Source organism: Burkholderia pulmonis, from assembly GCF_984667975.1.
Window position 1 is genome coordinate 339,641 of sequence record NZ_OZ480188.1, and the last position, 114,139, is coordinate 453,779.

Below are 114,139 nucleotides of genomic sequence, written 5' to 3' on the forward strand. Positions count from 1 at the left end.
CGGTGACGTCGTTGTCGACGTCCGCCTCGACGGGCCTGTCGTCGGTCGGCAGTTCGATCACGTCGTTGTCCACGTCGACTTCAACCGGCATCAGTTCACTGTCGACAGGCCTCAGCTCGACCGACAGCGCGGTGACGTCGCTGTCGACGTCCACGTCGACGGGCCTGTCGACGGTTAGCAGCTCTATCACGTCGTTGTCCACATCGACATCGACCGGCATCAGCTCGTTGTCGACGGGCCTGAGTTCGACCAACAGCGCGGTGACGTCGCTGTCGACATCCACGTCGACGGGCCTGAGTTCGACCAACAGCGCGGTGACGTCGCTGTCGACATCCACGTCGACAGGCCTGTCGTCGGTCGGCAGCTCGATCACGTCGTTGTCCACGTCGACATCGACCGGCATCAGCTCGTTGTCGACGGGCCTGAGTTCGACCAACAGCGCGGTGACGTCGCTGTCGACCTCGGCATCGACGGGCCTGTCGTCGACCAACAGCGCGATCACGTCGCTGTCCACATCGACCTCGACCGTCGTCGGCTCGCTGTCCACCGGCCTCAGCTCGACCAACAGCTCGGTCACGTCGTTGTCCACGTCGACCTCGACGGTCGTCGGTTCGCTGTCCACCGGCCTGAGTTCGACCAACAGCTCGGTCTCGTCGCTGTCGACGTCGACGTCGACGGTCGTCGGGTCGTTGTCCACCGGCCTGAGTTCGACCAACAGCACGGTGACTTCCCTGTCCACGTCGGCGTCGACGGGCATCAGCTCGCTGTCCACCGGCCTGTCGAGCACGAACAGCTCGATCACGTCGCTGTCGACGTCGACGTCGACGATCGTCGGCTCGCTGTCCACCGGTGTCGCATCGCTGTCGACCGGCCTGAGCACGACGAACAGCAGCGTGACGTCGCTGTCGACCGCGACGTCGACGAGCATCGGTTCGCTGTCGACCGGCCTGAGTTCGACGACCAGCTCGATCACGTCGCTGTCGACGTCGACCTCGACGATCGTCGGTTCGCTCTCCACCGGCCTGTCGAGCACGAACAGCAACCTGACGTCGCTGTCGACCGCGACGTCGACGGGCATCGGCTCGCTGTCGACCGGTCTCAACTCGATCACGACGATCAACAACAATCTCGGCAACAGCACGGCCGGCGGGCTGGGCGGCGGGGCCACCTACGATCCGGTGACCGGCACGGTTTCGGCGCCGTCGTACGTCACCTACAACAACAACGGCACGACGACGGTCAACCACAGCGTCGGCTCGGCGATCGACAACATCAACGCACAAGGCATCAAGTATTTCCACGCGAACTCGACCGCGCCGGACAGCCAGGCACTCGGCGTCGACAGCGTCGCGATCGGCCCGAACGCGGTCGCGAAGGTGGACGGCAGCATCGCGCTCGGCGCCGGCTCGGTGTCGGATCGCGCGACGGTGCCGGCGTCCGGCACGATCCGCAACGGCAGTGCGTCGATTCCGTTCAATACCACCGACCAGACGTTGCTGGGCGCGGTGTCGGTCGGCGACGCGACGAACAAGACGTATCGCCAGATCACCAACGTCGCGGACGGCACGGGCCAGCAGGACGCGGTGACCGTGCGGCAGCTGGCGGGCGCGCTGCAGTCGTTCGCGGTCACGAGCCAGAAGTATTTCCACGCGAACTCGACCGCGGCCGATTCGCTCGCGGTCGGCACGGACTCGGTCGCGGTCGGCCCGACGACGGTCGTCAATGGCGACAACGGCGTGGGGATCGGCAACGGCGCGATCGTCGAGGCCACCGCGCCGGGCGGCGTCGCGATCGGCCAGGCGGCGAGTGCCGCGCAGGCCGATGCGCTCGCGCTCGGCAGTGCGGCGACGGCCACCGGCGCGCAGTCCGTCGCGCAGGGCGCCAACGCGGTCGCGGCCAGCGTCGGCAGCGTGGCGCTCGGGTCGGGGGCGCACAGCACGGCGACCGATGCGCTCGCGCTCGGCGCCGGAGCGTCGGCAACCTACGCGAACAGCGTCGCGCTCGGCGCCGGTTCGCTGACGACAGTTGGCGCGCAGACGAACTACATCGCGTACGGCCTGAGCAGCCCGCAGTCGTCGGCCGGCGAAGTCAACATCGGCAACCGGCAGATCACCGGCCTCGCGGCCGGGAAGAGCGGCACCGATGCGGTGAACGTGTCGCAGCTCGACTCGGTTGCCAACCAGCTGACGACGCTGATCAACCAACGCACGTCCAATCTCGGCGGCTCGTACACGTCGAATCCGAACGGCACGAACGTGCCGCCGGGGCCGACGGGGGCGAACTCGTCGGCGGGCGGCTCGGGCGCGGTCGCATCGGGCTCGAACAGCACGGCGGTCGGCAACGGCTCGCTCGCGTCCGGCAACGGCTCGACCGCGATCGGCGTGGGCTCCACCGCATCGGGCAGCAATTCGGCCGCGATCGGCACGGGCAGCAACGACGGCGGGCGCTCGAACGTCGTCGCGGTCGGCTCGGCCGATTCGGCGCGCCAGGTCGTCAACGTCGCGGCCGGCACGCAGGGCACCGACGCGGTCAACGTGAACCAGCTGAACGCGAGCGTCGGCAACACCCTGTCGCAGGCGAACAGCTACACGGACGGGCAGGTCGCCAGCCTGCGCGGCAGCCTCGACAGCTACCGCCGCGACGCGGACGGCGGCACGGCGACGGCGATGGCCGTGGCCGGCCTGCCGCAGCCGTCCGGCCCCGGCAAGAGCATGGTCGCGCTGGCCGGCAGCGTGTATCGCGGCCAGTCGGGGCAGGCGCTGGGCATTTCGACGATTTCGGAGAACAACCACTGGGTCTACAAGGCGGCCGTTTCGACCAACACGCGCGGCACGTATGGCGCGGTGGTCGGCGCCGGGTATCAGTGGTGAGCCGCGGCCCGCGCCGTTTCCCTTCCATACAGACAATGGCAAACATGAACGCAAATCTTGCAAAGTTCGCGGCCGCGGCGCTGGTCGTCGCCGCCGGCCTGACCGGATGCGCCACGCAGCAGGGCGATCCGCCGTTCCCGCCGCCCGATACGGCCACGCTGCCCGAAGGCACGTATCCGAATCTCGCGAATCTGGCCCAGGTGCAGCCGGGCGTGACGAAGAACCAGCTGTACGAGCTGCTCGGGGCCCCGCATTTTCACGAGTGGATCTTCCACGTGCGGACGTGGAACTACCTGTTCCTGTTCCGCGACGCCGGAAAGGTCGCGACCTGCCAGTACCAGGTGCAGTTCGATTCGGACAATCGCGTCGTGAAGACGCGGTGGGACAAGCCTGCGTGCGAGGCGTTCGGCGGGAAGCGGGCGGCGGGCAACGACGGCTGACGCTGCATGACCGGCCTTCGGGCCGGGTTGCGGGTGCCGATGGCGTGGGTCCATCGGCGCCCGCGGTCGGCCTGAAGTCGGCCGGAAGGCACCATGCCGTGTCAGTGCCTGATCATGCAGACGGCGACGATTTCGTATCCGGGATCGGCATGCGTGTGCGCCGCTTGTTCCGCTTCCTCATACGATCGGAACGACGTGGCGTCTTCCACCGCCGGTGCCATGCCGATGTCGCCGTCCTCGGCGGTGCAGAGGAACTGCTCGCCGGTTTTCACGACGTAGATGGACATCATGATTCCCTCCAGGGTGTGCAGGGGGAAGTTTCAGTCTAGCAGGCCGGAAGGGGGCCGGACGGTCCACTGTGCCTGTTCCGCGAGATAGCCGCCGGCGGCCGTTTTGCCGCGATTGCCGGTGCGTCGTTCCCGGCGGGTATGCGCCGGCCGCAGAAAGCCGTGCACAATATCCGCATGCGATCCCCAGACCTCGAATGCCTTGTCACCGTCACCATGCCCTTCGGAAAATACAAGGGCCGGCTCATTGCCGACCTGCCCGGCAACTACCTCAACTGGCTGGCCCGCGAAGGGTTCCCGCGCGGCGAAATCGGCCGACAACTCGCGCTGATGCACGAAATCGATCACAACGGGCTGCGCGGCTTGCTGGATCCGCTCCGCAAGCGCGGATAGCACCTGCCGGCTGCCAGGGATGCCACGCGTCGGGTATGCGACGACGCGATTACCGCATCGCCGATGCTGGCATAAAATGGAAAGCAGTCCCCTCCCGGGGGCGCATTGCTGGCAAAAAAAGGGGTGCCGACATGAGACGCCTTTATTTCCTCGTACCTGATACGCAGATGGCGAAGGCGATCGTCGACGACCTGCTGCGTGCGCGCATCATCTGGCGCCATATCCACGTTCTCGCCGATCACAGCGTCACACTCGATCAGTTACCCGAAGCGTCCTTGCTGCAAAGCAGCGATGTCGTGCACGCGCTCGAGCGTGGCGTCGCACTTGGTGGCGCGACGGGCGCGCTGATCGGTCTCGTCGCGCTCGTGTTCCCGCCTGCGGAGCTCGTGATTGCGGGCGGCGCCGTCGTTGCGCTGACGTTGGCGGGAGCCGGCTTCGGCGCATGGACGGCCGGGATGATCGGCATCGCCGAGCCGAACGCGCGGCTCGAGCGCTTTCGCGACGCGATACGGGACGGCCAGATCCTGATCATGGCCGACGTGCCGGCATTGCGAGAGCAGGAAATCGAGCAGATGGTCGCCCAGCATTTTCCGATGGCGGATATGGAAGGCGGCGAGCCGACGACACCGATCTTTCCCTGACACCCGAACGACGGCCTGTACGACGTCCGGGTTCGGCGACGAGTATTGCCGAGCCTGCCGTCGCGTTGTCCGGCGACGGGCGACATGCGGTGGCCGCTCGATGAGGCCGCCCGTGGCGTCGCGGTGCGGTGAGCGCCGGCACGGGCCGTGGGTCAGGTTCGGCGCCCGAGCCGGGGCCCCGGGCCGTTTGACGAATCGCGCGCGGCGCTCGTAAGCTTTTGCCTCCCGGACCCGTGCCGTGCTTCGGTCGATCATCGGTCGATTCGGTCGTGGGCCGCCAAGGCAGACATGGAAATCAAATGGATCGAGGATTTCCTCGCCCTCGCTCAGTATCAAAGCTTCTCCCGGGCAGCGGAGTTCCGCAACGTCACGCAATCGGGCTTCAGCCGCCGCATTCAGTCGCTCGAACAGTGGATCGGCGCCGAACTGATCGACCGCAGCAGTTTCCCGCCGGTGCTGACACCGGCCGGACGCCTGTTTCGCGAGACGGCCGAAGACGTGCTCAGCCGCCTGTTCGACACGCGTGCGATCATCCGCACCGAGCAGCGGATCGCCGGCAAGAGCCTGCAGATTGCCGCCGGCCACACGATCGCACTGAGTTTCCTGCCGGCGTGGCTCAAGGCGCTTGCGCCGCATTTCGGCGAGGTGCGGGCGCGGGTCATTCCGACCAATGTCCACGACTCGATCCTGATGCTCGTCAACGGCAACTGCGAGCTGATGTTTGCGTATCACCATCCGGAGCTGCCGCTTCATCTCGATCCGGCGAAGTACGCGCACCTGACCGTCGGCCTCGACACGTTGATGCCGGCATGCAGGCCGAACCGTCGCTCGGCGCCGGCCTTTCGACTTCACGGAACCAAGCAGCACCCGCTGCCGCTGATTTCGTATACGGAAACCAGCTACTTTGGGCGGTGCCTCGCGCTGCTGCTCGGGCGTGCACCGGATGCGCCGGCATTGCAGCTGCACTACGAGTCCGACATGGCCGAAGTGCTGAAGAAACTCGTGATGGAAGGCGAGGGCGTCGCGTGGCTGCCGAGGAGTGCGATCGCCGCCGAACTCGCGGCCGGCGAACTCGTGCCGGCCGGCCCGGCGGCGTGGAATCTGGAAGTCGAGCTACGCGTGTACCGCGACGTGTCCAACCGCAGCGACTTCCTTGACACGCTCTGGCAGCACCTGCGCGCAGCGCCTTCCCGGCTCGGCTGAATCAGGGTTTTCCCGCGTTATGCGAGGCTCGCATACCGCCATGTTGCACCGGCATCACGCTCTTTTCGACCGTCCCTACCATTCGTTCCAACGGCAAATGCGACGCATGACAGGCGTCGCGCGGCCTTTTTCGCCGCGCTCGTCCGCCTTCCGGCGGCCGGATGCCACCCACGGACGAATGGACATGAAAAATCGCCTTACCCTGAGCATCGCAGTCGGCATGATCGTCGGTGTCGTCGCCGGCTACGCGTGTCACTCGAATATCGCGGATCCGGCCATGCTCAAAACGGTCGCCGGTTATTTCTCGATCGTCACCGACATCTTCCTGCGGCTGATCAAGATGATCATCGCGCCGCTCGTATTCGTGACGCTCGTGTCGGGCCTCGCGGGCATGGACAGCGGCGAGGACGTCGGGCGCATCGGCCTGCGCTCGATCGGATGGTTCATCTGTGCGTCGCTGATTTCGTTGAGCCTCGGCCTCGCGATGGCCAATGCGCTGCAACCGGGCGCCGGCCTGAACCTCACGCAGACCGCCAGCGAGGTCGACACCGGGCTGAACACCGCCGCACTGAACGCGCGGGACGTGATCACGCACGCGTTCCCGACCAGCCTGCTCGACGCGATGGCGCGCAACGACATCCTGCAGATCCTGGTGTTCTCGGTGTTTCTCGGGATCGCGCTGAGCGCGCTGAAGCACGACAAGCGGGTGGGCGTCGTGATCCAGTCGATCGACGGGATGGTGCCGGTGATGCTGCGCCTGACGAACTACGTGATGCGCGCGGCGCCGTTCGGCGTGTTTGGTGCGATCGCGTCGTCGGTCACCTTGCGCGGGCTCGACGTCATCTACACGTACGGGAAGCTGATCGGCGCGTTCTATCTCGGCCTGCTCGTCCTCTGGATGATCCTGATCGGCGCCGGCTACGCGTTTCTCGGGCGTCGCGTCGGGAGCCTGCTGAAGGCCGTGCGCGAACCCGCGCTGATCGCCTTCTCGACCGCGAGCAGCGAGGCCGCGTATCCGCGCCTGACCGAGCAGCTCGAGCGGTTCGGCGTCGACAAGAAGGTGGTGGGCTTCACGTTGCCGCTGGGGTACGCGTTCAACCTCGACGGCTCGATGATGTATCAGGCGTTTGCCGCCATCTTCATCGCGCAGGCGTTCGGCGTGCACATGCCGTTGTCGGAGCAGGTGTTCATGCTGCTGGTGCTGATGTTGAGCAGCAAGGGCATGGCAAGCGTGCCGCGCGGCTCGGTGGTCGTGGTCGCGGCGGTCGCGCCGATGTTTCATTTGCCGGCGGCCGGCGTCGCGATGGTTCTCGCGATCGACCAGATCCTCGACATGGGTCGCACGATGACGAACGTGATCGGCAACAGCGTGGCGACGGCGGTGATCGCGAAGTGGGAGAGCCGGCGCGCCGCGAAGTCGCAAGATGCCGTGTTCGACCGTCCGGAGCTGAACGCATGACGCGCACGGATAGCGTGAACGCCCGGCGGAAATTCGGCGTGGTCGGCGGGCTCGGGCCGCTGGGCAGTGCCGACGTGTTCTTCAAGATGGTGAAGGCGACGCCTGCCGCGTCGGACGAAGAACATGCCGAACTGATCTTCGAGCAATACCCGTTCAAGGGCTCCGGGTCGGGAAGCGCGGCGACCGTCGAACGCAAGCTGTATGTGTTCGACATGATCCGGGCCTTCGAAAAGCGCGGCGTGACGACGGTCGTGCTGCCGTGTTTCCTGAGTCACACGTTCATCGACGAACTGAAGGCGAACACGCGCCTGCCGATCGTCGATATCGTCGAAGCCGTGCGCTGCCACGTGCAGCGCCAGTATCCCGACGCGACGCGCATTGGCGTGCTGGCTTCCGACTACGTGCGGGACAAACGGCTCTTCGATACGTATTTCCCGTCGCCGCAATTCGAAATCGTCTATCCGCGATCGGACGATGGCGTCGATCTCGTGACAGAGGCCATCTACGGCGCCGACGGCATCAAGCGCGGCAATCTGCGCGGCCGTCCGGTCGAGTTGTTGCGCCGCGCGTGCGACGACCTGATCGACCGGGGCGCGCAGGTGATCGTCCCTGGCCTGACCGAGATCGCGCTGGTCGCCGATGAAATCGGTCCGCGACGCGTGCCGCTCGTGGATTCGAACCGGGCCTATGCGCAGTACGCGATGACGGGGCAGCCCGGCTCGCGGGTGGCGACGTTCAAGATCGGCGTGGTCGGCGGCGTCGGCCCGGCCGCGACGGTCGATTTTCTGGACAAGATCGTGCGCAACACGCCCGCGTCGCGCGATCAGGAACATGTCAAGCTGCTGGTCGAACAGAATCCGCAGATTCCCGATCGCACCGAGAACCTCGTGCGCGGCGGGGCGGACCCGACGATCTCGCTGTATGCGACGTGCAAGCAGCTCGAGGAAGGCGGTGCGGACGTCATCGCGATTCCGTGCAATACCGCGCACGCGTTCGTCGAGCGCATTCAGCCGTATCTCGGCATTCCGATCGTCAACATGTTGACCGTGACGGTCGCTCATTTGCGCGATCGCTGGCCGACGCTGCGCGAGGTCGGCGTGCTGGCGACGTCCGGCACGATCGAAAGCGGGGTCTACAAAAAGGCGCTCGAAGCGCAAGGACTTCGGCAAGTGGCGCCGCCACCGGCGTTGCAGGCACGCGTGATGGAGGCGATTTACGGCAAGCACGGCGTGAAGGCCGGTTTCACGACCGGACAGTGCAGGGAGGATATCGGCGCCGCGGTCGACGCGCTGATCGCCGACGGCGTGAGCGTCATCGTGCTCGGCTGTACCGAACTGCCGATCCTGCTTCCCGGCGGGGAATACGTTGCGCGAAACGGCGGGCGGGCGACGCTGGTCGACCCGACCGACGTGCTTGCCCGCACCTGCATTGCCGGTGCGACGGCGGCCGGCGGCTGATTCGGCTCCGCCCGGGGCCGCGCCGCCTCATTCGCGCGAACGGTCATCCGCTACGCCGGACCCGCGCAATCGTCAGGCTTCCTGATTTTGTGCGATCGACGCCTCTCTCGACCGCGCTGCCGCGTTGGTGGGCATGACCACCGCCGTGCCCTCCACGACCACGAGCCCGTTCACCTGGCAGCAGGTTTCCAGTACGACCCGACGCCGGCTCGCGAGTATTTCCTTGACTGTCACGGTCGCGCAAACCGTTTCGCCGAGCTTGACCGGGCGGCGGAACTGCAGGTCCTGCGACAGGTAGATCGAGCCGGGCCCCGGCAGATGCGTTGCGATCGCCGCCGAGATCACCGACGCGGACAACATGCCGTGCGCGATGCGTCCGCCGAAGCGCGTTTGCCGCGCATAGGTTTCGTCCAGGTGCACGGGATTCCGGTCGCCGGACGCGCTCGCAAACAGGAGCACGTCGTGCTCGGACAGGGTTTTCGAGAAGCATGCGTTCATGCCGGGCATCAGGTCCTCGAGGTCGTATCCGCCTTCGTCGTTCATCGTTTGCTCCTGTGTCGTTCGTGCAGCATGGTGTGAGTGAAGCGTGCGACCGCCGTCATCCCGATACCTCCACGTCGTCGTGCTCGCGCGCCGCATGCGGGTCTGCCGAGGCAAACGATCGGCTTGCCACCGCCAGCGCCCATTGCACGGCGAGCACGCCGGCATGAGGCAGTGCGCCGACGATGGTGTCGACGATCTCGTGTTGCGACGCGCCCGACAAGCGCGCGTCGACGATATGCGCGGCGAGCGCGTCGGCATCTGCATTTCGGGCAAGGCAGGTCAGGCACGCGATCGCCGTCAGGTGCCGCGCCTTCGCGTGTTCGACCGTCTCAACGCGTGACGCGGCGTCGGCCATCCGGTCGAGACAACCCACGATCGCCGCCGACATGCCGTGCCGGCCGGCTGACGATTCCGCCATGCACAGATCGCGTTCCAGTGCATTCCGTCCGGTCAATGCGTCCGCTGGTCCCGTTGTTGCGCCGCCGTGCGTCGCGTCGAATGCGTCGAACACGTCGAGCGCGATGCGCGACACGGGCAGGATGAGCGGCCAGCCGATATAGCCGGTGAGTTGAATCAGCACCTCGGTCAGTTCGCTGCGCGTCCAGCCGGCATGCAGACAGGCGTTCAGGTGGGCCAGAACCTCGTCGTGACGATTTTCGCGAGCGATGACGATGGCGAGCGTGGCGAGCCGGCGCGCCTTCGGTGTCAGCGCGCCGAATGGCGGTTGCCGGCGCTCGAGCATGTGTGCGGTTGCCGATTCGTATTGTCCGAGGCGCTCGACGTCGCGACCGATATCGATGTCACGCTCGCGTAACAACGCCAGGAGCTGGCGGATGCCGGCCGTGGCCACCGGCACGCCTGCGTAGTAGAGCGTTTCGAAGACCGTTTCGAGCACCGCTTGCGGTGCCCAGCCGGTATTCAGCATGCCGCCCGCATGGTATTTCAGCGCGGAATCGGCATTGCCGGTCGTGGCGAGAACCGCGACCGTCACGAGTTCCCGGTATTTCAGCGAGAGATTGGGCCGGGCGATGATGTCGGCATAAGCGCCCTCGACGAGCAAGCGCTTGAAATCGGGGTCGAGGCGATCGAGCGCCGCACTGAGGTTGATGAACCCTTCATCGCCGATCGCATGGATGACGGACATGCCGAGTTCATGCCGGGTGATCGTATTCGCACGCATGGTGAGCCGATGGATTGAACGCGGAATGGAGTGACGTGAGCGATGATATGCGCCCGGCCGAAAATCAAATTTGAACTTTTTTCACTTTTCATCGGCGCGCGCTTTTCGCCGTCTAGAATCCTCTCCGTTGCAAGCCGGTATTTCATTTTTCATTTGAAAAATTGAATTGCCGGACAGCGGCAACGATGCATGCATCTCAGTGCAACCGGGAGAGCACAGTGCAAAAGCTTCATGAAAAGGTTGCCCTCGTGACCGGGGGAAGTTCCGGAATCGGACGGACTACGGCATTGCTGTTTGCCGGCGAAGGTGCGCGGGTGGTCATCGCATCGCGCCGTATCGACGAAGGCATGGCGGTGGTCGAGGAAATCCGCAAGACGGGCGGCGCAGCGCTGTTCGTGAGGACCGACGTGTCCAGCGCCGAAGACTGTGCCCGCATGGTCGAGGAGACCCTGCGCGAATTCGGCAGGCTCGATGTCGCCTTCAATAACGCCGGCGTGGAGGTATTCGGCAAAGCCGTAGCCGATACCGATGTGGAGAGCTGGGACTATGTCGTCGATATCAATCTGAAGGGAATGTTCCTTTCGATGAAGTACGAAATTCCGGCAATGTTGAAAACGGGCGGCGGTTCCATCGTCAATATGTCGTCCACTTACGGCCTCGTGGCATCGGCATTCGGCGGCTGCGCGTATCACGCGTCGAAGGCGGGCATCATCGGGCTGACGAAAGCGGCTGCGCTCGAATATGCGAAGCAGAATATCCGCGTCAATGCGATTTGCCCCGCGTTCGTTGCAACCGCGATGGTGGAAAAGTTTCTCGACGAGACCCACATGACCGATCAGATCAAGAATTTTCATCCGATCGGCCGCTTGGGTACCGAAAAGGAAATTGCGGAGGCCGTCACGTTCCTTGCGTGCGACGCGTCCTCTTTCATGACCGGCACCGCGTTGTCGGTGGACGGCGGTATGGCCGCGGCGTAGTGCGCATGACGTCGTCACGGGCGTCCTAGCGCGAGTGCATTGCTTATCGAATCAACTCTTTCAGGAATATTGATATGGATACCAAAGTACTGGATTTCGTTGTCGAGACAAGAAGCAGCCAGCCGGAGTTGTTCGAGATCGGCGAGTCGATTCCGTTGGGTGTCGTGCCGAAGAGAATGCACGCGTGGACGATTCGCCGCGAGAACCATGGGGAGCCGCAGCGGGCTTTCACAAACGAAATCGTCGACGTGCCGTCGCTCGGCGCCGACGACGTTCTGGTTCTCGTGATGGCGGCCGGCGTCAACTACAACGGCGTGTGGGCCGCCCTCGGTCAGCCGTTCTCGGTGCTGGACCTGCATGACGATCCTTATCACATCACGGGCTCGGACGCCGCCGGCATCGTATGGGCCGTCGGGTCGAACGTGAAGAAGTGGAGAGTCGGCGACGAAGTGGTCGCCCATTGTTCGCAGGTCGACGGCGACGACGAGGAATGCAACGGCGGCGATCCGATGTTGTCGCCGTCGCAACGGATCTGGGGTTACGAAACGTCTCATGGTTCGTTCGCGCAGTTCGCGCGCGTCCAGTCGACACAACTGATGCCGCGCCCGAAGCATCTCACATGGGCTGCCAGCGCCTGCTATACGCTCACGCTCGCGACCGCCTATCGCATGCTGTTCGGCCACAAGCCGCACGTGCTTTCGGCGGGGCAGTCGGTACTCGTGTGGGGGGCGGCGGGCGGGCTGGGAACGATGGCGATCCAGCTGGCGGCGCTGGTGGGTGCGCGCCCCGTCGCCGTGGTCTCCGACGATTCGAAGATCGAGTTCGTCAAGCGTCTCGGCGCGGTGGGCGTGATCAATCGTTCGAATTTTTCGTGCTGGGGCGCGCCGCCTCCGGTCGATGCGCAGACCGAGTACGCGGCCTACGTCGACGCGGTCAAGAAATTCGGGAAAGCGATCTGGGACGCACTGGGCGAGAAGCGCGACGTCGACATGGTGTTCGAACATCCGGGCCGGAATACGTTCGCACCGTCCTGCTATGTCGTGAAGCGCGGAGGCATGGTGGTTTTCTGCGCGGCGACGAGCGGCTACGACCTGACCTGTGATGCGCGCTACGTGTGGATGCGACAGAAGCGCATTCAGGGCAGTCACTTCGCGAGCCTCAAGGAAGCCGCGCAGGCGAACCGGCTCGTGATGAGCGGCAAGATCGATCCGTGCCTGTCGGAAGTGTTTCCGTGGAGCCGCTTGCCGGAGGCGCACGCGAAGATTCGCGCGAACCGGCACCTGCCGGGCAACATGGCCGTGCTCGTCCAGGCGAGCAGCAGCGACGATCTCGCCGCGGCAACCCGCCACTAGGCCCGATGAACGCCTCCTGCCGAGAAAATGCGATGGACCAATCGAACCCAACTCCGCAACACGTCGCCGTCATCGGCATGTCATGCCGTTTCCCCGGCGGCGCATCCTGTGCATCGAGCTATTGGGCACTGCTGAATTCCGGGCGGACGGCCATCCGCGAAACGCCGCGGGAACGCTTCGATATCGACGCGTTTTATTCGCCGGATACGAACGAACCCGGAACCACGTATTCACGCGTGGCCGGCTACGTCGACGATCCGTTCCGCTTCGATCGCAAGCTGTTCCGGACTTCGGCGGCCGAGGCCATCGAGATGGATCCGCAGCAACGCTGGATGCTCGAGCTGGCCTGGGGAGCGCTCGAGAACGCAGGCGTCGCACCCGGCGGGCTGCGCGGCACGAATGTCGGGGTGTTCATGACGATCGGCGAGGCGGACTATGGCCGGCGCACGGTCTGGTCTGGCGACCCCGCCCGCATCACCACCTATTCGAAGCTCGGCAACCTGCGCGCGATGGCGCCCGGGCGAGTCGCGCACATCCTGGGATTGAACGGACCCGCGATCTTCGTCGATACGACCTGTTCATCTTCGCTGGTCGCGATCCATCTCGCCGCGCAGAGCCTGAAGGCCGGCGAGTGCGACGTGGCGATCGCGGGCGGGGTGAACCTGATCCTGGGGCCGGAGGAAACGATCGGCATTGCGCGGCTCCAGGCGATGTCCCCGTCCGGCCGGTGTCGGCCCTTCGACGCGAACGCCGACGGCTACATTCGCGGCGAAGGCGGCGGCGTGATCGTGATGAAGCGGCTTGCCGACGCGCGATCGCACGGCGACCGTGTCGATGCGGTGCTGACCGGTTCGGCCGTGAACAGCGATGGCGCGAGCAACGGCCTGACCGCGCCCAACGGTGCGGCTCAGGAAGCCGTCATTCGCCGGGCGATGGCGTGCGCGCAGGTTCGTCCGGAAGCGGTCGCATACGTGGAGGCGCATGGGACGGGTACGGCGCTCGGCGATCCGATCGAGCTTTCCGCGTTGCGTAACGTCTATGCCCGTGCCGCCGCGCGCGACAAGCCGATCCTCGTCGGCTCGGTGAAGTCGCAACTGGGGCATCTGGAGGGAGCGGCGGGCATGGCCGGTTTCATCAAGGCGATGCTGATCCTGCGACACCGCCATGTACCCGCGCAGGTGAACTTCGAGACGCCGAACCCGCGTTTTCACTGGGAAGGTTCGCAGCTCGAGATTCCGCGCGAGGGAACGCCGCTCGCCGACGGCGATACGGTCGTCGGCGTGAGTGGTTTCGGCATCACCGGGACCAATGTCCACCTGATTCTGGCCGCGCCGGAGCCCGGCGCGGACACCGGCGCGCCGATGGCCCGCGAACGCGTGCTGACGCTGTCCGGGCGTTCGCCCGAAGCACGCCGGCGTGTCGCGTCGGCATGGCGGGCCTGGCTCGCGGACACGTCCGTACCGCTGCGCGATGCGTGTCACACGTCGAACGTACGGCGCGATCATTTCGACCATCGCGTCGCGCTGGTCGGCACGACGAAAGCGGACTTTGTTGCCGCGCTCGACGATTTTCTCGCGGAGAGTCCGTCCGGGAGATGGCACGCGGGCGAACGGCCGCGCAAGCCCCGCCTCGCGTTTCTCGTGCCAGGCCAAGGGGCCTGGCAGCCGGGCGTCGGCGGGAACCTCTACAACGGCAACGGCCTGTTCCGCAAACATGCGGACGTATGCCTGCGCGCGCTCGACGGCGAGACGGCGCGCGACGTGCTCGATGCGATGCTCGGCCGCAGCGGGCAACCGGTGCACCATCATCCGGGGCAACTTGCCCATTTCGTCGTGTGCTACGCGCTGGCGCGGACCTGGATGGAGCTGGGCGTACAGCCCGACCTGCTGATCGGGCATTCGCTCGGCGAGCACGTGGCCGCGGTGATCGGCGGCGTGATGTCGCTCGGCGACGGTCTCAAGGCAGTGGAAGCGCGCGGTTGCCTGTTTGATACCGAGACGCCGCGCGGCGCGATGCTCGCGGTCGCCGCCAGCGTCGACGAACTCGAGGGGCGGTTCGCGTTCGGCACGGATCTGTTCGTCGCCGGCATCAACGGGCCGGGGCAGACCGTCGTGAGCGGCACGCCGGAAGCGGTCGCACGGGTGCATGACGCGATGGTGACCGCGGGCAAACGGGTGTCGCTGCTCAAGACCTACGATACGCCGGGCCATTCGCCGATGTTGCGTTCGATGCGCGAAGCGTTCCGGCGGGCGCTCGAACCGCTGACGTTTGCGCCGCCGTCGATTCCGATCGTCTCGACGCTCACGGGCGACATTGCGACCGACGCGATCGCCGGCGTCGAGCACTGGCTCGATCTCGTCGAGCAGCCGGTGCGTTTTCACGACGCGCTGCTGGCCGCGTCGGACGGCAAGACGATCTTCGTCGAAGTGGGGCCCGGCGCGGCGCTTGCCAAGCTCGCACGCGCCGCGGCGGGGGGCGACTGGCAATGTGCGATCGCGTCGCTCGCGGACGGTCCGGAGGGCGACGAAGAAACCGAGGCGACCGGCTTCGCCCATGGCTGCGCCCGTCTTTACAGCGAAGGGCAGAAGATCGCGTGGAACAAGCTGTACGGCAATGCACCGCGACCGGCCGAAGCGCCGGGTTACGCCTTCGATACGGAGCGCTTCGAGCTGCCGTTCCCGGACCTTGCCGAGGCCGGGCGCGGTGCGGTGCGGCAGCGAAGCGGCCACGCGTCGAACGCGGAGGCCCGGTTGCCGGGGCCGGGCGCGGCGGATCGCGTCGAGGCCGCACCGGCGGATGCCGCGCAGACGCTCGCGATGTTGCGCGAGATTGCGGCGACGGTCGCACCGGATACCGTCGTGATCGACGACGGACTTCCGCTCGTCAGGCAGGGCTTCGACTCGCTTGCGTTGACGGAACTGCGCGTTCGCCTGCATCAGCAGCTGGGCACGATGCCGCCGATCTCCATGCTCGTGCGCGGCGCGTCGCTCCGGACGCTGGCGGCGTGGTTCGGTGCGACGAACGGTGACATGCCGGCGCGCGAAGCAGTGTCGAACGACAGGCGGAAATCCGCCGGGACGGACGATGACCGCGGGCTGGTCGTGACGCTGCGCGACGGAGCGGGGCCGCTCGTCGCACTCGTGCATCCGGTTGGCGGAAACGTGCTCTGTTACCAGGAGCTGGCCACGTCATGGCCCGGCGATCCGACGGTCGTCGCGATCCGCCATCCGTACGCGGACCAGGGGCACGCACCCGAGTATCTTTCGATCGCGCAACTGGCGTCGCGCTATCGAGCGGCCCTGCTCGCGATACACGGCAGGCAGCCCGATCTGCTCGGCGGCTGGTCGTTCGGCGGGATCGTCGCGCACGAAATGGCCGCGCAATGGGAGGCGGAGGGCATCACCGCGCCGCCGCTGATGATCGTCGACAGCCCGCTCCACGACGGCGAATTCGCCCTGCGGTTGCGCGCACTGGCCAGCGATCTCGCGTCCGGCGACGGCAGGCAGACGGTCGATCGATGGCTCGCCGATCCGCGTTTCGACGCCATGCTCGACCAGGACTTCTATCTCGCCGACGTGCGGCGCCGCGCCCACCCCGCGACGTTCGACCATATTGCGCGTCTGCACGCCGCGAGCGCGGCGGCGCTGGCGTGTCATCAACCCCAACAGGTGCAAACGCGCATCGGATACGCGCTTGCGGCACGCGACAAGCAAGGAATGTCGAGCACTCAGGTGGAGCAGCATCTGGGCCGCCTCGCGCGTGGCGGCTTGGCGGTGAGTGTGTTCGACGACGATCACAACTCCATCGTGCGTGAGCCTTCCGTGCAGCGCCTGGCTCGCTTTCTCGGTGGAGGCTGCGCCGACAGTGAACCGCGTGTGCGTGCGACGCCCGCATAGGCACTGCGTTTCCGTTTCCCGGGCGCGGCGTTGCCGCCGCGCCTTCATCGTTCTCAATCCGACTTCAAGGAATCGATACCATGAGCGATCAAATTCAAGCCGCAGCCGTCAACGGGTCGAAAGTGACTGCCGATACCATTCTTGCGTGGATTCAGGAGTGGACCGAAGCGAACAATCTTCAGGTGCCGACCGATCTCGAACAGACTTTCGCCGACGCCGGATTCGATTCGATGCATTCCGTCGAACTCGCGTTCTTCCTCGAAGAGCGGCTCGGAATCAAGATCGACGATACGGTCCTTTACGACTATCCGACCTTCAATTCGCTGGCGACGCATCTCGTCTCGCTGCAGCCGAAGGACACGAACCTGACCGAGGAGCCGGGCGAAGACGCAAACGTCGGAAGCTGGTAATACGTGTGCGCCGGTATCGAGCGTGCGGGCGGCCGGCGCCTCATCGACTTCAATCGGAGTACGAAAGATGGTGGATATCAATCGCGCGGACGCGTGGACGTCGCGCGTCGTCGGCTGCGGTTCCGCGTTGCCCGAGCAGCGCATGACGAATCATGACATCGCGCGCATGGTCGACACCACGGACGAGTGGATTACGCAGCGTACCGGCATCCGTGAGCGCAGAATTGCGGCGCACGGCGAGAACACGTCCGATCTCGCGATCGGCGCCGCCAGGGACGCACTGAATCGCGCCGGCATCGGCGCAGCCGAGGTCGATCTCATCGTGCTCGCGACCTGCACGCCCGATCGCACGATGCCCGCGACGGCCGTTCGCGTTCAGGAGGCGATCGGCATGCCGCGCGGTGCCGCGTTCGACGTGCAGGCTGTCTGTTCGGGCTTCGTCTTCGCGCTATCGGTCGCCGACAACATGATCCGTCTGGGCCAGGCCCGCACCGCGCTGGTGATCGGGGCGGAAACGATGTCGCGTATCGTGGACTGGCAGGACCGCAACAGCTGCGTGCTGTTCGGCGACGGCGCGGGCGCGCTGGTGTTGCGCGGCGAACGGCATGAAGGCGACAAGCCGCGCGGCGTCCTTTCCACGCATCTGCATTCGGACGGACGGTACTGGGACAAGATTCACACGGACGGCGGGGTGTCGTCGACGCAAAGCGCCGGCAAGATGCATCTCGAGGGCCGCGATGTATTCCTGCATGCCGTCGTCAATCTCGCCGAGGCGTCGCAGGAGGCGCTCGCGGCACACGGCCTGACCCAGGACGACCTCGACTGGATCGTCCCGCATCAGGCGAACCAGCGAATCGTGCAAACGCTCGGCGGAAAGCTGAATCTCCCGATGGAGAAGGTCGTGCTCACCGTCAGCAAGCACGGCAATACGTCGGCAGCGTCGATTCCGCTCGCGCTCTGCGAAGCCGTATCCGACGGGCGCATCAAGGAGAACGATCTCGTTCTGACGCCTGCAATGGGCTCGGGATTCACGTGGGGTTCGGCGTTGATCCGCTGGTAGTCGATGCACACCGTACCGGCGTGCGCGTCGGTACGCGTTGCGATGCGGGCGCGGATCGCGCCTGCTTCCGGTTCGCCAAACCGGCAGGATCCCGATCGGCGGAAATGCTGCGGATTTGCTCGCGAAAGTGACAAAAGTTCACTTTGCGGGCCCGGGACGCCGTTCTATGCTGGCTGCACTTCGCAAGCAGCGGCGCGAAAAAAGCAGCCCGATCGGCGCGTCAATGACACCTCGCGTTCCAAAGGCGTCGCGGCGTCCGGTACGCCGGACGACGGGCACGATCGCCTGCAGGCGTGCCGATGTCTACGCGGAATGGATCCGGCGATGGTGCTCGACAATGAAGGCGTCGGCATCGGCTTCGCGAAGCGGCTCGCCGAGGTAGAAGCCCTGGCCGTCGACGTCCGGCAGTGTGCTTGCCCATTCGAACTGTTCGGCGGTTTCGATGCCCGTCATTACAACGTGTTTGCCATGACTTTTCGCAAGCTGCACCAGGGTTTCGACAACCCGCATGGACTCGCCGTTTTGCAGAACCTCGCGAATCAGCGATCGATCGAATTTGACGATATCCACCGGCAACTGCTGCAGGAGCGTCAGCGAATTGAAGCCGGCTCCGAAGTCGTCCAGTGCGATGCGCACGCCGATCGCCTGCGCCGCATGGATGGCTTCCACCAGCCAATCGAGCCGGGCCGGGGGGACGACGTCGGTCAGTTCGATTTCGATACGGCCCGGCTCGAGCCCGAGCGACGCCAGCCGTGCGGAAAGTTGCGCGGGAAAATCCGCGTGCCCCAACTCGGACGGGGACAAATTGATCGCGAGCGACAACTCGCCGTACCCCGCTGCCTTCCACTGCGCGAGCATGCACGTCGCTTGCCGGGTGAGCAGCTCCGTGAATCCGGTCGCAAGGCATGAATCCTCGATCATGCTGATGAACGACGCGGGTTCCAGGACCCCGCGCTCCGGATGATGCCAGCGCATCAGGCATTCGAATCCCGCCAGTCGAACCCCGTGGAGCGCGAATTTGGGTTGGAGGAGGAAAAAGAACTCGTCCTGACGAAGTCCTCGCGCGGCATCGTCGAGTGGATCGGTTGACGCGAACGGCTGATTCATGAAGTGGGGTAAGCCGATTGAAATGTCGGGCGGATGTTTTCGATCGAGTCATTCTATGGAGCGAGTTGAAAATTTTCAACTTGTGAAAAACGAACAAATGTAAATTTGGTCGCCAATATGCGCATCGCGGCTCGTATTTGTATTTGAATTGATCATTCAAATATCTTTACATTGATGTTTGTGTTTGATGGGGGCGTTGATTTCTGGTGGTGGGTTGGTTTTCAGCGTTCTAATTTTGGTCATTTTCCCCGTGTTCGCACTTGTTTATGCTGAATTATCGTAATTTTATCTGGGTGGGGGTGGTGGGGTTTGGGTTTCATTAGATTGAAATCTAATTATAATTAAATATTAAATTTAATTTGAATGGTAATTGCAGTACAATTGCCTCCATTAAAGTGCGGAATTCAATGAATTGATTCTGGGTGGATGGGTGTGTCGACCGGCTCGTGCAGGATGAAAATCGATGGATAAGCCGTAATGCGAGTTCGGTTTGCATCGTTTGTCAGTGCTTTTTGAAATGGGTTCGCGGCGTTGGAGGTGGTTATTTCAAACGTCGATCAATGCGATATCGATGGGGCGTCATCTAATTGACATGTTCGGAAGATTGTTTGGGCCGGGGCGGTGCCGTTCATGTGATGAGGCAAAACGGGCGACCGGGCATGCGTCCTCGTCATGCTCGATGAAGTGGATGCGCGTGACGTCCGCGCTTGTTCTGGTCTGCGCGGTGCTGACAGCGACGCACGCGTTGCATCACATCGACCGGGCGTGGTTCGGGTTCGTGTCGCAGTCTGTCCGGCACGGAGCCATCAAGCCGCTCGCGGTGATCATGGTCGACGATCGTACGACCGGGCGCCTGGGCGACTGGCCATTCAGCTTGGAAACACGCGAGCGGATGATGGAACGGCTCGCCGGAAGCGGCGTAGCGGTCGTCAGCATCGACCTGAACGGCCTGCGAGACGTCGCACGCATTCGTGCCAGCCATTCGGCCGCCGGTGAGACGACGGGCCGCGACGCCGGCCGGACGCGGGCACAGGCGCGAGCGGCCGGCAACACCTGTGCGCGCGACGCTGCGTTTAACGGGAACGGGCCTTGCGAACTCTATTCGTACGTCAATGTGCTGGACGGCGAGGTGCCGTCGAACCGTCTGCGCGGCAGCGCGGTCCTGATTCGCGCGGCGGTCGTGGCGCCGGACACCGTGCTGCCAACCGGCGACGTCGCCGCAGCAGCCGGCGCATTCGATGCGCCGGAGCGGCCGATCGGTGTCGCTTGGGAGCTGCTCTTCAACGGGACCGCCGTTTGCCTGACGTGCCTGTTGCTCTACCGGCTCGGTCCTCGCGCAGGCCTGGCCGCATCACTCGGTGTCGCCGGTGCGATCGCGGCGATCTCGTACGTCATGTTCGTTTTCGGCGGCGACGCATTGCCGCCTGCCACCGGCATGCTGATGTGCGCGCTTGCCTGCCTGCTGTGGTTTTGGCGATGCGTCGAGGTCTTGTCGCGCTTCATCGGTCTCCTGGCGGAACGGATGGCGGCCGAACCGTCGCTGCATGCGGAGCCGGCGGAGGTCGTACCGTTCATGAGCCCGGTTCGGCGGCAACTGGACAGGACTGCGAATCTGGAGGCGCGGGTGCGCCGCTATCGCGCGCTGATCGACGCGTGGGTCGACAGTCTTCCGGAGGCAACGCTGATTGCGTCGGCTGCCGGCGTCGTCCTGCTGGCGAATCCGCGGATCGCCGCATGGTGCGCGAATCCCGACGAGCATCCGGTTTCCGGCGGGCCGCCGGTGGGGCGCCTGGTCTCGGACGTGCTGTTCCAGATCACGGCGTCGCATCGTGCGAGTGAATTCGCCGCACAGGCATTGACGTCGCTGGATCACTGGCCCGACGGCGATGCGCTGTCGGCCCAGACGAAATCCCAGCTCGATCAGGGGATCGAGATTGCCAATGCGCGGTGCGGCCGTTCGCTGCTGATCAAGTGTGCGCCGATCCGCCCGTCCGTCTACGGAGAAAATGCGCTGGTCTTTCATGTCGCCGACGTCTCGTCCGTGCGGATGGCCGAACGACAGCGCGACATGGCCTTGCGATTCCTGTCGCATGACATGCGGTCGCCGCAGGCGTCGATTCTCGCGCTCGTTGCCCAGATACAGCGGGATGCGTCGCGGTACACGCCGCAGCGTTTCGCCGAACTGGTCTCGCAGTATGCGACGCGCGCACTCAGCCTGTCCGACGATTTCCTCTTTCTTGCCAGGGCCGAGAATCTGCCGCCGAAGCTGACCGCCGTGGATCCCGCGCTGGTGCTCGGCGACGCCGTCGACGATCTGCTGCCGCAGGCGAGCGCGAAATCCACGACCGTCAACCTGATGGCGGAGCCCGGGCTCAGTACGATCGCCGATGTGCAGCTGCTGCGGCGGGCGTTCGTCAATCTGATCGGCAACGCGATCAAGTTTGGTCGGGAGGCTTCCACGGTCGACGTGGAACTGTCGGCAACGGATCGACACGTGAAGATCGCCGTGACGGATTACGGAGCCGGCATATCCGAGCGCGACCAGGAAAAGCTGTTTCGCGAATTCACGCAACTGGACGGAAAGACGACGATGTCCGGGCATGGCCTGGGCCTGGCGTTCGTCAAGACGGTCGTCGATTCGCTTGGCGGCAAACTGCAGGTCCGGTCGACGCTCGGGGAGGGGACGACCTTCCTCATGTTCCTGTCTAAGCACGATCACGATGCTGCGTGAACCGCAGGGCGGGGCTGGCGCGCTGCGCGGCAACGGCGTGCGACGATGCCGTTGCCGTTGCCGTGGGCAGCGGCGTATCGGGCCATGCGGCCTACGACATGCCACGCATGCTCAAGCCTGATCCTCGACCAGCATGCCGGCGTCGCACGGCATGTCCGCCGACGCCTTGATCTGATCCAGCCGGTAACCCAGCGTATAGATGGCCGACAGTCGCAAGCCGTTCTCGACGCCGAGCTTCAGCTTTTGCCGGATCCGATAGATGTGCGTATCGAGCGAACGCGACTCCGTTCCGAGTTCGCGCCCCCAGGCCGTCGTAGCCAGCAACTCGCGGGACATGATCTTGCCGAGATTGTGAAACAGGCACGCGACGAGCTGAAATTCCTTCGTCGTCAATTCGATCCTGGTGTCGCGAAGCCGAACGGCGCGCTCCACCGGATCCAGTACGTATGCGCCCGCCCGGATCGGCTCGTCGCGCTTCACGTTCCGCGCGACCCGGCGCAACAGCGCGTTGACCCGTGCGGCGAGTTCTTCGGCGCGGAACGGCTTGCTCAGGTAGTCGTCGGCGCCGGCCTCCAGCGCCCTGACGACATCGAGTTCGTCGACACGGCTGGTCAGGAACAGCACCCCGTATTCGACATCGGCGCGCGTGCGAATCCAGTTCAGGACTTCGATTCCCGTCAGGCTGGGCAAGTGCCAGTCGAGCACGACTGCGTCGACCGACTCGGATCGTAGAAACCGCAACGCCTGTTCGCCGTCGACGACGACCTTGATCGTATGGCGGAACGGCGCCAGGGCGTTTTGTACTTCCTCGACCTGGACGGGATCATCCTCCACAACCAATATGCGCATTCATGCACCCCAATTATCGTGGTTCCTCGACCGGCGCCGGTCAACCTGCTTTTCGCGAGCAGGCAAACGTTTGCTTTTTGATTTCTGGAACAAGCGGCTAAGCAATATAAAGCAACGGTAATACATGCGATTGTGACATTTTGTGAATTCGTCATATGAAATGCGATGCAGGTAAAAAGGGGGATAACAAGCTGTCCCGGGGAAATTTTTACCAGCCCGGGTGGCGTGTCGAAATGGAAACCGAGGGTGATGAGCGGGGAGCGATCGGGACGGGGGCTCACCACGAAGATGGCGGGCAGAGGGCGGCGACGTGCCATGAATGACGACGGCGTGCGGCGACGATCTTTGCCCCTGCGGCGTCAATGGACTTCATGGAAAACTGTATGAATATACAGTATAGTACCCGTCGAACTCGAGCCGCACAGGTGCAACCCTTGCGGCACGTGCGCCGCCCCTGCGGGTATCCGCCGCAGCGTTCCGGCACCGTGAAATCCGGCTAACTCATTCAGACGGGCAGGCAAATTGTCATCCAGCAATCTGATCCGCATTCGCGGAGCACGTCAGCACAACCTCAAGAATCTCGATCTCGACCTGCGCACCGGCGAAATGACGGTCGTCACCGGCCCGTCGGGCTCCGGCAAGTCGAGTCTCGTGTTCGACACGCTGTACGCGGAAGGCCAGCGGCGCTACGTCGAGACGTTCAGCGCGTATGCGCGGCAGTTCCTCGACCGGATGGACCGCCCGCAGGTCGAGCGCGTCGACGGCGTGCCGCCCGCGATCGCGATCGACCAGACCAACCCGGTCCGCAGCTCGCGTTCGACCGTCGGCACGATGACCGAGCTGAACGATCACCTGAAGCTGCTGTACGCGCGCGCGGCCGAGCTGTTCGACCGCCAGACCGCGCGACGGGTGCGGCACGACACGCCGGAGACGATCTACGCGGATCTCGTCGCGCGCACGCAGGCGGACGATCCGCGCGTCGTCGTCACGTTCCCGGTCGAGTTGCCTGAAGCGGTGTCCGACGAGGAAATCGCGCAATGGCTGTCGGCGAGCGGCTATACGCGCGTGCAGGCGCAGCGCGAAGTCGCGTCGCCCACCGGGCCGCGCAAGCTGCTCGACGTGGTGGCCGACCGTTTCCGCGTGCAGCAGGCCGACAAGGTCCGTGTGGTCGAGGCGATCGAGGCGTCGCTGAAGCGCGGCGGCGGCCGCGTGAACGTTTACGTGCTGGCCGCGGAGGCGGAAAACGCGGCGGCCGAGCCGCAGGTGTGGCGCTTCTCCACCGGGCTCCACGATCCCGACAGCGACCTGCGCTACGCGGAGCCGCAAGCGGCGCTGTTCTCGTTCAATTCGGCGTACGGCGCGTGCGAAACCTGCCGCGGCTTCGGCCGCGTGATCGGCGTCGATCTCGGCCTCGTGATCCCCGACGCGCGCAAGACGCTGCGCGGCGGCGCGATCAAGCCGATGCAGACACCGGCATGGAAAGAGTGCCAGGACGACCTGATGCGCTACGCGGCGAAGGCCGGCATCCGGCGCGACGTGGCCTGGTCCGAGCTGACCGAGGCCGAGCGCGACTGGGTCGTCAACGGCTCGCCGGACTGGGACGGCAAGTGGCAGAGCCAGTGGTACGGCGTGAAGCGCTTCTTCGGCTATCTCGAATCGAAAGCGTACAAGATGCACATCCGTGTGCTGCTGTCGAAATACCGCAGCTACACGCCGTGCGACGTGTGCGGCGGCGCGCGCCTGAAGACGGAATCGCTGCAATGGCGGCTCGGCTCGAAAGAGAACGCCGACGGCGTGCTCGCGCCGGCCGGTCGCTTCATGCCGCGCGGCGTCGACTGGAGCCGCGCGCAGCTTGAAGCGCTGCCGGGCCTGACCGTGCACGACCTGATGCTGCTGCCGATCGAGCGTATCCGCCGCTTCTTCGACGGCATCAGCCTGCCGAGCGCGCTGCTCGACGACGCACTGAAGCTGCTGCTCGCCGAAGTGCGCACGCGCCTGAAATACCTGTGCGACGTGGGGCTCGGCTACCTGACGCTCGACCGGCAGAGCCGCACGCTGTCGGGCGGCGAGGTGCAGCGGATCAACCTGACGACGGCGCTCGGCACGTCGCTCACGAAAACCCTGTTCGTGCTCGACGAACCGAGCATCGGGCTGCATCCGCGCGATCTCACGCGGATCGTCGAGGCGATGCAGCGGCTGCGCGATGCGGGCAATACGCTGGTCGTCGTCGAGCACGATCCGTCGGTGATGCTCGCGGCCGACCGGCTGATCGACATGGGGCCCGGCCCGGGTGAACGCGGCGGCACGATCGTCTACGACGGCACGCCGGCCGACATCCGTTCGGCGCACACGCTGACGGGCGAGTATCTCGGCGGCCGCAAGCACGTTGCGCATGCATCGAACTGGGCGCGCCGCGTGGTCGATGCGAATACGCCGCGTATCGTGCTCGAAGGGGCGAGCGAACACAACCTGCGCGACGTGACGGTCGAGATTCCGTTGCAGCGGCTCGTCTGCGTGACGGGCGTGTCGGGCTCCGGCAAATCCACGCTGCTGCAGGACGTGCTGTATCCGGCGATGGCGCGGCACCACGGCAAGGCGACCGAGTCGCCGGGCGCGTACCGCAGCCTCTCGGGCGCCGACCAGGTCGGCGACGTCGTGTTCGTCGACCAGTCGCCGATCGGCAAGACCACGCGCTCGAACCCGGCAAGCTACGTCGGCGCGTTCGACGAAATCCGCAAGCTGTTCGCGAAGGCACCGCTCGCGCTGCAGCGCGGCTACGGCGCCGGCACGTTCAGCTTCAACTCGGGCGACGGCCGTTGCCCGACCTGCGGCGGTTCGGGCTTCGAACACATCGAAATGCAGTTCCTGAGCGACGTCTACCTGCGCTGCCCGGACTGCGACGGCAGCCGCTACCGCGCCGAGATTCTCGAAGTGCGCATCGAGCGCAACGACCGCGCGCTGAACATCGCCGACGTGCTCGACCTGACCGTCAGCGAAGCGGCCGCGTTCTTCGCGACCGATGCCGAAGTGTTGCGCGTGCTGCAGCCGATCGTCGACGTCGGCCTCGAATACGTGAAGCTCGGCCAGCCGGTGCCGACGCTGTCGGGCGGCGAAGCGCAGCGGCTGAAGCTTGCCGGTTTCCTCGCCGAATCCGCGGCGGCGGCCAACGGGCGCCGGGTCGCGACGGAGGAGGCGCGCATCGCGCGCGCGAAGCTGTTCATGTTCGACGAGCCGACCACCGGGCTGCACTTCGACGACATCGCGAAGCTGATGCAGGCGTTTGGCAAGCTGCTCGCGGCCGGCCATTCGCTGATCGTGATCGAGCACAACCTCGACGTGATCCGCGCGGCCGACTGGCTGATCGATCTCGGCCCGGAAGGCGGCGACGGCGGCGGTCTCGTGCTGTGCGCGGGCACGCCCGACGACGTGAAGGGCTGCGCCGAATCGCATACGGGCGTGGCGCTGTTGCAATACGACCGCGCGATGGATGCCGAAGCCGCGCTTGCCGACGAAGGCGTGCCGCTGCAGGCCGCGCTGAATGCCGCGCGCGAGCGCCGCGCGATCGAAGGCGAGGACGTCGTGCGGATCGTCAACGCGCGCGAGCACAACCTGAAGGCGCTCGACGTCGACATTCCGCACGGCAAGTTCAACGTGATCACCGGCGTGTCGGGTTCCGGCAAGTCGACGCTCGCGTTCGACATCCTGTTCCACGAAGGCCAGCGCCGCTACCTCGAATCGCTGAACGCGTATGCGCGCTCGATCGTGCAGCCGGCCGGCCGCCCCGAAGTCGACGCGGTGTACGGCATCCCGCCGACCGTCGCGATCGAGCAGCGGCTGTCGCGCGGCGGGCGCAAGAGCACGGTCGCGACCACGTCCGAGGTCTGGCACTTCCTGCGGCTGCTGTACGTGAAGCTCGGCCTGCAGCATTGCATTCACGACGGCACGCCGGTCACGTCGCAATCGGTCGAATCGATCGCCGCGCAGCTGCTGCGCGATCATCGTGGCGAACACGTCGGGCTGCTCGCGCCGCTCGTCGTGAACCGCAAGGGCGTGTACACGGATCTCGCGAAGTGGGCGAAGGCGCGCGGCAGTACGCATCTGCGTGTCGACGGCGAGTTCGTGCCGGTCGACCCGTGGCCGAAGCTCGACCGCTTCCGCGAGCACACGATCGAATTGCCGGTCGCCGATCTCGTCGTGTCGCCGGACAACGAGGCCGAGTTGCGGCGCAAGCTCGACGAGACGCTCGAGCTCGGCAAGGGCGTGATGCACCTGCTCGCGCCGCTCGACGGGCTGCATGATGCGATGCAGGGCGATCGGTCGACCGCGCGTGTCGGCACGGTCAAGGTGCTGTCGGTCAAGCGCGCGTGCCCGGTGTGCGGCACGAGCTATCCGGAGCTGGACCCGCGGATGTTCTCGTACAACAGCAAGCACGGCTGGTGCACGACCTGTGTCGGCACCGGCGTCACGCTCACGCGCGAACAGCGCGCCGCGTACGACGACACCGTGCTCGCCGAGGACGGCCGCGGCCGCGAACAGACGCTGCCGTCGGACGAGCAGGAACCGGAAGGCGTCGGCAACGAGCCGTGCCCGGATTGCGGCGGCACGCGGCTGAACCCGTCCGCGCGCGCGGTCACGTTCGATGCGCATCCGATCGTCGAGGTCGCGCAGTGGACGGTGTCGGACACGCGCCGCTGGATCGACGGGCTGGAACTCACCGGGCGCGATGCGCAGATCGCGCGCGACATCGTCAGCGAGATCGGCAGCCGCCTCGCGTTTCTCGAGGAAGTCGGGCTCGGCTACCTGAGCCTCGACCGCGCGGCGCCGAGCCTGTCGGGCGGCGAAGCGCAGCGCATCCGGCTCGCCGCGCAGCTCGGCAGCAACCTGCAGGGCGTCTGCTACGTGCTCGACGAACCGACGATCGGCCTGCATCCGCGCGACAACCAGATCCTGCTGGACGCGCTGCGCAAGCTCGGCGACAAGGGCAATACGCTCGTCGTCGTCGAACATGACGAAGACACGATCCGCCGTGCCGATCACATCATCGACGTCGGCCCGGGCGCCGGCAAGCGCGGCGGCACGCTGGTCGCGCAGGGCGCGGTTGCCGATCTCGCCGCGCAGTCGGATTCGGTCACGGGGCGGCTGCTCGCGCAGCCGATGACGCACCCGCTGCAGCCACGCCGCAGCGTGAGCCTGCCGGGCAAGAAGGGCGGCGATGCCGTGCCGGAAGCGTGGCTGACCGTGCACGGCGCACGGCTGCACAACCTGCGCGACGTCACGGTCGGCATTCCGCTCGCGCGGCTCGTCGCGGTGACGGGCGTCAGCGGCTCGGGCAAGTCGACGCTCGCGCGCGACGTGCTGATGACGAACCTGCTCGACGCGGTCGGCCGTTCGGTGCTGTCGTCGCCGGCCACGCGGCGTGCGCGCAAGGCCGTGCAGCAGGACACGCCGGCGGTCAACCGCCGCTCGAGCGTGCTGGCGCGCAGTGCGCCGCGGCCGTCGCTGAACGTCACGCATGCGTGGCAGGGCTGCGAGTCGCTGAGCGGCTGGGAGCAGATCGATCGCGTGCTCGAAGTCGACCAGACGCCGATCGGCAAGACGCCGCGTTCGTGTCCGGCCACCTACATCGGCGTGTGGGACACGATCCGCAAGCTGTTCGCGGATACGCTGGAGGCGCGCGCACGCGGCTATACGGCGTCGCGGTTCTCGTTCAATACCGGCGACGGGCGCTGCCCCGCTTGCGAAGGGCAGGGCGTACGCACGATCGGCATGAGCTTCCTGCCCGACGTGAAGGTGCCGTGCGACGTGTGCCACGGGCAGCGCTTCAACCCGGAAACGCTCGCCGTCACGTGGCGCGGCCGGAACATCGGCGACGTGCTGACGATGGAGATCGACGAGGCTGTTGAATTCTTCGCGCCGATCTCGAACATCGCGCATCCGCTGCAGCTGATGAAGGATGTCGGGCTCGGTTACCTGACGCTCGGCCAGCCGTCGCCGACGCTGTCCGGCGGCGAGGCGCAGCGCATCAAGCTCGTCACCGAGCTGACGAAGGTACGGGACGACATCACGCGGCGCGGGCAGAAGGCGCCGCACACGCTGTACGTGCTCGACGAGCCGACGGTCGGCCTGCACATGGCGGACGTCGCGAAGCTGATTCGCGTGCTGCACCGGCTCGTCGATGCAGGGCACAGCGTCGTCGTGATCGAGCATGACCTCGACGTGATCGCGGAAGCCGACTGGATCATCGATCTCGGGCCGGAAGGCGGCGTGGGCGGCGGCACGATCGTCGCGGCGGCGCCGCCGGAAGCGCTCGCGAAGGTGAGCGCGAGCCATACGGGGCACGCGCTGAAGCCGGTGCTGGCGCGTATCGCGGCGGATGATGGCGAAACGGAGCGACAGGGGGAAGCGCGCGTCGGTTGAGTGCGACGTTTCCGGTCAGTCAACGGCCCCGGTGTCTCGACAGACACCGGGGCCGTTTTTACATCGTCGTGCGGCGTTCGGTCAGGCAGCCGGCGCGACCGATGCGCCCGTGATGCCGTGCCGGCGCAGCGAATCCGCGACGAAGCCCGATGCCTTCATTTCTTCGACGAATGCGTTCAACACGGCGGCGGCAGCGTCGCCGCGGCTCTTCGGCACGCCCATCGCCTGGCGGATCACCATGAAGCGCTCGTCGAGCAGGCGCAGGCCGGTCGTTTTCGCGGCGTCGGCTTCGAGTTGCTGCTTCACGCCGGCGGCCACTTCCAGCTTTTGTTCGAGAAACGTCGGCACGACGGCCGGCGACGTCGGGGCGCGCACGATCTGTGCCGCTTTCAGTTCGCGAGTGAGGAACAGATCGTATGCGCTGCCGTTGCCGACGGCCACGCGGTTGTGCGGCTGGTCGACGTCCGCGTTGGTGAGGATCGGCGAAGCGTCGGGCACGAGATAGAAGCCTTCGATCAGCACATACGGCGCGGTGAACGCGACCGTTTCGCCGCGCAACGGATCGACCGCGAAGAAGCCGAAATCGGCGCGCTCGTCGGTCAGCGCCTGCACCGACTTGCCGGCGGCGTCGAACACCACCAGTTCCAGCTCGGCCGACAGGCGCGCCGCGAACGCGCGCGCGAGGTCGATCGAGACGCCGAACGGTTCGCCCGAGGCAGGGTCGCGGTTTGCGAGGATCGGGTTGCCGAGGTTGATCGACGCGCGGAGCTTGCCGGTGGGGGTGAAGGCGGAGACGACTGAAGGGGCGACGGACATGAGCGGGCTCGCTGGAGGCATGGGGCGACGGGGCGACGATGGCGGCGCAACAGTGCGCCGATGTCGAGCTTATCATCCGGACGTCAGCGGGTAGCGTGTCATGGGGGCGTGCCTGCTTCGACACGTCGATCGACGCGCCGAGCCGGACCGCCCGCTTCATGGCCGGTCGCTACCTTGTCCGGATGGCGCCGGGCGGTTCGGTTATTCGTTCGGGTTCTGGCCGGGAACGAGATGAGCCGACGGCGCGACCGCAATCGCGATTTTTCCGCGAACCCCGTTGTCGGGGCGTTCCAGCCGGGCATGGGCGAGCGGGATGTCGGCAAGCGAATAGACGGCGCCCACGTGCGGCCGCAACTGGCCGCGCTGGACCAATGCGCTCAACTCGTCGAGTTTGCCGCGGTTTTGCCGCGTGAAAACGAAGTGATAGCTCGCGTTCTTGCCCCAGGCCTGCAGGACGTTCTGCGGTTGGGCAAGGTCCACGATCGTGACGACGCGGCCCAGTTGCGCGAGCGCGTCGGGACTGCGCGACAAGGTGTTGCCGCCGATGGTATCGAATACGACATCGACGCCGCGGCCACCTGTTTCGCGCAGGATGGCGTCGACATAATCTTCCCGGGTGTAGTCGATGATCACATCGGCGCCCAGGCTGCGTGCGAACGCGGCGTTGGCTTCGCGCACGGTCGTGAATACCTTCGCGCCGATGGCTTTTGCGAGCTGGATCGCCACATGGCCGACGCCGCCCGCGCCGCCGTGTACCAGAATGCTTTCCCCCACCCGGAGCGCCGCGCGCACGACCAGCGCCTCCCACGCCGTCCCGCCAACCAGCGTCAGGCTTGCCGCTTCGAGATGGCTCAGCGACGACGGCTTCTTCCCGACGATGCGTTCCGCCGCGACGTGGTATTCGGCATAGCTCCCCGGGCCGTCGAATATCTGCGGGGTGTACCAGACTTCATCTCCGGGGGAGAAGGTCGTGACCCCGGGCCCGACTGTTTCGACGACGCCGGATACGTCGTGTCCGGTAATGGCCGGCAACGGCACCAGGTCGCGATAGTCGCCCCGTCGGACCTGGTAATCCAGCGGATTGATGGAGGTCGCATGTACGCGGACCAGCACCTGTCCCGCGAGGGGCACCGGTTTGGGCACGTCGCCCAGCTCGAACGATTCCGGGCCGCCAAACGACTTGAGTTGCATTGCTTGCATCGCACATCCTCACTTCGATAAAAAGGGATATCGGGAATTATCGATATATCGGGGCAAAAAATTACAGCTCCTTGCCGATGATCGCGGCAAGGGCGCGGATGGCTGCTTCATTGCGCTTGTAGTAGGTCCACTGGCCGATGCGCCTGACTTCGACCAGGCCGGCACGCTGGAGCGTGGCCAGGTAGTCGGACACCGTGGACTGCGACAGGCCGACACCTTCCTGGATGCTGCTGACGCACACGCCCACCGTGTGAACGTCCCCTTCGTCCTGCGGAGGGAAGTTCTTCACGGGATCCTTCAAACCCTGCAGGATTTCAAGGCGGGTACGGTTGGAGAGGGCTTTGAAGATGTCGAGCAAGTCCATGGCGGGATCATATCGAAATTTAGCGATATGTCAATGCGAAAGCCGGTCGCAGCATCAGAGGGTGTTCGCGCGGCGATCCGAAGCGCTGCGCTTCAGGACGCTCGACTGAGTGCCGGAAAGCGCAGCGGTCGCCGCACCCTGCGTGCGGCGCTTTCAAGTGGCCTCGTCGCACAATGTGCAGGAACCGCTGTATTGGCGGGGGATGCGGCAAGCTGGATGCTCACGTGACCGGGAAAGGTTGCTTTAACCGGACGACCGGTCAAAAGCGAATCCGGGATGGGGCGCCGAGTTAGGTTATGCATGGCTTCTCATACCTCGGGGCGTTATAAACCTGGCCGGAAAGATTTCTTGATACTTCTGCATAACGCTTAAATTGTTCTCGATTGCTTAATAGCGCGGCCAGAACTACCTTGTAATCTTTACTGTATCGATCTGGTCCGAAAACAGCGTACATGCAAGTAAGCGACTGATCGACCGCTCGCATTCCCGTTAATGCACCTTCGCGGGTGCCGCCGATGTCGAGTTGATATTGTTGAGCTTGTGCGAACTGCATCATTGCAGCCCGCTCCTGAGGGTTGGAGTATTTTTCATCGATGAGTTTCTTGATATCAGGTCGGACGGGTGGGAGTTTGGCGGTTTGATCTGTACTTTCGGCAGCACTGACTGGCCTGTCGCTAACAGCATTCTCGGGCTTGGCGGTGCGTTCCCCAGCATGAATGCTGTCTCGTGGCGTTGCATGGTCAGTCGGAGTGGAGTGAAGGAGGTATGGTGCAACACTGCTCTCGGCTGCATAAGCGCTGCGATCCAGTGAGAGCCACGCACCGATCGACGTGGCTGCCCCTACCCCGAGTAGTACCGCAAATTCGTATTTTTTCATCACGTTGAATTTCGGCTTTCAATTTATTGTTAAGTCAGTCTATACGCGTGGGGGAGGATTGGTAGAGGGGTTGAGAAAATACTCTATTTGATCGAAATTAAACAAATTTATGCCGATGCCTGTAATCATTGCTTAAATTAATTAAGTGTATGGTTTTGCAGCAGTATCGACGTCCAGTTCCGGCTGCAATTTCCCGCATAAGCCATGCAGCACAACGGCCTGACAGCACGCGAGACTTCGGAAACTCTTGAAGTGAGGCTAGCCCAATTTCCGTCCCGGTCTTAGTTGGAAAGTTCCGGCTCTTCGGGGCGGGCCGAATCGGCCCGATCGGTGCACTGGCGGGCATGTTTGCGCGACAATCCGATGCAACGTTGACCCGCTCGGACCGGTGGTCGACGCTGGCAATGAGCACGATTCCAACACTTCTCATATGGGGCAGGGCAGATCGCTTCGTACCGCTCGATGTCGGACTTCGTATCGCCAAGCTGATGCCACATGCTCGATTCGAGTCGCTCGAAGGATGCGGGCATTTTCCGACACTGGAGCGGCCATCGATCTGCACCGATATTTCTCGACGCTGGCTCAGCGAGCAAGTTGTCGGCAGTCAAGTTCACGGTATGGAAGCCAGATGAGAAAAGAGCGAAGCCGTCTGGCGAGTTCGGCCATCAATCGCCATTCGCCTGCGCGGGAAGTCGGACATCTGAGCGGCCGCATCATCCGAAATCCCGCTCCTTGCGCAAGAGGATAAAATCGGGAGCTGGTCGAATTGAGTCTTTGAGCAGTTTCGGAGCGATACCGCCAATCTGGGTATTGAAAGCAAACAACTTGCTTCTCAAAACTACATGAAAACGTTCTTATCGGCCGTTCTGTTATGCCTGTCTGCAGCAGCTGCACACGCCGCCGGAATAAAGTTTGCGCAGATTCCGGCTGATGCCGACGGCCCGGCGTTAAAAGCGATCGTGTGGACACCGTGTGCGGAGCCTGACCGGGAGGTGCCGATCGGGCCTTATGTCCTGAAGGGGCGGCGCGACTGTCCGACCGCTGGCGAAAAGCTTCCCCTCGTTGTCATTTCACACGGCTATGGCGGATCGTACCTTGGCCACCGGGACCTGGCGGAGACGCTTGCCGACGCGGGCTTTGTCGTGGCGGCAATCAATCATCCAGGCGATTCGTTCTCCGACATGACCCGCGCCGACGATATGTCCGTGTTCGTCGAGCGGCCGACCGACATCAAGCGTCTTGTCGATTACATGTTGAGCGCCGCTTCCGACGCCGCCAGAATCGACCCGCAACGGATAGGTTTTTTTGGCTTTTCGCGCGGCGGCTACACGGGCCTGGTATTGGCCGGCGGTAATCCGAATTTCCCGCACGCCGATATTACGTGCCCGGACCCGGGAGCCCCGATTTGCAAACAGGTCCGAAGCGGAGCGATAGCCACGGATCACCTGACGCATGACGCGCGGATCAAAGCCTTTGTACTGGCGGACCCGTTCAACGCATTCCCGACCGCGGAGAGCCTGAAGAACGTGCAAGCGCCGGTTCAGCTTTGGGCTTCCCAGTACGGTGGCGCCGGCGTATTGCCGCGCAACGCTGATGCACTCGCCAGCATGCTTCCTCACAAGCCGGAATATCACATCGTTTCCAATGCGGCGCATTTTGCTTTTCTTGCTCCATGTTCTGCGGCAATGAGGAACAGTGAGCCGGGGCTCTGCGTCGATGCGAACGGCTTCGATCGGACAGTCTTTCACAAGCAGTTCAACGAAATGGCGCTTACGTTTTTCCAGGCGAATGTCCGGTAGATCCGAACGTGGTTGGCCAGACCGCGCGTGCCCGATGAGTCGGCTCGGCAACCGGCCATTGCGGGTTGAACGCTGTCGCTCTTGCGTCCTTGGGCGCGACAAGTGCATCGATGCGACATGACGACCCGCCTTTTTCACTTTAGCGACGACCCAGATATAGCGATATTCCATCCGCGTCCGATTCGCGTGGCGGTTGATCGCCCAGCGGGACAGGAATGGTTGAACGGGCCACTCGTCTGGGCAACGGACGAACCACACGACCTGTTGTATCTCTTCCCGCGCGATTGTCCACGGATTGTTGTCTGGCCTACGCCGTACACGACTGTAGAGGACCGATCCGCATGGTTCGGCGAAATGGTCAACCGTCGCGCGATCGCTCACGTGGAGCGCGCCTGGCTGGACCGTCTCGCGAGCGGTGCTATCTATCGTTATCACATGCCGCAGGAGCAGTTCGTCAATATCGATGATGTTGGGATGTGGGTGTCGGACTCGTCCGTCGTCCCGTCACATCTGGATATCCTGGACGATTTGATAGCGGAGCTGGAAGCGAGGAACGTCGAGCTACGCATCATGGACACTCTCCTCCCCCTGAAAGAAATCTGGCAAACGACCCTGCACGCCAGCGGGATCAGGCTACGGAATGCGCAGGGATGGGGAAAACCGGCGTGGACCCACTCGAAGCCCGGGAGACAGGTTGCCATCGAGTAGCGCCTGCGTTGATTTCCCGACGGGCAAGAAGTAGGGCGGATCGTCGAACAGGAGGATCGTGTCGCCCGGCGCCCCTTTTCAGGCAATCAACTGATCGCGTCGGGCCGTTTCGAGCCGGCAACGTACCACCGGGGAGGTATCCGTCGGAGTTCTGCTATCGTGAGCAATCCACGACCGGTGCCCGCATTGGCGCTTGAGTGCCGGCATGACGTTCGCGACGATACGCCCGAAACCTGTTCTGCGATCTGGCACGCCCGGTTGCTTTCATCGCTGTGCCTGCCGCGCGGAAAATGGGTATCCTGTCGCCCGTTTGGCCCCGATGAGCGGCGCACTCGAACGCGTGAACCTCCCGATCAAAGGGCCAAACGTCAGCGCCAGGGGGCGTGTTGCACCGTCCGGATTCGAGGCACCTGCCCGGGTGCGGCCCGTGCGACAACCAACATGAGAGATGGAATGACGACTACATTCGACGAGGCGACAACGGCGGCGATCGCCGAGTTTGCCCAACTGGATTTCTACACGGCGGTGCAAGCGATGCGCGCCGAGGCTGATTACGACCACGAACGAGACCAGTGGATCTCGCGCTACATCGACGAGCAAGGTGGCGGCGCGGACGATGCCGCATACGATGCCTTGCACGCGCAGGCCCAGGCAACCCCGGAATACGCGCAGTTCATCGAGGCGATTCGCCGGGAACTCCTGGAATACTTCGGCGTGACCGACGATCAACTCGACTGGACGGTCCTGCTGCGCGATGACGACAGCGATGAGCTTTGGGCGGAAGTCAACCGGCAGCGGAGCGCGCTGGGAACCGGTGAAGTGCGCGGGGATCTCTGACCAATGCTTGCCATGGGTCTCAAGTCGTGCCGGGTGCAGGATTCGAGTCAGGTCAGTCGCGTGGTACGCCGGGCGCTGGTCTTCCACCCGAAAGTCTGTATCGTCCGCCTCGACGAGGACCCAGGCGAAGGTGATGCGATGGAATCGGCGGTTGTCGGAGCCAATGGCGGAAACACAGCCGAACCTGTCGCCATGTTCGTTCCGGGTTTCGTCGGGGATACACTCAAGCGCATGCGCGATCCAGCGGGCGTCATCGTCGTCTGCACCGCAGCTTGAAAACCGCCATTAGCACGAGTTGTATGGCGTCGTCGAACTTGCACGACCATGCTTCCTCGCGCCCAATCAAACGTCAAACTGCGCCGGTCATCGCCGTGAACGCCTCTTCGAGGTCGGTTCGAAGGTCTTCCGGGTTTTCAAGACCAATGTGCAGCCGTACCAGGCGACCCTCGTCAGCCTGATCGGCGCTGCGCAGATGATGAGGAATCGCAGGCATGACAAGGCTCTCGAAGCCGCCCCAACTCGTCCCCAACGCAAAGAGCTTAAGCGAGTCGATGAATCGCGCGAACGACGATTCATCGCATTTTGTCAGCTCGATCGTGAAGGGGCCTGCCGCGCCTGAAAACTGATTGCGCCAGAGGTCATGGCCAGGATCGGTATCGAGCGCAGGAAACAGTACGCGACGCACCTCCGGACGATCCTGCAACCATTCGGCTAGCGCCATGGCGGAAGCTTGATGCTGGCGCATCCGGACAGGCAGCGTCCTAATGCCACGGAGAGTAAGCCAGCAAGCGTCCGGGGCCGCGTGTGTGCCATTGAGGTCACATTGCACCCGCACTCTCTCGAGGGCGTCATGTGTTCCCGTGATCAGCCCGAGCAACAGATCGGAATGTCCGTTGATGTACTTTGTAGCCGCGTGGATCGAGAGGTCGACTCCAAGCGCGTGAGCCCTGAAAAACACCGGTGTACCCCATGTCGAGTCTGCTGCGACCGGAACCCCCGCCGTTTTTGCGGCGGCACAGATTTGGCGTATGTCATACATCTCCATGGTCAATGATGCCGGCGATTCGACGAAAATCAGGCTCGTCGTCTTTCGAATGAGCGCTTTGATGTCGTCAGTCGGACCATAGAACTCGACATCGGTCCCAGCAGGCCTCAATACCTTTTCGCAATAGGCCCTTGTCGGGCCGTACACGCCATCGCTGACCAGAACGTGGCGGCCAGGGCCGCTGAAGGTAGCCAGGACCGCGACGATCGCGGACAGGCCGCTGGTTGTCGCGATACACCCTTCGGTTTCCTCCACGGCAGCCATCATTCGCTGCAGTTCGAAAGTCGTCGCCGTGCCCGAGCGGCCATATCGCAGGGAGTCAAAGACCTTTTCCCCGTAGCCTTTCTTGAAGGTCGCGAGCGAGTCCGAGACGATGGTGGAAGCTCTCACGAGCGGTGGATTCACCGCGCGGACCGCGCTCGCAGTTTCTCTTCCTAGATGGAGGATTGCGGTTTCCTGTTTCATAAGTTCTGTCTCTTTAGGCGTGGTCCATCCGACTTCAGGTTTTGTACCCCAGTAAGGGTCGCGGGGTACCGGGCAACGAAGGGCTGATCGCGATCGCAAGTGACGGGAATCCGCACGGCGTGACTTCGAGGTCGGGGCGCCAGGGCGTGCACCGAGCGCGTGGATGTGCGTGCAATAATAGGCGCTCCTGAAAGGGCCTACTTTCGTAGTCGGGCCAGTTTCATACGAGAGTGGGTCATGGTTCGCCACATGCTGATCGATGTTGTTGACGACGCCGCAGCGACGATTATTGCGGTGGGGAATGACTACCCCGATGGCCACGTCATTCCGCTGCACGCTCATCGACGGGGTCTGCTGTTATGCGGCGCCTCGGGCACGCTCGTTACGACAACGTCGCGCGGATCATGGGTGATGCCACCGCGGCACGGCATGTGGATCCCACCGAAAATCGAGCACAGCGTGCGGGCCGTCGGATCCGTGCAGATGCAAAGTCTGTATCTGGAGCCAAGTGAGACGACGACAATGCCGGCAGAGGCACGGGTCGTCGCGATTACCCCGTTGCTGCGTCATCTCATCGCTGACGCGTTGGATCTTCCTGTCGACTACGCGCCAGGTACCCGGGCCAGTGCACTGATGACGTTGATTCATCACGAGGTGCTGCGTCTTGAGGTGTTGTCACTGTCGCTCCGTTATCCTGAACATCGGGCTCTCGCGGAACGCTGTCAGCGGTTTCTGCTCAATCCGAACATCTACGAGACCACCGACCAGTGGAGTGCCGACCTGCATATGAGCCGCCGCGCGTTTACGCGACTGTTCCGCGCGGAGACCAGTTTGAGTTTCATGGCGTGGCGGCAGCAGGCATGTCTAACGCATGCATTGACACTCCTGGCGTCGGGAACCTCCGTCACGACGGTGGCGTTGAAGTTGGGGTACGAGAGTCCGGCGGCGTTTTCCACGATGTTCAAAAAGGCACTAGGTGTCTCCCCACGCCTGTACGGCGGTTGAATCCATGAGCGAGCAAAGCGGGTCGGTTTGCAATTCTTTGGTCCGGCCGTCAACGCCACTGCCTACGATGACAGGCCGTGACCGACCGCGTCGGGGCGAGAGTGCCGATTCGCTGAGCCGGACAGCAGACGTTCGGTGCGGATGATCAGCGGAACGTCCGCAAGGTCGGGTCAAGTCGGCCTACCGCGGCCGACACGTGAACGCCTGCAACGGCGGGGCACTTGCTGCTCAGCGCGTAGGCACGGGGCCACTGATATCCGGTCAAGCAGCTGTTGAGGCTGCGCGGGTTCCAACGGCGGTAGCGGATCGATTGATCGCCATATCCTCCATGAAGCAATCGACCACTTGGAACTATACTGGGCAACCTGGAGGCCTCCATGACCGATCACGACAAACTGCATCCACTACGTCCTCTCCTGAAAAACTGGATTTGGGAACATGGTCGAATCGGGACTCGCTATCTGGACTGCGTTGATGGCGAAATCAGGTTTGACGAGGGCAAGAAGTCGCATTTCGCGGCCGAGAAATATATCTATGTGCCCCTTTGCCAGGGCGCTGAAGGCGATGCATCTGCGGAGGGGCCAGCGATCCACGAGGCTGGACTTGCCCGGTTTTTGCGGGCCGCGCAGTTGGGTACGCCGGAGGAAGCCGGTTCTGTAGCGGATGTGCAGCGCGCAGTGCAGGACTGCGTGGAGATTGGCCTGTTCAGCGCATATCAATGCGAAGCTCGAAAGGCGTTTGCCCGATACGCGCAGGAACCCATGTTCGACGACGAGATCCGCGCGGCGGTTGTCGACGACATCCGGGGTATTTACGCCGGCATGCGGGAGCAACTGGCGTTGTACGATTTCAGTGTGCTCCACGGCTTGCCCATGCCGCTGCTTATCGGCGACACGCCCTTCATCGACTGGCGCGTGCGTGCCAGTTCGGCACTTCCGTTTGTATCGCTGCCGCTGGGACCTTACTGCCTGCTGGTAGGCGCGCCGTCAGGCAGGAAAAGCCGAATTGCCCCGGTGGTCTGGAAGGCCGCTGCCGCGATGGGCCCGTTGAAGGATCACAACCGCCAAATCGAGGAGCAGGCACGACTGTGGCTGGTGGCGACCACGGATGACCAACTCGTCGCTGCGCAAAGCCGCATTGCTGCGGCCATCGGTTCCAGGCAAGGGAATGTGGAACCCTGACCGAAGTTGACCTAAGCAGATCGTCGGCGGTGGCTGAGTCATGAGCGGTAGTCCGTTGCTGCGTCGGGCGGTTACTGCCTACAAGTATCGCCGGATCACCGGGAATCCCTGCTTTGCTGTACGTTGCCATGCGGTAACGTCGCCATGCGGCCACGAACGGTCGCGATGCACTTCGTTAATAGTTTGCGTCCACCACGCTCGAACGAAAGGGCTCTGAACTCATGCAATTCGAATTCCTTGATGTTCAATGGCTCCATCATTTTGAAGCGGAACCCGCGCGTCTCGTCTCGGAGCTTGACGAACATCGCATGGAAACCCGGAAGCTCGAGTTTTTTAGGGATGGGCAGGTCGGCTATGCGTGCGCCGGCCACGCGACGTATGGGACTGCGCTAGGCCTGGTTCCCGTTCCGTCGCTCTCGGAGATCAATGCGGATCCCGAATTCGCTGGCGCCATGATTTCCTCAGCCGAGTTTGAAGCCCTATGGTCAACGCACGTGCGCTAATGCCAAGCGCGTAGCGCCGATTGGCCGCTTAGGGTCGGCAGCGGTCTATCGGAAACAGGGCGGCGTAGGTCTTGGCGTAGGATTGTGCACTGAACCTTGTCAGATAAGGCGCAGGTACTGCTGCATCATTGCGGTGACGGGTGACGGGTGACGGGTGACGGGTGACGGGTGACGGGTGACGGGTGCTGCGGTGGGGTGCGTGCTTATGTGACCGGAAAAAGTTGCTTTGGCTGCCGAGGTTTGCCAGTGGCTTTAATGTGAGGGAGCGAAGTTCGCCTGTCGGCCAATTTCCGATGATCATGACAGGCGATTGCCGACCAGCAAAGGTCGATCGACTTGTGACGTAGGATTGTCATCGATCGCGTTGCTCCATACGCGAGCTACGGGGGAGCCATCATGATCGAATTGCTTGAGCCCTTTTCTCGCCAAATGGCGGGAGACCTTCTCTCAGTCATCCCGAGTTGGAGGAGCCATTTCTCTATTGTTGCGAGCGCTGGCGAGAATTATTTCAATGTTCGGGTGCCGTCGCTCGCAGGATCGAAAGGTGGCCCCTTAGAAGTTTCTTCCTTGTACAACGACGAGGTGACAGTTTTCTATGCGGCAACCCATCGGCATTTCTTCTCCGTTCTGGGCAATGCTGACGAGGCCGGTGGTGCAGTCGAGTTCATCCGGAAGATACTCGACGAACAGCTTGCTGTGGTCTCATACATTTGCACGGGCGATTCAACTATACGAGATGGGGTTTTTTCAAGCGTCGCAGTTCCGGTGGACCAGATTCCACGCGCAAACTATGAGTATTACTACGCTACTTCGATGCGCGTGCGCTCTTGGAAGGGCACTTTCGATGCCGACTTCGCCGCCCCGTACGTCAGAGGCAAAGCCGACGGGTAGTAATGGGCGAGCGTAGGTCGTGGCGTAGGTTTGCGCGCTAAGTCTTGTCAAATAACGCGCAGGTACTGCTGCATCAACGGAGTGACGGGTGCAGGTGCTGCGTTGGGTTGCATTGCCATTTCACCGGGGCGCATTATGTCTCGTGCGTACGGCGGCTCGCGGTTCGCGACAATCGTTGCGTCAGAAGTGGCAAGAGGTAGGCAAGACGCAACGATTTCTGCTTTCAATGCGGAGACGGGCTCTGGTTGGAGCGCGACGACGTTCCGCTCAAATGCTTGGCACCGGCGACCGGTGAAACAACGGAGCAACCGACGTGATAGTGCAAGGTAAGCGGGTGGCCGTCGTGGCGCCGGCGGGCATTCCTGACAGGGATAACCTGGCGCGGGCCGTGTCGCTGCTGGAAAGTTGGGGGTTTTCCGTTTCTGTGGGCGCGCACGTAGCTGACCGGTTCCGGTATCTCGCGGGATCTCATCAGGATCGTATTGGCGATCTGCTTGCGGCGTTGTCAGACCCGGCAGTCGATATCGTCTGGATCGCACGCGCCGGCTATGGCTCTGCGCATGTGCTGCCCGCGCTGCCCACTACCGTGCCACGAGAGAAAACCGTAGTCGGCTTCTCCGATGCGACCGCGCTTTTCTGCGCGCTGAAGCAGATTCCCGGCATCAACGTAATTCACGGGCCGACGCTCAACGGCCTCGCGACGAAAGTTGACGAGGAGTCGCGCCTCAGCGTTCTGGGTGCGCTCACCGGGGGCTCGCCGACACCACTGCCACTCGAACGTCTGCATGGGTCGGCTGATTCGATCGGAGGGCCGCTTGTCGGCGGCAATCTCACGGTACTCGCGAGCATGGCCGGCAGCCGTTGGCAGCCTAGATTTCGCGACTCAATTGTCGTTCTGGAGGACGTTACTGAACTTGCATACCGCATTGACCGCAGCATCATGACGATGCGTCATGCCGGTATCCTCGATGGCGCACGCGCGATTGTGCTCGGCGACTTCATCCGCTGCCCGTTGCCAGCCGGGGCCAACTACTTACTCACAGACGTTCTGCTGGACGTGCTGGCGCCGCTCGGCGCCCCAATCTATGGGGGCCTTCCCGTGGGTCATGGTCAGCGCAATCTGTCATGGGTGGTTGGACGGCCTGCCGAGATCCGCGGAGGCATATTGCTGCGATAGCTTTGCCCTCCGCACACCCTGTCCGATCGTCGATTGTCGGGCAGCGGACGGGATTCGGCCATGAACCGCCCATCGACTGACTGCCGCGCCTGGATTGTCGATAACGAATCAGAATCGATGAAAAAAGGTCAGATCGATGGTGGTGCGATCAGACCTTCACGACCTTCGACGCTGTCACGGTCACTTCGACCAACCACCCTGGTTCGACAAGCCCCACTACCTGTGCACGAGTCCGGGTGGGCAGATGAGGTTGCGCTGCCGAGCCGAAATACTCGGCATAGACGCTCGAAAAACTGCCGTAGCCTGGCACACCATTTTCCCCGGGATCGGCAACGAAAAGAGCCTGTACGGTAGTCACGTCGCCTAACGTATACCCTTTACCTTCGAGGATTCGCTGAATTTGATCCAACACGCTTTTCGTTTGCGTTTTCAAATCGCCGAAATAGCTTACCGTGTGCGGATCGGCGTCGAGATTCGCCGGCAGCGCGCCCACCCCACTCAACGTGATAGTTTTCGCGTTCGCGGGGACCTCAATTGCTTCCGAAAATTCTCGTGCCCACGATGCTTCGAGGTGCGCGGGGGTATGGTGTCGCACAATGGCGTCGCTCATCAGGTACTCCAATGTGATGCCGATTGACATGATGCCGTCAGTCGCGCGCACCAACCACGCGTGACGAGCTCGCTCATCGATCAATCGGGATATCGACGAGTGTCGACTGGTGATGGTACTTAGGTCGTGATGATCGGGAAAATGAATTAATTCGATAAAATTGTTCGATACTATCGATCGATAGCGTTACGCAGATCAATGGTCCAGCGAGAGACATATGGAACTTCGCCACCTTCGCTATTTCCTGGCAATTGTTGAGTTCAACAACCTTTCACGGGCAGCCGAAAAGATGTGCGTTGCGCAATCCACGCTGTCGCACGCCCTTCGTCAGCTCGAAGAGGAACTGGATATCGTGTTGTTCGACAGAGTTGGGCGAACTATTCGCCTCACACAGGCAGGCCGGGTTTTTCACGACTATGCGGCGCGCACGTGCAACGAAACGATGCGAGCCAAGCGTGCCATGCAGGAACTCAACGAGCTCGACGCAGGTACCTTTACTTTGGGCGCTATCCCGGTATTTCCGCTTTCATTTCTGCCTGGGGCAGTCTCGTCCTTCAATCAGCGGTATCCGAAGGTGCGGATCGTGGTCCAGGATCTTCTCGCGGTGGAGATTGAGGAAAAGCTGGCACTGGGTACACTCGATCTCGGTATTGCATTCCATTCGGCTTCACGGGACGACGTTGAATCCGAGTACCTTTTCACGGAGCGGCTCGTTTTGGCCGTCGGTCGGAACCACCCATTCGCACAAAAGCGCCGGATTCAATGGAAAACGCTTGATTCGATTCCCCTTGCGCTCCTCGCGCCAAAGTTTTCGACGCGCATCCTAATTGAAGATGCGTTCAGGGCTGCCAAAGTCCAATCGCGAGTAGTCGTAGAAATGGATACCACGGCGTCGCTTCTTGCGGTCGCTGCGGAAGGCAAGCTTGCAACCGTCGTTCCTGAACGTGCCGGAGCAGGCTTCGAATGCATCAACCTGATACCTATAACGCATCCGGAATTGTCCCGAATGCTTGGTTTGCTATGGCCGAAGGGGACCGGACGGACTCGCGTCGCGATGACTTTCGCAGATATGCTTAAGGATGTGTCCACGGATGTGCGACATGGCCAGAAAACGTGATCCGTGGTCAGCTCAATCCTGCTTGGTGGAATTCTCACACCGTGGGCATGGAGCCACACGGGTGCACTTACTCTGATTCTCGGAGCGCCTGCGCCGTGTTGACTGACCGCTATCGGGAAAACCAAGTGACCGCTTCGGGCCGACAACTACCGATCCAGAAAAGCACAAGCATAGATCCTGGCACAGGCTCATGCGCGAAGCCTTGCTGCATCATTGAAGTGACGGTTGCTGGCGCTGCGGTGAGTTACGTGCTCAAATTGCCGGGAAAAATTGCGTTGGCTGCCGCGCGTCACGCTTCGGCTATCGCCATGCCGCATCCGTCCATTCTCGACATGCAGGTCACCATGAAAACGGCTAGACGTCTGTTCTGGATTTGCCTTGCGCTCGTGATCCCCGGTGTCCATGCCGAACAGCTCAGGTCGGACCTGCACGAATCGGTCTCGACAATCGACGTGGCCGTCAAGGATTTCTACGGAACGGAACAGACGGGCAAGGTAGCGATCACGCAATTCCTTCCGGACGGCGATGGCCCATTTCCGATCCTGATTCTCAATCATGGTCGCAGCCCGACGGATCGCGGCACGCCGCCGCGTTTTCGCTACACGCGGCAAGTGGCCTTTTTCGTGAAACGAGGCTTCGCCGTATTCGAGCCGACGCGCATCGGCTACGGTCAGTTCGGCACGCAGTTCGATCCGGAATACAGCGGCAAATGTCGTCAGAAGGACTATGCACCGATGATCGATGCGGCTCGCACCGAAGAGCTTGCCGTACTCGACTATGCGAGGCGGCAGCCCCATGTCGACCCGCATCGAATCGTCATCGTCGGGCAATCGGTCGGTGGCTTCGTCACGACGGCCATGGCGGCCGACAATCCGGACGGCGTGGTCGCGGCAATCAACTTCGCCGGCGGGTCCGGCGGGGACCCGGTCGAGCATCCCGGCGTGCCATGCCAGGGCGAACGCCTGGAAGCCATGTATTCGGGATTCGGAAAAACGGCGCGCGTGCCGATGCTCTGGATCTACACCGAAAACGATCAGTACTTCGCTCCGACGTATAGCAGCGCGTGGCACGATGCATTCGTTCGCGCCGGCGGCAACGCCGACTATCGGCTGCTTCCGCCGTTCGAGAAGAACGGGCACATGCTGTTCTCGCACGGTATCGACGTCTGGGAGCCCGTGGTGTCCGAGTTTCTCGAGCGCCAGGGATTCCCCGTTCGATGACAACCAGAATGGATGCAGGGATGTCGTTCGCGTGAACGCAGCGCAGCCGTGACGATCATTCGGCACGAGCCGGGCCGGTACACGGCAAACCGACGCACACGCGTCATTCCGCTCGGGTATGCTGCGTCACTGTCGGCCGGTCGAATCAGCCGGACATCGACGATGCACAGAGCGTGCAACACCCCCGTTCGCACCGCGACGCCACTTCCATTTCCAGAACAAGGACCCCCATGGCAGAACTCGACAACGCACTTTACGAGCGCATCGGCGCGCTGAGCGAGGCTGGCGACGCGTTGGCGGAAGACGAGGATTTCGAAGGCGCGCTGGCGAAGTACTGGGAAGCGTTCGACCTGCTGCCCGAGCCCAAGACCAACTGGGAGGCCGGCACCTGGTTGATGGCCGCCATCGGCGACGCGAATTTCTTTCAGGAAGACTACACGGCCGGCCGCGACAACCTCGGCAACGCGATGCATTTCCCCAATGCGGTTGGCAACCCGTTCCTGCACCTGAGGCTCGGCCAGTGCCAGTTCGAACTCGGCGATCTCGACCGCGCGGCGGATGAGTTGATGCGCGCCTACATGGGCGGCGGGCCGGAACTGTTCGAAGACGAGGACGACAAGTATCTGCGATTCCTGGCCACGCGGGCGGAAGGCATCAAGACACCCTGACGAGGTCGTTCGAAACCGACGCGCGTGTGGCGCTGTATCGCCACGCGCGCGTGCTCCCGCGCGAACCCGCCATCCAATGAACCTGACGTGCCGTCGTCGGTCCGGCGCGACGTTTCAGCTCGGTGCGGCCATCGAGGGGCTGGGCGTGGCGCTGGCATTGCTGCCGCCGATCAAGCGTGATCTCGCCGAGGGGCGCCTCGTGTGCGCTGTCGCGTCGCCTTGCTTGCGATGCTCGAAGCCGGGGAGGCCGACGTTCTTCGCATCCATCGAGCCGGATGCTTCGCGTACAGCCCTGCCAGCAGAAGTGTTCGTTGCCGGAGTAATGCGGCCATTACTCCGGACTTCCGGGGCGGCGGTCAGAAGCCGTGGAACATGCCGATGTTGACCTGAACCTGGTTGCCGCCCGATGAAGTGGCGCCAAAGTCGGCAGCCGATGCCTGTGCGCCCTGAGCATGGACGTAGGCCCCCATCGCGTACAGCGCGGTGCTCTTCGACAGCGAGTACGTGGCACCCAGCGACACCTGGTTGATCGACGCCATCGTGCGGCCTTCGGCAGCCTGCGTGGGTGTGGCTGCGGAGCCGTATACGTAGGTGTAGCCGGTAGCCAGCGACAGCGCCGGCGTGACCCGGTACTGCAGGAGGGCACCCAGCACGTTGAAGTGGATCGACGGCTGGCCGTTGTTGCCCTGGTATTGGGCGTTCGAGTAGCGCAGGCCGGCCGTGTACGGACCAACCTGGTATTGCGTCGCGACTTGCGCGATGCCCGCGCTCTTGAACGCATTGCCGCCGTTGTAGCCCGAACTCGGATAGCCCAGCGCGCCGCCGAAACTCGGTTGCGCCGTTGCGTTCAGCCAGCCGTTCTCACCCTGGTTGGTTGCATGAAAGTAGCCGCCGGCGACCGTCAGGCCGCCTTGGGCGTAGGTCGCAGCCGCCGACCACGATTGACCCGAACCCATGGAACCGGCAACGCCGCCGAACGAGTACGCGCCTTCAGCCTGGAAGCCGTGGAAGATCGGCGAGATGTACTTCACCGCGCTGTTCTGGTTCGTCGTGTTGTCGTTGTTGTCGACGTCGCCTGGCGTCGAGAACGTCGTCGCCGAAATGGCGTCGCCCGTGAGGCCTTGAACCATTTCCGTCACGGCGTCGAGCTGGCGACCCATGCGCAGGGTGCCGTACTGGTCGGAAGCGAGGCCGACGTAGGCCTGGCGGTTGAACAGCGAACGCGTGGAACCGATGGGCCCCTGGCCGCCGATGCCGCCGGTAGAAATGTTGAAGCCGTTCTCGATCTTGAAGACCGCCTGGAGGCCGCCGCCGAGATCCTCTTGCCCCTTGAGGCCCCACTTGTTCGAACCGGCGGCACCGCCATCGAGGCCGAACCGCTTGTGACCATTGACGTTCGACGTGTAGCCGATACCGGCATCGAGCATGCCGTACAGGGTGACCGACGACTGTGCCATTGCTGCCGACGATGCTGCGAAGGCGGCAACAGCGATAACGCTGACGTTGATTATTTTGTTTTTCATCTGCATTTCACTGTCAGGAATAGTTTCAGGGTGGATTGAAACGGCTTGTGTTGTATTCGAATACGGGTGACGGCGCTCGGCCCGCGCGTCGTCTCGGCCGGTGTCATATTTGCCGGACCGGCATGCAAAATTTACTAATTTCGGCATCCTTAAGATGTTGCGTGGTGAAACGCTAAACATGTCGACCGGTCCTGCCTGCTGTCGTATTCGTCATCCGGGCGAGCAGATGTCCCGAATCCGCGCAGCCGCATAACGCGAGCGGATTACCGTGCTGAGCCGGACGTCTTTCCGATGGCATTTCGGAGCAGTCCTGCAGCACCGTGCTTCATGCTCGCGCTGTTCCTGCGAGCAAGGCCGGCGACGCCGGAACCGGACCATGCTCCACCTGCGAAAAAAGCGAGCCGGAAATACCGGCCGCCCTTGCAGGCTGATCGAGCGTCCCGTTCAGTCGCAGGCGACGTGCATGGATCGTTTCGACGAGCACCCACGCAGCCGGGTCGCTTTTTGCACGCCGAAAAAACATATCAGGAACATAATTCAGCGTCAAAATTTGTTTGATATAAGTTAATCTGGTTTGATAACCTGACGCTTTACGGAGTTTCCCTTATAGGAGCGGCATCGAGACAATGTGTTATCGAGGTCCGCATGGTCACGCCGATCGCTGCAGGACGTGCCATCCCGGTTACGTGATGCGTGTCCCCCATGCAGTCGGCAAGTACCTGCGATCTCCGGCCACGCGAGCGCAAGACATCAACCCGCGCTGATATTCGTCTTCGACGCCCCGGCAGCGCTGCATCGCCACGCCGGGCGCTTGCTCCCCCACGAATCCCGCCAGCCCATGAACCTGACCTTCGTCCCCGTCGCGCAATCCGATGCCGACACGCTCGTCGCCATCCGCATCGCCGCGATGCGCGACAGCCTCGCACGCCTCGGTCGTTTCGATCCGCAGCGTGCGCGCGACCGGTTTCTTGCGTCGTTCGACCCGGCGCTGTGCCGCTTCATCGAAGCCGATGGCACCCGAGCGGGCTTCTATCTGGTTCGCCCGATGGAGGATCACTGGCTGCTCGACCACCTGTATGTCGCGCCCGAGCATCAGGGCAAGGGGATCGGCGCCGCCGTGTTGCGCGAGATCTTTGCCGAGGCCGACGAGCGACGGATACCCGTGCGCGTCGGTGCCCTGCGCGGCAGCGATTCGAACCGCTTCTACGAACGACACGGCTTCGTGCGGACCGGCGAAGCGGAATGGGACATCTACTACACGCGCGAACCGGGCACGGCAACGACGTAGCGCCTGCGCGATGAACGCCGGTTGACATCAACCAGCGCGCATATCAGCGTTTTCACCAATATGGAAAACGCGAAGGCGGCCGATGTTGCAGAGAGGGTGTGAATAATTGATCCGAGGCCAATTATGACGACATCTGCAATAAACGGCGTGAATGCCGCGCTGCCCGACACATCCAGCGCAACCACGACATCCGACGGCACGGATCGCACCCCGTCGATCCTTCTGGTCGACGACGAGCCGAACGTTCTGTCGGCGCTCAGGCGCGTGTTCCGGCCCGCCGGCTACGACATCCACACCGCCGAGAGCGGCGAGGCCGCACTCGCGATCCTGGCGGCGACCGACATCGACCTGATCGTGTCCGACATGCGGATGCCGCACATGAGCGGCGCGGAGTTTCTGGCGCGCGCACGGGCGCTGTATCCGGACACGATGCGCATCCTGCTGACCGGTTATGCGGAAATCGCGTCGGTGGTGCAGGCCGTCAACGACGGCGGCGTGTACCGCTATCTGAACAAGCCGTGGGACGATCACGACCTGCTGCTGACCATCGAGCAGGCGCTGGAGCAGCGCCGCCTGCGTCGCGAAGCGGCCCGGCTGGCCGCGCTGACGGAAGCGCAGAACGACGCGCTGCGCCTGTTCAACACGGATCTTGAAACGCAGGTGCGTGCGCGGACCGAGGAGCTCGGCCAGACCGTGATGTTCCTGGAAGCCGCGCAACGCGACCTGAAAAGCAGTTTCACGGCGATGGTCCAGGTCTGCGCGAGCATGATCGAGCTTCGCTGCGGGGCGGCGAGCGGGCATGCGATGCGGGTGGGCGAGATCGCGCGCCGGCTCGCGCTCGCGGCGGAGATGAGCGAACTGCATGCGCAGGACGTGTATTTCGCGGGGCTGCTGCACGGCATCGGCAAGCTGTCGCTGCCGGACGAACTGCTGCACAAACCGCTCGCGCGGATGAGCACGGACGAGCACCGGCTGTTCCACGAACATCCGCTGCGTGCGCAGATGGTGCTGACGCCGGTCGCGCAATTGCACAAGGTCGCATCGATCGTGCTGCATCAGTACGAGCGCTTCAACGGGCGCGGCACGCCGGACGGGCTGGTCGGCGACGCGATCCCGGCCGGCTCGCGGATCGTCGCGATCGCACGCGATTTCGAAGGGCTGCGTCACGGTGAAATCGGCGCGCCGCATTCGATCGAGCAGGCGATCGACGTGCTGCGCTCGCAGGCGAGCGTGCGCTACGATCCGCAGCTCGTCGCGCGCTTCGTCGAGCTGATGCGCGATCCCGCGAGCCTCGGCATCGCCGCATCCGTCGCCGAGATCCGGTCGGCCCAGCTGCGCGAAGGGATGCGGCTCGCCGACGATCTGCGCACGCATCGCGGCGTGCTGCTGATGACGAAGGGCAGCGTGATGTCGGCGCACCAGATCGAACTCGTGCGGCGCTTCGAGACGCGGGAAGGCACGCCGTTCGACATCCTCGTGCTGGCCGGGCCGGCTGCGTCGGCGCAGGTGTCCGACGCCGGTGCGCCGCCGGCCTGACCGAGGCACCGCGGCCTGGCGGTCGCGGCGCGCGATCGACCGCGCACCGCGGCGACGCATTCAACCCGCTTCGGGCGTCCGATCATGCATGGCACCTACAACCTTTCGCTCGTCGTGCTGTCGCTCGCGATCGCGACGCTGGCCTCCTATACGACGCTCGATCTCGCGGCGTTCATTTCGCTGCTCGACGACCCGAAGCTGAAGCGGGCATGGCTCGGCGGCGGCGCGGCGGCGATGGGCACCGGCATCTGGTCGATGCATTTCGTCGGCATGCTCGCGTTCTCGCTGCCGATCCCGCTCGGCTATGCGTGGCAGGGCACGGGCATCTCGCTGGCGATCGCCGTGCTCGTGTCGTATTTCGCGCTGAACGTCGTCACGCGCGCGCGGCTGGGCTGGCGGCGGCTGTGCGCGGGCGGCGTGCTGATGGGCGGCGGGATTGCCGGCATGCATTACATGGGGATGGCCGCGATGCACATGCAGCCGGGCATTCGTTACGATGCCGGGCTGTTCGCCGCGTCGATCGGCATTGCCGTGGTCGCATCGACGGCCGCGCTCTGGGTTGCGCAGGCGTTGCGCGCGCGGCAGGCGCGCCATGCGACCGCGCAACGCGTCGGCGCGGCCGTCATCATGGGGCTCGCCATCACCGGAATGCACTACACGGGGATGGCGGCCGCGCATTTCGCGCAGGATGCGCGATGCGGCGCCGCGCAAGGGGTCGATGCGCCGTGGCTCGCGACGACGGTCGCGTTGTTCACGATGGCGACGCTGGTCGTCACGCTGATGCTGTGCCGTTTCGATGCGCGCACAACTTTCCTGCGCGGGATGACCGATACGCTCGAGCGGCTCGTGCGATTGCGCACCGACGAGCTCGAGCGTGCACTGCGCCGCTACGAGCAGACGACGCAGATGCTGCAGCGCACGCGCGAAAACATGGTGGCCGAGATCGACGAACGCAAGGCCGCGCACGCGCTGCTCGAACAGGAGAAGGACGAACAGCGGCGCCTGCTGCATGTGCTCGAGGAAACGCACGAGCAGTTGCTGCAGTCGGAAAAGCTCGCGTCGATCGGGCAGCTCGCGGCCGGCGTCGCGCACGAGATCAACAATCCGATCGGCTTCGTCAGCGCGAACCTCAATACGCTGAAGACGTGGGTGCGCAGCCTGCTCGACGTGGTCGCGGCGCATGAAGCCGCGCTGCCGCAGCTCGATCCGGCCACCCGCGATGTGCTGGCGGCTGCCCGCCGCGCCGCGGATCTCGATTATGTTCGCGACGAGATCGGGACGCTGATCGACGAGTCGATCGACGGTGCGCTGCGCGTGCGGCGCATCGTGCAGGACCTGCGCGATTTCTCGCGCCCGGCCAGCGACGAATGGCGCGTGGTCGATCTGCATGCGGGGCTCGAAAGTACGCTCAACGTCGTGCACAACGAACTCAAGTACAAGGCGGACATCGTGCGCGATTACGGCGATCTCCCGCCTGTCGAATGCCTGCCGTCGCAACTGAACCAGGTATTCATGAACCTGCTGGTCAACGCGGCGCAGGCGATTGCCGAGCATGGCGTGATCACGATCCGCACGTCGGGCGACGCCGACCAGGTGTCGATCGCGATCAGCGATACCGGTGCCGGCATGACGCCCGACGTCGTCCGGCGGATCTTCGATCCGTTCTTCACGACGAAGCCGGTCGGGCAGGGCACGGGGCTCGGGCTGTCGGTATCGCACGGCATCGTCGAGCGCCATCGCGGCACGATCGACGTGACGAGCATGCCCGGTCGCGGCACGACCTTTCGCGTGCGGCTGCCGGTGCGGCGTGCCGGCGACCACGCGAACGCAGCTGCGCTGGCGCAACGGGCGTGACGCGATGACGGCGGCCGTTCGCGAGAACCCCGGACAGGGCCGCGCGTCATCGCACGCGCTTGCGGCGCTGGCGACGAAAGAACTGCCAGAACATCGCGGTGGCGTCCGGCCCGGTGGCGGAATGAAACGGCTCGCGCGGATCGCCGCCGCTCCACGCATGCGCCAGCCGGCTGACGATGCATACCCGGACGACGAGCCGGCCGCCCTTCAGATAGTCGGTGTAAGCCGCATCGTCGCGTGCGTAGGTGTGTTGCTCGCCGACCCGCATTGCATCGTGTTCGTCGACGATCCGGTTGAGCCGTGCGAACGCGATGCCGAGTTGCGTCGCGTTCCGGTCGGTCACGACCGCATCGAGTGCGCCGTGCATGACGAGGGCCGGCATGCCGGGATAGGCGGCGATGTCGGTGCAGGCGTCGATCGTGGACGATGCTAGTCGCCCGATGTGACGAGCATGCGACGCGACGGGCGCTTCGAACGGTCGTACCGACGACTATCGCCGATCCAGCAGCGTATCGCTCAATACGGCGAACGCGGCGCCCGGCAGTGCGTTCAGGTGTTCGACCACGCTGCTGACCGGGTAGAACGACTCGACCGCATCGTCGAGAATCCCGACGCCGATCAGCTCGACGCGTTGCTCGCGCAGCGCCTCGACGCGTGTGCGCAGGTCGGTGCGCAGGATCGCCGGGTTGCCGTCGCCGGTGGCCGGATAGCCGTCCGACAGCACCATCAGGATCCGCCGGCGCGCGCGCTTCGACAGCAGCCGCGCGGCGGCCCAGCTCAGTGCTTCGCCGTCGGGATTCTCGTGGCCGCATTCGATGCAGGCGAGCCCGCTCGGGTTGTCGGAATCGAAGCGCTTGTAGACGCGCAGATCGAGCCGTTCGACGAACCGGTTGTAGCCGAACGTGCGGTGGCCCGCGTCGGTCCAGCGACGGTAGTGCGCGCGCATCGCGGGATCCTCGACGGAACTGTAGCCGAGCACTTCGCAGGCGAAGCCGAGCTGCATCAGCGCGTCGCACAGCGCGGCGGCGCAGAGCGTCGCGAGTTCGATCTTTCTGCCGGCCATCGAGCCGCTGCAGTCGATCAGCAAGCTGACGGCCGCATCGCGCCCCGGTGCCGCGCGTTTGATGCGGAACGGCGTGCGATAGCCGGGGGTGGTCGCCAGGCGGGCGAGCGAGGTCCGGTCGAGTTCGCCGCGCTCCTGTTCGCGCTTCCAGCGCGTCTGCTCGTCCACTTTCAGCGCACGTTCGAGCTGAAGCTTGAGCGGCTCCGTCTGCGCGCGGGCGGCGCCGCGCAGGCGATGCCAATGCGCCGGTGCGCCCTGGCCGGTGAAGTCCGTCACCGTGTCGAACGCGGTCGTCAACGGGACCGACAACAGCGGCCGGTTGTCCGCCGACAGGCGCATCGCGCCGGGTGCCGCGTCGCCCGGTGACGGCGATTCGGTCGACGATTCCGTGTCGGCGATCGTGCCGGCGCCGGATTCGGCCGCGACCGGCGCGCGCGCGTCGTCCGACGCGCCCGGGCCGTCCGGTTCGAACTCGGCGGCGATGGCGTCGCTGTCGAGCGTGCTGCCGGGATCGGCCGTGAACATCATGTTGTTCGCGCCGGCCGACGCCAGCGCGCGCACGCGTTCGACGATTCGCCGTGCCGTGCGGATGCTGTCGGCCGTCGAGGTCACGGCGCGCGCTTCGTCGACGAGATCGCCGCATGCGGCCAGCGTCGCGTCGAGCGACGGCATGCGCTCGAGGGCGGATGGCTGCTCGTCCCACAACGCACGTTCGATGCGCGACAGCAGCCTGTCGCGCCACGCGATGCGAGGCCACCGGCGCTGCGTGTCGGCGGCCGATACCGCCCGCATCCGGCCCAGGAACGCTTTCGCACCGGGATAGATCGCGACGAGACAGCCAGACACGCGTCGGTCGTCGATCGCCTGCGCGATGGCCCGCACCGCCGGCGAAGCCAGTGCGGCCACGGTGTCGATCGCGCCGAAGCGCGCGCGTGCCGCATGGAGATCGACGAAGCCGGTGATCGCGTCGTCGTCGATCTCGCCGGCGAGCAGCGTGTCGGGCAGCACCAGCACGTCGCGCTGCACAGCCGGCCCGTGGCGCGCGAAACGCACTTCGATGCCGTGCCGTTGCGCGAGCGTGCGGGCGAGCCGGGTCAGGTGCAGCGACCGCGCGTCGTCGTCCCGGTCCATCGCGTCAGGCCTCGACGTCGATGTAGTGGCGGATGATGCTGCGGATCAGGTCGGCGTCTTCCGCGCCGACCTTCGCATAGATCGTCGGGCCGGCGGCCGATTCGGGGTCGCCGGTGCGCAGCATCAGCTCGGCCCAGTCGAGCAGGCGGCGCGTCGAGAACGCGCTGGCCAGATCCTCGCGGACGAACGCGGCGCGGCAGTCGGCAGCGATCGCCGCGAGCGTGGCGGCCATCGCCGCCGACATCGCCGCGCCGAAGGTTCGCTCCAGTACGCGGGCCTCGTCGGCCGGCGGCAGATAGTCGAGGTGGTACACGCGCCAGCGGTCGAGGAACGCCTCGTTCATCACGTTCGCGCCCTGGTACAGGTGGCGGAACTGCCCCATCGCGCCCACCGCGTTGGCGGTCGCGAACAGCCGGAACGACGGATGCGGGACGACGATCTCGTTGCCTTTCTCCTTCAGCAGCAGGCGGCCGCCCGGTTCGAGCACGGCGGTCAGCACCGCGAGGATCGCCGGTTCCGCGAAGTCGATCTCGTCGACGATGAGCCACAGGCCTTCGCGCATCGCCGTCGGCAGCACGCCGTCGACCCAGATCGTCTCGCCGCCCTTGACGGTCCAGAAGCCGACGAAATCGCCGACCGTCGTCTGCCCGTTCATGTTCGAGCGCAGCACGCCGTGGCCGGCCTGCGCGGCGGCCTGTTCGACGAGGCTCGTCTTGCCGGTGCCGGTATGGCCGATCAGCAGGATGCGGCGGTTCTCGACGATGTCTTCGAGCACGCCGGTTGCGCGCGCGGTGAACAGGTAGGCCGGATTCGGCGGCGGCACGAGCGGCCCGCCCGGGCCGCGCGGCATCGGCACGCCGCCCACCTGCGCGGTGTGCGTTGCGTCGACGGCCGCCGCCGGTCGCGACGCGTGCGCGCGGCGCAGGTCCTGCATGAATCCGGCGCGATGGGCGGGGGCGGCGCGGTCGTCCGCTTCGCGCCGGACGTAGCCTTCCCGAAGCCACTTGTGCAGCTTCGCGTCGAGGTTGTCGGCATCGACGACCGTATCGACCGACGTGCTGCCGTCGGGCCGGTGATGCTGGATCCGGTACATGTGCGCGCGTTCGGAACGGCTGACGACCCATTGTCCGGCGGACGGGTCGGCCAACTGCCGGTAGACGCCGAGTACCGGCGGCGCGGAAGGCGGGGTGTCAGCGGGTGCGTTCATGGTGGCAAGCGAGAGTGGGCGGCCGGCGCTTCATGCCTGCGAGGCATCGGGTCGATTGTATATTTTTGCCGGTCACGGCGGCATGCGCGCCGCGCGGAGGCCTTGCGCCCGTGAGGCCGTCAGGCCGTTACCACCGATACCGCGCCGCAACATGGCCGTCCGGCAGTCGCGCCGACGCACCGAACAGCTTTTCCCGGAACGAGCCCGGGGCGTAGGCGGCCGGGTAGCGCCCGCGGCGCGTCAGTTCGGGAACGAGCAGGCCGGCGATCTGCCGGTAGGAATCCGGCAGCGTCAGGTACGGGACATTGAGCCCGTCGATGCCGGTCGCGTCGAACCAGTGTTCGAGCGCATCGGCGACCGTGCGCGGGCTGCCGGACAGCACGGGGCCGAGGCCGCCGAGGCCGGCCCAGTCGATCACGCGGTCGACGGTCCAGCCGGACCCGTCGGCCTGCGCGAACTGGGTCGCGAGCGACTGGATCGCGCGGTTGTCGAACGTCGTCAACGGCGCGGCGCCGTCGAGTGCGGCGAAGTCGATTCCGAGCCAGCCGGACAGCAGCGCCCGCACGGCGTCACGGTCGACGTGCCGGCGATAGTCGGCCAGCGTCGCGGCGGCCAGCGCGTCGGTCTCGGCGACGACGAGCGCCGCCTGCGCATAGATCCGGACCGCGTCGCGCGGCCGGCCCGCCTGCTCGGTGCGGTCGCGAATCGTGTCGACGAGTTGCGCGAGCCGCTCCGGCGTATGGGCCACCACGAACGCGCATTCCGCATGCTGCGCGCAGAAGCGGACGCCGCGCGGCGACGCGCCGGCCTGGAACAGCAGCGGCGTGCGTTGCGGCGACGGCTCGCTCAGGTGGATGCCCGACACGTTGAAGTGCCGGCCCGCATGGCTGATGGCGCGCACGCCTGCGGCATCGGCATAGCGGCCGGTGGCCGCATCGCGCAGCACGGCGTCGTCGCGCCAGCTGCCTTCCCACAGCCGGTAACAGACCGTCAGGTATTCGTCGGCATAGTCGTAGCGCAGGTCGTGGTCGGCGAGTTCGGGGCGGCCGAGGCTGTCGAGCGCGCCGGGCAGGTAGGACGTGACGATGTTCCACGCGACGCGCCCGCGCGTCAGGTGGTCCAGCGTCGACAGGCGGCGCGCGAACACGTACGGATGCTCGGCAAATACCGACGACGTGAAGCCGAAGCACAGATGCTCGGTGACGGTGGAGAGGCCGGCAATCACCGGGAGCGGATCGTTGACGGGCAGTTGCGCGGCCGATTCGATCGACCGCGCGAGACCGTCGCCGTGCGCCGCATGAGGGCCGAGCACGTCGGCGAAGAAAATCGCGTCGAAGCGCGCCGCTTCGAGCAGGCGGCCGAGCGCGAGCCAGTGCGCCATGTCGAGGTAGTCGCGCGAGCGGTCGTCGCGATGCGCCCACATCCCGGGCGCGAGGTGGGTCGGGCTGTTCAGCAGGAACGCGTTGAAGCGGATCGGCTTGCGCATCCGTGCCGTCCGTCACGCGCAGGCCGGCGCGAGCGCGTCGACGCTGGCGCAGAACGCGTCGATCTCGTCGTCGGTCATGTCCGCGCGAAGCGTGACGCGCACGGCCGGGCTGTCTTGCGGCACCACGGGAAAGAATACCGGCGACGTGAGAAAACCGCGCTCGAGCAGCGTGGCGGCCAGCCGGTTCGCACTGTCGGCATCGTCGCGGCGGAGCAGCCGGATCGGTGATGCACTGCCGTGCTGCGCGGTCGCCAGCGCGGCGTCGAAGCGGCGCAGGTTGTGCTGCAGCCGCGCCTGCAACGCGGGCAGCTCGGGCGACCGATGGATGTCGAGCGACGCGAGGCCGGCGCCGATCGCGGCCGCATTCAGGCTCTGCGACCAGTTGGCGGGGCCGCCGTAGCGGTCGATCAGGTCGCGCACGCGGGCGTCGCGATACAGGAGCAGGCCGCCGCTCGCGCCGAAGGCCTTCGCGAGCGACGCGACGACGAACACGCGTTCCGGCAGCTCGCCCACCACCGAATGAACGAGGCCGCGGCCGAACGGGCCGATCGCACTGAGCGCGTGCGAATCGTCGTAGTACACCAGCATCCCGTACTTCTGCTGCAGCGCGATCACGTCGGCGACCGGCGACACGCCGCCCATGCTGTAGAACGCATCGGCGACATAGGCGACCTGCCGGTGCTGCCGGCACAGCGACTCCAGCCGATCGAGGTCGTTGTGCGCGATGGTCAGCACGTCGGTTTCGTCGGCGCACGCGGGTTTCGCATGGTTCATCGAGTAATGCGCGAAACGGTCGAAGGCCATCACCGGCCGCACGCCGTTGCTCAGCAGGCCGGCCGCCATCAGCGGCAGCACGCCGGCGCTCGCTGCGCTGCACGACAGCGCGACGCTGGCCGCCACGCCGAAGTGTGCGCCGAGCGCCTGCTCGTAGCGGTCGAGAATCGCGAGCTTGCAGCGGTTGCGCGAGTTGGCGATCCGCAGCGTGCGCGTCGCGCGCAGCGCGCTCATCGCGCCTTCGAGGATCCCTTCGTCGTAGTCGAGGCCCAGGTAGGACGTCGTGCAGAAATGGGCGAATTGCCGGCCGTGCGCGTCGTGCAGCCGGTTGCGGCCCGACACGGTCGCGTTGATGCCGGCGAGGCCGATGCGCTGCGCTTCGTTCCATTCGCCGTGCGAACGCGCGACGACCTTCTGCAGGTTGGTGTGCCGATTCCGCTGTTCCATGCCGGTTCTCCGGTGCGATGAAAGGGGCGTGCGACCGTGTGCCGGTCAGCCGAGCAGGCCGTCCCAGTAGAGACTCGCGGCCAGCTCGACCGCGCGCGTCTGCGTCGTGTGCGCGAGCCGGAAGGCGTCGCCTTCGATGGTTTCGTCGGGATACTCGGTGACGAGCGTGAACGGCACGGTCGAGCGGTGATCCTCGATCACGTGACACGGAATGCCGTTGATGCGCGGAAACGGCAGGTCGCCCGCGTGTGCATGCCACGCATGGAGTTGCCGTTCGTTGAACGCGACGAGTTCATCCGATTGCGACAGCGCGCGGGTCAGCGCGTCGAGGAACGGCCGCCCGTCGTGGCCCGCATGGTGGCGCAGGATCAGGAAGAAGCCTTTCGGAATCGACCAGAGCTCGCTGCCGCGCGGAATGTAGCCGCTGCGCGGCCGCGTCCAGTCGTGCGCGGGGTAGCCGTGCAGGCTCAGGTGCAGCCGTGCGCCCGTGCGTGCGATCGCGTCGAGCCGGGCAGCCTTCTCGCCGAACGGCGGCTGCGTGCGTGCTTCGAGATCGTCGCCGAGCGCGGTGAAGCGCGCGGCATGGGACAGGTGCGTCGGGTGCGTGGCGCGCAGGCGGTGATGCAGCGCGGCGCCGTCCGGGTTTTCGAGCGGCACGAGCGCGTAGTGCACGTCCGGGCGCGCGTTCAGCGCGTGGGCCGCGCGCAGTGCGCCGACCACGCCCGACGTTTCGTTGGCATGCTGGCCGGCGGTGATGACGAGCCCCGGCAACGCACCGCGCACGTAAATGCCGTTCACGCCGCGGCCTTGATGCGACGTGACGCCGAACCGTTCGCCCGGCAGCGCGTCGAGCGCGCGGGCGACGTCGGGCGGCGACAGCGGCTGGCCGACCGCCGCAAGCGCCGCCGGCGACGCGAGCGTGCGGTCCGGCGTGCCGCCGGCATCGGCCGTTTCCGCGCGAACATGCGTTTCCAGCGTGATGTGAAGTGTCGTATCGCCTTGCGTGCGCGTGATGTCCGGCACGATCTGGCCGGATTGCAGCGTCCGGTCGGATGCGTCGCGTCCCGCGTGAGCGTGGAAGAATTCGGCGGCGCCGTAATAGGCTTCCTCGTGCCATGCGTCGAGCGTGCTGACGAGTTCCTCGCCATACGGCAGCGTCCGTTCGATGCCCGAGGTGGCGACCGCGATCCGCAGGGTGTCGAAGTACGGCGCCTGCGCGGGCCACGAATGCGCGCGCAGTGCGTCCAGCATCGCGGCGGCGGCGGCTTCGAATTCGGTGACGAGCGGCGCGTCCTCGATCAGCGTGTCGCCGTTCCACGCGCGCAGCCAGCCGCACGACGACGCGGTCGCATCATTCGGTGCGAACACGCGGTGGGTTGCGCCGCCGGCTTCGACGACGTAATGCGCGGGATCGTCGCCGGGCTCGAACGCGAATTCGAGCGGTGCGAGCCAGCCGGCGAGCGGATACGCTTCGAGCCGGAACCGCTGGTGCGCGCCGGCGGGCGTGCGGATCACGATCCGGCCCGTGCGCGGCGGCGTGAATTCCTCGATGAAGAAGTGCACCAGCGGCTTGTACGCACTGCGCAATACTGCGTCGATGCCGCGGGCGGCCAACGTGCGTTCGGCATCGCGGCGCGCCGCTTCGTCCTCGAAGAGCCAGGCTTCGATGCGGGTTGCGGTGCCGGCCGCGAAGCGGTCGGTCAACGTGCGCAGCGTGCGCGGATACACGGCAGAGAAAAGCGTCGTCATGATGAAGGGGAACGGAGGGGGAATCGACCGGCGCGAGCCGGCGCCGGTTGTATCGGGTACCGGTTGCGACCTTAGCCCGAAACGGCGGGTTGCGCGACCGGGTCGCCATCGGCCGACGAACCGGGCGTCGCGTCCGCACGATGCGCGGCCGGCAGCGCCACGCGCACATAGAGAAACGCGCGCCGTTCGCGATCGGGCAGCACTTGCGGCCCGTAGCTGATCTTCACCGCGCCGTCGTCGATCTCGCCGGCCTGTGCGAAGCGCCACGCACGGGGATCGCTGTCGAGCAGGAATTCGGCGCGCGCATACGCGTGCGGCGCGAACAGCTCGGGGATCGCCACCGGCCGCCCGTCGAGCTTGTCGAGCAACGCTTCGACCACGTTGAAACCGTAGCCGTCGCGCACGATGTCGCAGATGAAGCTGCCCGCGATGCGCGGATTCAGCTCGATCACGTGCGGTACGCCGTCATGCACGATGCAGTCGAGATGCACGGGGCCCCACGCAAGCCCGGCCGCGGCGGTTGCGCGCGCACCGACGTCGATCAGCGCGCGCAGCGTATCGGTATCGAGATCGAGTTCGGACGTGTAGCCGCGCTCGAGAAAGCCGGCGCCATGGCGCTTCAGCTTGCGCAGCGCGCCGATGTAGCGGCCGTCGAAATACTCGACGCAGTATTCGCTGCCCGCCAGGAATTCCTCGATGACGACGCGTTCGGTTGCCAGCGACGGTGCATCGGCTTGCGCGGCGGCGAGCGCGTCGAGTTGCGCGCGGACTCCGGCGATATCCTCACAGCGCCGCACGCCGTCGCTCGCCGAGCCTTCCGACGGCTTGACGACGACCGGAAAGCGCAACGGCGCGGCCGCGGCCGCGAGCGCCGCCGGCGCGGCCAGCGTGCCCGCGACGAACTGGGCGGCCGGGATGCCGTGCGCGGCGAGCAGCGCCTTCTGGTTCGACTTCGACACCGCATGCGCGACGTGCCGTGCATCGGGGCCCGGCAGGCCGAGCGCATCGGCGACCCATGCGGCGGTGCGCGCATAGGTATCGTGCGCGGTCGTCACGCGCAGCGTGTCGATTTCGTCCGGAAAGCGCGTGCGCAGCCAGCCGGCGAGCTGACCCGCATCAGGTTCGAGGTTGACCGTTTCGACGCCGGCCGGAAACACGCCGTCGAGACGGTGGCCGGGCGCGGTGATGACGGTCACGGCCACCTGGCGCGCGAGGGCGGCGCGCACCAGCGCGACGCTGCTGCCGGTGGCGCGTGCGCCGATCACGATGAGTCGCTTCATGAGGGATCCTTGATCGAGGGCGGAAGAACGGAGCCGGTCAGCGTGCGCGTCGGCGCAGGCGTTGCGCTTCGAGGCGCGGCAGCAGGTGCTGGACGACGCGCGGCAGCGTATAGATCGGCAGTTGCGCGCACGTGAACACGAGCGCCATGGTCGGCGTCGCGGCGAGCCCGAGCGCGGCCCACATCAGCCCGACGTTGCGATTGGCGACAATCAGCGCGACGTTGAGCCGCGTGCGGACGTCGCCGGGCGTGAGCCCGTAGGCGACGATCTGGAAACCCGCATTGACGGCGAATGCGAGGGCGATCGCGGTCAATGCGCGATGCGGCGCGTCAATGATCGATTGCTGCATGCCGGCCATCGTGCCGAGCGCGAAGACCAGCAGCGCGACGACGACGATCGCGTCGATCGACGTCGCATAGCGGTCGAGCCGCGAACCGGCGAAGCGCCGTACGAGCAGCGCGACACCTTCGGCGCTGCCGATCAGCAGCGCGAGCCGCAGCGCGAGACTCACGGGCGAGATCGACACGGCCGCGTCGTGGCTGAACCAGGCCGTCAGCAGCGGCGCGGTCAGCGGCACGAACACCATCGACGCGAGGGTCGCGACGAGCGCGACGCTCGCGTCGAGCGACAGCATCCGCGCGATCGTCGACGTGCCGCTCGACGGCGGCGCGCAGTACGCGATCACCAGCGCGACCACCCAGTCGTACGGCATGCCCGCAAGCCGTGCGGCGATGCCGAGCGCGACCGGGCACGCGATCATCGTCATCGCGGGCAACAGCAGCGAGACGGCCGGCCGCCGCGCGACCGCGCGCACGGCGGCCGGCTCGACGCGCAGCAGCGTGCCGAGCACGAACAGGAACACGGTGACCGGCATCAGCGGCCGCGCGAGATCCGCGAGCGGCGGCACCAGCAGCCCGAGGACGACGCCGAACGCGAGCACGGTCGGCCCGCGCCGCACCAGCGCGGCGATCAGTGCGCGCACGGGCGGGCCTCGGGCCGGCGGCGAACGGGGGTGAAGCCGGAGCAGACAGCGGATGGCATGCGGATTCCTTGGAAAGGGGAGACCGGCATCGGATATCCGCTAGGCTAATCCTGATGATGAACGAAGTAAAATGATATAAACTGAATCGATAACAAGAGAAAGTGATATGAACATTCCTCTGCTCGAAACCTTCCGGGCGGTCGTGCAGGAAGGCAGCGCGCTACGCGCGGCCGAACGGCTCGGCTGCACGCAGTCGAACGTCACCGCGCGGCTGCGCCAGCTCGAAGAGTCGCTCGGCGCGCCGCTGTTCGACCGGCACGGCAAGCGGCTGGTGCTGAACGATGCCGGGCGCCGGCTGATCCCGTATTGCGACCGCATCCTGCGCCTCGTCGACGAAGCGACGCAGGTGGTGCGCGACACGCCGGTGGCGCGCAGCTTCCGGCTCGGCTCGATGGAAAGCACGGCGGCCACGCGGCTGCCGGCGCTGGCCGCCGCGCTGAAGGAGCGCGATCCGGCGCTCGGCCTCGCGGTGCAGATCGGCAGCGAGCCCGATCTGGCCGACGCGCTGCTGCGCGGCCGGCTCGACGCCGCGCTCACCGCCCGCGCGATCGTGAGGCCCGGGCTGCGCTACGAGCCGGCGTTCGCGGAAGACATGGTGCTGGTGAGCGCGGCCACGGTCACGCGCCGGCAACTGCTCGCCGACAACACCGTGCGGCTGCTCGCGTTTCACGACGGCTGCCCGTATCGCGCGGTCGCGGAGCACTGGCTGAAGGCGCGCGGCATCGCGATCGAATCGGTGTCGTCGTTCGGCACGTTCGGCGCGATCCTCGGCTGCGTGGCGGCCGGGATGGGCGTCGCGATCCTGCCGAAGCGGATCACGACCGAGCACGTGGCGCGCAAGGAGCTGCGCACGCATGCGTTCGACGATCTCGACAGCGTGACGACCTACCTCGTCACCCCCGACGAAACGCCCGCGCTGCCGGAACTCGACGCGCTGCGCGCGGTAATCGGCCGGCAGGCGGGCGCGCTGCTCGCCCGCTGATCCGGGCAGCCGGCGCGCCGCGCCCGCGGCGTCAGGCCGGCGCGACCGCGCGTTCGTCCGCGAAGAAATCGGCTTCGATTTCGCGGATTCGCCGGCAATCCTCGAGCAGCCGCTCGAAGGTCGGGCTGTACAGGCCGACCGTGCCGAGCGCCGTCTGCAGGTCGGTGGTCACGCGCAGCGTGTCGCCCACCTTGATCCATTGCTTGAGCCCGACGAACGACGGCAGTGCCTGGATCGCCTGCCACGTGAAGTCCTGCCGCAGCACGCCGTTGCGCGACGACAGCAGCAGCACGTGCCCGCAGTAGCCGCGAAAATCCGTCGGCGCGACGGCGTCGCCGAACAGCCGCTCCGGATGCAGCACGGCTTCGACGGCGGCCGACACGTGATTCTCGCCGCTGACCGCGCTCGTCAGTCGCGGGTCGAGGCTGCCGTGCAGTCGCGCGTTCAGCTCGACGATGGTCGGGCCGTCGGCCGTATCGAACAGCTCCAGATGGGTGGGCCCGAAGCGCACGTCCAGCGCGTCGAGCACGGCGGCCGCGTAGTCGAGCAGCGGCGCGTAGCGCGGATCGGCGTGGTTCAGCACCAGCATCTTGTCGAGCCGCGGCGCGTGCGTGCGGTCGCGATGCACTTCCCACAGGCTGACCACGCGATGGCGGCCCTCGAACGACACCGAATCGACGATGTACTCCTGCCCCTCGGAATAGCTCTGGATCACGATGTCGTCGTTCGGCTGGTTGTACAGCGAACGGGTGGCCAGCACATCGTGCGCGGCGGCCTCGACCTGCGCGAGCGTGCGGCAGATCTTCACGCCGGCGACGCCCGCGCTGCGCGCCGGTTTCACCACGAGCGGCAGTGTGCCCTGCGCGCGCGCCCAGTCGAGCGCTTCGTCGACCGACGTGCTGTGGAAGTGCACCGGTGCGCGCAGGCCGGCCTGGCGGATGCGTTCGTTCATCGCGAACTTGTCGCGCCGCGCGGCCGACGTCGCGAGCGGGTTGCGGGTCGGCACGTCGAGCCGCTCGGCCAGCGTGTCGGCCAGCTCCAGCGCCGCGTCGAGGCCGTGCAGCACGGCGCCGATCCGCAGGTCGCTCAGCTGCGCGAGCGTCGCGTCGATGTCGCCGCGATGCTGGACCTGGCGGATGTAGTCGGACGGCACGAACTGGTTCCGGTAGAGCTCCGGCAAATCGGGGTCGCTGATCACGTGCGCGCAACGGATGCCGTATGCACGGAACGCGGGCGCCAGGTAGGCGGCGGTCGACGCACCGTCGACGATCAGGACGGTATCGATGAAGCGATGCTGCATGGATTCCTCGCTCGGCTGTGGGATCGGTTGAAGGATGTCGGGCGGTGCGCGGTCAAGGCCGTGCGCCGGGATCGGAGGCGTCGCCGGGCCAGCGTGCGGCCAGCACGATGCAGACGGCGACGAGCGCGGCCGCGACCGCGAACGCGCGCGAGGCACCCGCCACGATCGTCGCGCCCTGGCCGGCAACCAGCGCGCCGAGCGCGGCGACGCCGATGGCGGCGCCTACCTGGCGGGCGGTATTGAGGATTGCGGACGCGGTGCCCGAGCGGCCGGCCTCGACGCTGCCGAGCAGCGTCGACGTCAGCGCGGGAATCGCGATGCCGCCGCCGATCGCCATGGCCGCGAGCCCCGGCGCCAGCAGCGCATAGGGCGTGTGCGCGGCGAGCGTCTGCCACAGCCACACGTAGCCGGCGAGCGACACGGCGAGGCCCGCGATGACGGTCGAACGGAACCCGTAGCGAACGGCGAGCCGCGCGCTTGCGATGTTGGCGAGCATGATGATCGTGAGCGGGGCGAGCGCGAGGCCCGATTCGGTCGCCGTGAAGCCGCGCCCGTTCTGGAAATAGACGCTCAGCGAGAAGATCAGCCCGTAGAACGCCGCGTTCGTGATCGCGCCGATCGCGAGCACGCCGGGCACGCGGGCGATCCGGAAGAACGCAAGCTGCAGCATCGGCGCGGCCACGCGCCGCTCGATCGCGACGAACAGCGTGCCGAGCACGACCGACGCGCCGAGCGCGCCGGCCGCGTACGGATCGCCGATGCCCTGGGCGCCGGCCCGGATGATCCCGCCCGTCAGCAGCCCGAGCACGAGCACCGCGACGATCTGGCCGGCCGGATCGAACAGCCGCGTGCGGGCGGCAGCGGAATCCTGCACGTGCCGCAGCGTGAGCCACAGCCCGATCGCGCAGATCGGCAGGTTGATGAAGAAGATCGCGCGCCAGCCGAGCGAATCGATCAGCAGGCCGCCGACGGTCGGGCCGGCCGCGCTGATCGCCCCGCCCGTCGCGCTCCACCATGCGACGGCCTTCACGCGCGCGGCGGCATCGTTGGCACAGGCATGCGTGATGAGCGCGAGCGACGTGGGCAGGATCATCGCGGCGCCGACGCCCTGCGCGACCCGCGCGGCGATCAGCGCCGCCAGCGACGGCGCGAGCGCGCAGCCGAGCGACGCGAGCAGGAACAGCACCAGGCCGCAGGCGAACAGCCGGCGGCTGCCGAAGCGGTCGGCCAGCGTGCCGGAGGTCAGCAGCAGCGCGGCGAACGACAGCGTGTACGCATCGACGATCCACTGCAGCCCGTGGACGCTCGAGCCGAACGCGTGACCGAGGCTCGGAATCGCGACGTTGACGACGGTCACGTCGAGCTGGACGATCGCGAAGCCGAGGCTCGCGGCCGCGACGGTCGGGAAGATCGCGCGCAGCGACGTGCGGTGAGGCGGCGCGGCGGCCGCCAGCGTGCGGTCGAGCGCCGGAGCACGGTCGCTCATCGCGATTCCCCGGGCGCGTGGCACGACAGGCGGCACGCGGGCCGCGACGGGCCGGATCCGAAGCTTCCGGCGTTTCCGGTGTTTCCGGCGTATCCGCGGGCGCGGCAGTGCAGCAGGCGGTATCGATTCATCTGGCGGGTTCCCGTATGGCGGATGAAGGGTGCCGGCTGCCCGTCGGGCGCCGGCCGCATCGTCGAATCCGACAGCAAACTAGCATCGACCCGCTGGCGAATACAAATAATAAGCAGCGATTTTTTAACAAGTATTCGTGTTAATGGCCGGTGCGAACGACGCGAACCGGCCACGGCCGCGTTGCTGAACTTATATCGATAATTTTTGTTTGCAATCGAATTAATATCATTTCGCAATGCAATGACGGTCTCCTAGTCTTGTCGAGCGCTTCGCACCGAGGACGGCAAAGCGCGGCGGTGGTGCCATACCGCTCTTCGACCCAAGATCTTTTTACGAGAGACCTATGACCTATCTCGCAGATGAACGCATCGCTTTGACGGCAGTGGAGTCCGCTCACATCCGCAGGACGCTCGGCACGCTGGCCTACGATCCGGCCGGTGGCGCCGGCTATATCAGCGCAGTCAGAAAGCTGGCCTACAACGCGTTTCCCGACCGGATCGTCGACGCGTTCGATCGCGCGAAGGCGCCGACCGCGGACGCGCACGGTTCGATCGAGATCGACAACCTGCCGATCGACGACGACGTGAAGGGCAGCCCGCGGTTCGAGGAAACCGGCCGCTCGTTCAAGGCCGGCGTGCTGAGCGAGAACGTGCTGGTCGCGTTGAGCACGCTGGCCGGCGAGCCGTATTCGATCGCGCACGAAGGCCGCGAACTGGTGAACAACCTCACGCCGCACAAGACGAACGCACGCGACTACACGGGCCTCGGCTCCGAGGTCGAACTCGACTTCCATATCGAGAACGCCGCACAGGCGCACATGCCCGAAGGCGACACGTCGCCGTTCGCGCTGCTGCTGCTCGGCGTGCGCAGCGAAGCCGGCGGCGGCCCGTACACGCGGCTCGCCGATGCGCGCCGCGCGCTGCAGCTGCTGTCGCCGGACGATATCGCGCTTCTCTACGGCGAGCACTACATCATCCGCGTGCCGTACCGGTGGCGCGGCGCGGCGCCGACGCCGCGCGACAACACCGACCTGAGCGCCGTGCTGTCGGGGCCGATCGACGCGCCGCGCGTGACGGTCGCGTTCTATCCGGACATGGTGCTGGCCGTCAACACGCGTGCGCAGGAAGCGCTGGCCAACCTGTACCGCGCGGTGCGCGAGGTGTCGTTCGGCGTGCAGGTGTCGCCGGGCAAGCTGGTGCTGATCAACAACCATTTCACGCTGCATTCGCGCGACCGCTTCGATCCGCAGTACGACGACAACGACCGCGCGCTTCGTTGGGTGCAACGTGTGTTCGTTGCCCGCAGCCTGTGGAATTTCCGCGCATTCACGCCGCTGCAGGCACGCGTGTTCGATCCGAAGGCGCTGTATGCGGGCGAGGCCGTGCACGCGACGCCGCCGTCGCGCGTCGCGCAACCGGTGCCGCAGCGCGCGGCCGCGGCCGAACTCGAAGCAACGGCCGCGTGAGAAACCGCACCGGGCGGTGGCGTGCGCCGGGCGTCGCGCCGCCGCCCGCGTTTTCTCCCCGCCACATCGAATAAAAAAGGATTCCGGAAGACATGAGAAGAAGCGCTTTTCCCGTCGCGGGCGTCGCCCGCGTGCTGACCGCCGTCCTGATCGCCGGGCACCTCGCCGCCGCGCAGGCCGCGCCGTTCGACCTGAGCCCCGAGCAACCGGGCCGGCAGCGCGGCGCAGTGAACCCGGCGGTCGAGCAGGCGTTGCCGGGGAGTTTCAGGTTTGCCGAGGCGAACACGCTGACGATCGGCATCGCGCCGAACCTCCCGCCGCTCAGCACCTATGCGACCGACGCGCGCACGGTGGTCGGCTTCGATCCTGATCTCGCGCAGCTCATCGCGGACAGCGCGGGCCGCAAGCTGAAGATCGTGCCGCTCGCATGGGCCGACTGGCCGCTCGCGCTGCAGTCCGGCAAGGTCGACGCGGTGATCTCGAACGTGACGGTCACCGAGCAGCGCAAGGAGAAGTTCGACTTCTCGACCTACCGGAAGGATCAACTGGGCTTCTACGTGAAGAACGGCAGCCGGCTGGCCGCGATCCGCGAGCCGAAGGACGTCGCCGGACTGCGCGTCGTGACCGATTCGGGCACGAACCAGGAAAAGATCCTGCTCGAATGGAACCGGCAGAACGTCGCGCGCGGCCTCGCGCCGGTCGCGATCCAGTATTACGCGGATGCGGCGGAGCGCTGGGTCGCGCTGCAGTCGGGCCGCGTCGACACGATCTTCAGCGTGAATTCGATGCTCGCGTACCAGGCGTCGCTGCGCGGCGACGCGAAGCTGATCGGCACCGTCAGCGGCGGCTGGCCGCGTACCGCGGACATCGCGATCACGACGAGGAAGGGCAGCGGCCTTGCCGATCCGCTGACGCTCGCGATCAATGCGCTGATCGCGAACGGCAGCTACCGGAAGGCGCTCGATCACTGGAGCCTCGATGCCGAGGCGATCGACCGGTCGCAGACCAATCCGCCGGGGCTGCCGCGCACCTGAAGCCGGCTCAGGTAATCGGCCACTGCAGGATGACGATCCCGTCGTTGTAGTCGTTGTCGGCGCCGTCCTCGGCCCCGAGCCAGCCGAGCCAGACGGTGTCGCCGGCGGACAGCGGCGCGAGGCGCGCATCGGTCGCGGATTTCCTGCCGTTGGCCGATGCCTCGATCCGGATCCGGCCGCCCTTCGAGTTCAGCGTGAACTGCCTGACGCCGTCCTGGCCGTTGCCGACGAACGACGCGGCCGGTTCCGGCGCATCGTCGATGAACAGTTTCAGGGCCTGCCGGTCGGCGGCATTCGCGTAGAAGGTCGCCTTGAAGCCGGTATTCGGCGGCAGGTTGAAGTGGCCGTTGCGGTCCGACGACGGCTTGAAGTCGGGCTGTTTCGTGTCCGGCTGGCTGCCGCCGATCTCGATCGTCGTTTCCCAGCGGAAGTAGCCCGACACGGCGCCGTCGCGATCGAGCACGGCGAAATCGGCGGTGCAGGCGGTCGTGCCCGCGGCCAGCGCCTCGCTGCGCCAGAAATGATCCTTCGCCGGCCGGCACGACGGTTGAAGCAGGTCGTCGCCGTCCGGCACCGGCGTGGCGGCGTCGCGGATTTCCGCTTCGAGCGGCGCGACGATGCCGGCGTCCTTCAATGCGAACCGGACGAACAGCACGCTCACCTCGGCACGCAGCGCCAGCGCGGTTTCGCGCAGATGAAGCTGGTCGCCCGGCGACAGGCCGGCAAACAGCCGGTTGTCATTGCGGCCGACCTGCCCGGCCTCGCCGGGGCTCAGCACGTAGATGTGCCGGCCGTCGATCACGGTCGGCGCGTGGGCGTCCCGGCTCGCGTCGGGGTAGGTCGACAGCAGCGTGACGGCGTCGATGACGGCGAGTACATCGCAACGAAGACCAGACATGAGCACCTCCTCCGCAACAAGGGAGCGGTGCGGGCGGCCGCGGCACGGCCGCCCGCGTGCCGCGATCAGTTATGGATCGAGATGAACGGATCCCACGAGAAGCAGCCCTGGCTCTGGCAGTTGCGGTCGATGATCTGGAACTGGAAGTGGTAGGTCACGCGGCCGACCTTCAGGCATTCCGACGACCAGTAGTAGTTCGCGACCTTCTGGCACGTCGGCACTTCCGGCTTGCTGGTGTTCGGCACCGGAATCGACGCTTCCGCGACCCGCGGCGTCGGCGTCGAGATCAGGTCGTTGCCGACGTTGCCGATGAACTTGTAGAACACCACCTGGTTCTCGAAACCCAGCGACAGGCTCGTTTCGCGCCAGCGGATCAGGTCGCCGACCTGCGCTTTCAGGTCGAGCTCGCCGCCCGCCTGCCCGGAAATGACGTTGTCCTGGTTGGTCACCATATAGACGTAGTGCCAGTCGATCAGCGTCGGGGCGGCCGGATTCTTGCTGGGATTCGGATATTTTTTGAGGATGGTTTCGGTATCGAACGAAACGAGCACATCGGTTACGCGTGACATGGAAGCTCCCGTTTGAAGTAATGGAACTTATCGTTGCTCGAATTGCTTCGTGCAGCCGCCATTTCCTTGTTCCGCAAGGCTTGGCGCCAGGTTCGGCACGGGCTGTGGCGACGGCGAATGCAGATTATCCCGTTTGGTTAATTCCGAAACCTGTAAAGGTAAACAGGGTCGTTAAAACATTTTCATTTGGTAATTTCAAAATCGGAATTAATCGAATCGATGCGTTACATAAATATAACGACATTGAATCTGTTAATTGATTCGCCGGTGAATGGCCGATTATCGGCGGGGCAGGCGGAAAGGAGGGGTGGCCGCTTACCGGTACGTCCAGAACCGGTGCAGCAGGAATGTCGTCGGCGGGATCAGCAGCGCGATCGCGACGACGCTCGTCGCGCGCGACAGGTCGAGTGCGCCGGCGGCCCGGGCAAGCAGCAGCGTCTCGACGAACCCGGCGAGCGTGACTGCGAAAAAGCGCGTCGCGTTGCGCGCGCGTACCGTCGACGAGAAGCTCCACAGCGTATTCGCCAGGTACGAGAACGCGGTGGCGCACACGAACGCGACCGCGTTCGCGGCCACCAGCGTCGCGTCGAGCAGCGCGAACATCGCGGCTGCGACCAGCGCGTGGATCGCGGTCGAGCAGAGCCCCGACACGCCGAAGCGCACGAGCCTCGTGCGTTCGGCATCGAGCAGGCCGATCATGGCGCCCGCGCGTCAGCGTGCCCCGACCCGCGTACGGACCGGCTGCACGCGCCGGCGCGCGGCCTGGCGGCGCGCATCGCGTGCAACCGGGAGTTCGATCACCTTGCCGTGCGCCTGGTAGCGGCGGCGGACCAGGTAGACGGGCCGCTGCTTCGATTCGTCGTAGATCCGCCCGACGTATTCGCCGACGACGCCGATCCCGATCAGCTCGATGCCGCCGATGAACAGCGTGACCGAGATCAGCGACGCATAGCCGAGCACCGGATTGCCGAACAGCAGCGTGCGCAGGATGATGAACGAACCGTACAGGAACGCGAGCGCGGCGATGCCGACGCCGATGTAGGTCCAGCTGCGCAGCGGCACGGTGCTGAAGCTGGTGATGCCTTCCAGCGCGAAATTCCACAGCTTCCAGCCGGAGAATTTCGAGTGTCCGGCGCTGCGCGGATCGCGCTGGTACTCGACGATCACGGTCCGGTAGCCGACCCACGCGAACAGCCCCTTCATGAAGCGGTGCCGTTCGGGCAGGCTGCGCAGCGCGTTCACGACCTTGCGGTCCATCAACCGGAAATCGCCGACGTTCTCCGGCAGCTTCACGTCCGACAGCAGGTTGTGCACGCGGTAGTAGATCGCGGCGGCGGTGCGCTTCGCGAACGAATCGCATGCGCGATTGGTGCGTTTCGCGGCGACGACTTCCGCCCCGTCGCGCCAGTGTTCGATCATCACCGGAATCAGGCTCGGCGGGTCCTGCAGGTCGGCGTCGAGCGGGATCACCGCGTCGCCGGCCGCTTCGTCGAGGCCGGCCGTGAGCGCCGCTTCCTTGCCGAAGTTGCGGGTGAGGTCGATCACGCGCACGCGCCGCTCGGTGGCGCCGATCCGGACCAGGCGTTCCAGCGTGTCGTCGCGGCTGCCGTCGTTCACGCAGACGATCTCGAAGCGGATCGCGTCGATGGCGGTCAGCAACGGAATCACGACGTCGAAGAAGCGCTCGACGGCCTCGCCTTCGTTGTAGAACGGCACGACCAGCGAAACGAGCGGTGTATAGAGTGGTGCCCGCATGATGACTCCCCTGTAACGTCGTTTTACCGGTCGACGCCGATGGTCGGGCGGCCGGTTCGGCGCATTCCGTACGCCGGGCGGTGGTGCGGCCGGACCGGATGCATGAATCCGGTCTCGGTCGAGTGGTCGCGCGCGTCGGGCATCGACGGCACGTCGTGCCGTTCCTGCGCAATCCGACTGACGAGCAGCGCGAGCGATGCCAGCGTGACGAGCGGCATGAACTGGAACGACAGATGCGGCATGACCGAGAGGCCGGCGAAGGGCAGCAGCCACATCAGCATCAGCCATTCGCGGTCGAAGCGCCGCCAGCCGTGCGTCCACGCATAGCGTGCGTACCACGCGATCACGAGGCCGTACCAGGTCAGGTCGTAGTCGTACAGGTACGGGCTGACGAGCAGGCATGCGCACACGAGGGTCGCGGCGCGCAGCGCGTACGAACAGGCGCCGCGCCAGGCGTAGACGACGGCGATCGCGGCGCCCGCGGCCGACAGCAGCTGCAGCGTGCCGGCGACATAGCCGGGCCAGCCCGCCATCGTGGCCAGCGAGAACACGGTCGGCATCCGCGCGAGCTTGGCGTGGCCTGCGCCGACGATCCGGTAGACGTCATGCATCTCGTGGGCGAACGCGATCCACGAATCGACGCCGAATGCGAACGTCGCGAGCGCGGCGCAGCCGGCGATCGTCACGGCCCACGCGGCCAGCGCCCGCCATTGGCCGGCGCACAGCAGCGCGAGCGGGAACAGCACGGCAATCTGCGGCTTCATCATCAGCATGCCGAAGCAGATGCCGGACCAGACCGGGCGGCGATTCAGCAGCAGCAGGCCGAGGCCGCCGAGCAGGGCGGTAAACAGGCTGGTCTGCCCGACGATCAGCGTCACGAACGCGGCAGGGAAGGCGAGCGCACACAGCCACGCGGCGCCGCGCTGCACGATCGCACGGATGACGGCGGCGAACAGCACATAGGTGGCCGAGAGCCAGAGCACGACCGCGAGCGAGTACGGAAGCCAGCCGAGCGGCAAGACCAGCAGCAACATGCTGGGCGGATAGAGCCACAGCAGCGCGCCGTCGTCGAGGCTCATCGCCGGAATCGCGTGCTGCTGGATCGCGAACAGCGCGTGGAAATTCCAGACGTCGGCCGCATGCCCGTGCGCGGCGAGCCACGCCGCGCTCCAGATCGCCGAGAAGTCCTGCGACAGCGGGATCAGCCCGGCGGCCGGGTTCAGGTACATCCGCGCAATGTAGATGCCGATGAACAGCAGCTCGGTCAGCAGTACCGCGCCCGCATAGAGACGCACGCGACGGCCGTTGAGCCAGTGCGGGAAACGGCGCGGGCCGGCGATCGGCAGTTCCGGATGCGCGTCCATCGCCGGATGCGCGTGGCGCACGGAAAGGGGCATCTTCATCACGACTCCCGGGGCGTGCACCGCGCGCTGCGGCGAACGACGACGAACAGGACGGCGAGGAGCACGACGGGGCCGATCTGCGGCAGCTTCATCAAGCGGTTCAGCATCTCGAAGATCGGCAGCAGCCATGCGAGCACGATCACGCCCTGGTCGCCGGGCAGCCAGCCCGCGTCGAGACCGTAGGCGATCAGGCAGAAGATCGCGATGCCGAGCCATGTCAGTTCGTAATGCCACAGATACGGCGTGGTCAGCAGCGTGGCGACCGACAGCACGGCGGCGCGCAAGCGCATGTCCGTCGTGCGGCGCCAGACGTCGACGGCCGCCGCGATCGCGAGCAGTGCGATCGCGGCCTGTGCGGCCAGCGCGGCCGGCACCGATATACCCGCGAGCCGAAGCGCGGCGAACGGCGTCGGCGAAGCCAGCCAGTACGACGGAAGCATGAAATGCTGGGTGCGCACCGTCGCGACGGCGTCGCTCAACCCGTGCAGCGCGCCGGTGCCGGTCAGCGCGATCCCGGCGGCCGCAAACAGCGTGGCACTGATGGCCGCGGCGCCGAACGCGCGCCATGCACGCGTCGCGATCAGCACGAACGGGAAGACCACGGCCAGCTGCGGCTTGATCGCGAGCAGCCCGATCAGCATGCCGGCCGCGACCGGGCGTTTGCCGAGCAGGTGCAGCGCAAGCGCGGCGAGGCCGGCGGTCAGGATGCTGTTCTGTCCGAACAGCGCGGACAGGCACACCGCCGAGTACGCGACCATCACGAGCGCCGCGGCGCGCGGCACGGGAAGATGCGCGCGCAATCCCGACAACCGCGAGACGGCGAGCGCGTAGCATAAAAGACTGCCCGCGGAAAAGAGGAAGTAAGCGGGCAGGAAAGGCACAAGGGCAACCGGCGCGATGAACAGCAGCATCGTCGGCGGATAGAGCCAGGGAAGCGGCCGGTTTTGCAGATACGCACCGAAGTGCGCGAACTCGGCCTGCAGGAATGACGGCGCGTCGTAGGCCGATGCGGCATGGCCTTGCAACACGAGATGCGATGCGGTCCAGAAGACGGAGAAGTCGAGACCCGGGCGGGCGGTGCCGTTCGACGTGAAGCCGTCGGTCACGACGCCCCATACGGCCAGCAATGCGGCGAAGAGCATCAGCATGATGCAGCTGTACGGAATGATCCGGTCGGCTGTCAGCCATTGGGCACAGCGTATTGCGCGATCGCGCGTTCCTCGATTGGCCGTGTACATGATGCCCCGTCTGTCGTAGTGGCTGCGTGGTCTGTCACAGCCGTTCGATGTTGTCGTGCCTGCGGATCGAATCGCTCTGAAATGGCGTTGTCCGGTGAATTCATTGTTGAAGAAAAAATCGCACGATGCAAACCGCGACCTGTGGACAGCCATTTAATTTGTTCAGCGTTAAGCGTGAAAACCGCTATTTCTGGTATGAGAAAACGCATTCGCCGGGTTGCGTGTTTCTCGCTTGAAACATTCCGCGTTTTGCACCGGGTTCGCATGTCGCCGATCCCGCGACGCGCGAGCGGATCGTTGCGTCCGGGAAAATCCCGAGAAAATTTTTTGGACCCCTTGTGCATCGCGACGGCGTGCGTATCGACGCTTCCCCGATCGAGGGTGCGGATATATCAAATTTGAAACATTTCGTTCATCGCACCCTTTGCGGCGGCAGGCATGGTCGGCCGGAACCCTTGATACGCCTCGATTCGGCCCGGACTGGTCCGCTCTTTGCGTAAGCGGTGGCACGGCAGTCGACGACGGGATGACCGGCCGGTTCCGACAAGAAAGCAGACGGAACCGGCTTCGGAATCACCTGCGGAAAGAACGGCCGGGGCGCGTCGGGGAACACGCAGCTCCAGGTCGACGAACCGCGAAAGTCAGCGTCGAATGACCCATGAGACCCGGTATCGTCAGGGCAATAAGAAATCGGCACGGCAGAATATGGGGAATAAAAATGAAAGACCAAAGCACATCGCGGATCGCAAGCCGCGTTAAAGACACCTTGCAGCTTTGCCGGGAGTTCATCTCCCGTTCAACTGGATTCCCCGCGTCGAACGGCCGTCGTGCCGTTCCGGTCGATCGGCATGCCCGGTTCATCCGGCTGGTCGAACCGTTCACGCCTCTTTCGCGCTCCGCTTCACTGATACCCGTTCGTACGGACAGGGGTGTGCATCCCTGTTCCCGCAGCTGAGCGTCGCGTCCCGCTTTCACGAGTAGTGCCGGTGGTGCCCATCCCCGACGTCCTGAACGACGAAGGGTATTTCATAGCAGTCCGAAAGGAGAGTACTCATGTCAAGGATCATCGAAAAGATCGCCTGGATCGTCCGGGATCAGGACGGCGTGACGGCCATTGAATACGGCCTGATCGCTGCACTGATCGCGATCGGCATCGTCGTCGCGCTGACGGCGATCGGTACGGATCTGTCAACGGTGTTCAGCACGATCGCAGCAGATCTGGACTCGGCGGTAACAGCACTCTGATGGACGGTACGACGAACGCAGTATCCGAATCGCTCGTCGCCACCACACGGCATTAACAGCATGCCTCGACGTATCGATGCACGGTCGACCGACCAGCCGGCACGCGAGGTCTTTGAAAGTCACCACGCAAGGAGATCACCATGTCCAAGTTCATTCAACAAGCCGCCCGTTTCGTTCGCGACGAAGACGGCGTGACCGCCATCGAGTATGGCCTGATCGCAGCACTGATCGCCGTCGGCATCATCGTGGCGGTGACGGCAGTCGGCACGGAACTCAAGACCGTGTTCACGACGATCGCTGCCGACCTGACCGCGGCGGTGTGACGCCATTGGAAAGCAGAGCGTGCGGACGGTTCGGCCGGTGCAGCGATCGAACCGTCCCGCGCAGCCCATCACCCTGATGCTTCGATTCGATCCGCGAGGTCCGCCATGTTGCCCGTTGCGCCGCCTTACCCGGTTCCGCTGTGCGTGACGCTGCTCGCGGTCGCCGCGGCCGGCACGGACATCGCGTCCCGCCGCATTCCGAACCGCCTCGTCGCGGCCGGACTCGCCGGCGCGCTGGTCGTCCAGTGCCTCCTGCACGGCGTCCAGGCCGGCGCACTCGAATGGCTTGCCGGCGCCGCGACCGGCTTCGGTCTGCTGCTGCCGCTCTACCTGTTGCGCGGGATGGCTGCCGGCGACGTGAAGCTGATGCTCGCGATCGGCGCGTGGGTCGGTGCGGAAATGACGTTTTACATCGTGCTGGCCACCTTCGTGGCCGGCGGGATCGGCGCCATCGCCTATGCGCTGCTGCGCGGGCGGATGCGCCGGATGTGGGCGAACGTGCGCGCGTTGATCGTGCGGCGCTCGCAAGGGGGGCGCGGCGAGGCCGCCGACGGCCCCGTCGAAATCGTCTCGGTCGGCACGCTGCCGTACGGCGTGGCGATCGCGGCCGGCACGCTGGGCATGCTGTTCGCATCGTGCGCCTAGCGCGACGCATCGGCAACGAGGATGGAACGACCATGAACACGAACCACACCGAACCGAGACGCGACGCGCAGGTGGCACGGCTGCCCGATCCGCTGCCGTCCCGGGAAGCCCATACGAAGCGCGGCGCGCCGCTGCCAGCGGCGCCGCGTTCCCTCGAGGAAACCGGGTTGAGCATGTCGTTCGTCGCCGGCCTCGTGCTGAAGTCGACGCTGATGCTCGGCCGCCCGTCGTACGGCGACCTGGTCGAACGGCATTGCCTGCCGCTCGCCGTGCTCGACGACGTCTTCGCTTTCCTGGTGCGCGAGCATCTCGTCGAGCTCACGCATCGCGGCGCAACCGATCTCGACGTGCGCTTTCGCCTCACCGACGCGGGCCGCGTGCTCGCGCTCGAGGAGCGGGCGCGCAGCGGCTACAGCGGGCCCGCGCCGGTGACGCTCGACGCGTACCTCGCGTGCCTGGACACGCACTCGGTGCGCAAGCTGCACATCGTCCAGCACGACGTGTGGGCCGCGTTCGAAGGCATCGTGATCGACACGTCGGTCCTCGACGCGGCGGCCGCGGCGCTGAACGCGGGGCGGCCGCTGCTGATCTACGGGCCGGCCGGCAGCGGCAAGACCTTCCTCGCCGAGCGGCTCGGCACGCTGATGCACGGCTACGTGCCGGTGCCGTACGCGATCTGCGCGGCCGGCGAAGTGATCCAGGTCTACGACCCGCTCGTGCACGTCGATGTCGAACCGCATGCCGGCGGCCAGTCGGTCGATCGCCGCTGGCGCCTATGCCGGCGGCCCGTCGTGATGTCGGGCGGCGAACTGACGCTCGACGAACTCGACCTGCGCCGCGACGAAGCGGCGGGCTTCTACCAGGCGCCGCCGCACATGAAGGCGAACATGGGCATGTACGTCATCGACGATCTCGGCCGCCAGCGCGTCGAGCCGCGCGACCTGCTCAATCGCTGGCTGCGCCCGCTCGATCGCGGCGTCGATTTCATGACGCTCGAATCCGGCAACCGCTTCGTGATGCCGTTCGATGTCTGGCCTGTGTTCTCGAGCAACCTGTCGCCGGAGCAGTTCTGCGACGACGCGTTCCTGCGCCGCCTCGGCTCGAAGCTGCACGTCGGTGCGATGTCGATCGACGACTACCGCGCGGTGTACGAAGCCGCCTGCGCATCGCTGGGACTCGTATCCGCGAGCGATGCATTCGACTACCTGCTGCATCGGCTGCACCTGCCGACCGGCAAGGCGTTTCTCGCCTGTTTCCCGGCGGACCTGCTGCGTCTCGTGGCCGCCGGCGCGCGTTATCGCGGCGATCCGCCCGAAGTGACGCACGACGCGCTGTACGACGCATGGGCGAGTTATTTCGGTAGCGCGCCCGAACGGGACGGCAGCCATCCGCCGCCCGTCGAGCGCGGTGGCCGCACGTTCGTCACCGGTTGAGCGGTTTCTTTCACGATTCGTCGAGGAGCATTGCCATGAAGAACAGTCGAGCGGTCATGATGCTGGTCGTCGCGATGGTCGCGGGTCTTGCCGCGGTCGTGTTCGCGGCCCACTGGCTGGTGCAGACATCCACGAGTTCGGTCACGCGGGTAGCGGTGGCGGCCACCGACCTGAACCTGGGCGAACCGCTCGGGCCGAACCAGATCCGCATGGTCAGCTGGCCGTCGGGCAGCGTGCCGACCGGCGCATTCACCGATACCAAAGCCCTCGAAGGGCGCGTCGTGCGCACCAGCCTGTCGCGCGACGAGCCGGTGATCGAGTCGAAGCTCGCGCCGATCGGCACCAAAGGCGGGTTGTCCGCGGTGATCGCCGACGGCAGCCGTGCGATCACGGTGCGCGTGAACGACGTGGTCGGCGTCGCGGGCTTCGCGCTGCCCGGCAACTACGTCGACGTGATCGTCAACACGCAGGAACAACAAGGCAAGACCGACGGGCAGAGCATCTCGAAGATCGTGCTCGAGCACATCCTCGTGCTCGCCGTCGCGCAGCAGGTCAGCCGCGACGACACGGCGCCGAAGGTCGTCAATGCGGTGACGCTGGAAGTCACGCCCGACCAGGCCGAGCGGCTCGACCTCGCACGCAGTGTCGGCACGCTGTCGCTCGTGCTGCGCAACCAGGTCGACCAGAAGACGCTGAATACCGATGGCGCCACCAAGGTGACGCTGCTCGGCAAGGAACCCGCTCCCGAAGCGCCGCCGGCACCCGTCCGTGTGCGGACCGTCCGCGTGCGCGTCGCGTCGCACGCGCCGGAAGCGCGACGCGACTGCGTCGGCGTGTTGACCGGCGTGAAGGGCAGCGTCGAGTGTTTCTGAAGCAGACCAGACCAGCACAAACAGATCGGCCGCACGCAACGCGCGGCGGCCTTGGAAGTCGATAACCGGCACGGCGCCGGTCTCTCGGGGGATCAGACGAAATGAAGATCAAACCGCAACGTACAGGTACCGGCCCACTGCGGACACGCGTCGCACGGGGCACGATGATGGCCGCGATCCTCTGTTCGGGATGGCTGACCGTGTATGGCGCACTCGCGCAGGAAGGCGCCGAGTCGGCCGTGCTGACGAAGGGCGGTGCGAGCGCGCCGGCCGCGGTCGGCAAGGGGCCGATGCAGATGACGATCAGCATGGGGCCGGTGCCGGCCGCCGCGCCCGCCGCGTCGACGGGGCCGCTGCGCGGGCCGAACTGCGTCGGCGCGGTGCGCGAATCGACCAGCGTCAGCGTGCCGCTCGGCAAATCGCTGCTGGTGCCGATGCCCGAGCCGGTCCGCAACCGGACGATCGGCAACCCGGCCGTTGCGCAGGCCACGATGGTGTCGCCGCAGACGCTTTACATCCTCGGGCTGTCGGTCGGCACGACGAACATGATCGTGCAGGGCCGAAGCGGCGCATGCCGCGTGATCGACGTGGCGGTCGGCGCCGATGCGGGCGGCCTGCAGGCATCGCTGCTGCAGCTGATGCCGAACGAACGCGACATCCGTGTGACGACCGCGGCCGGCACGATCGTGCTGTCGGGCACCGTGTCGAGCTCGCAGGCCGCGCAGCAGGCGGTGCAGATCGCGCGCGCCTACAGCGACAGCACCGGGGATCCGGCCGCGGGCGGCAAGCCGGGCGGCGGCGGTGTGCTGAACATGCTCGCCGTCACGTCGCCGCAGCAGGTGATGCTCGAAGTGAAGGTGGCCGAAGTGTCGAAGACGCTGATCAACCAGATGGGCAGCGCCCTCAACATCCAGGGCGGCTTCGGATCGTGGAGCGGCGCGCTGGTCAGCAACCTGCTGGCGGGCGTCGCGAGCGGCGTCGCGTTCAGCAAGGCGAACAACAAGCCGTTCAACCTCGCGGCCGACGCGCAGAACACCGACAACCTGGTCAAGATCCTCGCCGAGCCGAATCTCGTGACGATCAGCGGCCAGGAAGCGACGTTCCTCGCCGGCGGCAAGATCTTCATCCCGATTCCGCAGAGCAGCGGCAACGGCACGTCGACGATCACGCTGCAGGAAGAGGAGTTCGGCGTCGCGCTGAAGTTCACGCCGACCGTGCTCGCGAACGGCCGGATCAGCCTGAAGGTGGCGCCGGAGGTGTCGGAGCTGTCGCAGACGGGCGTCACGCTGAGCGCGACCAACATCGGCGGCACGTCGATCCTGCCGCTGATCACCACGCGTCGCGCGTCGACGACGGTGCAGATGAGCGACGGCGAATCGTTCGCGATCGGCGGGCTGATCAAGGACAACGTGACCGGCGCGCTGAAGGCGATCCCGGGCGTGGGCGAAGTGCCGGTGCTCGGCGCGCTGTTCCGCAGCACGTCGTTCCAGCAGGACCGCACCGAGCTGATCTTCCTGATCACGCCGCACCTGGTGAAGCCGCTGCAGACCGCCGACGTGCCGCTGCCGACCGACAGCTTCTCGAAGCCGAACGAAGCCGACGTGTATGCGACGGGCAACATGGAAGGCCGTGGCGGCGTCCGCAAGGCAGGCGCGCAGCCCGCACAACCCGCGAACGGCGCTGCCGCCGCGCCGCAGGCACCGGTATCCGCACCGGCACCGGCGCCGCAACCGGACGCGCCGGCCGGCCCGGCCGCCGCGCTGCCCGCGCCGCGCGCACCGCAGGACGCCACCGCGCAGCCGCCGGTACCGGCCGAGCCGCAGAAGACGCCCGCGCCGGTCGCCACCGCCGCGCCGCAGTCCGACGCGGCCAACGCGGCCAACGCGGCCCGCGTCGCGCACATCGAAGCCGCCGCCGCGCGCCTCGCTGCGGCCGGCCCCGATGCGCCGGCCCAGCCGGCGGCACGACCGAAGCACCGGGTGCCGGCAGCCGCCCGCGCGCAGATCGCGCGCTCGGACGCCGAGCCCACCGATCGCTGAGCCATCCAAGGGGACACTCATGAAAACCGCCTATCTCGTATTCGTGCGCCGTGCGGCGCTCGCCGTCCCGCTCGCGTTCGCGCTTGCCGGCTGCATGTCGTCGACCCCGGTGTGGGACACCCGCTTCGGCGACTCGGTCCACGCCGTGATGAAGGCCCAGATCATCGATCCGCACGCCGCGGAACATGCGGCGGCGCCGGCGGTGGTCGACGGCGGCGCGGCGACCGCTGCGCTCGACAACTACGACAAGTCGTTCAAGCAGATCGATCCGCCGACCAATGCATTCGTGATCGGCATCGGCAAGGCAACCCAGTAACGACCGGCATGCTCAGGGAGAACGCCATGAACCGCGCAGCCCGCTATCCGAACATCACGCGTCGCAGCCTGCATCGCCAGCGCGGTGCCGTCGCGATCATCGTCGGTCTCGCACTGGCGGTGATGATCGGGTTCGTCGGCCTCGCGCTGGATCTCGGCAAGCTGTACGTCACGCGCAGCGAGCTGCAGAACAGCGCCGATTCCTGCGCGCTGTCCGCTGCGCGCGACCTGACCTCGGCCATCAGCCTGTCGGTGGCCGAGGCCGACGGCATCGCCGCCGGTCACCTGAATTTCGTGTTCTTTCAGAACAACGCCGTGCAGATGTCGACGAACGCGAACGTCACGTTCAGCGATTCGCTGACCGATGCGTTCCTGACGAAGAATTCGGTCACGACGCCGGCGAACATCAAGTACGTGCAGTGCACCGCGTCGCTGAGCAACATCGCGAACTGGTTCATCGAGGTGCTGAACGTGCTGCCGGGCACGAAGCTCGCGAACGCGGCCACGGTATCGGCCAGCGCGATCGCGACGGTCGGCTCCGGGCAGACGACCTGCGCGATTCCGGTGTTCGTGTGTCGCACGACGGGGTCGCCGGCCTACAGCGTCGGCGCGTGGATCACGTCGCCGTCCGGCTCGTCGACGACCTACGGGCCCGGCAATTTCGGCTGGGCGGCGCTCGACGGCTCGACGAACGAGACGACGCTCGCGAGCGAGCTGTCGGGCAACACCTGCAACATCACGAGCCCGCCCGCCCTCAGTACCACGGGCCTGAAGTCGGCGTCGCTGCGGGCCTGGAATACGCGCTTCGGCATCTATACGAACGGGGCGAACGGGTCGAGCGGCCAGCCCGACTTCACCGGCTACGCGTACGTCGGCCCGAACTACGGGCCGCCCGGCACCGCGGGCATCAAGGGTGACGCCTATACGCAGTTCGTGACCGACCGCACGACCTTCAAACCCTACCAGGGCGACGGCGCGCCGCCGGCGGGCAGCGGGATCGCCACCAACGGCACCGTGACGGCGAGCAACTACCAGACCTACGGCGGCGACCGCCGCGTCGCGCTCGCGCCGGAGGGTGACTGCTCGACGCTGAACGGCAACAGCGGCAAGGTGCAGGTCACGCAATGGGACTGCGTGCTGATGCTCGATCCGGTGCCGTTCAGCCCCGGCCAGGGCGCGGTCGTCGCGCACCTCGAATACCTCGGCTCGTCGGTTTCCGGCAACAACCCGTGCGCGACCCATGGCCTGCCCGGCGGCGGCAGCGCGTCCGGCACCCAGGTTCCGATGCTCGTTCAATAGCAGAGAGGCGATCATGAAAAGGCTCCCGTTTCGCCGTTCGCGCACCCGTGGCGTGGTCGCCGTCGAGTTCGCGCTCGTGCTGATGCCAATGATCCTGCTGGCGACCGGCGTGGCCGAGTTCGGCCGCGCGATCTACCAGTACGAGACGCTGACCAAGGCAACGCGCGATGCGGCGCGCTACCTGTCGATCTGGCTGCCGACCGACAGTGCGTATCCGGTGTCGCAGGCCCAATGCCTCGTCGTCTACGGCAGCACGACGTGCGGCGCCTCGGGCACCGAGCTGGTACCGGGGCTGACGACGTCGATGGTGATCATCTGCGACGCGCAGCATACGACCGGCTGCAGCGATGCGTCCGATCCGTCGCAGTTTTCGAACCTGCCGACCTACGACGCGAGCAACAACTCGGCGAGCGGCACGGCGTCGGGCGCCATCAACGTCGTCGAAGTGAAGATCAAGGGCTACAAGTACCAGCCGATCCCCGTGTACCCGGGCATCACGTCGATCCCGTTCAGCAACATCATCACCGTGATGAGGCAAGTGTCATGAGCGCGCGCAATGTTCCGCCGTCGCGCCGGCGTGCCCAGCGCGGCTCGGCGATCGTCGAGTTCGGGCTGATCGCGTCGGTCCTGATCATGCTGCTGCTCGGCATCTTCGAATTCGGCCGCGTGCTGTTCTACTGGAACACCGCGAGCGAGGCCGTGCGCCTCGGCGCGCGCACCGCGGTGGTCTGCGACGTGAACGCGGCCGGCGTGGCAAAGCGCGTGACGGCGCTGCTGCCGCTGCTGTCGAACGCGAACGTGTCGGTGAACTACTCGCCGGCGAACTGCGACGTGACCTCCTGCGCGTTCGTGACCGTGAGCGTCACGAACGTCACGGTCAAGACGATGATCCCGTTCATGAGCGTCTCGGTGACGATGCCGCCGTTCACGACGACACTGCCGCGCGAAAGCCTGACCTCATCGACCGGCGGCTCAGCCTGCAATTAACCGAACAGACGAGGCACACGACATGATCAACATCCTCGTAGCTTCCGACGACACCGCGCGGCTCACGCAGATCGCGCGCCTCGTGGCCGACTGCGGCCGCTATCGCGCGACCCGTGCGGCCGGCCGCCCGTCGCAGATCGAGCATCGCACCGACGGGCTCGACGCGTTCGACATCCTGCTGATCGACGGCACGGTGCTCGACGCGTTCGAGCTGTCGGCGATCGAGCGGATCTGCCGCGCGCACGCGGGCCTGACCTGCATCCTCGTGACGGCGGACGCGTCGCCGCACGTGCTGCTCGAGGCGATGCGCGCGGGCGCGCGCGACGTGCTGCAATGGCCGCTCGACCCGAACGCGCTGCGCAATGCGCTCGAGCGCGCGGCTGCCCAAAGCACGCGGCGCGACACCGAGGACACGCGGATCGTCTCGTTCATGTCATGCAAGGGCGGGGCCGGCACGAGCTTCGCGGCCAGCAACATCGCGTTCGAGATCGCCGAGGGTTTCAAGCGCCGCGTGCTGCTGATCGACCTGAACCAGCAGTTCGCCGATGCGGCGTTCCTCGTCAGCGACGAAACCCCGCCGTCGACGCTGCCGCAGCTCTGCGCGCAGATCGAACGGCTCGACAGCGCGTTTCTCGATGCGAGCGTGGCGCACGTGACGGAGAACTTCCACGTGCTCGCCGGCGCCGGCGACCCGGTCAAGGCCGCCGAGATGCGCGAGGACGCGCTCGAATGGATCCTGGGCGTTGCCGCGCCGCGCTACGACTTCGTGATCTTCGACGTCGGCGTCGGCATCACTCCGCTGACGATGGTCGCGCTGGATCGCAGCGACCAGATCCAGATCGTGCTGCAGCCCGCGATGCCGCACGTGCGTGCCGGCCGCCGGCTGCTGGAGATCCTCGTGTCGCTCGGTTACTCGACCGACCAGTTGCGGCTCATCGTGAACCGCGCGACGCGCGCGAGCGACCGGACCCGCACCGCGCTCGAGGAAGTGCTCGGCCTGCAGGCCGCGTGCACGATTCCGGACGATGCCGAGACCGTGCTCGAGGCGATCAACCAGGGTCATCCGGTATCGCGGCTCGCGCGCAGCTCGACGATCGTGCGTGCGCTGCAGGGGTGTGCGAAACAACTCGTCGACGGGGAAGTGCGCGCGGGGCACGGCGCGACGCGCAGCGAACCGCTGATGTCCCGGCTGTTCGGCCGCAAGGCCGCGCCGAAGCTCAAGTCCATGTAAATCTCTCGGGGAACCATCATGTCATTGCGCGAACAGATGTCGTTGCAACGGTCCCAGCCGCTGACGGCGGGCAACGAGCCGTCCGGGCCGGCCCATTCGTCGGTGCGCGACGCATACCAGAAGCTGCGCCGCGAGATTCACCTGGCGGTGCTCGAACGCGTCGAGCTCGAGCGCCTGTCGCGGCTGCCGCAGGATTCGGTCCGCATGGAGATCGGCGTGCTGATCGCGCGCATCCTCGACGATGAACGGCTGCCCGCGAACGACATCGAGCGGCGGCAGCTCGCGATCGACGTGTACGACGAGATGTTCGGCTTCGGCCCGCTCGAAACGCTGCTGCGCGACCCCGGCATCTCCGACATCCTCGTGAATACGTACAAGCAGGTCTATGTCGAGCGTTGCGGCCAGCTCGAACTGACCGACGTGACGTTCTACGACGACGCGCACCTGATGAAGGTGATCGAGAAGATCGTGTCGCGCGTCGGGCGCCGCATCGACGAATCGAGCCCGATGGTCGACGCCCGGCTGCCGGACGGCTCGCGCGTGAACGCGATCATCCCGCCTTCCGCGATCGACGGGCCGCTGATGTCGATCCGGCGTTTCTCGGTCAACCCGCTGAAGATGGACGACCTCGTGCGCTTCCACAGCCTGACGCCGCCGATGGCCGAGCTGCTCGACGCGCTGTCGCGCGCGAAGGTGAACGTGCTGGTGTCGGGCGGCACCGGCAGCGGCAAGACCACGCTGCTCAACATCCTGTCCGGCTACATTCCGCGCAACGAACGGATCGTGACGATCGAGGACGCGGCCGAGCTGCAGCTGCAGCAGCCGCACGTGCTGCGGCTCGAGACGCGCCCGCCGAACATCGAGGGCAAGGGCGAGATCACGCAGCGCACGCTGGTGCGCAACGCGCTGCGGATGCGTCCGGACCGGATCATCCTCGGCGAAGTGCGCGGCGCCGAAGCGCTGGACATGCTCAACGCGATGAACACCGGCCACGAAGGCTCGCTCGCGACGATCCACGCGAACACGCCGCGCGACGCGCTGACGCGGCTCGAGAACATGATCAGCATCTCGGGCCTGGCGCTGCCGCCGAAGACGATGCGCCAGCAGATCGCATCGGCGATCTCGGTGGTCGTGCAGGCGGCGCGGCTGACGGACGGCAAGCGCAAGATCGTCAGCATCCAGGAGCTGACCGGGATGGAAGGCGACATCATCAACATGCAGGAGATCTTCACGTTCCGGCGCACGGGCGTGGATCGCGACGGTACGGTCCGCGGCCACTTCTGCGCGACCGGCGTACGGCCGAAGTTCGTCGAGCGGCTGCAGGCGTTCGGCATCAACCTGCCGGATTCGCTGTACGACCCGTCCCAGCGCTACGAGACGGACTGACGACATGGCGCCGCTTGCTGCCGGGGAACCCTCATGAACACGATCTTTTACGGTTTTGTGATCCTCACCTTCGTCGCGGTCGTGCTCGCGATCGAAGGCGGGTATCAATGGTGGAACGCGCGGCACGGCTCCGCCGCGCGAAGGATCGAATCGCGCATTCGCGCGATGTCGGCCGGCGGCAGCATCCAGCAGGAGCGGCTGTCGATCCTGAAGAAGCGGATGCTCGACGAATCGAGGCCGTTCGACCGGATGCTGCTGCGCTTGCCGCGCGTGCGGACGCTCGATCTCGTGATCCAGCAATCGGGCCTCGACTGGACGCTGCCGAAGCTGCTCGTGCTCAGTGCGGTGTACACGGCGCTCGCATGGCTGGCGCTGAGCTTCGCGACGCTGCCGCAGCTGGCCGCGCTGCCGATCGCGCTGTTCGCCGCCTGCGTGCCGACGATGTACGTGATGCGCTGCCGCAGGCGCCGCATGCGCAAGCTCGAACGTCAGCTGCCGGACATCTGCGACATGATTGCGCGCGCGCTGCGCTCCGGTCATTCGTTCACGAGCACGATCGGGATGGTCAGCGACGAGTTTCCCGATCCGATGGGCGGCGAATTCCGGATCACGTTCGACGAGGTCAACTACGGCGTGTCGCTGCACGACGCGCTGATGAACCTCGCGACGCGCGTGCCGGCGCAGGACCTGCGGTACTTCGTGATCGCGGTGCTGATCCAGCGCGAGACGGGCGGCAACCTGGCCGAGCTGCTCGACAGCATCGCCGGGCTGATCCGCGAGCGCTTCAAGCTGTTCGACAAGGTGCGCGTGCTGTCGGCGGAAGGGCGGTTGTCGGCATGGATTCTCGGGCTGCTGCCGTTCGGCACCGCAGGGGCGATCGCACTGCTGAACCGCGAGTTCCTGTCCGTGCTCTGGGAGGATCCGGCGGGGATCAGGATGGTCGGCGTGATGCTGGTGTCGATGGCGTTCGGCCTGCTCTGGATCCGCCGCATTGTCCGCATTCGCGTCTGACGCGCGAGCCGTATAACGAACCGTAGCGAGGCTGTCATGCAAAACCTGAGCGTGGTCCAGGCCGTGATGCTGGGCGGCTTGTTCATCTTCGTGGCCGGCGGTGTGCTCGTGGCGATGCTGTTGTTCGCGCCGCGCAGCATCCAGCGCCGGATCCAGCAGGCCGGCGGAGCCGGTGCGGGCGCCATCGCGGGCGCCGGCGGCGACGACGCGTCGTCGCGCTGGGTCGCGAAGCTGGTCGAGCTGTCCACCCCGATCTCGAAGCTGTCGGTGCCGAAGGACGGCTGGGAGAGTTCGCCGCTGCGCATCCGGCTCATGAATGCCGGCTGGCGCAACCAGGGCGCGGCCGCGCTGTATTTCACCGCGAAGACGGTGCTGGCGCTCGCGTTGCCGTGTGCGGCGCTGCTGGTGCTGATCACGACCCCGCTCGGCGACGAGCGGGCGGTGCTGTCGGTGATCCTCGTGGTGCTCGCCTGCATCGGCTACTACGTCCCGAACATCGTGCTGTCGCAGCGGATCAAGGTGCGCCAGCAGAAGATCTTCGAGGAATTCCCGGATGCGCTCGACCTGCTGACCGTGTGCGTCGAAGCCGGGCTCGGGCTCGATGCGGCGCTGATGAAGGTCAGCGAGGAGCTGCGGTTCAACAGCGAGGTGGTCGCGAGCGAGCTCGACCTGCTGCTGCTCGAGATGCGCTCCGGCTTCACGAAGGAAACCGCGCTGCGCAATCTCGCGCTGCGCACGGGCGTGGAAGACATCGAGTCGTTCTGCACGATGCTGATCCAGGCCGACCGCTTCGGCACGAGCATCAGCGAATCGCTGCGCGTGCTGTCGGACCTGCTGCGCACGCGGCGGCGGATGCGTGCGGAGGAGCGGGCGGCGAAGATCGCGCTGAAGCTGCTGTTCCCGCTGATCTTCTGCATCTTCCCGTCGCTGATGCTGGTGCTGCTCGGGCCGGCGATGATCCACGTCTATCGCATCCTGCTGCCGACGTTCGTGGGCATGACGCATTGAGCGGCGCGCCGGTGCCGCGGCGCGTTCATCGAAACGGATTGTGCGTGCCGGCCCGACCCGGCTGCCGGCCGGCACGACGACAGGCTTCATGGAGGCTCCCTCCCCAGGCGGCGCCGCGAGACAGGCTGACCATAGCGGCGTCAATGCATCCTGGACCCATGGTCGGCCATGGAACAAGCCGTAGTCCACCGCCTTCACGGCTGCCCCCTACTGCTAACCCCCGAGGCCGCGTTGCCGGCATCGCATGGCACGGATGAATGCAGCTTTGCATGGATGAATACCCGTCATCGAGAAAATTCAATAATGAGCGGGATTGTTCATTGCGCTGTCGATTGCAATTGCTTCCCGTTCTTTTTTGCGAATCGCGGGAAAAGCGGCATTCGACGAAACGGCCGAATCCCCGGAAAGTATTTTGTAATTGTCGGTGCGCCAGCCGCCAACCTGTGCGCAGCCCGTGCCGGCACCGTGCACGTCACCGAAAATCTCCTTGAAATATCTGGCTCGAATTTCTACATTATTCAAAATCAAACTCGCATGACGGTACAAATGCCCCAGTCGTTGCACGTACCGGAAAGACCGAACAAGAACACTTGAAAATCAGGCGACTGCCCGACAATACGGAAAACAGGCCAGTCACGCACGATCAAGGCCGGGGGACACATGAACAAGCACGCAATGGCAAGCAGGCTGCCTGACGCTTCATCGAGCAGGTGTTCACAGGCGTGGGACGGCCCCGCGAATCCGCCGCGCACTTTCCCCGGTCCGCTTCCTCCCGGTTCCTGACCGCCGGCGCCACCGCGCCCGCCCGAGCCTTTCCGCACCAACGACGCTTTCGCACGCCGACGCACACGCAAGGCGGCCCGCACGCGGCCGGCGTGACGACGCGTGTCGTGCATCGGCGGTGCCGGCATAACAAATCGAACGAGAGACACAGCATGCCCATCGATCTGCCTGTCACACGCCGGACGTTCCTGAAGCTGGCCGGGAGCGGCGCGGTCGTCGCGATCTCGATCACCCATCTGCCGGCGCTGGCGCTCGGCGCCGCCGAACAGACGGAGGACGGCGCGACCGGGCCCGCGTGGGCGCCGGTGCCCGGCAAGGCGCGCTGGCGCATCGACGGCATGCCGAAGATCACGGGCCAGAAAATCTACGCACGCGATTTCAAGTCGCGCGACTTCGTCGGCTGGCCGCAGCAGGAGAGCTGGCTCTATGCGATCCGGTGCGACCGGATCGACGCCGTGTACGAAGGCTACGACCTGAGCGTGCTGCCGGCCGAGCTGCGGCCGATCGCCGTCGTCGACAACGCGTTGCTCACCGCGCGACAGATTCCGCTCGCGCCCGTCGCCGATCCGATCGCGCACCAGGACATCTACTGGCTCGCGCGAACCGGCTACGCGGCGGACTGCTACGGGCAACCGGCCGCGCTGCTGATCTTCGAGAACTTCGATGTCTACCGGCGCGCGAAGAAGCTGCTCGATTTCAACCGCAGCGTGATCCGCTACGGCGCACCGGTCACGCGCCCGACGGACGCGCAGGCCGTACCGTATTCGCCCGTGACCATTTACGTGCGCGACGACGAACGCCGGTTCAACTACGTCGACAACTACCAGGCCGACAGCAGCGGCGCGCCGACCGAGCAGTATCTGAAGGAGCGCGAGGAGGCGGTCGCCAACATCGACGCGACGATTGCCCGCAACGCGGCCGCCGGCGCGTGGATCGGCGTGCGTGCGACCGGCAACGACGGCTTCGAGACGCCGGCGATGGACCCGATGTTCATGGAGCCGGAAGCGGGGCTGGCGTGGTACGACGCGTCCACCGCGAAAATGAGCCTCGTGCTCGGCACGCAATCGGCGAACGACGATGCGTCCGGCGCGCTCGGCCTGTTCAAGGGCAGCGACGTTTCGGTCAAGGAAGCGCACATCATCGCGTGCTATCCGGGCGGCGGCTTCGGCGGGCGCGACAAATCCTATTTCCCGCTCTATCTGGCGCTCGCCGCGCCGTTCGCGAAGGGCGCGCTGCGCTGGCAGCAGTCGCGCTACGAGCAGTTCCAGGTCGGGCTGAAGCGCTGCGAGACGCAGTTTTCCGAATCGCTGTGGTTCAACCGCCGCGGCAAGCTCGAAGCGGTCACGTGCGATTTCCTGATGAACGGCGGCGGCAAGAAGAACCTGTCGCCGTACGTCGCGCAGCTCGCCGCGCTGAGCGCGATGAGCTGCTACGAGATCCCGCGCGCCCGCGCGCAGGCGGCCTCGACCTACACGCGGGAAGTGTTCGGCGGATCGCAGCGCGGCTTCGGCGGCCCGCAGGCGTTCATGGCGATCGAGACGCTGATGGACGAGGCCGCACGGCAGCTCGGACTCTCGCCGTTCGCGATACGCCGCGTCAATTTTCTCGGCAACGCGCCCGGCCTCGGCAAGGGCCGGGCGATCACGGGCGCGCCGATCCTGTTCGACCTGCAACTCGACACGCTGCTCGACCGGCTCGAACAGCATCCGCTGTGGCGCGACCACGAACGCACCCGTGCGGAGCGCGGCGCGCGCAATCTCCGCTACGGCGTCGGGCTCGCGATGTCGAACGAGGCATACGGCACGTCCGGCGACGGGATGTTCGGAATGGTGCAGATCCTGCCCGACGGCCGGCTGCGCGTGGTCACGCCGTACACCGACATGGGCAACGGCGCGGCCACGACGCTGGGTCTCGCGCCGGCCGAATTTCTCGGGCAGAACGCTCAAACGATTGCGATGAGCGAGATCGGTCCGTTCAACGTGCTCGGCCTGTCGCGGTCGAACGATCCGTCGACCAATCCGAAGACGGTGCGCTACACCTACGGTTCGTCGAGCGCCTGTCTCGGTGCGTTCCATCAGTACCACGCGGTGAAGGGCGCGGCGCAGGTGCTGTTCCTGCAGAGCGTGCTGCCGGCCGCGCGCGCATGGTGGGGCGTGCCGGTGCGTGCCGAGGACGTGCGCTGGGCCGATCGCGCGCTCGTCGCGAACGGACTCGCGCCGATTCCATGGCCGGCGCTGCTCGGCACGATCACGAAGATGGGCCTGCAGACGGTGGCGGCCGTGCACGCGAGCTATGCCGGGTACTTCTGGAAGGGCACCTATCCGTTCGCGTCCGGCAATGCGCAGATCGATTACGACTACGTGGCCGTCGGCCTCGACCCGTACTTCCTGACGCCGCTGACGCGCACGCTGCAGGCGCCGCCGGTCGACACGACCCTGTACGGGCGCACGACCTATGCGCCGTCGGCGTCGCTCGTCGGCGTGTCCGTCGATCCGGCGAACGGGCGCGTGAAGGTCGAGCGCGTGGTGACGGCCGTGAGCGTCGGCCGGCAGCTGTCGCCGGAACTCGTCGAAGGACAGTCGCAGGGCGCGGTCGCGATGGGGATCGGCAACGTGCTGACGGAGACCTGCCCGCTCGGGCCGGACGGGCCGGGTGGCGGCAGATGGAACCTCGACCGCTACGAGGTGACGCGCCTGCCCGACGTGCCGGCGCAGGAGCTGATCGCGCTGCCGCCGCCGGGCAACGATCCCGCGAACGCGCGCGGCATCGCGGAAGCGGTGATGTGTCCAATCGCACCGGCGCTGCTCAACGCGCTGGCGATGGCGACGGGACGGCGGTTCCGGGTCACGCCGGTCACGCCGGACAAGATTCGGGAGGCACTGCAATGAGCGATCCGGTCCGCATGGTCATCAACGGCCAGCCCGTCGAGGCGGCAGCCGCCGACGGCGACATGAACCTCATCGATTTCCTGCACGAGCGGCAGGATCTCACGGGCACGAAACTGTGCTGCGGCATCGGCGTGTGCCGCGCGTGCACGGTCGGCACGCGCAACGCGCCCGACGCGCCGATGGAAAAGACGCTGTCGTGCTCGACACCGGTCAGCGCGATGGCCGGCATGCACGTGTACACGATCGAAGGGCTCGCGCAGGGCGGCACGCTGTCGCCGCTGCAGCAGAGTTTTCTCGAATCGTTCGCGTTCCAGTGCGGCTACTGTGCGTCGGGATTCCTGATGGCCGCGACCGCGATGCTCGATCATCTGCGCACGCAGCCGGTGCACGTCGCCGAACTCGACGCGATGATCGAAACGTGGGTCGGCGGCAACGTGTGCCGTTGCACCGGCTACGTCAAATACATCGAGGCGATTCGCAAGGTGGCGATGCGCTACACGAAGGAGGCGGCATGACGATCAGAACCTGCGTCGTGGCGCTGGCGGTGCTGCTGGCCGCGCCCGCGTCGTTTGCCGCGGAAGGGGGCGATGCGTCGCTGCACGAATACGCGCAGCAGTGCACCGACGAAATCGGCGAGATTCCCGCGTTCGACTGCAACAGCGGGACCGACGTGCCGATCACCGTCAACGGCAGCGTGCCGGTACGGTACACGGCGCACATGACGTGCGACCGCCCCGCGCTGTTGCCGTACGACGCGCCGACGTCCGGGCAATGCACGCCGTATTCGAAGATCCTCGACCTGTCGCACGGCGACACGCAGATCTCGGCGTTCTGCCGTCGCAAGCAGATTCGCGATAACCGCAGCCCGTATTACGACGAGGTCGACATCGTGCTGCACCAGGTGCGCAACGGCAAGACCTGCTGGTTCCATGCGGACAAGGGCGGCACGGGCGGCATGGATGCGTCGCGCGTCCCGCCGCCGAACGAGAAGACGCCGCCGCCCGGTCGTCCGTCGGCCGCGGAATTCTGGTGGAAGCCGGCCGCGACCGCGACGAAGCGCTGCGTGTCGTGCCACGATGCGAGCCCCGTCATGTACAGCCCATGGATCGGGCAGGTATGGAACCGCGTGCCGACCGATCCGTGGGGCAAGTACGTGAATCTCGGCGCCGATTTCGCGTCGTGGACGTCGCATGCGATCAGCACGCCCGGCAACACCTGCATCGGCTGCCACCGGATCGGCGACCAGAACAGCTGCAAGATCTACGTGCCGCTCGCGGCCGGATTGCTGCCGCCGCCGAAAGGCAGCAATCAGCTCGCGAGCAGCTATCCGCTGACGCACTGGATGCCGATCGACAACAACCGCAGCCTCGACGAATGGAACGCGGCCAACGTGAAGTCGGTGAGCGACCTGCTCGAGTGCTGCTCGGCGCGGGGCAGGAACGATCCGAAATGCTCGTTCGCGCCGGCGGCGCAGGCGGCGAAGTAGGGGAGCGCATCGGATCGCGGCCGGTTTTCCCGCGGGCAGCGCGGACGCCTTCGTGTTGATGACAGGATCGGCGCCGCGCTTTAGCATGGGCGGCAACGACGGCGCCCCGCGCGCCGTGCCCGGTCAGGACGCGACAGGAAACCCATGCCGACTTTGACGATCGAACCACTGGAGCCCGACGAATACGATCGCCTGCGCGGCACGAAAGGCGGCGGCCTGTTGCTCGTCGCGATGATGGTCGGGTATGCCGCCATTCCGGTCGGCCTCGCGTTCCTCACGCATCCGATGGCGTATCCGCTGCTGACGTTCCTGTTGATCGCCGGGATGATCGCGACGACCTGCCTGATCGTGTTCCTGTTCTACCGGTGGAGCGAACACAAGGTCTCGCTCGACCTGAAAGCCAATCGGAAGCTGGTGCTCGACACCACGATCGAGAGGATCGAGGAGCGCTATTTTCGCGGCATTTCGAGCTACCGCCTGAGTATTGTCGCCGAGGGTCCCGACGTGCCGCGTCGACGTTTCGATGTCGACAAGTCAGCGTATGACCAGTTGCGTAACGGCGAGCATATCCGTATCGCATTCGTGCCGATTTCCGGCCGCGTGCTGGAGATCGAATCCGCTTCGTATCACGCCCGGCTCTGACCCGCGACGCACTGTCGGCACTGCCGGCCGCGTGCCCGCGGCGCGCTCGCCGTCTCCGGTCGCAACGATCGTTTCGTCCGCCGCGTCAATCGCATCGATGCCTTGAGTTTCATCATCCGCCGCGCTACATTGCCGCTCGCAGAATTCCGCGCGGGCACCTGCGCATCCTGTAACGCGTACGTAAGGAACCCCGATGGGGCAACAGGCGGAAGGCCACGACGACATTCCCGACACCCCGGCCGACCGTGACGTCCTCGTGCCGGTTGCAGGGGCCGCCGCGTTGCTGGTCGTCGCGCTCGGCACGCTGGGCGCCGTCGACATCCTCCCGGTCGACCTGCGCTGGTGCGCACCGCTCGCCAGCGCATGGTGCAACGTGCTCGTCGTCGCGATCGGCGTGCTGCTCGCGGCGCGTGCGCGCCGCGACCCGCCGCAGGGCCTGGCCGCCGGCCTGCTCGCCGACGGGTTGCGCAGCGCATTTCGCCGCAAGCAGGCGCCCGAGCAATACGACAATCCGTGGCCGGCGATCGCCGCCGCGATCGACTGGCGGCCGTGGGCCGTCACCGCGTGCGCCGTGCTTTCCGTCGCGATTGCCGCGCTCGCGTGGCAACCGCCGTCGCCGGCGATGCTGATCCGCGCGATGGCCGCCCCCGAACCCACGCTCGCGGCCGGTGCGGCCTGCGTCGTGCTCGCCTTTCTCACGCTCGTCACCGAACGCCATCACGCGGCCGCCGCGGGCCGCTCGGCCGTGTCCGCATCGCTCATGCGGATGCTGCGCGTGGCGCTCGTCACCGCGCTCGCGGGCGTGCTGGCCGCCGCGTGGTTCGCGTTCCGGCATCGCACGGCCGACTGGCTCGTGCATGCCGTCGCGCTGCTCAATGCCGCCGTGGCGGCCGAACTGGCCATTCGCGGCGTCCTGTCCTGGTTTGCGGTGCCGCACGATACCGTCGTACCGACCAGCGCGCTCGCGGGCCTGCTGAGCCGGCGCCCGGCGCCGTTCGCGTCGCTCGGCGCCGAGCTGCGGCATCGCTACGGCATCGACCTGCGGCAGAGCTGGGGCTGGCGCAGCTTCGTGCGGCTGCTGCCCGCGGCGCTCGGCGCGACCGTCGCCGTTGCGTGGCTGCTGACGGCCGTCGTCGTGCTGAACCCTGAACAGCGCGCGGTCTATGAACGTTTCGGCGCGCCGGTCGCCGTCTGGCAGCCGGGCCTGCACGTCGGGCTGCCCTGGCCGTTCGGGCGCGCCCACATCGTCGACAACGGCGCCGTGCACCAGGTCGCGATCGCGGGCAGCACGAACGACGGCGGCCCCGACACGCGTGCCGTGCCCGCCGACGGCCCGACGCCCGAAGGCCTCGACCGACTGTGGGATGCACCGCATCCCGGGGAAACCACCCAGGTGATCGCGGGCGCGAACGGCGACCGCCAGAACTTCCAGATCGTCAACGCCGACGTGCGGGTCGACTACCGTCTCGGCCCGACCGATGCCGACGCCCGTGCAGCCCTCTATCGCACGATCGACCCGGAAGGCACGGTGCGCGTGAGCGCCAATCGCGAGCTGGTCCACTACCTCGCGTCCCATACGCTCGAATCGCTGCTCGAAACCAACCAGGCCGCGATGGCCGACCAGTTGAAGCGTGCGATCCAGCAGCAGCTCGACCGGCTGCAGAGCGGTGTCGACGTGGTCGCGGTCGTGATCGAGAGCGTGCACCCGCCGACCGGCGCGGCGGCCGCCTTTCACGACGTGCAGGCCGCGCAGATCCGCGCGCAGGGCAGTGTCGCGCAGGCGCGCGGTTTCGCGGCCGGCCTGCTCGGCAACGCAGCGCAGCAGGCACTCGTGCGGATCGCGCAGGCCGAAGCGCAGGCGGGCGACACACTGTCGTCGGCGCGCGTGCAACAGATCGATTTCGACGCCGACCTGGTCGCATACCGGCTCGGCGGCCCCGCGTTTCCGTTCGAGTATTACCTCGACCGGCTGCAACGCGGGCTGCGCAACGCACGCATGACGATCATCGACGACCGGCTGGCCGACGGCACGCGGGCAACCGTCGACCTGCGCAACACTCCCGCCGGCGATCTGGCCGGCATCCATTGACATGACGCGGCGCGTTTCGCGCGGACGGCGCAATCCGGTGGCAGCGCGTGCCGCCGTGCCGTACGCGGGCGACGCCGCATCCGGGGCGACATCGTGAGTCTGTTTCATTCGCACGCGCATGATCATGCGCACCACGGCCATGGCCATGACCACCACGCGCATCATGGCGCACCGCAGCCGCCTGGCGCATTCCGCCTGCGCGTCGCCGTCGCGCTGCTGTGCGTGCTCGTCGCGCTCGCGGTCGCGAGCTTCGTGCAGGTGCGCGCCGGCGAGGCGTCGGTCGTCACGCGTTTCGGGCGGCCCGTGCGCGTGCTGCTCGAACCGGGGCTCGCGTGGCGCCTGCCGGCGCCGATCGATGCGGTGACGCCGGTCGACCTGCGCCTGCACACGACGTCGAGCGGCCTGCAGGACGTCGGCACCCGCGACGGGCTGCGCATCATCGTCGAAGCCTACGTCGCGTGGCGCGTGCCGGCCGATGCGCGCGACATCGGGCGCTTCATGCGCGCGGTCGGCAACGAGCCGGACGAAGCGGCGCGGCAGATCCGCTCGCTCGTCGGTTCCGCACTGCAGACGACGTCCGCCGGATACGACCTCGCGTCGCTCGTGAATACCGATCCGGCCCAGGTGAAGATCGGCGAATTCGAGGACGCGCTGCGCCGGCAGATCGACGCGCAGCTCTATGCGGCCTATGGCGTGCGTGTGGCCCAGGTCGGGCTCGAACGGCTCACGCTGCCGGCCGTCACGCTCGCCGCGACCGTCGACCGGATGAGCGCGGAACGCGAAACCGTCGCCGCGCAGCGCACCGCGGACGGCAATCGCGAAGCGGCGCAGATCCGCTCGGATGCCGAGCGCGACGCGCGCATCGCGCTGGCCGACGCGAACGTCAAGGCGGCCGGCATCGAGGCGCAATCGCGCAAGGACGCGGCCGATATCTACGGCAAGAGCTATGCGGGCAATCCGCACCTGTACACGATGCTGCGCTCGCTCGACACGCTGAACACGGTGGTCGGCACCAATACGAACCTGATCCTGCGCACCGATGCCGCGCCGTTCCGCGTGCTCGTGCAGGGCCCGACCGACGCGGCGACGCAGGCCGCGCCGGCGTCGAAGGCGCACAAGGCGGCCCGATGAGCGCACGGTCCGCCCCGCCGCTCGGACCCGGCGCCCAGGCCGTGCGCCTGTCGTTCTGGTTCGTCGCCGCACTCGCGGTGCTGGCCGCGTGCGCGTGGGCCGGCTCGAACATCCGGCGGATTCCGGCGGACAGCCGGGCGGTGGTGATGCGCTTCGGCGCGCTCGTGCGGACCCAGGACGCCGGGCTCGTGATCGCGTGGCCGCAGCCGTTCGAATCGGTCCTGCTCGTCCCGGGCGCCGCGCGCGTGCTCGAACAGCGGATCCGCTCGCTCGATCGCGATCCGCGGGCGCTCGCGCCGCCCGCGCAGGGCGTCGCGCGGCTGCCCGACGCGCTGGCCGGTTCCGGCTACGTGCTGACGGGCGACGGCGGCGCCGTCACGCTGAGCGCGGTGCTCTATTACCGGGTCAGCGATCCGTATGCGTACGTGCTACAGCAGGACCGTCTCGACGCCGCGCTCGAGCGGATCGTGTCCGCGTCGGCCGTCGAGGTCGCGGCGGCCCGCGATCTCGACGCGATCCTGGTCGCGCGCCCCGAGCAACTGGCCGCGGACCGGCAGATGGCCGCCCGCCGCGAGCGGTTGCGCGGCGACCTCGCCGATGCGGTCGCGCGGCACCTGCGCGCGCTCGACGCGGCGCACGCGGGGCTCGGCGTCGAAGTCGCCCGCGTCGACGTGCAGCCCGCGTTTCCGGGCGCGGCGGCCGATGCGTTCAACGCGGTGCTGACGTCGCTGCAGCTCGCCGAGCGGACCATCGCCGAAGCGCGCACCGCCGCCGAACAGCGGCGGCAGGACGCGCAGCAGGACGCCGACCGGATCGTCCAGGATGCGCAGGCACACGCGACCGAACGCGTCGCGACCGCGCAGACCGACACGCTGGAAATCCGGCAGCTCGACGCAACGCTGCGCGAGAACGGCGATCCGGGGCTGCTGGCGCGGCTTTACCGCGATCGCGTGCAGCGCGTGCTGGCGAAAGCCGGGCGCGTGACGACGATCGATCCGCACGACACCTCGAACCTGATCCTGCCCGGGAGCGCCCGATGAATACGCTCGCCGAACCGGCCGCCGCGCCGGATCCCGCGCCCGCCGCGACGGCTTACGCGCTGTCCGCCGACGAGCGTCGCACGATCACGCGGCAGATCGCGCTGGCGCTGCTCGCCGGCGGCCTGCTCGTGCTGTCGTTCGCGTGGCGCATGCTGGCGTCCGGCAGCGATACGCTCGCGCAGCTGCTGGCCGCGCTCGCATCGCTGATCGTCGCGGGGCCCGTGTTCGCGAGCGCGTGGCACAGCCTGCGCGCGCCGAGCCTGCACGGCGTGACCGACCGGCTGATCGCGCTCGCGATGCTCGCCGCGTGGGCGACCGGCGACATGACGACGGCCGCGCTGTTGCCGATCGTGATGACGTTCGGCCATGCGCTCGAGGAGCGCAGCGTGCTCGGCTCGCAGGAAGCGATCCGGGCGCTCGGCCGGCTGACAGCCGGCCGCGTGCGCCGCATCGGCGCCGACGGCAGCGTTACCGAAGTCGCATACGACGCACTGCACGCGGGCGACTGCATCGAGGTGGTCGCCGGCGCGCGCATTCCGGTCGACGGCATCGTGACGGCGGGCGCGTCGAGCGTCGACAACGGGCCGATCACCGGCGAATCCGTGCCGCTCGACGTCGACGCCGGCAGCGCCGTCTACGGCGGCGCGCTGAATCTCGATGGCGTGCTGCGCATCGAGGTCACGCACACCGGCAAGGATTCGACGCTCGGCAAGATCATCGCGCTGATGCAGCATGCGGAACAGGTGAAGCCGCCCGTCACGCAGGTGCTCGAGCGGCACATGGGCGCGTATCTCGCACTCGTGCTGCTGGTCGCGGCGATCGTGTGGTTCACGTCGGCGAGCGCATCGGCGATGCTCGCGGTGATCGTGGCCGCGTGCCCGTGCGCGCTGGTGCTCGCCGCGCCGTCCACGGCCATCGCCGGGATCGCCGTCGGCGCGCGGCACGGGATCCTGTTTCGCAACGCGGCGTTTCTCGACAAGATCGCCGAGGTCGACGCGCTCGTGATCGACAAGACGGGCACGCTCACCCGTGGCGAACTGCAGGTGAAGCAGGTGTGGCTGCAACCGGACGTCGACGGAGCGCACGCGCGTACGCTGGCCGCGCGGCTCGGCGAGGGCAGCGCGCATCCGGCGAGCCGCGCGCTCGTGCGCGATGCCGCGGCAGCCGGCCTCGCGGGCACGGCCGTCGCACCGTTCGAACGTACGCGGGAGCTGCGCGGGCTCGGCGTCGTCGCCGACACGCCGGACGGCACGGCCGTACTCGGCCGGCCCGCGCTGCTCGCCGACCATGCCGGCGCGTTGCCGCCGCCGCCCGACGGTTTCGACGGGCCGCTCGTCGGTCTCGTGCTCGACGGGCGGCTGCTCGCGTGGTTCGGTTTCGCCGACACGTTGCGGCCCGATGCGCACGAGGCGCTTGCCGAGCTGCGCACGCTCGGCCTCGCGCGCCAGACGCTGCTGACGGGCGACCGCGAGCCCGTCGCGCGCAAGGTCGCCGCCGAGACCGGCATCGACACGGTGGTCGCGCAGGCGCTGCCGCACGACAAGCTCGATTACGTGATGCGCGAGATCGGCGCCGGCCGGCATCCGCTCGTCGTCGGCGACGGGCTGAACGACGTGCTGGCGATCAAGGCCGGCTCGACCAGCATCGCGATGGGCGAACGCGGCGTCGACATCGCGATCGCGTCGGCCGACGTCGTGCTGCTCGGCGATGACCTGAAGCGGATTCCGACCTGCATCCGCCTCGGCCGGCAATGCCGGCGGACGGCGACGACCAATGCGGCGATCGGGCTCGCGTGGACGCTCGCGGTGATCGCGCTGGCCGCGACCGGTGTGCTCGGCGCGGTGTGGGCCGCAATCCTGCACAACGTCGGCACGTTCATCGTGATCGCCAACGCGGGCCGGCTGCTGCGGATCGACGAGCCCGTGCGCGCCGCGTGAGCGAACCCGGCGCGCGGGGCTGGAACGTTCCGGCGCGCTCGTTCATGCAGGCGGCGAAGCAGGCCGCTTCACTGTCTTACGGTCGCCCTTCGCTCGGCACTTCCGCCGCCTTGCTGAGCTCGCCCATGATGATCTTCGCGATCAGGTTGGCCGGCGGGCTGCCGTCGGGCGCGGACGCCGTGGTCGCCCACGTGACGATCGTCGTTTTCGTGACCGGATCGTAGCCCATGAAGGTATTGAAGCCCGGTATCTCGCCCGTGTGCCCGTAGAACGTGCCGAATTTGGCAAGACCCATGCAGTAGCTGGCCGACATCGGATCGGACGGATCGGTCGGCGTGCAACTGGCGAGCCGCTGCGCCTGCAGGTCGGCGTTCAGGTAGCCGCCGCCGACCATCTCCTGTACGTACGCGGCCAGTTCGGTCACGGTCGAGATGCCGGAGCCGGCCGTCCACGCCCACGACGTGTTGACGCCGGTCACGTCGGTCGGCTGCAGCGTGCCGTTTTGCGCTTCCGCCTGGCGTTCGGGCGACAGCGCATCGCTGTCGGTCGTCTCCGCATTGGTGCCCCATTGATAGCCGTGCGGCGCGGGCGCCGGCAGCGCCGTATTCGCCTGCGGCGGGAGAAACGTGTTGCTCAGGCCGAGCGGCGCGAACAGGCGCGCGTTCATCGCGTCGGCCGCGCTCATGCCGGTGAGTTGCTCGATGATGAGCCCGAGCAGCACCGTATTCGTGTTCGAGTAGCGAAAATCGGCGCCCGGCGCGAAATACACCGGCTGGCCTTCGGCGATGTCCAGCAGCTCCGCCGTGGTCCAGACCTTGTCCGGTTGCGCATCGAGCGTCTGGTTGAACGCGAGGCTGGTCGAGTAGTTGTAGAGGCCGCTGCGCATCGTGAGCAACTGCTCGATCGTGATCGTATTGCCGTTGGGCACGTTGGCGACGAACTTGTCGACGGTGTCGCTCAGGTTCAGCCGGCCTTCCTGCACGAGCTGCAGGATCACCGTGCCGGTCCACGTTTTCGTGATGCTGCCGACGCGAAAGTGCGCGTCGGTCGGGATCGGCGTGTTCGTCCCGCGCACGGCCGTGCCGAACGATTCGAGCCAGTTGCCCTGCGGCGACTGCACGTAGACGACCGCGCCGGGCGTCATCGTGTCCGCGAGCAATGCGTTGATCTGCGGGCGCGCCGCGTTCGCGAACGCGGGCCCGCTGGAGGTGGGCGAGCTGTCGCCGCACGAGGACACCGCGAGCCCGATGACGACGGCCGGTGCGACGGCAACCATGTGCCGCACCAGCCGTTTCGCCGCGCGCGGCAGGAAACGGACGGTTGCTGAAGTAGCCATGGCGAGCTCCCCCCGTGTTCGTGACGGATCGCTTTCCTGTGTTCTCCAAACTATAGGACAGGCGTGCCCGTGCCGGCAGTACACATCGCGCCGGGCCGGATTCATCTGAAGATAGCGATCAGGCCCGTTGATCCGGCCGCGCGCGTCACTGGAAGTGATGCACGTAGCGCAGCACCAGTCGCGTCCCCTGCGGCCGGTTGCGCGCATAGGTCTCGAAGTACGCGTTGAACAGCACGTGATCGTGCGGCGAGAAGCTGATCATCGCACCCGGCCCGATGGCGAACACGGCTTCCCGCGTCCCCGGCACATCCTGCCCGTTCTCCTTCATGTCGGTGGTCTGGCGCAGCCAGTAGCCGTTCAGCCCGAGCCGCAGGCCGGGCCGCACCTCGTACTCGGTCGCGAAGTTCGCGTGGATTGCCTGGCCGGCCTGCGTCGACGTCACGTCGGGGCCGAGCGACGTGGCCGGCTGATGGTTGGTCGCATTCCACAGGTAGTGCAGCCGCCACGACACGGTCCACCTGGGCGTGAGCCACAGCGTGGCGGCCCAGTACGGATCGAACGACCAGAAGTGGCTGCCCGGGTTGATCGCGCGCGACGGATCGTATGCGCCGGTCGGCGCGATGAACTGGAATTCGACGCGCTGCGCGAAGCGCGGGCCCTGCGCGCCCATCACCGGATCGAACTGGATGAACGGGCCGACCAGCAGGTCGCCGAAACCGGCGCGCGCATTCAGCGCGACGTTGCCGATGCCGTCGTCGGTCCGCGCGGACGCGATCCACGGCAGGATCACGTCGAGGCCCGGATGCATCCCCGCGAACGTCAGCGGCGACTGATAGACGAGCTGGCTCAACCCCGCGAACAGGTCGATGTCCTGCTTCGGCAGCCCGACCTTGTTGCCCGCATTGTCGTTGACGCGGCCCGCCGTGTAGTACTGGAAGTACTGCGTGCCGTACCAGCCGGCGCCGGCCGGCGGCATCCCGTCGAGGAAGCTGGTCATGCCGAGATTGACCGACGGCAGGTCGGTCGCATGGGCCGGCGCATGACCGGCGAGGCCGGTGATCGCGAGGCCTGCGGCGACGAGCAGGCGAGAGCCGAATTTCATGTCCACCACCTCCTGGTTATTTATTTGGATGACTAATCAAATGGTGCGTGAAAGATCGGGGTGATCGGCGATCGCGCGATACTGGCCTGCATGGAATACCAGCGGCGCCTTGCCGAATGCGTCGAACCGTTCGATCTCGCCGATGAAGAGCAGGTGGTCGCCGCCTTCGTAATGGCCGACGTTGCGGCACACGAAACGCGCGCTCGCACCGTCGAGGCAGGGCACGCCGCCCGTCTCCGAATCCACGTGCGGCACGCCGTCGAACTTGTCGGCGCTGGGTGTCGCGAAGCGGCGCGACAGGTCGATCTGGTCGTGCGCGAGGATGTTGATCGCGAAGTGGGTGGCCGCGATGAAATCCGGACGGCTCGGCGCGACCTTGCGCAGGCTCCACAGCACGAGCGGCGGATCGAGCGACAGCGACGAGAACGAGTTGGCCGTGAGGCCCACCTTGCGCCCGTCGGCCGCGCAGGTGGTGATCACGGTGACGCCGGTCGGGAACTGCCCGAACGCGGTGCGCAGTTGCAGCGGGTCGAGGGCCGGGCGCTGGGTCATGGTCGTTTCCATGTCGGTCATGCCGCCTGCACGCTGTGTTCGCGGATCATCGCCGCGCAGGCCGACGGCTCGAACCACCACGGCGAGAACCGGCGCGGATCGTCGAAACCGTCGACGATCGCGCGGGCGAGCGACGGCAGCTGGCCGGCCGCGCCGAGCAGCTCGAGGATGTGCGGCGGCGGCGGCGTCAGCAGCGAGTTGGTCCAGCGTACGACATGCTGCGCATACGCCCAGTAGCCCTCGAACGTCTGCTGCATCCAGTCTTCGCCGAACGGCGCGGCGTCGCGGGCGATGATCGCGTCGAAGTACGCCTTCGCGCATTTCGCGGCGTTGTTCGATCCCTGGCCGGTGATCGGATCGTTGACGACCACCGCATCGGCCATCCCGAACACCGTGCGGCCCGACGGCAGCCGGAACAACGGCTTGCGTACCGTCGGCGTGAAGCGCCCGGCCAGCGTGCCGTTCGGATCGGTCAGCTCGACGTCGCGGCAGCGCTCGAATTCCCACGGCACGTATTGCCGCAGGAACGACAGGCTGCGGTCCAGATGCTGTTCGGGCGTCTTCACGTCGGCCCAGCAGTCGAGCGGGCCGCCCGGGATGCCTTCGAACACCATGATCTCGCACGGGCCCGTCGTGGTCAGCGCGGGGAACACGAAGTATTCGCCGATGCCCGGCAGCAGGTTGAAGCGCACGCGCGAATACGGCTGGCTCGGCGTCATCCCTTTCACGTAGGTGAGCGCCAGTGCGCGTTGCGGGCGGTCGAATGCGCTGCGCGCGTCGTCGCGGCCGAGCAGGTTGACGATTTCACCCTTGCCGGCCGCGAGCAGCACGAGGTCGTGGCTGCGCGCCAGTTCCTCGAGCTCGGGCACGCCGATGTCGGCGATGCGCACGTCCGCGCCGCGGCGTCGAACCTCGTCGAGCCAGTCGGCCATCTTCACGCGCTGGTCGACCGACTGCGCGTAGCGGGTCAGCCGCGACGACCAGTCGATCGCCTTGCGGCCGTTGCCGTCCGGATGCGGTACCGCGATGCCGATGCCTTCGACGGACGGGCATGCTTCCTCCCACGCATTCAGACCGAGATCGCGCTCGATCTGCAACGACGTGTGGAACATGCACTGGCTCGACATGACCTTGCCCGTGCGGATCTGTTCCGCGTCGCGGTTGGTCGCGAGGGTGACGTGGTAGCCCTGGTCGAGCAGGGCGAAGGCGAGTTGCAGGCCGGACTGGCCGGCGCCGACGATGGCGATGCGTCTCATGGGAATGTCCTTGGTGGGCCGGATGCCGGCCGGAATGATTGCGGAAAGCAGCGGCGCGGCGCGGTCACTCCGCGAGACGCGGAATGGCCGGCACCGCCTGTTCGGGGCCCATCGCGGCATAGCCGCCGTCCACCGCGTAGTCGGCGCCCGTCACGAAGCTTGCCGCATCGCTGCACAGGAACGTGACGACCTGCGCGACCTCCGACGGATCGCCGACCCGGCCGAGCAGGTGGAACGGCGCGGCGACGCGATCGGTCTTCGCGCGGTCGCCGTGCGTCATCTCGTCCATCACGCGCGACCATGTCCACCCCGGCGACACCGAGTTGACGCGAATGCGATCGGGCGCGAGATCCATCGCCATGCTGCGCGTGAGCTGGCGGATCGCCGCCTTGGACGTCGGATACAGCCAGCGGCCGGTCTGCGCGCACTGCGCGGAGATCGAGCTGAAGTTCACGATCGCGCCGCCGCCGCGCCGGGCCATGTGCGGATGCACGGCCTTCGCGAGCATCGCGGCCGACACGACATTGACGTCCATCGCGGCCAGCCAGTCGTTGCGGGTCGCCTGGATGCCGTTGTCGATGTAGCTGCACGCGAGGTTGACGAGCACGTCGATCGCGCCGAACCGTTCGACGATCGTCGCCACGGCACGCTCGATCGCGCGGTCGTCGGTGATGTCGATCGCGACGAACAGCGCGCGTTCGCCGAGCGACGCGGCGACGCGCGCGCCGTTCTGCGCATCGAGATCGAGGATCGCGACGCACGCGCCGGCGCGGCTCAGGTCCTGCGCGACCGCGGCGCCGATCAGCGTGGCGCCGCCGGTGACGATTGCGACTTTGCCTGCAAGGGCATTCATGGGGTGTCTCCGGAAATCGTCGGGTGAGGGAGGCTGCGCGTCAATGCGCGCCCGTCGGCGGCTCGCTGTCCTGCCAGCGGCGCATCAGGCCGTTCGACGGCACGGTCACGTCGAGCAGCTTGTGGGCCGTCTCGACGCCCGCGACCGGCAGGCCGGCCGGGTCGAGCAGGCCGATCTGCACGAGCACGCTCGCCTGATCCCAGTAGATGTGTTCGTGATAGAGCTTGTCGCCGCGAAACTTGACGATCGCGACGAGCGGAATCTCGACACGCTTGCCGGTCGGTGCGACGCCCGGCAGCATCCAGTCGATCTCGGTGGTGTGCGTGAAGCAGAACAGCAGCTCGTCGACGATCTGGCTTGCGCCGACCGTGCGCGAGATCGGCGTGATCGTCGTGTCTGGCGGATTCGCATGCACGAAGTGATGCGTGTAGAAGCGCTTGAGCTCGTCATGGCCGACGCCGCCCGTCAGCGTCGGAATATGGTTGACGTACGGCTCGGCGACCATCGTGGCCATCGTCGCGTCGACGTTGCGTGTGTCGAACTCGTGCTTCAGATGCACTTCCCACAGTGTGGACAAATCGTAGTGCGGGCCGAGCGCGGCGCGAAACGCGGCGATCGCACGCTGGTGCGCCATGATCGCGGCGGCCGGGTCGAAATGATCGCCGCCGGCGCGGGCGAATGCGTGATCGACGCCCGGATACACGTACACCTCGACACCGTCGCGCCCGGACAGCGCGTCGGCGATGCGCTGCTGCGCGTCGGGCGGGCAGAAGCGGTCCTGCCCCGGAATCTGCAGCACGAGCCGCCCGCGCAGGTGCGCGGCCTCGTCCAGCGCGTGCTCGATGCCCACGCCGTAATAGCTGACCGCCACGGCCACGCCCGGCAGTCGGCACGCGGCGAGATACGCGAGCTTGCCGCCGAGGCAGTAGCCGAGCACGCCAGCTTCGCCCGTGCATTCCGGCCGCTGCCGGAGCGCGTCCAGCGCGGCGCCGATGTCCTCGACGCCCTTGTTCTCGTCGTATTCGCGGTACAGGGCCATCGCGCGCTCGAAATCGGCCGCCGTGTAACCGAGCTCGATCCCCGGCGACTGGCGCCAGAACAGGTCGGGCACGAGCACCGTATAGCCTTCTTCCGCGTAGTAGTCGGCGGCCTCCCGCATCGTCGCGTTCGCGCCGAAGATCTCGTGACAGAGCACGATGCCGGGCCCCGTGCCGCCGGCCGGCGTGCTCAGGTACGCGCGAAACGCGCTGCCGTCCGGCGACGGGATCTCGATGTGACGTCCGTTCATGTGTCCCTCCATGCTGTGTGTTTCGGTGACGGGCCCAGTATTGGCGGACGAAACGCGCGTTTCTATCCGCTTTCTTCGGCCGGTATCCACGAATTCCGGAAACCTGTCGTACCGGCCGCCGCGTGCGGGCGGGCACGCGGCTGACTGCGGGTATGTGCGGATGCGGAATGCCCGCACAGTTTTCTACGATGCGCGAACGGTCCGCTTCTTGCGTCGTTTGCGCGGGACTTGCGTGTAGGGATGGCCGGACTGTCCGGATCGTGCGACGGATGCCCCGATTCCGGGAATGCGTGCACGGCGCGAGTGCGATCGAGCACGACGGGAGAACTTCGATGGCGCAATTTTCCGAAACGGGCTGGCTGGCCGACGCCGCCTGTTTCAATCACGACAACCTGCTGCTGCAGTCGAACGATGTCGACGAGGTGCGCGCACGCGTCGCCGACGTGTTCAAGCCGCACCGGCTTACGCCGACCGGCGAATCGCGCGCGCTGCACAGCTGCATGCATCATGCGCGCTGGGGCAACCTGTCGCTGAACCTGCTCGATTATGGCGGCGGCGTCAGCATCGAGCCCGGGCCGCTCGAGCACTTCTTCCTGTTGCAGATTCCGCTGCGCGGCGATGCCGGGATCGAGTGCGGTTCGACGCACTTCGTGTCGTCGCCCGGCACCGCGTCGCTGATCTCGCCGACGCTGCCGCTGAAGATGCAGTGGGGCGATGCGTGCCCGCAAGTGATCCTGCGCATCGAGCGCGAAGTGATGGAGCGCCACGCGCAGCGACATTTCGGCGACGACCGGCGCGCGCCTGTCGAGTTCGAGCCGGAATTCAGCCTGTCGTCGTCGCAGGGCACCTGCCTCGCGCAACTGCTGCCGATTCTCGCCGGCGCCATTTCGACGGACGCGCATCCGCTACGGCATCCGCTTGCATTCGAGCAGCTCGAATCGACGCTGTTCAACCTGCTGCTGCACGGCCATCCGAACAGCGCGCGCAACGGCACGCGGCCCCTGCCGCCGGCGCTCGCACCGTTCTACGTGCGCCGTGTCGAGGAGTACATCCGCGCGCATCTCGACGAGCCGCTGACGATCGAACGGCTCGCCGAGCTGGCCGGTGTCAGCCCGAGCACGCTGTTCGCCGGCTTCCGCAATCGCCACGGCATCACGCCGATGGGCTTCGTGCGGCAGTTGCGGCTGCAACATGTGCGCGAGGAACTGCTGGCCGATGCGACGCCGGGGCTCGCGTCGGTCACCGACATCGCGCTGAAATGGGGGTTCGCGCACCTCGGGCGGTTCGCGATCGAGTACAAGCGGGCGTTCGGTGAATCGCCGTCGGCGACGCTGAGGATGCGGCGCGTGCGGGGTTAGGGCGGACGCGGCTTCTCCGCGGCGCGACACACGCGGACTGCCTACGGCAGCGGCACACCCCGGGCCGCGGGCACATTCCCGTCGAGCCGCCATTCGCTGAACGGGCGGCGCGAGCGCTGATCGCCGGCAGGCGGCGATCGCGATGCGTTCCAGCCACGGATCGATCGCATCGCGCACGTCGCGCGGTATGCGCAGGATCACCATCGCGAAGGCGCTGCCCGCCCGCGAGCACTCGTAGCCGCCCTGGTAACCCGGATCGGTGCCGTCAGCGCATCGGCCTGCGCCCAGCTTTCCAGCACGTTCAACGCACACGACCACTCGTCGCGATCCGCCGACGGGTCGGGCCGGGCGTGAAATCGCGCACCGGCTTCCCCGTGCGCATAGCCGGCTGCGTCGTGCGGGTGACAGCCTGGCACCTTGGTCCGGCCTTTCCGGCAGTCACTGCCCACTGATCCCTGTACAGCTACCTGAGCTTCCCGACACGGGACGTTCGATTCAGTCGTCGAACGCCGCGCGCGGTAGGTGACGCCGCAACGGAAGTTTGACCGTCTTGTCACCCTCGACATCTCGCCCGGTCTGCGACGGATCGGGGTTTCTGAAATTCCAAATGACGGGACCGGCGTTGCTGGTGCCATGACACGAATGGTCGTTGCGTGAGCTGGAATTCGGGAGCGCTAGCGAATTTCTTCGGGTAAACGAGAGGATTTTTTGGCGAATCATTGGTCGGAAGGAAGTTTGACAAATCCCGTATTGAGGGATTAAAGTGAAATCAATCCAATCAAGAAGTCGGGCTGACGCATGAAAATCTCACATTCCGAAATTGATGCCGAGGCGCGTATCGGCGCGTGCATCGTGCTTGAGACGGCGCGCGACGCCGGGGTGGACGTCTGTTTTGCGAATCCCGGGACGACCGAAATGCCGTTCGTCGGGGGGCTCGACATCGTGGCCGGCGTGCGCCCGATCCTCGGGTTGTTCGAGGGCGTCTGTACGGGAGCGGCGGACGGCTACGGCCGCTTGGCCGGCAAACCGGCGATGACGCTGCTGCATCTCGGCCCCGGCCACGCAAACGGGATCGCCAACCTGCACAATGCGCGTCGCGCACGCACGCCGATCCTGAACATCATCGGCGACCACGCACGCGATCATCTGAAGTACGACGCACCACTTACCTCCGATATCGAATCGTTGGCGCGCCCGGTGTCGGTCTGGTATCGCAGCGTGGCCCGCGAAGAGGATCTGTCGCGGGATACGGCCGATGCAATCTCGGCCGCGATGGGTTCGAAACGCGGTGTAGCGACGCTCGTGCTGCCCGTCGATCTCCAGTCGGTTGCGGTTCGCGAACCCGTGCCGGCAGTCGCCGCTCGCCCGGCTACAGTCTCATTCGATGCCGTGCGGGTCCGCCAGGTTGCCGATTTGCTGCGCACCGGCACGCCTGTCGTACTGCTGATGGGCGATCGGGCGCTGTCTGCCCGCGGACAGCAAGCAGCGGCCCGCATCTCGGCCGCTACGGGCGCGATCTGCTTCAGCGAGACTTTTCCCGCGCGTGCGGAACGCGGCGGAGGCTTGCCGGACATCGATCGCCTGCCATATTTTCCCGAGCCGGCACGGGCAGCGCTTGCCGGCAGGAAAGTGGTACTCGCCGGTGCGCTCGCGCCGGTCACGTACTTTGGCTACGAAGGCATTCCTGGCGAACTCGCGCGCCCCGAAGACATCGTGACGCTGGCCGAGCCGGGTGATGCAGCGGACGACGCGCTGGAGGCACTCGCCGAGCACCTCGGTGCGACCGGCCGTGCAGACGGCGTGGCGGTCGAGTGCTGGCCCGTCGAAGCCGGGCCGCTGACGCCGCAGTCGGTCGGTCGCCTGCTGGCGAATGCGTTGCCCGAGCACGCGATCGTGTCGATCGAGGGGGGCACGTGCGGTTATCCGTTCGTGACCGCGTCGGCGCGCGCACGACGTCACACCCTCCTCACGAACACCGGGGGCGCGATCGGCCAGGGCTTGCCGGTGGCGCTCGGCGCCGCCGTGGCGTGTCCGGATCGCCGCGTGTTCGCGCTGCAGTCCGACGGGAGTGCGCAGTACACGATCCAGGCGTTGTGGACGATGGCGCGCGAGCGTCTGCCGATCGTCATCCTGATCGCTTCGAACCGTCGCTATGGCATCTTGCAGACCGAACTCGCACGCAGCGGCTTGCCGGCCGACGCACCGCACGCCAGTCGCCTGACGCTGCTGGACGACCCGCCGATCGACTGGCTCGCGCTGTCGCGTGGCTATGGCGTGCCGGCCGAGCAAGTGAGCACGGTCGATGCGCTTTTTGAGGCGCTTGATGACGCGCTGGCGGGCAGCGATGGGCCGCGTCTCATCGAAATGTGCCTCTCCTGACGCGTCGGCCCCTTCATTCCGTCACCCACGACTCTCACCACTTATCGCTATGGATCTGCAACTCAAAGGAAAAACTGCCTTCATTACCGGCGGCAGCATGGGCATCGGCAAGGCGGTCGCGCTCGAGCTCGCCCGGGAAGGCGTCAACGTCGTCATTGCCGCGCGACGCATGGAACACCTCGAGGCGGCGGCTGCCGACATTCGCACGACGCTCGAGCCGCTGGGCGACGCCGCAGGCGCGATCGTGCCCGTGACGGTGGACACCACCGACATGATGTCGGTCGAATCCGCGATGACGGCGACCGTCGACCGCTTCGGGCGCCTCGACATCCTGGTCAACGGTGCCGCGCATCCGGGCGGGCTGGTTCGCGCAGAACTGGAGAACGCCGATCCGCAGGGGTTGCTCCAGGACATCGATATCAAGGTGGTCGGTTACCTGCGCTGCGCGAAGGCGGCCGCACCGTACATGCGACGCAACGGGTTTGGCCGGATCGTCAACATCGGTGGCCTCACGGGCCGCGGCAGCAAACAGCTTTCCGGCATGCGCAATGTGGCGATCGTGCATCTGACCAAGACGTTGTCCGACCAGCTCGGTCCGTTCGGCATCACGGTGAATACCATTCACCCGGGTGTCGTCGAGACGCCGCACATCCACGAACTCTACGAGAAGGAAGCTCAAAAGCAGGGGCTGACAGCGAGCGAGGTGGAGGCCAACTACGTCAAGGTCACCCCGATCAGGCGGGTGCTGCAGCCGGAAGAGATGGGATGGGTCGTCGCGTTTCTCGCGTCGCCGAAATCCGGCTCGATCACCGGCGAATCGATCGGCTGCGACGGCGGACTGACACGCGGCATTTTCCTCTGATACAAGGAGCATTCCATGACAGCAACCGTACTGGTCGCCACCGCAGGGCAAGGCATCCTGCGCTCGAACGACGACGGCAAAACCTGGCATCGCCTCGGGTTGACCGAGCCGATCGAATTCGACGGCATCGTGCGCGCGCTCGCGGTGGACCCCGCGACGCCGTCGCGCATCTACGCCGGCGCGGATTCCGGCCTGTCCATCAGCGATGACGGCGGCGCCCACTGGTTTCGTCCCGACAACATCCTGAACGGGCAAACGGTCTGGTCGATTGCAATCGATCCTGCGAACTCCGCGGTACTTTATGCGGGTACCGGTGCGCCGTCGCGCGCGGCGCTGTTCAAGTCGAACGACGCGGGCCTGACCTGGGAGCGAACCGCGCCCGAGTTCCCGGAATTCTGTTCGGGCGTCAACCGCCCGCGGCTGCTGACGATCTGTGTGGATCCGACCGACGGGCGCAACGTGTGGTACGGCGTAGAAGAGGGCGGCGCATGGCGCAGCCGGGACGCTGGCGCGAGCTGGACGCGCGTCGATGGTCCCGGTACGGCGATCCGCAACAGCGATATTCATGCGATTGCCGTGCTGCCCGCCACACCCGACAAGCAGAAGACCACGGTGTTGCTGACAGTGAATGCCGTCCACGTGAGCGAGGATGACGGGCAGACGTGGGACGGCAAGCTGTCGCGCGAACGTTTCGACGGGCTGTACTACACCCGTACGGTCATTCAGTTGCCGACGCCGGACGGCGAGCTCCTGATGGCGATCGGAGACGGCACGCCGGGCACGCAAAGTCGCATCTATCGATCGACCGATCGTGGCCATGAATGGCACGAGACGGATCTGCACATGCCGCCGAATTCGACATTCTGGGCATTCGGTGTCCACGCGGCGCGGCCGGAGCTCGTCTATGCCGGCACCAAGTACGGGCACCTGTTCTGTTCGCGCGACGGCGGCCGGAACTGGACGAAGGAATGGCGCGATTTCAGCGAAATCACGGCGGTCGCATGGACGCCGTTTGAAGCGCCGCTCGTGGCCCACGCGCAGTCCACCCACTGACCGGAGCGAACGATGACACCATCCGCCATCCGACAGCTGGCCGATCGTGCGAACGAAAGCGGCCTGCCGTTGCCTACGCCACGTGTCCAGCGCACGCACCTGTCGTTGTTCGTGCGCGATCCCGTGCGGTCGAGCACGTGGTATGCCGACGTGCTCGGCATGACCGAAACCGCGCGCGGAGAACAGTGGGTGTTCATGTCTTTCGGTCAGAAGCACCACGACATTGCACTGATTCGCGCCGCATCCGACGCGGAGCTCGGCACGATCGGCCTGCAACACTATGGCCTCGAAATCGCGGGTGGCCTGACCGAGCTGAGACGCCTGTACGGCATGCTGATTCGCCGCAACGTGCCGATCGTCAAGATCACCGACCACAAAGTCGGAATCGGCGTTTATTTTCCGGATCCGGACGGCAATCGCCTCGAGTTCTTCTGTGAAACCGTCACTGACGACGAGGAGGGAAAGCGTGTTCTGAATCGGTACAACGCACCCAGCGACCCGACTCAGCTCGAGCCGTTGTTCGAATAAGATCCCGGCATCTTTATTTCAATCAAATCGATCAATAACATAGGATTCCTGATGAATAAGGTAAAGAATTTCGAAGATTTTCATATCAGAAAGTGGTACACGCAGATCGAGGATTCGCTTGCGAACGAATCTGGCCAGCCGGCTGACGGTGAGCCGTTGCGCAAGATCGTGATCGCCGCGGCCGTCCACAATCCGTATGCGGGTCGGTTCAGCGAGAACCTCGACGATCTCGTGCGCTCGTCGCCGGCGCTCGGCAAGGAGTTCGCACGGCGCATCGAGTCGCTCGCCGCGGGACATGCAATCGAGAGCTACGGGAAGGCATGCCTGGTCGGATCGGCGGGCGAGTACGAGCATGGCAACGCCTTTCTGACGTCGATCTTCGCCGAGCCGATCCGTGCCGCACTGGGAGGCGGGAAGGCATGGGTGCCGTCGAGCGGCAAGCGTGGCCCGGTCAATACGGTGATCGACGTGCCGCTCGCGCACAAGGACGCACTGTACGTGCGCTCGCACTACGACACGGTGACTTGCCTGTTCCCCGATGCGCCCAATGCCGACGAAGTCCTGGTGATCTTCGCATTCGCGACGCGTGGCCGCCTGCATGCGCGGCTTGGCGGCCTTCGCGCGAGCGAGATCGTCGGTCAGGACGGCCTGGTCTGAGTACGGATACGGCGCGGAGAGCGAATGATGAATACGACATCCGTCAAGGATGGCTGGGTCGTCAGCGACGGACTGCGGCTGCACTACGTGAGCTGGGGGCGCGACGATGCGCCGGCCCTGGTCATGCTGCACGGCTTGCGCAGTTATGCCCATACGTGGGAACCCGTCGCCGATGCGCTGGTCGACCGCTATCGAGTCGTCGCGCTGGATCAGCGCGGCCGGGGGGCGAGCGACTGGGATCCCCGGCGCGAATACTACGCCGCGGCTTACGTACGCGATCTTGACGCATTGGTTCGGGCGCTTGACCTGAGACGCTTCGTGCTGGTCGGGCACTCGATGGGCGGCGCCAACGCATTCGTTTATGCGGGTTCGCAACCCGAGCGTCTCGCGGGTCTCGTGATCGAGGACATGGGCCCCGGCGCGTCTGCCGGTTCGCAGGGCTCGGAGCGTATCAAGCGCGAACTCAAGGAAACGCCGGATGCATTCACGTCGTGGGACGACGCGCGCGCCTTCTGGCGGCGTCAGCGCCCCAACATCCACGCTTCCGCGCTCGATTCGCGTCTCGCACATTCGCTGAAGGAGGATGCACAACGAAGAATCGTGTGGCGACATGATGCCGTTGGGATCGCTGCGGCGCGGCTGGCCGCGACACCGGAACAACTCGTCCATTTGTGGCCGCAGGTGCTCAATCTGCACGTGCCGACACTGCTGCTGCGCGGTGCCGAATC

97 protein-coding genes and 2 pseudogenes (2 of these 99 cut by a window edge) are annotated in these 114,139 nt (G+C 66.2%); 64 read left to right on the top strand and 35 right to left on the bottom strand.

Annotation, left to right across the window (positions count from 1 at the left end; translation table 11 throughout):
- Together AC5LXK_RS33360 and AC5LXK_RS33365 are read left to right on the top strand one after the other, a co-directional pair.
- A protein-coding gene (locus AC5LXK_RS33360; RefSeq protein ID WP_493394882.1) for a YadA-like family protein crosses the window boundary here: on the top strand, nt 1-2,870 show its 3' portion. The gene continues 1,633 nt to the left of window position 1, outside the view; only the last 2,870 of its 4,503 coding nucleotides appear in the window; its start codon lies beyond the left edge, outside the window; its stop codon occupies nt 2,868-2,870.
- A 44-nt stretch (nt 2,871-2,914) separates the two neighbouring features.
- The gene (locus AC5LXK_RS33365; protein WP_493394883.1) at nt 2,915-3,310 is read left to right on the top strand and encodes an outer membrane protein assembly factor BamE; all 396 of its coding nucleotides are present in this window, start codon (nt 2,915-2,917) and stop codon (nt 3,308-3,310) included.
- Between the two features lie 101 nt (nt 3,311-3,411).
- Here the strand turns inward: AC5LXK_RS33365 and AC5LXK_RS33370 are convergent, their stop codons facing one another.
- Nucleotides 3,412-3,600 carry a hypothetical protein gene (locus tag AC5LXK_RS33370; protein WP_493394884.1) on the bottom strand — a complete coding sequence of 63 codons (189 nt, stop codon included), beginning with the start codon at nt 3,598-3,600 and terminating at the stop codon, nt 3,412-3,414.
- Nucleotides 3,601-3,774: 174 nt separating this feature from the next.
- Between AC5LXK_RS33370 and AC5LXK_RS33375 the strand changes: the two genes are divergently transcribed.
- The 5 genes from AC5LXK_RS33375 (at nt 3,775) to cuyB (ending at nt 8,750) form a co-directional block, all read left to right on the top strand.
- Nucleotides 3,775-3,990: a DUF3820 family protein gene (locus AC5LXK_RS33375; protein ID WP_493394885.1), complete on the top strand. Its 216-nt coding sequence runs from the start codon at nt 3,775-3,777 to the stop codon at nt 3,988-3,990.
- Nucleotides 3,991-4,121: 131 nt separating this feature from the next.
- Nucleotides 4,122-4,631, top strand: a complete 510-nt coding sequence (locus AC5LXK_RS33380; RefSeq protein ID WP_493395087.1) for a DUF1269 domain-containing protein — start codon at nt 4,122-4,124, stop codon at nt 4,629-4,631.
- 288 nt (nt 4,632-4,919) lie between these two features.
- Nucleotides 4,920-5,834 (top strand): LysR substrate-binding domain-containing protein, encoded by a 915-nt coding sequence (locus tag AC5LXK_RS33385; protein ID WP_493394886.1) that lies wholly within the window; start codon nt 4,920-4,922, stop codon nt 5,832-5,834.
- Between the two features lie 184 nt (nt 5,835-6,018).
- Nucleotides 6,019-7,293, top strand: coding sequence for a dicarboxylate/amino acid:cation symporter (locus tag AC5LXK_RS33390; protein ID WP_493394887.1), 1,275 nt, complete (start codon nt 6,019-6,021; stop codon nt 7,291-7,293).
- A complete protein-coding gene (gene cuyB, locus AC5LXK_RS33395; RefSeq protein ID WP_493394888.1) occupies nt 7,290-8,750 on the top strand; it encodes a cysteate racemase in 1,461 nt (486 codons plus the stop codon). The genes AC5LXK_RS33390 and cuyB overlap by 4 nt, the downstream gene beginning before the upstream one ends.
- A gap of 72 nt (nt 8,751-8,822) precedes the next feature.
- On the opposite strand, the gene AC5LXK_RS33400 is transcribed toward cuyB, so the two are convergent.
- Nucleotides 8,823-9,293 carry a MaoC family dehydratase gene (locus tag AC5LXK_RS33400; protein WP_493394889.1) on the bottom strand — a complete coding sequence of 157 codons (471 nt, stop codon included), beginning with the start codon at nt 9,291-9,293 and terminating at the stop codon, nt 8,823-8,825.
- Nucleotides 9,294-9,348: 55 nt separating this feature from the next.
- A complete protein-coding gene (locus tag AC5LXK_RS33405; protein WP_493394890.1) occupies nt 9,349-10,353 on the bottom strand; it encodes a carboxymuconolactone decarboxylase family protein in 1,005 nt (334 codons plus the stop codon).
- 338 nt (nt 10,354-10,691) lie between these two features.
- Here AC5LXK_RS33405 and AC5LXK_RS33410 point away from each other — a divergent pair, with 338 nt between their 5' ends.
- From AC5LXK_RS33410 to AC5LXK_RS33430, 5 genes are all read left to right on the top strand, one after another.
- On the top strand, nt 10,692-11,450 hold the full coding sequence (locus AC5LXK_RS33410) for an SDR family NAD(P)-dependent oxidoreductase (protein ID WP_493394891.1): 759 nt from the start codon (nt 10,692-10,694) through the stop codon (nt 11,448-11,450).
- A gap of 74 nt (nt 11,451-11,524) precedes the next feature.
- A complete protein-coding gene (gene ccrA / locus AC5LXK_RS33415) occupies nt 11,525-12,802 on the top strand; it encodes a crotonyl-CoA carboxylase/reductase (protein WP_493394892.1) in 1,278 nt (425 codons plus the stop codon).
- 32 nt (nt 12,803-12,834) lie between these two features.
- A complete protein-coding gene (locus AC5LXK_RS33420; protein ID WP_493394893.1) occupies nt 12,835-16,698 on the top strand; it encodes a type I polyketide synthase in 3,864 nt (1,287 codons plus the stop codon).
- An 80-nt stretch (nt 16,699-16,778) separates the two neighbouring features.
- Nucleotides 16,779-17,108 (top strand): acyl carrier protein, encoded by a 330-nt coding sequence (locus tag AC5LXK_RS33425; RefSeq protein ID WP_493394894.1) that lies wholly within the window; start codon nt 16,779-16,781, stop codon nt 17,106-17,108.
- Between the two features lie 67 nt (nt 17,109-17,175).
- Nucleotides 17,176-18,168, top strand: coding sequence for a beta-ketoacyl-ACP synthase III (locus AC5LXK_RS33430; protein WP_493394895.1), 993 nt, complete (start codon nt 17,176-17,178; stop codon nt 18,166-18,168).
- 303 nt (nt 18,169-18,471) lie between these two features.
- On the opposite strand, the gene AC5LXK_RS33435 is transcribed toward AC5LXK_RS33430, so the two are convergent.
- Nucleotides 18,472-19,275 carry an EAL domain-containing protein gene (locus AC5LXK_RS33435; RefSeq protein WP_493394896.1) on the bottom strand — a complete coding sequence of 268 codons (804 nt, stop codon included), beginning with the start codon at nt 19,273-19,275 and terminating at the stop codon, nt 18,472-18,474.
- A gap of 688 nt (nt 19,276-19,963) precedes the next feature.
- Between AC5LXK_RS33435 and AC5LXK_RS33440 the strand changes: the two genes are divergently transcribed.
- On the top strand, nt 19,964-22,006 hold the full coding sequence (locus tag AC5LXK_RS33440) for a sensor histidine kinase (RefSeq protein WP_493394897.1): 2,043 nt from the start codon (nt 19,964-19,966) through the stop codon (nt 22,004-22,006).
- 111 nt (nt 22,007-22,117) lie between these two features.
- Here AC5LXK_RS33440 and AC5LXK_RS33445 read toward each other — a convergent pair whose 3' ends face one another.
- Nucleotides 22,118-22,855, bottom strand: a complete 738-nt coding sequence (locus AC5LXK_RS33445; protein WP_493394898.1) for a response regulator transcription factor — start codon at nt 22,853-22,855, stop codon at nt 22,118-22,120.
- A 522-nt stretch (nt 22,856-23,377) separates the two neighbouring features.
- Between AC5LXK_RS33445 and uvrA the strand changes: the two genes are divergently transcribed.
- Nucleotides 23,378-29,272, top strand: coding sequence for an excinuclease ABC subunit UvrA (gene uvrA / locus AC5LXK_RS33450; protein WP_493394899.1), 5,895 nt, complete (start codon nt 23,378-23,380; stop codon nt 29,270-29,272).
- Nucleotides 29,273-29,353: 81 nt separating this feature from the next.
- Here the strand turns inward: uvrA and AC5LXK_RS33455 are convergent, their stop codons facing one another.
- The 4 genes from AC5LXK_RS33455 to AC5LXK_RS33470 all read right to left on the bottom strand — a co-directional run bounded on the left by AC5LXK_RS33455 (nt 29,354) and on the right by AC5LXK_RS33470 (nt 32,529).
- Nucleotides 29,354-30,088, bottom strand: coding sequence for an ABC transporter substrate-binding protein (locus tag AC5LXK_RS33455; RefSeq protein WP_493394900.1), 735 nt, complete (start codon nt 30,086-30,088; stop codon nt 29,354-29,356).
- Nucleotides 30,089-30,289: 201 nt separating this feature from the next.
- The gene (locus tag AC5LXK_RS33460; protein ID WP_493394901.1) at nt 30,290-31,288 is read right to left on the bottom strand and encodes a zinc-dependent alcohol dehydrogenase family protein; all 999 of its coding nucleotides are present in this window, start codon (nt 31,286-31,288) and stop codon (nt 30,290-30,292) included.
- Between the two features lie 61 nt (nt 31,289-31,349).
- The gene (locus AC5LXK_RS33465; RefSeq protein WP_493394902.1) at nt 31,350-31,652 is read right to left on the bottom strand and encodes an ArsR/SmtB family transcription factor; all 303 of its coding nucleotides are present in this window, start codon (nt 31,650-31,652) and stop codon (nt 31,350-31,352) included.
- Nucleotides 31,653-31,941: 289 nt separating this feature from the next.
- Nucleotides 31,942-32,529: a hypothetical protein gene (locus AC5LXK_RS33470; RefSeq protein WP_493394903.1), complete on the bottom strand. Its 588-nt coding sequence runs from the start codon at nt 32,527-32,529 to the stop codon at nt 31,942-31,944.
- Between the two features lie 344 nt (nt 32,530-32,873).
- On the opposite strand from AC5LXK_RS33470, the gene AC5LXK_RS33475 reads away from it, so the two are divergent.
- From AC5LXK_RS33475 to AC5LXK_RS33495, 5 genes are all read left to right on the top strand, one after another.
- Nucleotides 32,874-33,161: an alpha/beta fold hydrolase gene (locus tag AC5LXK_RS33475; protein WP_493394904.1), complete on the top strand. Its 288-nt coding sequence runs from the start codon at nt 32,874-32,876 to the stop codon at nt 33,159-33,161.
- A gap of 210 nt (nt 33,162-33,371) precedes the next feature.
- Entirely contained in the window at nt 33,372-34,328 is a 957-nt protein-coding gene (locus AC5LXK_RS33480) for an alpha/beta hydrolase family protein (protein ID WP_493394905.1), read from the top strand.
- 117 nt (nt 34,329-34,445) lie between these two features.
- Nucleotides 34,446-35,036: a DUF6886 family protein gene (locus tag AC5LXK_RS33485; RefSeq protein ID WP_493394906.1), complete on the top strand. Its 591-nt coding sequence runs from the start codon at nt 34,446-34,448 to the stop codon at nt 35,034-35,036.
- 453 nt (nt 35,037-35,489) lie between these two features.
- Nucleotides 35,490-35,873, top strand: coding sequence for an ATP-dependent protease (locus tag AC5LXK_RS33490; protein ID WP_493394907.1), 384 nt, complete (start codon nt 35,490-35,492; stop codon nt 35,871-35,873).
- A 12-nt stretch (nt 35,874-35,885) separates the two neighbouring features.
- Entirely contained in the window at nt 35,886-36,149 is a 264-nt protein-coding gene (locus AC5LXK_RS33495) for a hypothetical protein (RefSeq protein ID WP_493394908.1), read from the top strand.
- Between the two features lie 73 nt (nt 36,150-36,222).
- On the opposite strand, the gene metC is transcribed toward AC5LXK_RS33495, so the two are convergent.
- On the bottom strand, nt 36,223-37,383 hold the full coding sequence (metC, locus tag AC5LXK_RS33500; protein WP_493394909.1) for a cystathionine beta-lyase: 1,161 nt from the start codon (nt 37,381-37,383) through the stop codon (nt 36,223-36,225).
- A gap of 237 nt (nt 37,384-37,620) precedes the next feature.
- Between metC and AC5LXK_RS33505 the strand changes: the two genes are divergently transcribed.
- The 5 genes from AC5LXK_RS33505 to AC5LXK_RS33525 all read left to right on the top strand — a co-directional run bounded on the left by AC5LXK_RS33505 (nt 37,621) and on the right by AC5LXK_RS33525 (nt 42,140).
- Nucleotides 37,621-38,388 (top strand): AraC family transcriptional regulator, encoded by a 768-nt coding sequence (locus tag AC5LXK_RS33505; protein ID WP_493394910.1) that lies wholly within the window; start codon nt 37,621-37,623, stop codon nt 38,386-38,388.
- 377 nt (nt 38,389-38,765) lie between these two features.
- Nucleotides 38,766-39,569: a hypothetical protein gene (locus AC5LXK_RS33510; RefSeq protein ID WP_493394911.1), complete on the top strand. Its 804-nt coding sequence runs from the start codon at nt 38,766-38,768 to the stop codon at nt 39,567-39,569.
- Nucleotides 39,570-39,790: 221 nt separating this feature from the next.
- Nucleotides 39,791-40,072 carry a DUF6881 domain-containing protein gene (locus AC5LXK_RS33515; protein WP_493394912.1) on the top strand — a complete coding sequence of 94 codons (282 nt, stop codon included), beginning with the start codon at nt 39,791-39,793 and terminating at the stop codon, nt 40,070-40,072.
- A gap of 396 nt (nt 40,073-40,468) precedes the next feature.
- Nucleotides 40,469-40,963, top strand: coding sequence for a hypothetical protein (locus AC5LXK_RS33520; RefSeq protein ID WP_493394913.1), 495 nt, complete (start codon nt 40,469-40,471; stop codon nt 40,961-40,963).
- Nucleotides 40,964-41,276: 313 nt separating this feature from the next.
- A complete protein-coding gene (locus tag AC5LXK_RS33525; RefSeq protein WP_493394914.1) occupies nt 41,277-42,140 on the top strand; it encodes an LD-carboxypeptidase in 864 nt (287 codons plus the stop codon).
- Nucleotides 42,141-42,288: 148 nt separating this feature from the next.
- Here AC5LXK_RS33525 and AC5LXK_RS33530 read toward each other — a convergent pair whose 3' ends face one another.
- Nucleotides 42,289-42,750: a Rid family hydrolase gene (locus AC5LXK_RS33530; RefSeq protein WP_493394915.1), complete on the bottom strand. Its 462-nt coding sequence runs from the start codon at nt 42,748-42,750 to the stop codon at nt 42,289-42,291.
- A gap of 217 nt (nt 42,751-42,967) precedes the next feature.
- Here AC5LXK_RS33530 and AC5LXK_RS33535 point away from each other — a divergent pair, with 217 nt between their 5' ends.
- The 4 genes and pseudogenes from AC5LXK_RS33535 to AC5LXK_RS33550 all read left to right on the top strand — a co-directional run.
- Entirely contained in the window at nt 42,968-43,867 is a 900-nt protein-coding gene (locus tag AC5LXK_RS33535) for a LysR substrate-binding domain-containing protein (RefSeq protein ID WP_493394916.1), read from the top strand.
- Nucleotides 43,868-43,962: 95 nt separating this feature from the next.
- Nucleotides 43,963-45,087 (top strand): alpha/beta hydrolase family protein, encoded by a 1,125-nt coding sequence (locus AC5LXK_RS33540; RefSeq protein ID WP_493394917.1) that lies wholly within the window; start codon nt 43,963-43,965, stop codon nt 45,085-45,087.
- 230 nt (nt 45,088-45,317) lie between these two features.
- Complete coding sequence (locus AC5LXK_RS33545) at nt 45,318-45,755, top strand: tetratricopeptide repeat protein (protein WP_493394918.1); 438 nt, start codon at nt 45,318-45,320, stop codon at nt 45,753-45,755.
- A 115-nt stretch (nt 45,756-45,870) separates the two neighbouring features.
- A pseudogene (locus AC5LXK_RS33550) lies at nt 45,871-45,984 on the top strand (LysR family transcriptional regulator); the annotation flags it as partial.
- 127 nt (nt 45,985-46,111) lie between these two features.
- Here the strand turns inward: AC5LXK_RS33550 and AC5LXK_RS33555 are convergent.
- Nucleotides 46,112-47,278 carry a porin gene (locus AC5LXK_RS33555; RefSeq protein ID WP_493395088.1) on the bottom strand — a complete coding sequence of 389 codons (1,167 nt, stop codon included), beginning with the start codon at nt 47,276-47,278 and terminating at the stop codon, nt 46,112-46,114.
- A gap of 838 nt (nt 47,279-48,116) precedes the next feature.
- On the opposite strand from AC5LXK_RS33555, the gene AC5LXK_RS33560 reads away from it, so the two are divergent.
- From AC5LXK_RS33560 to AC5LXK_RS33570, 3 genes are all read left to right on the top strand, one after another.
- Nucleotides 48,117-48,566: a GNAT family N-acetyltransferase gene (locus tag AC5LXK_RS33560; RefSeq protein ID WP_493394919.1), complete on the top strand. Its 450-nt coding sequence runs from the start codon at nt 48,117-48,119 to the stop codon at nt 48,564-48,566.
- Nucleotides 48,567-48,689: 123 nt separating this feature from the next.
- Nucleotides 48,690-50,102 carry a response regulator c-di-GMP phosphodiesterase, NosR family gene (gene nosR / locus AC5LXK_RS33565; RefSeq protein WP_493394920.1) on the top strand — a complete coding sequence of 471 codons (1,413 nt, stop codon included), beginning with the start codon at nt 48,690-48,692 and terminating at the stop codon, nt 50,100-50,102.
- An 84-nt stretch (nt 50,103-50,186) separates the two neighbouring features.
- Nucleotides 50,187-51,956 (top strand): histidine kinase, encoded by a 1,770-nt coding sequence (locus AC5LXK_RS33570; RefSeq protein ID WP_493394921.1) that lies wholly within the window; start codon nt 50,187-50,189, stop codon nt 51,954-51,956.
- 46 nt (nt 51,957-52,002) lie between these two features.
- Here the strand turns inward: AC5LXK_RS33570 and AC5LXK_RS33575 are convergent.
- The 8 genes and pseudogenes from AC5LXK_RS33575 to AC5LXK_RS33610 form a co-directional block, all read right to left on the bottom strand.
- Nucleotides 52,003-52,380, bottom strand: a pseudogene (locus AC5LXK_RS33575) (PHB depolymerase family esterase); the annotation flags it as partial.
- A gap of 66 nt (nt 52,381-52,446) precedes the next feature.
- Nucleotides 52,447-54,150, bottom strand: coding sequence for a cobaltochelatase CobT-related protein (locus AC5LXK_RS33580; RefSeq protein WP_493394922.1), 1,704 nt, complete (start codon nt 54,148-54,150; stop codon nt 52,447-52,449).
- A 4-nt stretch (nt 54,151-54,154) separates the two neighbouring features.
- Nucleotides 54,155-55,357, bottom strand: a complete 1,203-nt coding sequence (locus AC5LXK_RS33585; protein WP_493394923.1) for an AAA family ATPase — start codon at nt 55,355-55,357, stop codon at nt 54,155-54,157.
- 127 nt (nt 55,358-55,484) lie between these two features.
- Nucleotides 55,485-56,843, bottom strand: coding sequence for an NtaA/DmoA family FMN-dependent monooxygenase (locus AC5LXK_RS33590; protein WP_493394924.1), 1,359 nt, complete (start codon nt 56,841-56,843; stop codon nt 55,485-55,487).
- 12 nt (nt 56,844-56,855) lie between these two features.
- Complete coding sequence (locus AC5LXK_RS33595; protein ID WP_493394925.1) at nt 56,856-58,064, bottom strand: aminotransferase class I/II-fold pyridoxal phosphate-dependent enzyme; 1,209 nt, start codon at nt 58,062-58,064, stop codon at nt 56,856-56,858.
- 45 nt (nt 58,065-58,109) lie between these two features.
- A complete protein-coding gene (locus AC5LXK_RS33600; protein WP_493394926.1) occupies nt 58,110-59,813 on the bottom strand; it encodes a M14 family metallopeptidase in 1,704 nt (567 codons plus the stop codon).
- 71 nt (nt 59,814-59,884) lie between these two features.
- Nucleotides 59,885-61,093 (bottom strand): ATP-grasp domain-containing protein, encoded by a 1,209-nt coding sequence (locus tag AC5LXK_RS33605; protein ID WP_493394927.1) that lies wholly within the window; start codon nt 61,091-61,093, stop codon nt 59,885-59,887.
- Nucleotides 61,094-61,130: 37 nt separating this feature from the next.
- Nucleotides 61,131-62,075: a hypothetical protein gene (locus tag AC5LXK_RS33610; RefSeq protein WP_493394928.1), complete on the bottom strand. Its 945-nt coding sequence runs from the start codon at nt 62,073-62,075 to the stop codon at nt 61,131-61,133.
- 166 nt (nt 62,076-62,241) lie between these two features.
- Between AC5LXK_RS33610 and AC5LXK_RS33615 the strand changes: the two genes are divergently transcribed.
- The gene (locus tag AC5LXK_RS33615) at nt 62,242-63,117 is read left to right on the top strand and encodes a LysR family transcriptional regulator (protein ID WP_493394929.1); all 876 of its coding nucleotides are present in this window, start codon (nt 62,242-62,244) and stop codon (nt 63,115-63,117) included.
- 31 nt (nt 63,118-63,148) lie between these two features.
- Here the strand turns inward: AC5LXK_RS33615 and AC5LXK_RS33620 are convergent, their stop codons facing one another.
- Nucleotides 63,149-64,417: an ATP-grasp domain-containing protein gene (locus tag AC5LXK_RS33620; protein ID WP_493394930.1), complete on the bottom strand. Its 1,269-nt coding sequence runs from the start codon at nt 64,415-64,417 to the stop codon at nt 63,149-63,151.
- Between the two features lie 52 nt (nt 64,418-64,469).
- Nucleotides 64,470-65,903: an MFS transporter gene (locus tag AC5LXK_RS33625; RefSeq protein ID WP_493394931.1), complete on the bottom strand. Its 1,434-nt coding sequence runs from the start codon at nt 65,901-65,903 to the stop codon at nt 64,470-64,472.
- A gap of 475 nt (nt 65,904-66,378) precedes the next feature.
- Here AC5LXK_RS33625 and AC5LXK_RS33630 point away from each other — a divergent pair, with 475 nt between their 5' ends.
- Together AC5LXK_RS33630 and AC5LXK_RS33635 are read left to right on the top strand one after the other, a co-directional pair.
- Nucleotides 66,379-67,500, top strand: a complete 1,122-nt coding sequence (locus AC5LXK_RS33630) for a TauD/TfdA family dioxygenase (protein WP_493394932.1) — start codon at nt 66,379-66,381, stop codon at nt 67,498-67,500.
- 92 nt (nt 67,501-67,592) lie between these two features.
- Nucleotides 67,593-68,534: an ABC transporter substrate-binding protein gene (locus AC5LXK_RS33635; protein ID WP_493394933.1), complete on the top strand. Its 942-nt coding sequence runs from the start codon at nt 67,593-67,595 to the stop codon at nt 68,532-68,534.
- Nucleotides 68,535-68,541: 7 nt separating this feature from the next.
- On the opposite strand, the gene AC5LXK_RS33640 is transcribed toward AC5LXK_RS33635, so the two are convergent.
- Nucleotides 68,542-69,432: an AidA/PixA family protein gene (locus AC5LXK_RS33640; protein WP_493394934.1), complete on the bottom strand. Its 891-nt coding sequence runs from the start codon at nt 69,430-69,432 to the stop codon at nt 68,542-68,544.
- A gap of 65 nt (nt 69,433-69,497) precedes the next feature.
- Nucleotides 69,498-70,001, bottom strand: coding sequence for an inclusion body family protein (locus AC5LXK_RS33645; RefSeq protein ID WP_023475068.1), 504 nt, complete (start codon nt 69,999-70,001; stop codon nt 69,498-69,500).
- Nucleotides 70,002-70,021: 20 nt separating this feature from the next.
- Between AC5LXK_RS33645 and AC5LXK_RS33650 the strand changes: the two genes are divergently transcribed.
- Entirely contained in the window at nt 70,022-70,261 is a 240-nt protein-coding gene (locus AC5LXK_RS33650; RefSeq protein WP_493394935.1) for a hypothetical protein, read from the top strand.
- A gap of 55 nt (nt 70,262-70,316) precedes the next feature.
- Here the strand turns inward: AC5LXK_RS33650 and AC5LXK_RS33655 are convergent, their stop codons facing one another.
- The 4 genes from AC5LXK_RS33655 to AC5LXK_RS33670 are packed head-to-tail and all read right to left on the bottom strand — an operon-like array spanning nt 70,317 to nt 74,397.
- Entirely contained in the window at nt 70,317-70,700 is a 384-nt protein-coding gene (locus AC5LXK_RS33655; RefSeq protein ID WP_493394936.1) for a GtrA family protein, read from the bottom strand.
- 12 nt (nt 70,701-70,712) lie between these two features.
- On the bottom strand, nt 70,713-71,756 hold the full coding sequence (locus AC5LXK_RS33660; protein ID WP_493394937.1) for a glycosyltransferase family 2 protein: 1,044 nt from the start codon (nt 71,754-71,756) through the stop codon (nt 70,713-70,715).
- A 23-nt stretch (nt 71,757-71,779) separates the two neighbouring features.
- The gene (locus AC5LXK_RS33665; RefSeq protein WP_493394938.1) at nt 71,780-73,159 is read right to left on the bottom strand and encodes a glycosyltransferase family 87 protein; all 1,380 of its coding nucleotides are present in this window, start codon (nt 73,157-73,159) and stop codon (nt 71,780-71,782) included.
- Entirely contained in the window at nt 73,159-74,397 is a 1,239-nt protein-coding gene (locus AC5LXK_RS33670) for a glycosyltransferase family 87 protein (protein WP_493394939.1), read from the bottom strand. Before AC5LXK_RS33670 ends, AC5LXK_RS33665 begins: the two co-directional genes overlap by 1 nt.
- A 1,053-nt stretch (nt 74,398-75,450) precedes the next feature.
- Here AC5LXK_RS33670 and AC5LXK_RS33675 point away from each other — a divergent pair.
- The 14 genes from AC5LXK_RS33675 to AC5LXK_RS33740 all read left to right on the top strand — a co-directional run bounded on the left by AC5LXK_RS33675 (nt 75,451) and on the right by AC5LXK_RS33740 (nt 88,191).
- Nucleotides 75,451-75,642 (top strand): Flp family type IVb pilin, encoded by a 192-nt coding sequence (locus AC5LXK_RS33675; RefSeq protein ID WP_493394940.1) that lies wholly within the window; start codon nt 75,451-75,453, stop codon nt 75,640-75,642.
- Between the two features lie 140 nt (nt 75,643-75,782).
- On the top strand, nt 75,783-75,965 hold the full coding sequence (locus tag AC5LXK_RS33680) for a Flp family type IVb pilin (protein WP_175014427.1): 183 nt from the start codon (nt 75,783-75,785) through the stop codon (nt 75,963-75,965).
- A 105-nt stretch (nt 75,966-76,070) separates the two neighbouring features.
- Nucleotides 76,071-76,610 carry an A24 family peptidase gene (locus AC5LXK_RS33685; RefSeq protein ID WP_493394941.1) on the top strand — a complete coding sequence of 180 codons (540 nt, stop codon included), beginning with the start codon at nt 76,071-76,073 and terminating at the stop codon, nt 76,608-76,610.
- Nucleotides 76,611-76,642: 32 nt separating this feature from the next.
- Nucleotides 76,643-78,043 carry a DUF8689 domain-containing protein gene (locus AC5LXK_RS33690; RefSeq protein WP_493394942.1) on the top strand — a complete coding sequence of 467 codons (1,401 nt, stop codon included), beginning with the start codon at nt 76,643-76,645 and terminating at the stop codon, nt 78,041-78,043.
- A 35-nt stretch (nt 78,044-78,078) separates the two neighbouring features.
- Nucleotides 78,079-78,915 (top strand): Flp pilus assembly protein CpaB, encoded by an 837-nt coding sequence (gene cpaB / locus AC5LXK_RS33695; RefSeq protein ID WP_493394943.1) that lies wholly within the window; start codon nt 78,079-78,081, stop codon nt 78,913-78,915.
- Between the two features lie 101 nt (nt 78,916-79,016).
- Nucleotides 79,017-80,954: a type II and III secretion system protein family protein gene (locus AC5LXK_RS33700; RefSeq protein WP_493394944.1), complete on the top strand. Its 1,938-nt coding sequence runs from the start codon at nt 79,017-79,019 to the stop codon at nt 80,952-80,954.
- A gap of 19 nt (nt 80,955-80,973) precedes the next feature.
- Nucleotides 80,974-81,270 (top strand): hypothetical protein, encoded by a 297-nt coding sequence (locus AC5LXK_RS33705; protein WP_493394945.1) that lies wholly within the window; start codon nt 80,974-80,976, stop codon nt 81,268-81,270.
- Nucleotides 81,271-81,296: 26 nt separating this feature from the next.
- The gene (locus tag AC5LXK_RS33710; RefSeq protein ID WP_493394946.1) at nt 81,297-82,568 is read left to right on the top strand and encodes a TadE/TadG family type IV pilus assembly protein; all 1,272 of its coding nucleotides are present in this window, start codon (nt 81,297-81,299) and stop codon (nt 82,566-82,568) included.
- A 13-nt stretch (nt 82,569-82,581) separates the two neighbouring features.
- Nucleotides 82,582-83,115 carry a TadE/TadG family type IV pilus assembly protein gene (locus AC5LXK_RS33715; RefSeq protein WP_493394947.1) on the top strand — a complete coding sequence of 178 codons (534 nt, stop codon included), beginning with the start codon at nt 82,582-82,584 and terminating at the stop codon, nt 83,113-83,115.
- Nucleotides 83,112-83,555 (top strand): TadE/TadG family type IV pilus assembly protein, encoded by a 444-nt coding sequence (locus AC5LXK_RS33720; RefSeq protein ID WP_493394948.1) that lies wholly within the window; start codon nt 83,112-83,114, stop codon nt 83,553-83,555. Before AC5LXK_RS33715 ends, AC5LXK_RS33720 begins: the two co-directional genes overlap by 4 nt.
- A 22-nt stretch (nt 83,556-83,577) precedes the next feature.
- Nucleotides 83,578-84,786, top strand: a complete 1,209-nt coding sequence (locus AC5LXK_RS33725) for a CpaE/TadZ family protein (RefSeq protein WP_493394949.1) — start codon at nt 83,578-83,580, stop codon at nt 84,784-84,786.
- Nucleotides 84,787-84,804: 18 nt separating this feature from the next.
- Nucleotides 84,805-86,172 (top strand): TadA family conjugal transfer-associated ATPase, encoded by a 1,368-nt coding sequence (locus AC5LXK_RS33730; RefSeq protein ID WP_493394950.1) that lies wholly within the window; start codon nt 84,805-84,807, stop codon nt 86,170-86,172.
- Between the two features lie 33 nt (nt 86,173-86,205).
- On the top strand, nt 86,206-87,183 hold the full coding sequence (locus AC5LXK_RS33735; protein ID WP_493394951.1) for a type II secretion system F family protein: 978 nt from the start codon (nt 86,206-86,208) through the stop codon (nt 87,181-87,183).
- Nucleotides 87,184-87,219: 36 nt separating this feature from the next.
- Nucleotides 87,220-88,191, top strand: a complete 972-nt coding sequence (locus AC5LXK_RS33740; RefSeq protein ID WP_493394952.1) for a type II secretion system F family protein — start codon at nt 87,220-87,222, stop codon at nt 88,189-88,191.
- A 297-nt stretch (nt 88,192-88,488) separates the two neighbouring features.
- Here AC5LXK_RS33740 and AC5LXK_RS33745 read toward each other — a convergent pair whose 3' ends face one another.
- Nucleotides 88,489-88,755 (bottom strand): hypothetical protein, encoded by a 267-nt coding sequence (locus tag AC5LXK_RS33745; RefSeq protein WP_493394953.1) that lies wholly within the window; start codon nt 88,753-88,755, stop codon nt 88,489-88,491.
- A 371-nt stretch (nt 88,756-89,126) separates the two neighbouring features.
- Between AC5LXK_RS33745 and AC5LXK_RS33750 the strand changes: the two genes are divergently transcribed.
- The 8 genes from AC5LXK_RS33750 to AC5LXK_RS33785 all read left to right on the top strand — a co-directional run bounded on the left by AC5LXK_RS33750 (nt 89,127) and on the right by AC5LXK_RS33785 (nt 100,187).
- Entirely contained in the window at nt 89,127-91,862 is a 2,736-nt protein-coding gene (locus AC5LXK_RS33750) for a xanthine dehydrogenase family protein molybdopterin-binding subunit (RefSeq protein WP_493394954.1), read from the top strand.
- Nucleotides 91,859-92,377: a (2Fe-2S)-binding protein gene (locus AC5LXK_RS33755; protein ID WP_493394955.1), complete on the top strand. Its 519-nt coding sequence runs from the start codon at nt 91,859-91,861 to the stop codon at nt 92,375-92,377. Before AC5LXK_RS33750 ends, AC5LXK_RS33755 begins: the two co-directional genes overlap by 4 nt.
- Nucleotides 92,374-93,348: a hypothetical protein gene (locus AC5LXK_RS33760; protein ID WP_493394956.1), complete on the top strand. Its 975-nt coding sequence runs from the start codon at nt 92,374-92,376 to the stop codon at nt 93,346-93,348. Before AC5LXK_RS33755 ends, AC5LXK_RS33760 begins: the two co-directional genes overlap by 4 nt.
- Nucleotides 93,349-93,492: 144 nt before the next feature.
- Nucleotides 93,493-93,990, top strand: a complete 498-nt coding sequence (locus tag AC5LXK_RS33765; RefSeq protein ID WP_493394957.1) for a hypothetical protein — start codon at nt 93,493-93,495, stop codon at nt 93,988-93,990.
- Between the two features lie 193 nt (nt 93,991-94,183).
- Complete coding sequence (gene hflK / locus AC5LXK_RS33770; protein ID WP_493394958.1) at nt 94,184-96,079, top strand: protease modulator HflK; 1,896 nt, start codon at nt 94,184-94,186, stop codon at nt 96,077-96,079.
- A gap of 93 nt (nt 96,080-96,172) precedes the next feature.
- Nucleotides 96,173-97,210 (top strand): protease modulator HflC, encoded by a 1,038-nt coding sequence (gene hflC, locus AC5LXK_RS33775; RefSeq protein ID WP_493394959.1) that lies wholly within the window; start codon nt 96,173-96,175, stop codon nt 97,208-97,210.
- Nucleotides 97,207-98,250: an SPFH domain-containing protein gene (locus AC5LXK_RS33780; RefSeq protein ID WP_493394960.1), complete on the top strand. Its 1,044-nt coding sequence runs from the start codon at nt 97,207-97,209 to the stop codon at nt 98,248-98,250. Before hflC ends, AC5LXK_RS33780 begins: the two co-directional genes overlap by 4 nt.
- The gene (locus tag AC5LXK_RS33785) at nt 98,247-100,187 is read left to right on the top strand and encodes a heavy metal translocating P-type ATPase (protein ID WP_493394961.1); all 1,941 of its coding nucleotides are present in this window, start codon (nt 98,247-98,249) and stop codon (nt 100,185-100,187) included. Before AC5LXK_RS33780 ends, AC5LXK_RS33785 begins: the two co-directional genes overlap by 4 nt.
- Nucleotides 100,188-100,263: 76 nt before the next feature.
- Here the strand turns inward: AC5LXK_RS33785 and AC5LXK_RS33790 are convergent, their stop codons facing one another.
- The 6 genes from AC5LXK_RS33790 to AC5LXK_RS33815 all read right to left on the bottom strand — a co-directional run bounded on the left by AC5LXK_RS33790 (nt 100,264) and on the right by AC5LXK_RS33815 (nt 106,574).
- Nucleotides 100,264-101,523, bottom strand: a complete 1,260-nt coding sequence (locus AC5LXK_RS33790) for a serine hydrolase domain-containing protein (protein ID WP_493394962.1) — start codon at nt 101,521-101,523, stop codon at nt 100,264-100,266.
- A 145-nt stretch (nt 101,524-101,668) separates the two neighbouring features.
- A complete protein-coding gene (locus AC5LXK_RS33795) occupies nt 101,669-102,625 on the bottom strand; it encodes a SphA family protein (RefSeq protein ID WP_493394963.1) in 957 nt (318 codons plus the stop codon).
- Between the two features lie 36 nt (nt 102,626-102,661).
- Nucleotides 102,662-103,189, bottom strand: coding sequence for a flavin reductase family protein (locus AC5LXK_RS33800; protein WP_493395089.1), 528 nt, complete (start codon nt 103,187-103,189; stop codon nt 102,662-102,664).
- 5 nt (nt 103,190-103,194) lie between these two features.
- Nucleotides 103,195-104,433, bottom strand: coding sequence for a styrene monooxygenase/indole monooxygenase family protein (locus AC5LXK_RS33805; protein ID WP_493394964.1), 1,239 nt, complete (start codon nt 104,431-104,433; stop codon nt 103,195-103,197).
- 64 nt (nt 104,434-104,497) lie between these two features.
- The gene (locus AC5LXK_RS33810) at nt 104,498-105,286 is read right to left on the bottom strand and encodes an SDR family oxidoreductase (protein ID WP_493394965.1); all 789 of its coding nucleotides are present in this window, start codon (nt 105,284-105,286) and stop codon (nt 104,498-104,500) included.
- Nucleotides 105,287-105,326: 40 nt separating this feature from the next.
- A complete protein-coding gene (locus AC5LXK_RS33815; protein ID WP_493394966.1) occupies nt 105,327-106,574 on the bottom strand; it encodes a dienelactone hydrolase family protein in 1,248 nt (415 codons plus the stop codon).
- A 332-nt stretch (nt 106,575-106,906) separates the two neighbouring features.
- On the opposite strand from AC5LXK_RS33815, the gene AC5LXK_RS33820 reads away from it, so the two are divergent.
- From AC5LXK_RS33820 to AC5LXK_RS33850, 7 genes are all read left to right on the top strand, one after another.
- Entirely contained in the window at nt 106,907-107,932 is a 1,026-nt protein-coding gene (locus tag AC5LXK_RS33820) for an AraC family transcriptional regulator (protein ID WP_493394967.1), read from the top strand.
- Between the two features lie 798 nt (nt 107,933-108,730).
- Complete coding sequence (locus tag AC5LXK_RS33825; RefSeq protein WP_493394968.1) at nt 108,731-110,311, top strand: acetolactate synthase large subunit; 1,581 nt, start codon at nt 108,731-108,733, stop codon at nt 110,309-110,311.
- 49 nt (nt 110,312-110,360) lie between these two features.
- A complete protein-coding gene (locus tag AC5LXK_RS33830; RefSeq protein ID WP_493394969.1) occupies nt 110,361-111,173 on the top strand; it encodes an SDR family NAD(P)-dependent oxidoreductase in 813 nt (270 codons plus the stop codon).
- Between the two features lie 15 nt (nt 111,174-111,188).
- Nucleotides 111,189-112,226: a WD40/YVTN/BNR-like repeat-containing protein gene (locus AC5LXK_RS33835; protein WP_493394970.1), complete on the top strand. Its 1,038-nt coding sequence runs from the start codon at nt 111,189-111,191 to the stop codon at nt 112,224-112,226.
- Between the two features lie 12 nt (nt 112,227-112,238).
- On the top strand, nt 112,239-112,754 hold the full coding sequence (locus AC5LXK_RS33840; protein ID WP_493394971.1) for a VOC family protein: 516 nt from the start codon (nt 112,239-112,241) through the stop codon (nt 112,752-112,754).
- A gap of 51 nt (nt 112,755-112,805) precedes the next feature.
- The gene (locus AC5LXK_RS33845; RefSeq protein ID WP_493394972.1) at nt 112,806-113,411 is read left to right on the top strand and encodes an amino acid synthesis family protein; all 606 of its coding nucleotides are present in this window, start codon (nt 112,806-112,808) and stop codon (nt 113,409-113,411) included.
- A gap of 27 nt (nt 113,412-113,438) precedes the next feature.
- On the top strand, nt 113,439-114,139 hold the 5' portion of the coding sequence (locus tag AC5LXK_RS33850) for an alpha/beta fold hydrolase (RefSeq protein WP_493394973.1). 178 nt of this gene lie beyond the right edge of the window; only the first 701 of its 879 coding nucleotides appear in the window; the start codon lies at nt 113,439-113,441; its stop codon lies beyond the right edge, outside the window.

What these genes read in the sequence shown, in the direction of transcription:
- AC5LXK_RS33365 (WP_493394883.1), top strand. Translation starts at nt 2,915, where the DNA reads ATGAACGCAAATCTTGCAAAGTTCGCGGCCGCGGCGCTGGTCGTCGCC.
- AC5LXK_RS33370 (WP_493394884.1), bottom strand. Translation starts at nt 3,600, where the DNA reads ATGATGTCCATCTACGTCGTGAAAACCGGCGAGCAGTTCCTCTGCACC.
- AC5LXK_RS33375 (WP_493394885.1), top strand. Translation starts at nt 3,775, where the DNA reads ATGCGATCCCCAGACCTCGAATGCCTTGTCACCGTCACCATGCCCTTC.
- AC5LXK_RS33380 (WP_493395087.1), top strand. Translation starts at nt 4,122, where the DNA reads ATGAGACGCCTTTATTTCCTCGTACCTGATACGCAGATGGCGAAGGCG.
- AC5LXK_RS33385 (WP_493394886.1), top strand. Translation starts at nt 4,920, where the DNA reads ATGGAAATCAAATGGATCGAGGATTTCCTCGCCCTCGCTCAGTATCAA.
- AC5LXK_RS33390 (WP_493394887.1), top strand. Translation starts at nt 6,019, where the DNA reads ATGAAAAATCGCCTTACCCTGAGCATCGCAGTCGGCATGATCGTCGGT.
- cuyB (WP_493394888.1), top strand. Translation starts at nt 7,290, where the DNA reads ATGACGCGCACGGATAGCGTGAACGCCCGGCGGAAATTCGGCGTGGTC.
- AC5LXK_RS33400 (WP_493394889.1), bottom strand. Translation starts at nt 9,293, where the DNA reads ATGAACGACGAAGGCGGATACGACCTCGAGGACCTGATGCCCGGCATG.
- ccrA (WP_493394892.1), top strand. Translation starts at nt 11,525, where the DNA reads ATGGATACCAAAGTACTGGATTTCGTTGTCGAGACAAGAAGCAGCCAG.
- AC5LXK_RS33420 (WP_493394893.1), top strand. Translation starts at nt 12,835, where the DNA reads ATGGACCAATCGAACCCAACTCCGCAACACGTCGCCGTCATCGGCATG.
- AC5LXK_RS33425 (WP_493394894.1), top strand. Translation starts at nt 16,779, where the DNA reads ATGAGCGATCAAATTCAAGCCGCAGCCGTCAACGGGTCGAAAGTGACT.
- AC5LXK_RS33430 (WP_493394895.1), top strand. Translation starts at nt 17,176, where the DNA reads ATGGTGGATATCAATCGCGCGGACGCGTGGACGTCGCGCGTCGTCGGC.
- AC5LXK_RS33435 (WP_493394896.1), bottom strand. Translation starts at nt 19,275, where the DNA reads ATGAATCAGCCGTTCGCGTCAACCGATCCACTCGACGATGCCGCGCGA.
- AC5LXK_RS33440 (WP_493394897.1), top strand. Translation starts at nt 19,964, where the DNA reads ATGCGCGTGACGTCCGCGCTTGTTCTGGTCTGCGCGGTGCTGACAGCG.
- AC5LXK_RS33445 (WP_493394898.1), bottom strand. Translation starts at nt 22,855, where the DNA reads ATGCGCATATTGGTTGTGGAGGATGATCCCGTCCAGGTCGAGGAAGTA.
- AC5LXK_RS33455 (WP_493394900.1), bottom strand. Translation starts at nt 30,088, where the DNA reads ATGTCCGTCGCCCCTTCAGTCGTCTCCGCCTTCACCCCCACCGGCAAG.
- AC5LXK_RS33460 (WP_493394901.1), bottom strand. Translation starts at nt 31,288, where the DNA reads ATGCAAGCAATGCAACTCAAGTCGTTTGGCGGCCCGGAATCGTTCGAG.
- AC5LXK_RS33465 (WP_493394902.1), bottom strand. Translation starts at nt 31,652, where the DNA reads ATGGACTTGCTCGACATCTTCAAAGCCCTCTCCAACCGTACCCGCCTT.
- AC5LXK_RS33470 (WP_493394903.1), bottom strand. Translation starts at nt 32,529, where the DNA reads ATGAAAAAATACGAATTTGCGGTACTACTCGGGGTAGGGGCAGCCACG.
- AC5LXK_RS33475 (WP_493394904.1), top strand. Translation starts at nt 32,874, where the DNA reads ATGTTTGCGCGACAATCCGATGCAACGTTGACCCGCTCGGACCGGTGG.
- AC5LXK_RS33480 (WP_493394905.1), top strand. Translation starts at nt 33,372, where the DNA reads ATGAAAACGTTCTTATCGGCCGTTCTGTTATGCCTGTCTGCAGCAGCT.
- AC5LXK_RS33485 (WP_493394906.1), top strand. Translation starts at nt 34,446, where the DNA reads ATGACGACCCGCCTTTTTCACTTTAGCGACGACCCAGATATAGCGATA.
- AC5LXK_RS33490 (WP_493394907.1), top strand. Translation starts at nt 35,490, where the DNA reads ATGACGACTACATTCGACGAGGCGACAACGGCGGCGATCGCCGAGTTT.
- AC5LXK_RS33495 (WP_493394908.1), top strand. Translation starts at nt 35,886, where the DNA reads ATGGGTCTCAAGTCGTGCCGGGTGCAGGATTCGAGTCAGGTCAGTCGC.
- metC (WP_493394909.1), bottom strand. Translation starts at nt 37,383, where the DNA reads ATGAAACAGGAAACCGCAATCCTCCATCTAGGAAGAGAAACTGCGAGC.
- AC5LXK_RS33505 (WP_493394910.1), top strand. Translation starts at nt 37,621, where the DNA reads ATGGTTCGCCACATGCTGATCGATGTTGTTGACGACGCCGCAGCGACG.
- AC5LXK_RS33510 (WP_493394911.1), top strand. Translation starts at nt 38,766, where the DNA reads ATGACCGATCACGACAAACTGCATCCACTACGTCCTCTCCTGAAAAAC.
- AC5LXK_RS33515 (WP_493394912.1), top strand. Translation starts at nt 39,791, where the DNA reads ATGCAATTCGAATTCCTTGATGTTCAATGGCTCCATCATTTTGAAGCG.
- AC5LXK_RS33520 (WP_493394913.1), top strand. Translation starts at nt 40,469, where the DNA reads ATGATCGAATTGCTTGAGCCCTTTTCTCGCCAAATGGCGGGAGACCTT.
- AC5LXK_RS33530 (WP_493394915.1), bottom strand. Translation starts at nt 42,750, where the DNA reads ATGAGCGACGCCATTGTGCGACACCATACCCCCGCGCACCTCGAAGCA.
- AC5LXK_RS33535 (WP_493394916.1), top strand. Translation starts at nt 42,968, where the DNA reads ATGGAACTTCGCCACCTTCGCTATTTCCTGGCAATTGTTGAGTTCAAC.
- AC5LXK_RS33545 (WP_493394918.1), top strand. Translation starts at nt 45,318, where the DNA reads ATGGCAGAACTCGACAACGCACTTTACGAGCGCATCGGCGCGCTGAGC.
- AC5LXK_RS33555 (WP_493395088.1), bottom strand. Translation starts at nt 47,278, where the DNA reads ATGAAAAACAAAATAATCAACGTCAGCGTTATCGCTGTTGCCGCCTTC.
- AC5LXK_RS33560 (WP_493394919.1), top strand. Translation starts at nt 48,117, where the DNA reads ATGAACCTGACCTTCGTCCCCGTCGCGCAATCCGATGCCGACACGCTC.
- nosR (WP_493394920.1), top strand. Translation starts at nt 48,690, where the DNA reads ATGACGACATCTGCAATAAACGGCGTGAATGCCGCGCTGCCCGACACA.
- AC5LXK_RS33570 (WP_493394921.1), top strand. Translation starts at nt 50,187, where the DNA reads ATGCATGGCACCTACAACCTTTCGCTCGTCGTGCTGTCGCTCGCGATC.
- AC5LXK_RS33580 (WP_493394922.1), bottom strand. Translation starts at nt 54,150, where the DNA reads ATGGACCGGGACGACGACGCGCGGTCGCTGCACCTGACCCGGCTCGCC.
- AC5LXK_RS33585 (WP_493394923.1), bottom strand. Translation starts at nt 55,357, where the DNA reads ATGAACGCACCCGCTGACACCCCGCCTTCCGCGCCGCCGGTACTCGGC.
- AC5LXK_RS33590 (WP_493394924.1), bottom strand. Translation starts at nt 56,843, where the DNA reads ATGCGCAAGCCGATCCGCTTCAACGCGTTCCTGCTGAACAGCCCGACC.
- AC5LXK_RS33595 (WP_493394925.1), bottom strand. Translation starts at nt 58,064, where the DNA reads ATGGAACAGCGGAATCGGCACACCAACCTGCAGAAGGTCGTCGCGCGT.
- AC5LXK_RS33600 (WP_493394926.1), bottom strand. Translation starts at nt 59,813, where the DNA reads ATGACGACGCTTTTCTCTGCCGTGTATCCGCGCACGCTGCGCACGTTG.
- AC5LXK_RS33605 (WP_493394927.1), bottom strand. Translation starts at nt 61,093, where the DNA reads ATGAAGCGACTCATCGTGATCGGCGCACGCGCCACCGGCAGCAGCGTC.
- AC5LXK_RS33615 (WP_493394929.1), top strand. Translation starts at nt 62,242, where the DNA reads ATGAACATTCCTCTGCTCGAAACCTTCCGGGCGGTCGTGCAGGAAGGC.
- AC5LXK_RS33620 (WP_493394930.1), bottom strand. Translation starts at nt 64,417, where the DNA reads ATGCAGCATCGCTTCATCGATACCGTCCTGATCGTCGACGGTGCGTCG.
- AC5LXK_RS33625 (WP_493394931.1), bottom strand. Translation starts at nt 65,903, where the DNA reads ATGAGCGACCGTGCTCCGGCGCTCGACCGCACGCTGGCGGCCGCCGCG.
- AC5LXK_RS33630 (WP_493394932.1), top strand. Translation starts at nt 66,379, where the DNA reads ATGACCTATCTCGCAGATGAACGCATCGCTTTGACGGCAGTGGAGTCC.
- AC5LXK_RS33635 (WP_493394933.1), top strand. Translation starts at nt 67,593, where the DNA reads ATGAGAAGAAGCGCTTTTCCCGTCGCGGGCGTCGCCCGCGTGCTGACC.
- AC5LXK_RS33640 (WP_493394934.1), bottom strand. Translation starts at nt 69,432, where the DNA reads ATGTCTGGTCTTCGTTGCGATGTACTCGCCGTCATCGACGCCGTCACG.
- AC5LXK_RS33645 (WP_023475068.1), bottom strand. Translation starts at nt 70,001, where the DNA reads ATGTCACGCGTAACCGATGTGCTCGTTTCGTTCGATACCGAAACCATC.
- AC5LXK_RS33650 (WP_493394935.1), top strand. Translation starts at nt 70,022, where the DNA reads ATGGAACTTATCGTTGCTCGAATTGCTTCGTGCAGCCGCCATTTCCTT.
- AC5LXK_RS33655 (WP_493394936.1), bottom strand. Translation starts at nt 70,700, where the DNA reads ATGATCGGCCTGCTCGATGCCGAACGCACGAGGCTCGTGCGCTTCGGC.
- AC5LXK_RS33660 (WP_493394937.1), bottom strand. Translation starts at nt 71,756, where the DNA reads ATGCGGGCACCACTCTATACACCGCTCGTTTCGCTGGTCGTGCCGTTC.
- AC5LXK_RS33665 (WP_493394938.1), bottom strand. Translation starts at nt 73,159, where the DNA reads ATGAAGATGCCCCTTTCCGTGCGCCACGCGCATCCGGCGATGGACGCG.
- AC5LXK_RS33670 (WP_493394939.1), bottom strand. Translation starts at nt 74,397, where the DNA reads ATGTACACGGCCAATCGAGGAACGCGCGATCGCGCAATACGCTGTGCC.
- AC5LXK_RS33675 (WP_493394940.1), top strand. Translation starts at nt 75,451, where the DNA reads ATGTCAAGGATCATCGAAAAGATCGCCTGGATCGTCCGGGATCAGGAC.
- AC5LXK_RS33680 (WP_175014427.1), top strand. Translation starts at nt 75,783, where the DNA reads ATGTCCAAGTTCATTCAACAAGCCGCCCGTTTCGTTCGCGACGAAGAC.
- AC5LXK_RS33685 (WP_493394941.1), top strand. Translation starts at nt 76,071, where the DNA reads ATGTTGCCCGTTGCGCCGCCTTACCCGGTTCCGCTGTGCGTGACGCTG.
- AC5LXK_RS33690 (WP_493394942.1), top strand. Translation starts at nt 76,643, where the DNA reads ATGAACACGAACCACACCGAACCGAGACGCGACGCGCAGGTGGCACGG.
- cpaB (WP_493394943.1), top strand. Translation starts at nt 78,079, where the DNA reads ATGAAGAACAGTCGAGCGGTCATGATGCTGGTCGTCGCGATGGTCGCG.
- AC5LXK_RS33700 (WP_493394944.1), top strand. Translation starts at nt 79,017, where the DNA reads ATGAAGATCAAACCGCAACGTACAGGTACCGGCCCACTGCGGACACGC.
- AC5LXK_RS33705 (WP_493394945.1), top strand. Translation starts at nt 80,974, where the DNA reads ATGAAAACCGCCTATCTCGTATTCGTGCGCCGTGCGGCGCTCGCCGTC.
- AC5LXK_RS33710 (WP_493394946.1), top strand. Translation starts at nt 81,297, where the DNA reads ATGAACCGCGCAGCCCGCTATCCGAACATCACGCGTCGCAGCCTGCAT.
- AC5LXK_RS33715 (WP_493394947.1), top strand. Translation starts at nt 82,582, where the DNA reads ATGAAAAGGCTCCCGTTTCGCCGTTCGCGCACCCGTGGCGTGGTCGCC.
- AC5LXK_RS33720 (WP_493394948.1), top strand. Translation starts at nt 83,112, where the DNA reads ATGAGCGCGCGCAATGTTCCGCCGTCGCGCCGGCGTGCCCAGCGCGGC.
- AC5LXK_RS33725 (WP_493394949.1), top strand. Translation starts at nt 83,578, where the DNA reads ATGATCAACATCCTCGTAGCTTCCGACGACACCGCGCGGCTCACGCAG.
- AC5LXK_RS33730 (WP_493394950.1), top strand. Translation starts at nt 84,805, where the DNA reads ATGTCATTGCGCGAACAGATGTCGTTGCAACGGTCCCAGCCGCTGACG.
- AC5LXK_RS33735 (WP_493394951.1), top strand. Translation starts at nt 86,206, where the DNA reads ATGAACACGATCTTTTACGGTTTTGTGATCCTCACCTTCGTCGCGGTC.
- AC5LXK_RS33740 (WP_493394952.1), top strand. Translation starts at nt 87,220, where the DNA reads ATGCAAAACCTGAGCGTGGTCCAGGCCGTGATGCTGGGCGGCTTGTTC.
- AC5LXK_RS33750 (WP_493394954.1), top strand. Translation starts at nt 89,127, where the DNA reads ATGCCCATCGATCTGCCTGTCACACGCCGGACGTTCCTGAAGCTGGCC.
- AC5LXK_RS33755 (WP_493394955.1), top strand. Translation starts at nt 91,859, where the DNA reads ATGAGCGATCCGGTCCGCATGGTCATCAACGGCCAGCCCGTCGAGGCG.
- AC5LXK_RS33760 (WP_493394956.1), top strand. Translation starts at nt 92,374, where the DNA reads ATGACGATCAGAACCTGCGTCGTGGCGCTGGCGGTGCTGCTGGCCGCG.
- AC5LXK_RS33765 (WP_493394957.1), top strand. Translation starts at nt 93,493, where the DNA reads ATGCCGACTTTGACGATCGAACCACTGGAGCCCGACGAATACGATCGC.
- hflK (WP_493394958.1), top strand. Translation starts at nt 94,184, where the DNA reads ATGGGGCAACAGGCGGAAGGCCACGACGACATTCCCGACACCCCGGCC.
- AC5LXK_RS33780 (WP_493394960.1), top strand. Translation starts at nt 97,207, where the DNA reads ATGAGCGCACGGTCCGCCCCGCCGCTCGGACCCGGCGCCCAGGCCGTG.
- AC5LXK_RS33785 (WP_493394961.1), top strand. Translation starts at nt 98,247, where the DNA reads ATGAATACGCTCGCCGAACCGGCCGCCGCGCCGGATCCCGCGCCCGCC.
- AC5LXK_RS33790 (WP_493394962.1), bottom strand. Translation starts at nt 101,523, where the DNA reads ATGGCTACTTCAGCAACCGTCCGTTTCCTGCCGCGCGCGGCGAAACGG.
- AC5LXK_RS33795 (WP_493394963.1), bottom strand. Translation starts at nt 102,625, where the DNA reads ATGAAATTCGGCTCTCGCCTGCTCGTCGCCGCAGGCCTCGCGATCACC.
- AC5LXK_RS33800 (WP_493395089.1), bottom strand. Translation starts at nt 103,189, where the DNA reads ATGGAAACGACCATGACCCAGCGCCCGGCCCTCGACCCGCTGCAACTG.
- AC5LXK_RS33805 (WP_493394964.1), bottom strand. Translation starts at nt 104,433, where the DNA reads ATGAGACGCATCGCCATCGTCGGCGCCGGCCAGTCCGGCCTGCAACTC.
- AC5LXK_RS33810 (WP_493394965.1), bottom strand. Translation starts at nt 105,286, where the DNA reads ATGAATGCCCTTGCAGGCAAAGTCGCAATCGTCACCGGCGGCGCCACG.
- AC5LXK_RS33815 (WP_493394966.1), bottom strand. Translation starts at nt 106,574, where the DNA reads ATGAACGGACGTCACATCGAGATCCCGTCGCCGGACGGCAGCGCGTTT.
- AC5LXK_RS33820 (WP_493394967.1), top strand. Translation starts at nt 106,907, where the DNA reads ATGGCGCAATTTTCCGAAACGGGCTGGCTGGCCGACGCCGCCTGTTTC.
- AC5LXK_RS33825 (WP_493394968.1), top strand. Translation starts at nt 108,731, where the DNA reads ATGAAAATCTCACATTCCGAAATTGATGCCGAGGCGCGTATCGGCGCG.
- AC5LXK_RS33830 (WP_493394969.1), top strand. Translation starts at nt 110,361, where the DNA reads ATGGATCTGCAACTCAAAGGAAAAACTGCCTTCATTACCGGCGGCAGC.
- AC5LXK_RS33835 (WP_493394970.1), top strand. Translation starts at nt 111,189, where the DNA reads ATGACAGCAACCGTACTGGTCGCCACCGCAGGGCAAGGCATCCTGCGC.
- AC5LXK_RS33840 (WP_493394971.1), top strand. Translation starts at nt 112,239, where the DNA reads ATGACACCATCCGCCATCCGACAGCTGGCCGATCGTGCGAACGAAAGC.
- AC5LXK_RS33845 (WP_493394972.1), top strand. Translation starts at nt 112,806, where the DNA reads ATGAATAAGGTAAAGAATTTCGAAGATTTTCATATCAGAAAGTGGTAC.